This is a genomic window from Laceyella tengchongensis (genome assembly GCF_900182735.1).
In the GTDB taxonomy this organism is placed as follows: domain Bacteria; phylum Bacillota; class Bacilli; order Thermoactinomycetales; family Thermoactinomycetaceae; genus Laceyella; species Laceyella tengchongensis.
In genome coordinates this window covers 173,015-287,503 of the sequence record NZ_FXTU01000002.1, presented here as the reverse complement: position 1 = coordinate 287,503, position 114,489 = coordinate 173,015, and the positions used below count along the sequence as shown (strand labels likewise).

Here is a 114,489-nt window from a genome sequence, read left to right as displayed (position 1 = left end):
TGATGAACTCGGCAATCACCCGGCCGACTGCTTCCTTCAGCAAGATGGATTCTGTCTCACTGTAAAACGCTTCGCGCGGAGATAGCACCAATCTAGGAATCTCAGGAAGGCGAATCTCCACCGGAGAATGACATTTGTCTTGGTAAAAGCGATCAGCCATGTCCTTGAGCGCATTAAGGAGTTGATCAATGGTGTCTTGGGTGTCTCCAGGTGTGATCAAGCAGAGCAAGTTGTGCAAATCGCTGAGTTCTACTTCGATCTGGTAGTTTTCGCGCAGCCAGTTTTCTGCTTCATTCCCATTGATGGTCATGTTTTCCAAATGAATGAGAAGCTTGGTTTCATCCAAATCATAAAGCGCATCGCTTCCCAGCCATTCTCGGCCGACGCAGCGCAATCCGGCAATTTCATTGATTTGCCGTCGGGCATAATCGGCCAGGCGCAGGGTTTCTTCGATGATCGCTTCGCCGTTTACGGCCAAATAGCGGCGGGCGGCGTCCAGCGATGCCAACAGGATGTAGGACGTAGAAGTCGTAGTCAACATGCTGATAATGGATTGCACGCGCGCCGGGTTAACCAAACCCTCGCGCACATTTAACACAGAGCTTTGAGTGAGCGAGCCACCCAATTTGTGGACGCTGGTTGCGGCCATATCGGCCCCGGCATCCATTGCTGAGAGGGGCAAACGGTCATGGAAGTGGGTGAGTACCCCATGTGCTTCATCGACGAGCACGGGAATGCCGTGTCGGTGAACCAGATCGACAATCTCCTTGAGATTGCCAGCAACGCCGTAATACGTGGGATTAATGACCAACACTGCTTTGGCTTCCGGGTGGAGCGCCAACGCCTTTTCCACTTGGCTGGCAGTGATGCCGTGGGCGATACCCAAGGTTTTGTCCATTTCCGGATGCACAAAAATGGGCAATGCTCCCGCCAAGATGATCGCCGACAGGACGGATTTGTGCACATTGCGCGGCACGATGATTTTATCGCCGGGGCCGACGACGGACATGACCATAGTCATAATCGCTCCGCTGGTGCCTTGGATGGAGAAAAAGGTATGATCCGCGCCAAAGGCTTCTGCCGCCAGCTGTTGGGCTTCTTGAATAATGCCCTGGGGATGGTGCAGGTCATCGAGAGGGGCGATATTGATCAAGTCGATCGACAAGGCGTTCAACCCGATGAAATCGCGGTATTCGGGATCCATGCCCTGCCCTTTCTTATGGCCAGGGATGTGAAATTGGATCGGGTTGAGGTTTGCGTGTTCTCTCAATTTCGTAAATAAAGGAGTTTGGTATTGTTTATTGTTCATATGCGTTGCCTGCCTTTACCTTTATCGCTTTATCACATAAACCGCATGAACATACGGAAATTGTTGAGCATATGCACGACCGTTAGTATAACAAAAACGAAACGGCAACAAAAGAAAAATTTCATAAGTAAAATTAGACAGTTGGTTGAACGGGGAAAGGGAGGTGAAATACTGCAAAAAGCGCCTGTAAGATGGCGTTTTTAGACTGCGGAGAGTGCTTGGGGGCAAGGGAGTTGAAAGATGTAAGCGGATTTCGAAGGAGTTTCAATGTTAAATGCATGTGGGAAAGCGAAATGGGAAATGACGGGGCAATGGATGGGCTGGTTGACCGCCACTGGACCTTCTTGCGTAAACATATCGTTCTAACACGTGTCTGATAAAGGCAAGCGGCTTCAAAACCGTTTTTCTCATGCGCTTTACACGTGACGAGGCGCTCATCGAGAAAAGGGTTTTTCCACCGCTTCTTTTCGCCAACTTGATTTGCCAAACACGCCCTAGGCAGCGTTGTAACCAGGCTCGATCTGGTTGCACAAGTGTTTCTAAAAAGAGGTGGCTGGTTTATTCCATCGCCAAACGGTACAGCGGGTTTAGCGTTTCGCAAGTGGATTCGATCTGCTTGATCAAATCGTCACCTGACAATCGACAAGCTTCTTGCCGTGGAATGACGCGGCCGCACAAAAACTCCGCCTTTTTCACTTTTTCCAAGCGCTCGAGCATCTTGTGAGCCTGCTCGTCGGTCAAGTCCGCTTTGCGGATGACATCGGGCCGGGTGTGGTCTTGGGAGAAATAGTATGTATCGGGAATCAGGGCCCAGTAGCGGTCGAACTCTTCGCGCAACCGGCGGGCAAAGGGTTGCTTCCGGTCGCATTCGTAGATCAGGGCGAACCAGATGAAGAGATGATTGTCGCGAATGCCTAATTGAAAGTGGGGCAATCCCTTGTATCCACGCTTGCTCGTGGACCAGGCTACCCAGGTTTCGTCCGGCGGATTGACGGTGCGGCGGGCGTGTTTGGCGATATGCGTGCTGACGGGTTCGCCCAATTGCACAGTCAGAAAGGAGGAAAGATGTTGCCCGATGATATCAAACTTGGGTTGAATGTGTTGTTTGATCGCGTTCATGCGAGGTTCGAGTCCATCAATGTCAAAAATCTGAAAGTCTTGTTCAATAAAACCGGGTATCGTCATGATCATCACCATCCGTATCATCAAACTGAGTCCGGCGGCTCAAGGACGTTGCCGGGACCAAAGAAAAGCGGTTGCGGACTTATCTTACCACATTCACGAGATAGATAAAAATTTTAGAGAGTTAATTTCTAAAAATTTAAAAATATATTTGAGTGGTTCACCGTGCCCCTTGCTAGGATGATAGCGTAACATAATTGAGAAAGTTGATTCGTGTTCCCAGGTTTAATTCACCTTGGTTGGGGCAATGCTGTATCCAAGCTAACCTTTAAGGTCGGCGGTTGGGACCCAAGCCCAAGCATATAAAAGGGGTGTAGTGGACCATGGAAGAGGTAATCAGAGTCTATCGTTGCCAAGATGCGGAGGAGCGCATTCCGATTCTGCGAATGGAATTGGATGAGGAGTTGGAGAAGCTGTACGAAGCCCTTAAAAACAACAACTTTCACAGGATTGATCAAATTAAAGCTAGACTGGAAGAAATAAGAAAAGAGATGCTCATGTTGGAAGTTTTATAAAACAATTCCGTCTATTTTTGGAGAAAAGGAAATAAATTAGAATTTGTCGAAAGTGTAACATGTGAAATTCTAGATCGTGTGTTACACTTTTTATTTTTTTCTACTTATTCCAATTATTCAGGAGGCGTAATCATGGAGTGGAAATTGACGAGAGAGCCGTTGGCCTCTGTGGCGACGGACGCAATTATTGTATTTCATTCCAAAGAAAGAGAATCGACACAAGGCATGGCCCGTGAGATTGATGAGGCCCTCGGTTTTCGGATTTCCAGCCTGATCACGGCAGGGGAGATAACTGGCAAACTGGGGGAAGTCACCCAGTTGCACAATTGGGGTAAGATTCCGTCTGGGCGTGTGATTGTGGTCGGTTTGGGTGAAGGGGACCAAACTGATCTTCACCAGTTCAGACATGCGATTGCGGCGGCGAGCCGCGCGGCCAAGCAAAAGGGGTTAAAAAGCTTGGGTATTGGGTGTCCTTCTTCCATCATTGACCGCTATAACGCGGTTGATGCGGTACAAGCGATTGTAGAAGGCATCGAACTTGGGACGTATGAGCACCAGAAATACCAATCCGAAACGAAGAAGCGGGAACTGAAATCGGTGCTAATCAGTATTCCGCAACTGAATGAGCAAGCGGCTCAAGCAGGAATCGAACGGGGGCAGATTTTCGCCCGCGCCACCAATTTCGCTAGGTATTTGTCCCATGAACCGGCTAACTTATTAACACCCCAACAGTTTGTTGATCATGCCAAACAAGTCGCCGAAAAACGCGGATTGGACATGGAAGTGCTGGATGAATCGCGCTTGGCAGATTTGGGCATGCAAGCGCTATTGTCTGTGGCGCGTGGCAGTGAAGCTGGGGCGCGCATGATCGTGCTGTCTTATCGAGGGGCGCCTGAGAGCACCGAAGTGCTCGGACTGGTTGGCAAGGGTGTGACTTTTGATAGTGGCGGCCTCCAGTTGAAACCCTCACCGTTCATGTTGGACATGAAAGAAGATATGGCTGGCGCGGCGGCGGTGTTGGCGGCGATGGATGCGATTGGGGAATTGCGTCCTCACAGCAATGTGTTGGCGGTGATCCCCGTCTGCGAGAACATGGTCAACGGCCAAGCGTATCGCCCGGGCGATGTGATCCGGTCCTTCAGTGGCAAGACGATTGAAGTGGCTCACACTGATGCCGAAGGGCGGATTATTTTGGCCGATGCAATCTCTTATGCTAAACGGAAGGGAGCCACCCGCTTGGTCGATGTGGCTACACTGACCGGCGCCGTTGTGGTTGCCTTGGGGCATGAAGCGACAGGGATGATGAGTAACGATGAAGAATGGGCCGATGAAGTGAAGTCGGCAGCTCGCATTGCTGGCGAACGGATGTGGGAATTGCCGATGTACAAAGAGTATGGCATCTATGTTGAAAGTGAGATTGCCGATGTGAAAAATGAGGGGGGAAGCCCGGCGGGATGCATTCAAGGCGGCTTGTTTTTGCAGGCGTTTGCTGAAGAAACCCCTTGGGTGCACTTGGATATCGCCGGATCAGCCACAGCGCCGCGCGAATCAGGCATTTTTGCCAAAGGGGCAACGGGAGTGGCTGTGCGGACACTCATCCAGTTGGCGGTTCGTTTCGGTTAGGGCGAGGTTAATCGGAGTGATGGAGCGGATGCTCCTCCGCTCCGGTTTTTTTGTGTAAAATAGATGGGAATAAAAGAAAAGCGGGGCGGTTGAAATGCATATCGAGATATCCGCTGGGGCTCTCTCCCGGCTGTTGGAAGCCAAGCCGACAGAGGAAGCCGCATTGCGCGTTGCCGCGATCACCGAAGGGTGCGGTTGCGGTGCCGATGTCGTGTTTGAGATGAATTGGGATTATGTGAAGCCAGATGACTTGGTGGTGGCAGTGTCACCTGCCCTCCGCATGGTGTTGGACCGCGAGAGTGCCCAATTTTTCGGTGCTGATTTGGCGGTGGATTGGCATGACCGGAACCAAGCATATGTTTTGAAAAACAAAGAGCAGATCTTCAGCAACCGATTGCTGCTCTACTGAGGGGCCTGTTCAAAGCCAAAGTGGAAGAGTTGTTGCCCCCTACGGAAGATGTTACAATGGAGAAAGTGGAACGGCGCCCGAAACAGCGGCGCTTTTTGTCTTTCAGGAGGAATCGAGATGAAAATAGGTTGCCATATCAGTGTTGCCAAAGGATTCGCCAAAGCGGCATTAAAAGCTAAGTCGCTGGGCGCCGAATCGTTTCAAGTCTTTACGAAAAATCCGCGCGGTTTAAGGCCGAAAAAGCTGGACACCGTCGATGCGGAACGAGGAAAGAAATTTTGTGAAGAGCATGGGATCGTGCTGGTTGCGCACACCCCTTACATCACCAATTTGTCCACCCCCAAGGCGGATTTGCATGAAGTGACGATTCGTTCAATCAAAGAGGATTTGTCCATTGCAGAGGCATACGGTGCAGTCGGGGCGGTCGTTCATTGTGGCAAGCATGTGGGCGAAGGGGAAGAGTACGGACGCAAACGGATGGTTGAGACGCTCAACCTCATTCTGGCTGAATACGATGGAAGCACCAAATTGCTTTTGGAAAACACGGCGGGCCAAGGTAGCGAGCTGGGATTGACGATCCGTGAACTGGTGGAAATCCGTGAAGCGACGGATTACCCGGAAAAAATCGGTTTCTGCTTTGACACGTGCCATGCTTTCGCCGCCGGGATCTGGACGGAGGAATCATTTGCGTCGATGGTACAGGAAATGAAGGAGACCGGCTATCTTGAACAGCTAGTAGCCATTCACTTCAATGATAGCAAAGCGCCTTTTAACAGCCGCAAAGATCGCCACGAAAAAATTGGCAAAGGTGAAATCGGCGCGGCGGCTTTAGCTTTGTTTTTGCGTGATGAGGCGTTCGCTCACCTGCCGGTCATTCTGGAGACACCGGTCGACGATGAGTCGGAATACGCGGACGAAATTCAGTATTTGCATCGATTAAGACAAGAGGGCTGAGGAGGGAGAAGCGAGATGGATGCTGTGCAAACTTGGCTAAACAGCCTGTCGCCGTGGACGATCTATTTCATCATTGTGGTGTTGGCGGCCGTGGTGTATAAGGTGGCTTTCGCTATTCGTCTGCCGCTGTTGAAACAAGTCATCGTTTATGTGGTGCTGGCGGTGGGGTGTCTTTTGTTGACCTTGTTCCATTACATGGGCTTCCCCGTGATTCCCATTCTCTTTTTCACCGTTATCCTCATTGCTGTCACAAGGATCAGGCTCTATTTTGTGCGAAAACAAAATTAGTCAGGGGGTCGGCTAGAGCGATAGGTCAGTAAGAAAAGCGTTCTGGCCGCTCCCGATCCGCGGAAAAAGGGGCAACCGGACAAAGCCCCTTTGCGCCGCCAGGAATGGGAGAGGAGAATCAACATGCAATTGAAAGACGCATTGTTTAATTGGTTGCAGATCCAAGTGGTGTGGGACAAACGGCCCAGCGACCGTTCTGCCAAGGAAACGGTGCATTTTTTTGAAGAAATGTTGCGTGAGGATCATCAGGTGACGATTGTGGAAAAAAAGGCGGAGGGAGACAATTACCTCATCACCTATGAGCAAGCGGGCGAGCCGTCGCAAATTGCATTTCCGCGTGATCAGGCGGACAAATTGTTAAACGACATCATCAATGAACCGAAGTACAATCAATCTTTCGGGGATTGACTGGATAGAGGGTCAGCGGGGTGGCAAAGTGTGCTTCCCGTCTGGCCAGCAAGCCTTCGCTGCTCCACTTGCTGAGTAATGCGTTGGCGGCAGTCCGGGCAGATTTGAATGCGGTGCGGATGTTTCCTAATTTTTTTGGCGATCAGCTTCTCCGGTTGAAAAGGCTGATCACACAGGATGCAGATCACTTTCACGACGATTCAGTCCTTTCCGTGCAGATGGTTACAGCTAGGATGTGTCTGGCAAATCAAGTTGGTGGGGAAGAAGCGGCGGAAAAACCTTTTCTCGAGGAGCGCCTCGTCACGCGTGAAGCGAATGAGAAAATGGTTTTGGAGCCGCTGGCCTATACATCAGACACGCCCTAGTATACTACATGTCCGGGAGCTGAAGCCAACTTGGGTTGAAGCTTAAAAACGCAACAAACACAACTCCGCAAGGGAAGCCTGCGGAGTTGTGCCGTTTTGGGGTGTTTACAGGAACGGCAAGATTAAGGTCACTGACGGGCAGGGGCTCGCCGGGACTGATTGAGCCGTTCCTGATTGATTTTGTCCGGTTTCTGTTCGGACTTCTCCGTCTCCCGGGAAGGCAACGGAGCGATGCGGGCGGCGATTTCGGCCAGTTCTTCCATCAGTCCGGCGATGGGCCGGCCTCGCCGGATGTCATCGTTTAGCTCACGGATGCGTTGCACCAGGTCGGCGTCAGCGGTAACCAGCGCTTTCGCCCCTTGCGGATCTTCCCGCAACGCTTCCGCCACCGTATATTTGATGGTGCCTACACGTCCCCGGTCCAAAGTGGGTTCCAGATCGATTCCCACCAGCGTGTATCTACCAATGACGATGGCATTGGCTCCTTTCACATGGGGCACGCTCGTCGCGATGCGCACCAACCGGTCGGCCACCGCCTGAGGAGAACGGTCACGGCGGGGTTCAGGTGCTGTTTGTTTGACACGGCGCACCTCAGGAATCTGTTTGTGTGTACCAGGAGCGGATTGATTGGCCGGAGGCTTATTCTCTTGCTGGCAACCCGCCAAGATGGCGAGTGAAACGATGAGTGGGATGGTCAGTCTACATAAAAACCGCATGCGCCACCTCTTCCTTTCTACGCGTTTGTCCCATAGTCTAACCCGTTTGTGCCGCCGCCATGTACCAGCTTTGAACCGAAGCAAAGTTCGTGTAGAATGGGGGATGGAAGAGTGAGGTTAGGAGGCTTAAGCATGAAAATAGAGACCTTTGTCTTTGGTCCGGTGATGACCAATTGTTATTTGGTGCATGATGAAGAGAGCAGACGGGGATGGGTCGTCGATCCTGGTATGAACCCAGATGCGTTGCTCGCGCGTATCAGAGAGCTTGATATAAAGGTGGAAGCGATTTTGTTGACCCACGCCCATTTTGACCATATCGGTGGGGTTGAAGCGGTGCGCGAACGCTCAGGGGCACCCGTTTACGTGCACCGCGAGGAAGCGGACTGGCTGACGAACCCGGAGAAAAACGGTTCCCTTTTTTTTATGGGAGTGCCGATGAAGTGCCAGCCAGCGGAGCGAGTGCTGACGGGCGGAGAGTCGATCGAACTGGTCGGCCAAACGTTGAAAGTGTTGCACACGCCTGGTCATTCCCCTGGCAGTGTAACTTATGTCTGGGATGACGTGATATTTAGCGGGGATGTGCTGTTCCAACAATCGATCGGGCGAACCGATTTGCCCGGTGGGGATTATGAAACGCTGATGAAGTCTATCCACCAGCAATTGATGAATTTGCCCGAAGCAACCCGGGTGCTGTCTGGTCATGGGCCAGAAACGACGATTGGTCAGGAACAAATGACCAATCCTTTTGTCACGGGCGGCTTGACTAACAGGTAAAGGAGTCTAGGGGGATGAAAGGAAAAAACCTGATCATCTTTTGTGTCTTGCTCGTGTTAGTGGGCATAGCGGTGTGGACGGGGATCGAGGATCGGCAAGCACCGGCGAGCGGCGGCACGAAAACAGATGCAGCCATCCAGTGCAAAGGAGAAAGCAGGCCGGAAGAGGGGTACTGCGCGCCAAACTTCACTTTGCGTACGATCGATGGCAAAGAAATCGAGCTTTATCGCAACCAAGGAAAGCCCACCATCATCAACTTCTGGGCGACATGGTGCCCGCCGTGCAAAAAAGAAATGCCTTATTTCCAAAAGGCGTATGACCAATACAAAGACAAAGTGAACTTCATCATGGTCAATGAAACATCGCAAGAAAAAGATGAAACCAAGATCAAACCCTTCCTGGACAAACACGGGTACACGTTCCCGGTGGTGCTTGACCCGCTTGAAAACAAGCGGACGGTCGGATTCGACCAATACGGATTGTATGGCATTCCCGCGACTTATGTAGTGGGGGCCGACGGGAAAATCCAGTATCGCTTCATCGGGGGCATGGAGGAAGAGCAGATGGCCATGCTGATGCAAGAATTGTCTAGGTGGTAATGGGAGGAGAAATCATGGCAGGGTTAAGTGTTTGGCTGGCGTTTGGCGCGGGGATTTTGTCATTCATCTCGCCATGCTGCTTGCCGCTGTACCCTTCGTATTTGTCGTATATCACCGGGATTTCGGTGGCACAACTCAAAGAGCGGGAACGGTCCGCAGAGATAAAGAGAAACACGATGTTGCACACGCTTTTCTTCATTTTGGGTTTTTCCTTGCTTTTTTACGCGATCGGCTTCGCGGCCAGTTGGGTGGGTACGGCATTCAAAGCATATGACGATCTGATCCGGATGATTGCCGCGGTTTTGCTAATTGCGTTCGGGCTGTTTATGCTCGGCGTCTTCCAGCCGTCGTTTTTGATGCGCGAGTACAAATGGCAAGTGACCAAGAAAAACGTCAGTTATTTTAGCTCGTTCATCGTGGGGATCGGTTTTGCCGCCGGTTGGACACCCTGCGTCGGCCCGATCTTGGGGAGCATCATCACCATGACCACCCTCCGTCCGGAAATGGGCTTCACGTATTTGACTTCTTACATCTTGGGCTTCGCCATTCCGTTTTTTATCATGGCTTTTTTCATCGGCAAAACGCGCTGGATTTTGAAATACTCCAACCAAGTGATGAAAGTCGGGGGCGGCCTGATGGTTTTGTTTGGCGTGCTCTTGTACACCGATCAGATGTCGGTCATCGCGGCTTGGTTGACGCAAGTGACCGGATTTACCGGGTTTTAGCTGAAGTGGTGCGCCATTTCAGCTTTTTTGTTACAATTTGATGGGAAAGACAGGTGATGAATGTGAGCAAACAAACACGGTATTGGGTCAGACGCCTTTTGTTTGTCGTGATGCTGGGGTTGGTCGGTTATGCCTTGTACCAATCTGTGGCCCAAGGGGAAGGGAACCGTCCCGAACCGGGTCGTCCTGCTCCTGTTTTCCAATTGACGACGCTGGACGGCAAAGAGGTTTCGCTTGAAGATTACAAAGGAAAAGCGGTTATGCTCAACTTTTGGGGTTCGTGGTGTGAACCGTGTACCAAAGAGATGCCGGCTTTGCAAACCGTTTATGAAAAATACAAAAACAAAGGCTTTGTCGTGCTGGGTGTCAATATCGCGGAAACGGATTTCACGGCCAACGCATTTGCCAAACGGATGGGCATTTCGTTTCCGGTACTTATGGACCGGCAACGTGATGTGGTGAAATTGTACGATGTGGTGCCGATTCCTAGCTCATTCTTCATCGATCCAGAGGGAACGCTGAAGCAGAGGGTGGAAGCTCCACTTACGGTGGAACAATTGGAGCCGATCGTGCAGTCGATTTTACCAAAAAAATGATAAGGAGCGGTCATGATGGGACAATACAAAGATATTGAAGCAAGTCGGTTAAGCGAAGCGGCGGATGAATTGCAACAATATGTGCTAGTGGACGTGCGCACGGATGAGGAATACCAGGAAGGGCACATTCCGGGAGCGATTCACATCCCGCATGATCAAATGGAAGCGCGGCATGAGGAACTGGCACCGCACAAAGGGCAGAAAATCTTGTTGATTTGCCGGAGCGGCCGCCGTAGCGTGTTGGCGGCTCAAGTGCTGGCTACGCGCGGATACACGGAGTTGTACAACCTCAAAGGGGGAATGCTGGAGTGGACGGGTCCGCAAACCAAGGAGTAGAAAGCAAATCACAGCACGCGCGGGTGGCCCAGCAAGTGCTCGATTTAATTGGAATGACGCCGGTGGTCAAGCTGAACCGGCTGGTTCGCCCAGAGTGGGCAGAAGTGTATGTAAAGCTGGAAAAAATGAATCCGGGCGGCAGTGTGAAAGATCGAACCGCCTACAACATGATTCGCGATGCCGAAGAAAAGGGCCTGCTCAAGCCGGGTGCGACCATTATCGAGCCGACGAGCGGCAACACGGGGATCGGCCTGGCGCTGGTCGGTGCCGCCCGTGGGTACCGGACGATTCTGGTCATGCCCGACACGATGAGCAAAGAGCGGGTGATGCTGTTAAAAGGGTATGGCGCAGAAGTAGTGTTGACGCCAGGGAACGAACGGATGCCGGGTGCGATCAAAAAAGCGGAAGAGCTGGTGGCATCGATCCCTGGTTCGTTTATGCCATCACAATTTGAAAATGCCGCCAATCCCGATGTTCATCGGCGCACGACCGGCCCGGAAATTCTCAAGCAAACGCAAGGGCGGTTGGACGCGTTTATCGCTACGGCGGGAACGGGCGGCACCATCACCGGAGTGGGCGAGTATTTGCGTCAACATATGCCGGGCATATTTATCGGTGTGGTGGAGCCTAAGGGATCACCGGTGTTGGCCGGGGGCGTACCGGGGCCACATCAAATTCCGGGTACCAGTCCCGGTTTTGTGCCGCCTGTGCTAAACCGCTCTGTTTTTGATGAAATTTTCCATGTGAGCGATGAGGAAGCCCTCAAAGTGACGCGTGCCCTTGCTTGCCAAGAAGCGTTGCTGTTGGGGCCTTCTTCCGGAGCTTCTGTTTGGGCGGCGCTCAAAGTGGCCGAGCGCCTCGGCAAGGGTAAGCGGGTCTTGTGCATGGCCCCAGACACGGGTGAACGTTATCTGAGCACCGAAGTGTTTAATTTTTCATAAGAGAGGGCTGTGCCATGACCCAACCGCTCTTAAATGAAATCGTCGCAGAGATCGAGCTTTCCCCTCATCAGGCCATTCCGTTTTCGCGCTACATGGAATTGGCTTTGTACCACCCGGAGTGGGGTTATTACCAGACGAATCGAACCAAGTTGGGCAAAGAAGGGGATTTCTTCACCAACGCCCATGTCGGAACAGTCATGGGCCGGGTCTTGGGGCGTTTGTTCTGGCGTATGGTGGCGATGACGGGAAACGAAGAGGAATGGGTGCTGGTGGAGATGGGCGCGGGAGACGGGCGTTTGATGGAGCAAGTGGCCAATGAATGGCTGGCTCAGGGCGGGAAGCCGGACAAGTTGCATGCGTACTTGGTGGAAACAAGCCCCCATCACCGCCGATTGCAACAAGAACGCCTGGGTTCGCATCCTATCTCGTTTCATTGGTCTAGGCGCCTTGAGGAAGTGCCACGGGCCAAATACTCTTTTTTATATACCAATGAGTTGGTTGACGCCTTCCCGGTGCATCGGATAAAAAAAGAAGGGGGAGCCATTTGGGAAGCGTATGTATCCAAGGGGAAGAACGGACGCCTAAGCGAATGTTGGTTTCCCCTGAAAGAATCTGACGATCCCGCCGTATGGGAGAGGGGCCGGCTTCTTGCGGAGGGGCAGATTACCGAAGTGCCCGTCGCTGCCCGTGAGTGGCTCAGTCAAGTGGCGGGCTGGTTGGAAAAGGGAATTCTCTTGACGATCGATTACGGCGGAGAAACGGAAGAACTGCTGGCCCGGAGGGAAGGCACGCTACGGGCTTACCGCGAACACCGGTTGTGGACAGACCTCTATCACACACCGGGGGAGATGGATTTGACAGCCCATGTGGATTTCACATTGCTTCGGCTGTGGGGGGCGGAGTTGGGCTTACACACATTTGCCTGTCTGTCCCAAGCCGAGTTTTTGCTCAGGGCTGGCGTATTGGATCTGCTACCGGCCACTCCGGCGCGTGACCCGTTCAGCGCCGAGGCGAAACAAGCGCGGGCCGTCACCCATTTGATTCATCCGCAAGGGATGGGCGAGCGCTTCCGCGTTTTGTTGCAAGGCAAAGGCGTGTCCGCGTCCGACATGGAACGGTTGGTTCCCAATTTATGAAAACGAAAGAGGATGGAAAATGATCATTAAGCCTAAATTCCGTGGTTTCATTTGTACGACGGCACATCCGGAAGGCTGTGCGCAACAGGTGCGAAACCAAATTGATTATGTTAAAAGTCAACCGGCCATCAATGGCCCGAAAAAAGTGTTGGTGATCGGTGCTTCAACCGGTTATGGATTGGCTTCCCGCATCACGGCAGCTTTTGGCGCTGGGGCGGATACGATCGGTGTCTTTTTTGAACGTCCGAGCTCGGGCAACCGCACAGCTACCGCAGGGTGGTACAACACGGCAGCGTTTGAGGAAGCAGCGCGCGAAGCGGGGTTGTTCGCCAAAAGCATCAATGGGGATGCTTTTTCCAATGAAATCAAACAACAAACCATCGAAATGATCAAACGGGAATGGGGCAAAGTTGATTTGGTGGTATACAGCTTGGCCGCTCCCAAACGGGTTCATCCGGAGACAGGAGAAGTGTTTTCATCCGTTTTGAAACCGATTGGACAAACGTTCTCCAACAAAACGGTTGATTTCCACACCGAGGAAGTGTCGCACATCTCGATTGAACCGGCAACCGAGGAAGAGATTCGCCATACGATTGCAGTGATGGGCGGAGAGGACTGGAAGATGTGGATCGATGCTCTCCAAGAGGCCGACGTGTTGAATGAAGGTGCCAAAACGGTCGCATACTCGTATATCGGTCCTGTTGTGACGCATCCCGTGTATCGCGAGGGAACCGTGGGTCGTGCCAAAAACCACCTGGAGGCGACGGCTCATGAGCTGGACAAGCAGTTGAAGAAGATTGGCGGCGAGGCGTATGTATCAGTAAACAAAGCGCTTGTTACCCAGTCCAGTTCGGCGATCCCAGTAGTGCCGCTGTACATATCGCTTTTGTACAAAGTGATGAAAGAAAAAGGCCTGCATGAAGGATGCATCGAGCAGATGTATCGATTGTTCAACGAACGCCTGTACACCGGCGGCGAGGTGCAGGTGGATGAGGAAGGGCGCATCCGTATCGACGATTGGGAGATGCGGGAGGATGTGCAAGCGGAAGTGTCAGCCCGTTGGTCCAAGGTGGACTCGGATAATCTGAAGGAGCTTTCGGATATTGAAGGGTACCGCAGAGATTTCTTCCAACTCTTCGGATTTGAAACCGATGGGGTTGATTACGAAGCGGACACTGAAGCCAATGTGACGATTCAGAGCTTGGCCTGACGCATGTTGGGAAGGACTCGGACTCTTGATGTGTTCCGAGTCCTTTTTTGACCATAAAAATAAGCTCCCTGTGAATCCGGGAGCTGTGCACTGATTAATGCATCATAAATGTGGAATACCAGACCATGCCGACAAACGACACGAACATATATCCACCGAAAAGATACATATAGGTTCTTTCGGTCAGCTTCAGGTAGCCTAACACGACAAACAGAATCGTTTGTACCGCGAACAGGGCCGCCGGAATGTACATATGACCCGCTAAGAACATGAGTGCAATCACGAAAGTCCAGAAGCCGAGGACGCGAAACATGCGGTCCATGTGCCACACTCCTTCCTACTTGGATGCGTTATGTAAGGGCATCCACTGTCGCCATATTCTAACATGCTTATTATACCCTCAGGCATCGCTTGTATCAAGCAAAAGGGAAAGGATGTTCAAAATGCAGACACTTCTTGTGCGAAAACAAGGGCCGATCCAATGGATCCGTTTTCACCGCCCAGATGTGAGAAACGCGGTCAATCCGCAAATGATGGGGGAGCTAGAACAAGTCTTGACTGAGATCGAACAAGATCCACAGTGCAAAGTGGTCATTTTCTCCGGAGATGAGCGAGCTTTTGTTTCCGGTGGGGATTTGGATGCGTTGCACCAATATGGGCACAAACATGAAATCCAGCCGATCATGGAGCGGATGGGACGAATTTTGGAACGGGTCCATGGATTGGCGCCATTGACGGTTGCATTTGTCGAAGGGGCGGCTGTTGGTGGGGGCTGCGAAATCGTGGCTAGTTGCGATCTATGTTTTGCTTCGGCGACGGCCCGGTTCGGCATGATCCAAGTGAAGCTGGGCATTACCACTGGATGGGGAGGAGCGGGACGCTTGATGCGGAAGATCGGGCCAGCACGAGCTCTGCCCCTGCTACTGACAGGACAGATTCTGTCTGCGTCCGAGGCGAAGGCATCCGGGTTGGTTGATGTGTTGCTCGATGGAGAGCGGGCTGACCAGGCTGTACAGGAGTTCGCCGAACAAGTGGCGAAGGCGCCGCTGGAGATCATCCGATTTTATAAGGGGCTGGCTGAAGAGGTGAATCGGGGTGTGCCCTCGGCGGAGCTGTATGCCCGGGAGGCGGAACAGTGCGCCAGTCTGTGGGAATCAGAAGAGCATGCGCAAGCGGTACGCGAATTTTTGGCGCGGCGGAAATCATAAGCTGCAGCCAAACCGCTTAGGTTAAGGCGTATGACACCGGTAAGCCGCGGGGAATCGTGTATACTTCCTCTTCCACATGGCAATAAAAATTAGTAGAGCCATATACTATGTTTTATATCAATTGCATAAAGATAAAACGGAAACGTTTGTTAGACGCGCATGAGCTGTGGAAGATGGGAGGTACTCGTATGGCTGTAAAGCGCCAGGATGCGTGGACACCGGATGATGATATGATCTTGGCCGAAGTGACGCTCAGGCATATCCGCGAAGGCGGCACGCAACTCTCGGCATTTGAGGAAGTGGCGGAAAAGCTGGGGCGGACACCGGCTGCTTGCGGTTTTCGCTGGAACAGCACCGTGCGAAAAAAATATGAGGCGGCGATTCAAATTGCCAAGTCGCAACGACAGAAGCGATTGCAAGAACGGAATCGCAGCCAGTCTCACCGGGTCAAATCCGGCGAGGATGCGACCGGCGATTCCTTGTATACGATTGACAATATCATCCGTTTCTTGCGGCAATACAAGAATGAAGTGGCTGAGCTAAAACGCCAACAAAAATTGTTGGAAAAAGAAATTGAGGAGAAAGAGGCGCTTCTTAGCAAGCTAGAGGCCGAAAACAACGAAATGAAAGCGCATCTGGAACACGTGCAGAGTGATTACCGACTGGTGAACGATGATTATCGGACCTTGGTGCAAATCATGGAGCGCGCGCGAAAAATGGCTTTGCTGACGGAAGAAGACGAGGCACTCAGCAAAGCGAAATTCCGGATGGAGGAAAACGGCAACCTGGAGCGTCTGGACAAATAACGAAAAAAGACCCGCATACAACGTTTGTGTGGGTCTTTTTAAACGTTAATCTCTCCGTTCATCTCCTGGCGGGAGCCAGACATAAGGGCTTTCGTCGCGGTCGCGGGAAGGGGGGGCATAGACGGGGACAAAGCCCATTTTCAACCAAAACGGGCCAGATCGCCAGCGAGCGTTGGTTTTGATGGGCAACCCCATGCTTTGGGCGTGGGCGACCAATGCCCAGCCAAGTCCTCGCCCCCGATATTGCGGCAAGACTTCTAGTTTCCAGATTTCGTAGTGGTGTTGGGCTGGTTGGAAATAACGGTCGTATTTGGCATCAATCAGATACAGGCTGAGGCGTGCTGCCAGCTCCCCTTCTAGGTAGATGCCGTAGAATGGGGAGTGGCTATCGTTTTCGACCAGATTGGCACGTAGATCGTCCAACATGGATAACTCTTGCAAACCGTATTCGTAGAACTGAGTGAATTGTTCTAATGTTTTGTAATTGATCTTGAGGTGTTCCACCTGAAAAGTTTTCATGCGCTCCCTCCTAGGGATTCTTCGTTTTTCATTGTATCCTAAAAGTGATCATGTTATTCTGAGAAGGATTAAAATAAATAATTGTCGAATTTTTTGCGATAGAAATATTTTTAATAAGAATGCAATCAGGTGAGGTGAGGCTGGATTTGCGAAAAGTGCTGATTGCCAACCGTGGGGAAATCGCTTGTCGGATCATCCGCACGTGTCAAGAGCGTGGCTGGAAAAGCGTGGCTGTTTATTCAGAAGCGGATCGGATGATGCCGTTTGTGGAGATGGCGGATGAAGCCATCTGCATTGGGCCGCCGCCTGTGGCCAAAAGTTACCTCAACCAAGAGGCGATTTTGGATGCGGCTAAGCGCACCCAAGCAGATGCTCTGCATCCCGGATACGGTTTTTTGTCGGAAAACGCCCAGTTCGCCAAACGGGTTCAAGAAGCGGGGGTCCGATGGATTGGACCGGAACCGGAAGTGATCCAGATGATGGGAGACAAGGTGACGGCTCGTGCCACTATGAGTCAAGCAGGTGTGCCGATCGCTCCGGGGACGGGGGCGCTTGCATCGTTGGAGGAGGCATGCCAGGCCGCCGCGGAAATCGGTTATCCCGTCATGATCAAAGCGAGCGCTGGCGGCGGCGGAATCGGGATGCAAGTCTGTCCGAACGAAGAAGCGCTGAGGCAGTCGTATGCCTCGATTCAAACCAAAGCTCGCGCCTATTTCGGCGATGCGGCTGTTTATATTGAAAAGTGGGTCTCACCTGCCCGCCATATTGAAGTACAGATCGCCGCGGATGCGGATGGACAAGTGATCCATCTGTTTGAAAGAGACTGTTCTGTGCAACGGCGCAATCAGAAAGTGATTGAAGAGAGTTTGGCTCCAACGCTGGATGTGACGATAAGGAAGCGGATGTACCAAGCTGCCGTGGCCGCTGCCCAAGCGGTGAGGTATACAGGAGTGGGAACGGTTGAGTTCTTGCTCGGTTCGGATGGGGAGTTTTATTTTTTGGAGATGAATACGCGGTTGCAAGTGGAGCATCCCGTGACAGAAATGATCACTGGGTTGGACCTGGTTGCGATGCAATGTGATCTTGCTTGCGGAGTAGTGCTTGCTCTAAAACAAGAAGATGTTTCGGTGCAGGGACATGCGATCGAATGGAGGATTTACGCGGAAGATCCAGTGACGTTTTATCCTTCTCCGGGCATGATCACGGTGTTTGAACCGCCTACGGGTGAAGGGATTCGCGTCGATGCGGGAGTGAAGGAGGGCACGATGGTGTCACCTTACTATGATCCGCTCTTGGCCAAATTGATTGTAAGCGGTTCCAACCGAGAAGAGGCTCTCGCCAAGAGCCACCAGGCTTTGGAGGCCTTTAAAGTGGAGGGGATCAAAACCAATCTGCCCTTGTTACGCCGATTGGCCCAGGAGCCGATGTTTACGTCAGGCAAATACGACACGCAAATCATATCTCAACTCAAATAGGAGGGAATGCGTATGGCACAAGTAAAATCGACAATGGCAGGCGTGGTGTTAGCGATTCATGCGCAACTGGGGGAGCGGATTGAAGTGGGGCAAGATGTGATCTTGCTGGAATCGATGAAGATGGAAATTCCTATTCAGGCCGAAGTGGCAGGTACTGTGAAAGAAATCAAGGTGCAAGTGGGTGATTTTGTCGAGGATGGAGCGGCGTTGATCGAATTGGAGTAAGCCAGGGGGGGAACGCATGCAGATCAAACTAGTAGAAGTGGGCTTACGGGACGGATTGCAGAATGAACGGATCATATTGGGAACGGAAGACAAAGTGAGAGTGGCGAAAGGGCTTTTGGCCGCGGGTGTTCGCCACCTGGAGGTAACTTCTTTCGTCTCTCCGCGTTGGATTCCGCAGTTGGCTGACGCTACCCAATTGGCGCATCAATTGCCTTCTCTTGCCGATGTTGTCTATCGAGCGCTCGTTCCGAATCGCAAAGGAGCAGAGCGGGCCGCGCAAACGCCCATTCACGAGTGGGCTGTCTTCATGTCGGCTAGTGAGACGCACAACCGCAAGAACATCAACAAGAGCATCAGCGACACGTATCCGGTGTTGCGTGAAGTCATGGAGATGGCCAAAGAGCAAGGTATCCGTGTGCGAGGGTATGTTTCGACGGTATTTGGTTGCCCTTACGAAGGAAAGGTGTCAACAGCGCAGGTGTTGCGCGTGTGTGAGCAATTGCTCCAGATGGGGGTGTATGAGATTTCGCTTGGCGACACGATTGGCGTAGCTACGCCCAAAGCGGTGAAAAGCCTGTTACAAGAGTGTCAGCAACATATTCCCCTGACGCAGATCGCGGGCCATTTCCATGACACCAGGGGCACGGGGCTGACTAATGCCTATACGGCGCTGGAGATGGGTGTGCGCACGTTGGACACATCCTTAGGTGGATTGGGCGGATGTCCCTACGCGCCAGGCGCATCAGGAAACTTGGCCACGGAAGATGTCTTATACCTGTTGCAACAAGAGGGAATCGATACCGGCATCGATCTGGCGCGCGTCTGCGAAACGAGTGAATTTGTGCAGACCAAATGTCGCCGGCCGTTGCCTTCCAAAGTGTTGCAAAGCCATCTGGCGCAAAAAAGACAAGAGAAAAGGGGAGATGAGTCATGAACGCGATCCGCTTGGAACGGCGCGACGGAATTGCCTTGGTAACGCTTAATCGACCGGCATCCCACAATGCATTAAATCGCCCGTTGTTGCAAGAATTATCCCAATTGACGGAAGTGCTGCGGGAGGAGCGCGATACGCGCGTGGTCATTTTCACTGGTGCTGGGGAAAAGGCGTTTTGCGCCGGCGCGGATTTGAAAGAGCGCCAGACGTTCACAGAAGAGGATGTGCGCCAGTTTATTGTGCTGATACGTGACACTTTCACCCGCATCGCGGAGTTGCCTCAGCCTACCATCGCGGCGATCAACGGGGTTGCATTCGGCGGGGGAATGGAACTGGCTTTGGCGTGCGACTTGCGGTTGATGGATGAGGCGGCACGGATGGGATTGACAGAGACATCGCTTGGCATCATTCCGGGGGCGGGTGGAACACAGCGCTTGCCGCGGTTGGTCGGCGTGGCCAAAGCGAAGGAACTGATCCTCATGGCCAAACGGTTCGGTGCTGCCGAAGCATTGCAGATGGGTCTGGTAAATGCGATTTCAGCACCGGGGGAGGTGCTGAGCCTTGCTTGGGAGTGGGCTGAAACCTTGAAGCAAAATGCCCCATTGGCATTGATACAAGCCAAATGGGCCATCGACCACGGATTGGAGACGGACATAGGTGAAGGGCTTTTGTTGGAAACCAAAGCCTACGATGTCTTGATCCCAACCAAAGATCGCCTGGAAGGCTTGGCCGCTTTTCAAGAAAAGAGAAAACCGCAATATCGCGGAGAATAAGGGGTGGAACCGATGAATGACCAATTGATAGCGAAACTGGCTGAGAGCGAAACCCGAGTGAAAGCGGGGGGAGCGCCCAAATATCACGAAAAATTGCAGCAACAGCAGAAACTGTTTGTGCGCAAACGCTTGGAGCTATTATTTGATGATGATTTTCAGGTGGAAGACGGGCTGTTCGCCAATTTTTCAGCGGGTGACCTGCCGGCAGACGGCGTTGTGACGGCCATGGGCAAAGTGAACGGACAAATGGTTTGCGTCATGGCTAATGATAGCACGGTGAAGGCTGGCTCATGGGGCGCCCGAACAGTCGAGAAAATCATCCGCATTCAGGAGACGGCGGAGAAGTTAAAAGTGCCGCTGATTTACCTAGTAGACTCCGCGGGGGCGCGGATCACCGACCAGATCGAGATGTTCCCAGGACGCCGGGGAGCAGGTCGCATCTTTTATAACCAAGTGAAACTGTCGGGCATGATTCCGCAAGTGTGCGTCCTGTTTGGCCCGTCTGCGGCGGGAGGAGCGTATATCCCAGCCTTTTGCGATATTGTCATCATGGTCGACAAAAACGCGAGCATGTACTTGGGATCGCCGCGGATGGCAGAGATGGTGATCGGGGAAAAAGTGACGCTGGAAGAAATGGGCGGTGCCCGTATGCACTGTACAGTAAGCGGTTGCGGCGATGTGTTGGCAGTCAGTGAAGAAGAGGCCATCGCATCCTGCCGCCGCTACTTAAGCTATATGCCCGCCAACTATCAAGCGCCGCACCGACCTGTTGTAGGCAAGTCGCCCGAACAGGGAGTCCGGCCGCCGTCCAAAGTAATCCCCGATCACCAGAATGCGCCATTTGACATGCAGGAGCTGATTCGGGGATTGATTGATGAAGATTCCTTTTATGAAGTGAAGGCATTATTTGCTAAAGAGATGATCACTGGCTTTGCCCGGATTGACGGCCGGCCGGTGGGGATTATCGCCAACCAGTCCAAAGTGAAAGGCGGAGTGATATTTATCGACTCCGCGGATAAGGCGACGCGATTTATCAATTTATGCGATGCGTATAATATTCCTTTATTGTTCTTGGCTGATGTGCCGGGTTTCATGATCGGCACACAGGTGGAGCGGGCCGGAATCATTCGCCATGGAGCTAAGATGATATCGGCAATGTCGGAGGCCACAGTACCCAAAATCTCCGTCATCGTCCGCAAAGCGTATGGCGCCGGCTTGTACGCCATGGCTGGCCCGGCGTTTGAACCGGACTGCTGTTTGGCCTTGCCCACGGCGCAGATCGCGGTCATGGGCCCCGAGGCGGCTGTCAACGCCGTGTACAGCAATAAAATCGCCGAACTGGAAGAGCCTGAACGAACCGAATTTGTCATGGCCAAACGGGAAGAGTACCGTAAGGACATCGACATCTACCGGTTAGCGAGTGAATTGATTGTGGATGGAATTGTAGCCCCAGATGATTTGCGTGGGGAATTGATACGGAGATTTTCCGCCTACGAAAGCAAGCAAATGAAATTTAGTGAGCGAAAACATCCGGTTTATCCGGTGTGATAACATGTGTATGATAAAAGAGGAGCCTTCAGCTGTTGGCTCCTTTTTCATATGAGAGGAGGGGGCGAGATGAAAACGGCCATCATCGGTGGCGGCGCGTTGGGGCTTTTGTGGGGTGCCCGATTGGCACGGGCGGGTTTTCCGGTGACAATGATTGTGAGGACGCAAAGCCAGGCCGCCACAATAAAGAAGATGGGAATCACCGTGCAAAGCTTGTCGGGCGGCGAATGGACCGTGCCGGCAGAAGCGTGTGCCAGCTCATCCCTTCCAGCCGGTAAAGCTGACAGTGTGTTCGTCATGGTGAAGCAAATGGATCTGCCGGCGGTCACCCCGGTGATTGCGGCCTTGACCCATGAGGAAACGCAGGTCTTGTTTTGGCAGAATGGATGGGGGCATGGGGAAATAGTCAAGAAACTGTCTGCACAGGCTTGCACCTACTTGGCCGTGACCACGGAAGGCGCTTTGCGGTTGGGGGTGAATCAGGTGGCGCATACCGGCAACGGCGAAACGTGGGTCGGCCCGTATCCAGATTCGCGCAGGGAACCGCATCCCGCATTGGAGCGCTTATGGCAACTGGAACAAAAGATTGCATGGGATCCAGACATTTTGGTCCGGATCTGGGAAAAACTAGCCGTAAATTGCGTCATCAATCCCTTGACGGCATTGGAGGACGTGCCAAACGGCGAAGTGGGACATCCGCGGTACGAACAAATGAAGCGGGCGATCATTGAAGAGACGGTTCGCGTTGCCCGCGCGGAAGGCGTCCGGCTTGACCCAGCCGCTGTGAAGGAAAGGGTGGAACGGGTCATTCGTTTGACCGCTCGCAACCACTCGTCTATGTTGCAGGATATGAAGCGAGGACGGAAGACGGAAATTGCCCATATCAATGGGGCGGTGGCGGAACTAGGCGCCAAATGGGGCATCCCCACCCCCGTCAATGCAGAGTTGATGCGACGGGTTCAGGACAAAGAAGCGTAGATTGGATGTTGAACACGCTGGAGGGAGTATGTTGACACGTTTTAAACGGTTCACGTTAGAAACGTATATAGTGGCGATGGTTGCGATCACCATCGATGCGATCATCCTGGCTCCGGCCTTGCCTTTTGTGATGAGTGAGTATCATGTGCCCATTCATTGGGGAGTGTGGACCATCTCGTTGCACCTTGCTGTTTTTTCCATGGCTTTGCCGGTGATGGAAAATGCGGCGATGAGCATAGGACGCATGAAAATATTGCATGTCGCGCTGGGGCTTTTGTTTGTGGGAACGTGGATGGTGTTCACGGTCAAGTCTTGGATGTGCTTGATGTGTGGAAGAATCATTCAAGCAGTGGGCATAGGTGGTGCCATTCCCTATATTTCCGCGCAGGTTCGTCGCATCATGGCTCAACAAAATCGACAATGGCAATGGATGGCCATGTTGGTGTTGGGGAGCGCGGTGGCTGCCACCCCGTGGTTGGTTTCAGGACTTATTGAGTTGCTCGGATGGCGGTTCGCCTTTTTGTTCCACGGGTTGGGAGGCGTGGCTTTGTTTGCCGTATCCCGCAGATGGGTTTGTTCCGACCGCCCTCAACGAATGCGCGCTACCGGAGGGGCGTCCATTTTCTTTTTCGGGCTGATCTTGTTTTTCGTCATGGCTGGATTGACGAAGACGGATTTGTTGGGTGGATGGCGTGCTATCGCGCAACCGGATGTGTTACCTTTGTGGATCATGGGCGTGGGAATGATTGTTCCGTTGTTGATGGTGGAACGGCAAAAAAACCAACCGTTTTTTGAACCGCATCTTTTCGCCAATTGGCGGTTTTGGCTTCTGTACGGCCAAGCCGGACTATCTGGATTCATTTGGACGGGGTTCGTGCTAGTACCTTTTTGGGCTGCGTACAGTTACGGATTTGATCATATCACTGCTGGCGCATTGTTCAGTTACTTGTTGCTTTGCTCTTTGTTTGCACTGTCATTGGTGCAGTCGGTGGCGAGAGCATGGGGCTTTCGGTGGACGGCAGTGTTCGGGTATGGATTGAGTGCACTGTCTTTTCTCGCTTTGGCGTTAAACCCGCCGTTTGTCTGGTCATTCACCGCGTTTGGTTTGCTTAGTTTCGGCCTGAGTTTTGTGCTAGCTGCGCCCGTTCATCAGCCGCTGTTTGCTTGGATGCCCAATCGACGCATGCGCAGCGGCATGATGGCGTTGGGGATGTTTCGCGTGGCGGGGGGAGCGATCGGCCTTCTCACCGTGAGCCGAATTTTCACCGCGGCTGATGCCCGGCTGTTGTTTTGGACAGCGGATGTGGCCTTGCCTCCGCAAGTGGTTGCCGCGGGAGTGTCAAGTGTCTATTGGTTTTCGGCCTTTGCATCGCTCGCAGGCGTTTTTCTCAGCATGTTGGTGCGATTTCAGCGTCCCGTTCTATGAACTTTTCGTGATATACTATAGAAAGGTAAGCAAAGTATACGATAAAGAAGGAGTCACATATGGAAATCAAAGCGAGCAGGCTACCCGTTGGCAACCCGTTTATGGAGCGTTATCTAGCTGATGACGAATGGGTGCGGGCTTTTTATGAGTATAATCCATGGGATGAATGTAGCGTTTCGAGTCGATTGGAATACATTGAGCGGGAGTGGCGCGGTGCAGATCGGGCCGAGCTGGCCGAGGTCATACGGGCGTATCACACTCCAGAGCTGTTGCATCCGGTTGTCGAGCGCAACCTGACCCGCTTGGCAGATCCCAAAAGCTTGGTTGTTATCGGTGGGCAACAGGCGGGGTTGATGACTGGCCCATTGTATACCTTGTATAAAGCGATCACACTGATCCAGTTGGCGAAACAGGAAGAAGCCCGATTAGGGCGCCCTGTCATTCCGGTGTTTTGGATTGCGGGTGAAGACCACGACAGCGAAGAAGTGAATCACATCCATGTGCATGACCGCCATGACGGCTTGACCAAAGTGGAATGGACGGGGCCGCTGTCAGGCAAGCAACCCGTGTCCATGCAAATGATGCAACCAGAGGAGATGTCAGCCTACCTGCAAACATTGACCCAGATCATGGGGGACGGTGCGGCGAAACGGGAATGGCTGGAGGAGATGCAAGAGTTATTGGAGGGCCCCGTCGGCTGGACACGGCATTTCGCACGGATCATGCACCGCCTGTTCGGTCGGGAAGGGCTTCTGTTGATCGACTCGGCTGATCCTGGCTTGCGCCGCTTGGAAGCGTCGTTTTTCACTGTTTTGATTGATCAAAGCGCATCAATTCAAGAGCGGGTGCAACAAGCGAGCGCCGGATTGGTGGCGTCCGGCCTTACCGAACCAGTACATTTGCAAGATGGGCAAGGGAATCTGTTTTTACTGGAAGCGGGTGAACGGCAAGCCTTGTACCGCGGTGTGGGAGGCTGGGTAACAAAAAACGGCGAAACGCGGTTGACGCAAGCCGAACTGGTCAACATCGCGCACGAGGCGCCGGAGCGATTGAGCAATAACGTTATCACCCGGCCATTGATGCAGGAATATCTATTTCCAACTCTTTATTTTGTGGGTGGGCCCGGTGAAGTGGCTTATTGGGGTTTGCTCAAGCAAGCCTTTGCACAAGTGGGTTTGCGCATGCCGATCGTGCTACCCCGCCTACAGGTGACGATTCTGGACCGCAGGGTGCAAAAGCGCATGAATGAGTTCGGGCTTTCTGTGACAGATGTGCTGGCCGGCCTCGATGACAAACGGGAAGCGTGGTTAGCAGAGCGGGTACCCTTTGCACTTGCGGAACGCTTTGCCACGGCCAAACAGATCATCGAGCAGGAATACGAGGCGCTGATAAATGATCTGGAGCAGGGGATTGGCAGAAATACGCGGGAAATCGGGCAAAAGAACCTGGGCAAAATTTTGGCGCAAGTAGAGTATTACCAGCATTTCGCTGAGAGAGCCGTGCGGGAGAAACACCAGGTTGAATTGCGCCATTGGGAGGAGCTGTCGCTGGCCGTCACGCCTGACGGCAAATTGCAAGAACGGGTGTATAACTTCCTTTCCCTTTGGAACGCTTGGGGATTGGATTGGCTACACCGCCTGTTGGAAACCCCGCTGGTCGGCGAAGGGCGGCGGCATGTGCATTATTGTATGTTCTTATAATCCGAATTTGTTAATGGGATTACTTGATGTATAATATATCTGTTGGTGAATAAAGTAACGCATGCATTTGAGGAGGAGCGACATGAATAGTTTGGATAAAAGCACCATCCGCGATGTTAACCTAGCTCCGGCGGGACGCCTGAAAATGGATTGGGCCAAGGAACACATGCCCGTGTTAAACCGCTTGCGCGAACGGTTATCGGTGGAGAAGCCTCTGGCTGGCAAAAAAGTAGCGATCTCTTTGCATTTGGAAGCGAAAACCGCTTGCCTGGCCGAATTGATTCGCGACGCTGGTGCAGAAGTGATCATCACCGGGAGCAATCCGCTTTCTACCCAAGATGATATTGCGGCGGCACTGGCGGTAGCGGGGGTCACCGTTCATGCTAAATACGATCCCACGCCGGAAGAATACAAAGAACACCTGATCAAAACCTTGGAAGAAAAGCCGGATTACATAATTGATGATGGCGGAGACCTTGTGGGAATCCTGCATAGTGAGCGCCCTGACCTCCTGGAGAATGTTAAAGGCGGTTGCGAAGAAACCACGACGGGCATATTGCGCCTACGCGCGTTGGAAAAAGCAAAAGAGTTGCGGTTCCCGATGATTGCCGTTAATGACGCTTGCTCTAAATTCTTGTTTGACAACCGGTATGGAACGGGCCAATCGGTGTGGGACGGAATCAATCGCACCACCAACTTGGTGGTCGCCGGCAAAACCGTCGTCGTGGTCGGCTACGGCTGGTGTGGACGCGGCGTGGCTATGCGGGCCAAAGGGCTTGGGGCTCGCGTCATTGTGACCGAAGTTGATCCAATTAAAGCGACTGAGGCGTACATGGACGGATACCTGGTCATGCCGATGAGCGAAGCGGCGAAGCAAGGGGATTATTTCGTGACCACCACCGGCAACAAAAACGTGGTGAACGCCGACCATCTCCGCGAGATGAAACATGGTGCGATTTTGGCCAATGCCGGCCATTTTAATGTGGAAATCGATGTAGAAGCGCTGGAGCAAATGAGCGTCAGCAAACAAACGGTACGCAAGGACATTGAAGAGTACACCCTTGCCGACGGGCGGAAGCTATACCTGCTCGCTGAAGGGCGTTTGGTCAACTTGGCCGCGGGTGATGGACATCCAGCGGAAATCATGGACATGACCTTTGCTCTCCAAGCGCTCTCGCTGTTGTACGTGGCGGAGAACCATGAACAGATCGGTCCGCGCGTGCTGGATGTACCGTACCAAATCGATGAGCAAGTCTCCCGGTACTTCTTGGAGGCTAACGGTGTCCAAATCGACAGTTTGACCCCGGCGCAGGAAAAATACCTGGCTAGCTGGGAACTAGAATAAATGGAAAATGATGTAAATCGGGCTGTTAAATCCTGCACATGAGTGCAGGATTTTTTAATGGGCGTGTGGTATAATTACCAATGTGGTGGAAAGTGGAGGGAAGTGGTAGGGAAGGGGGAGAGAGGGGAGTGACAGTGGGATGTTCATGGGTGAATTTCGGCACAATATCGATGAAAAAGGACGGATCATTGTGCCAGCCAAGTTTAGAGAGGGACTTGGCGATTCATTTGTTATAACCCGCGGATTGGACCACTGTTTGTTTGCATACCCTCAATCCGAATGGAAACAATTAGAACAGAAGTTAAAAACCCTTCCATTTACCAAAGCAGATGCACGTAAATTTACGCGCTTTTTTTTCTCAGGAGCTTGTGAAGCGGAATTGGACAAACAAGGCCGCGTTAACATACCCAACCATCTCCGCGAATTTGCTCAACTGACAAAGGAATGCGTCATCATCGGCGTCTCCTCACGCGTAGAGATTTGGTGCAAGGAGCGGTGGGATGAGTATTATGAGAGCTCCGAGGAATCATTTAATGAGATCGCAGAAAGCATAGTAGATCTGGATCTGTAGTCAAAGGATGAACAATGTGTTTGAACATGTAACTGTATTACGAGAAGAAGCAGTGGCTGGTTTAAATCTGAAGCCGGACGGGGTGTATGTCGACTGCACGCTAGGCGGGGCGGGGCACAGTCGCCTCATTGCTGAGCAACTGGGTCCGTCAGGCACGCTGATCGGTTTGGATCAAGACCAGATGGCGCTTGATCATGCCGAGGAGCGCTTGGTCGGCGTTTCTTGTCGGCTCCATTTGGTCAAAACCAATTTTCGGCACATCTCCAGTGCCGTTAAAGGGTTGGGATTTGAATCGGTTGATGGCATACTGTTTGACCTGGGGGTATCTTCTCCGCAATTGGATCAGGGAGAAAGAGGTTTTAGCTACCACCAAGAAGCCCCCTTGGACATGCGAATGGACAAAGAGCAGGAGTTGAGCGCCTATCAGGTAGTGAATGAGTGGCCTGAAGAGGAGCTTGTCCGCATCCTGTTTGAATACGGGGAAGAGAAGTTTTCACGCCGCATCGCTAAAATGATCGTGAAAGAGCGTAGCAAGGCGCCAATATCGACCACACTGCAATTGGTCGACATCATCAAGCAAGCCGTGCCCGCGCCAGCGCGCCGAACGGGGCCACACCCTGCACGACGCTCATTTCAAGCGATCCGTATCGCCGTCAATGATGAATTGAACGCGTTTCGCGATGCGCTTGCCGACTCGGTCGGGCTTCTCCGCCCACAAGGCCGAATCAGCGTCATCACATTCCATTCGTTAGAAGATCGCATATGCAAGCAGTTTTTTCTAGAAGAAGCCAAAGGATGCGTTTGTCCGCCTACCTTTCCGGTCTGTACCTGCGGACAGACACCGCGGCTAAAGATCATCACGAGGAAACCGCTTTTACCAACAGATAAAGAAATAGAGAGAAATCCAAGAGCACGTTCTGCCAAATTGAGGGTCGCAGAGAAAATATAAAAAAGAGGGATGAAGGAGAAGTCGGTAGCGTGAGGAGGATTCATATATGAGACGGGATCAATATAACGTTGCGGTTGCCCGCCCCTTTGAGAAGCCTTATACGAAAGTGCGGGACAAAAAACAAAAAGCGCCCCGCACTACCGTCACGGTGGGCGAAAAGTTGCTATACCTGTCTAGCGTCATCGTCTGTGTGGCGTTAGCGTTGGTGGTTTTGTCCAAATATGCCAAAGTCAACGAATTGAATGTGGCGTTGCAAGAAACGAACGCGGCCATTGAAGAAGCGCACAAGGTCAATTTCAAACTGGAGACGGAGAAAAAAAAGCTGGCGGATGTTGAGCGGATTCGAAAGTTTGCGGAGAGCAACGGCTTGGAATTGACCGCCCCCAAATACCTCCCGTCGATTCGGCCATGATGAGAGATATTTCATCGACTAACAGCATCACCAAAGAAATGGATTCGTAGATGGGAGAGGCTGAATCATGGGCTCGCTGATTAAGAAGAGCAAAGAGCGTTCTCTTCTGATCGGACTCCTATGGTTGCTCTGTTTGGTTGTGCTGATTTTCCGCCTGTTTTGGTTGCAAACCTTTAACCATGATGAGCTGTTGGCTCAGGCGAAAGAAGAGTGGATCAAATCAGAAAAGATCAAGCCGAAGCGTGGCAGTATCTATGACCGAACCAAGGGACAACCATTAGCATGGGAAGTGGACGCTTACTATTTTGTTGCCGATACAAGCAAAGTCAAAGATGTGAAGGGGACGGCAAATGCGCTGTCGCCCATTCTGGGGATCGACCGGGATGTGTTGATTCGCAAATTGAGCGTGAAAGATAGTTCAGTTGAGCTTAGGGACAAAGGCAAATACAAATATCCCGAAAACGTATACCGTCAAGTCGTAGCGTTGCGGGAAAAAGGGAAGATCCATGGTATTTATGCCTTTTCAACAACAATGCGTCAGTATACCCGTTCAACAGCTGCGCATCTTTTGGGGTTTGTGAATGTGGATGGCAAAGCCGTCGGCGGCGTCGAGCAGGTATATGACAAGCTGTTGCGTGGCGAAGCGGGCTATGTCAAATATCTCAAGGCGAAAAATGGCATGATGATTTCGGACACGCCAGATCAAAACCAACCGCCGCAACAAGGGAAAGATCTCGTACTTACTATTGATTCTCAAATTCAATCGCAGGTCGAATTGGAGCTGGAAGAAGCGATCACAAATTATCAAGCCAAAGGCGGAACGGCAATTGTAGCAGATCCTCACACTGGCGAGATTTTGGCCATGGCCAGCCGACCGACATTTGATTCAAACTCGTACGCATCCACATTGAATGACGAAAATCGGACCAACCGAGCGATTGAAAGCCAATTCGAACCGGGGTCAACCTTTAAAATCGTGACATTGGCCGCGGCGATTGAAGAGGGGATCTTCAACGCAAACAAGACTTTCCAATCGGGTGCGATCAATATCGCTGGCCAAATCATTCGCGATTGGAATGGCACCGGATGGGGGGAGATCAGCTTCCGGGAAGGTGTCAAGCAATCGAGCAATGTGGCATTTGTTCTGCTGGGCAAGGCGTTGGGGCCCAAGAAACTGGCTGATTACATTGACCGGTTCGGCTTCGGCAAGATTACCGAGCGATTTGGTAAAAAGACCGGAATCGATCTTCCGGCAGAGGCACGGGGCGTGTTTTTTGGTCGTGACCTCTATCCGGCAGAATTGGCCGCCACATCTTTCGGGCAAGGTGTATCTGTCACCCCGATTCAACAGGTTGCTGCTATTTCCGCTGTGGCCAACGGCGGAAAATGGATTAAACCCCATGTCTTGAAAGAGGTGTGGGAACCTCAGCTTAAACGCAAAGTGAAAGTGGTCAAGCCCGAGAGTAAACGTATTATTCAGGAGTCGACGGCCAAAAAGGCCCGTGAGCTGTTGCGTGAAGTGGTGCGCAGTGGAACGGGAACTAAGGCTGATTTGGCAGGCTATCGCGTAGCCGGCAAAACAGGCACAGCCCAAAAGCCGGACCCTGCCGGCAATGGATATTTGAAAGGCAAGCATATGGTCTCATTCATTGGTTTTGCTCCTTATGACCATCCCGACCTGGTTGTCTATGTGGCCATTGATGAGCCGTTTGTGGAAGGTGGAGAGGCGTCAGGCGGTACGGTAGCCGCTCCCGTCGCCAAAAGCATCTTGGAGAAAGCCCTGCCGATTCGCAAAGTCGAACGAAACCAGTATGCGGACGGCGTAAAATGAGAAGCGCTGCACTCCGTTGAAAGGCGGTCGGCCGGTCAATGATATAGATGGAAAGCCTGGCAGCGAGTCGGGCTTTGCCAATCAAACCACCAGTTGCATCAAGGGCAACTGGTTTTTTGTTGCCACGGGAAGCTTGTCATTTTTCTTTTCTCGTCCACATAGCTTGAAGGTAAGAAGAGACTCCGGAAGAGAGGAAGGAAAACATGCGTGGTCGACGGGTAGTAGTCAGGAAACGGTTGTTCTCCTTGTTACTCATTGCCGTCTTCATATTGACGGCGTTGATGGGTAGATTGGCTTATGTCCAATTATTTCAAGGTACGTGGTTAGCGGAAAAGGCGAAAGACCTGTGGAGCCGCGACATTCCTTTTGAAGCGAAGCGGGGGAAATTGCTTGATCGCAATCGAAAAGAGCTCGCTTACAATGTGAGCACGCCATCGGTCATGGCCATACCGGCACAGCTCAAGGACCCGGCCAAGACGGCGAAAATACTGGCCAGCATTTTGCAGGGGCCTGAAGAAAAAATCTATGAACAAATCACCAAAAGGGAAGTCATCAATCGCATCACGCCGTGGGGTCGGAAAATATCCGAAGAAAAGGCTCGTGAGATTCAAGGGCTTCGGTTGCCGGGAATTGCCGTCGTGGAGGACAGCAAGCGGTATTATCCGTACGGCTCGATGGCAGCGCATGTCCTGGGGTTCACAGGCATTGACAATCAGGGGCTGGCGGGCATTGAACTCATTTATGATGAAAAGCTACGCGGAACCAAGGGCTACGTGTCATTCAGCACCAACGCCAGGGGGGAGAAGCTTCCCGGTGGAGTGGATCGCTACACACCGCCCCGTGACGGAATGAACTTGGTCACCACCTTGGATTATCAGATCCAAACCATCATTGAACGCGAACTGGATCAGGCGATGGCTGAATACCAGCCGGAGAATATCTTGGCGATCGCGATGGACCCGCGGACGGGAGAGTTGCTGGGGATGGCCAGCCGCCCTACCTTTCGCCCCGATCAATACCGGACAACCAATCCGTTGATCTACAACCGCAATTTGCCAATCTGGAAAACGTACGAACCCGGTTCCACCTTCAAGATCATTACTTTGGCGGCCGCATTAGAAGAGAAGAAAGTAAGTCTCAACGAGTCATTTAATGATCCTGGGTATATCATGGTCGGCGGTGCCCGCTTGCGTTGCTGGAAAGCGGGTGGGCATGGACATCAAAACTTTCGAGAGGTTGTGGAGAATTCCTGCAACCCCGGTTTTGTGACCCTGGGGCAACGCTTGGGCAAAACCACCCTTTTCTCATACATCCGCACATTTGGGTTTGGCCAAAAAACGGGCATCGATTTAAACGGTGAAGCCAAAGGCATTTTATTCAAAGAGAGCCGGGTTGGGCCAGTGGAGCTGGCTACCACCGCTTTCGGGCAAGGAGTGTCGGTAACACCGATTCAGCAAGTGGCCGCTGTATCCGCGGCGATCAATGGCGGAGTGCTGTATGAACCGCACCTGGCCAAAGGATGGGCTGATCCGGAAACAGGAGAGCTGGTGGAAGAAATTAAACCCAAGGTTAAGCGACGCGTGATTTCCAAAGAAACGTCCTATCAAGTTCGCAACGTTCTAGAAAGCGTAGTGGCACGGGGTACTGGCCGCAAGGCGTTCGTCGATGGATACCGGGTGGGTGGTAAAACGGGAACAGCACAGAAAGTAGGGCCAGATGGACGGTACATGAGAAACAACCATATTGTTTCGTTTATCGGGTTTGCCCCCGCCGATGATCCCCGTTTGGTGGTTTACGTCGCGGTCGACAACCCGAAAGGCATCCAGTTTGGCGGTGTTGTCGCTGCGCCGATTGTGGGCGACATCATTGAAGACAGCTTGCGTTATATGAAAGTGCCCAAGCGCAAAAATCAGATTCCACCAGAAGACACACCGCTGACTCCGGCGTTGGTGGGCACACCCAATTTGACCGGACAAGATATTGAACGCATTCGCAACAGCTTGTTCTCATTTCCGCTTCAAGTGTACGGAGAGGGGCGCATAGTGGTCGATCAGATGCCAAAACCCGGCCAGCGGGTGAAAAAGGGCACCACAATTAAGATCTATCTGGGTGATGGGGAGAAGAAAAATGGACGGACTTCTGCACCAAAGCAGGGAAATCGGCCCGATGCTTTGTGATTTCTTTGCAAACAATTTGCAAACAAAATGCAAACGGAGAGAAAAGGGAAACGGGTGCAGTTACTGGGTTTCCCCTGTTTGTCTGGCGTGAGCGGCCTGTCAACGCGCCGCCGCGGATGATGGCGTGACAAGTGACAAATAAAACAAAGGAGATTAAAATAGTGGATGTGCATCATCTTGTGCCAGGAATGATGAACCTGGCTTTTTGCTTGTCTGTCCGCTTTTTTGAAAAGGAGGAGCAACATGCAGTTGAAAGAGTTGATCCGGCCGTTGCTGGTACATACAGTGACGGGAGATCCCAATGTGGAAATCACCGGCATCCAAATGGACTCCCGTCTTGTGAAACCGGGAGATTTATTTGTTGCTGTGCGTGGTTTCACAGTTGACGGGCATCAGTATGTACCCGCCGCCATTCAAAACGGGGCTGCGGCCGTGATGGTGGAAAGTCCGGTCGACAGCGACGTGCCGGTCATCATGGTGCCGGATAGTCGGCGGGCGTTGGCCGTTGTCGCGGCGGAATATTACCGCCATCCAACGCGTGAATTAAAATTGATAGGCATCACGGGCACCAACGGAAAAACGACCACTTCCTATCTCATCGAGAAATTGCTCGGTGACGCCGGACATCCCACGGGGGTGATCGGCACAGTCCAGATGAAGATCGGAGACAAGATTTTTCCGGCCAAACATACGACCCCGGAAGCGCATGATCTGCAAAAAGGATTTCGGATGATGCGGGACGAGGGTTGTGAGTATTCAGTCATAGAAGTCTCTTCGCATGGTCTGGCATTGGGGCGGACACGCGGTAGTCAATTTCACATTGGCGTGTTCACCAATCTGACGCAAGATCATCTGGATTACCATAAGACGATGGAAGAATATCGCCAAGCTAAGGGGCTCCTCTTCAGCCAATTGGGCAACCGTTATGCGAGCGAGCCGGGGGAAAATGCGTTTGCTGTGCTGAATGTGGATGATGAGGCATCGGCCCACTACGCGGCGATCACACCGGCGCAAGTGGTTACCTACGGGATCGATCGCCCTGCGGATGTGCGCGCCTCGAACATTCGCATCACCGGGCGCGGGACCGCGTTCACATTGGAAACATTCCGCGGTTCTTGCGAGATGACGCTCCAATTGATCGGCAAGTTTAACGTGTACAATGCTCTTGCCGCTATTAGTGTCGGCTTGATCGAGGGATTGCCATTGGCTGAGATCAAACGGAGCTTGGAGCAGATTCCGGGGGTGAACGGCCGATTCGAGCCAGTGCATGCGGGCCAACCTTATACCGTATTGGTTGACTATGCCCACACACCGGATAGTTTGGAAAATGTGCTTACCACCATTCGCGAGTTTGCGCAGAAGAAGGTTACTTGCGTGGTGGGATGCGGTGGGGACCGCGACCGCACCAAACGGCCGTTGATGGCCAGAATTGCGGCCAAGTACAGTGATTGGACGATTTTCACTTCTGACAATCCTCGTTCGGAGGAGCCGGAAGCCATCATCGAAGACATGTTGGCAGGCATCGACCCGGCTGAGCGGGACAAAGTTGTCACGATTGCTGACCGCCGCCAAGCGATCACAGAAGCGATCCGGTTGGCCGAGCCGGGAGACATTATTTTGATCGCTGGGAAAGGGCACGAGACGTACCAAGAGATTCAAGGGGTGCGGTACGATTTTGACGACCGCCAAGTGGCTCGGGAAGCCATCGAAGCGCGAACGGAGGGAGGAAACGGCCAATGAGCATGGAACGGACATGTGAGTGGATAAGCCATGTCACAGGGGGAAAACTTATCGGCACCCCCACGGCGCGGCATCTGCTTGTGCGGGGAGTGTCGACGGACACCCGGACGCTTCAGGCCAACCAATTGTATGTCCCTCTGGTCGGAGAGCGGTTTGATGGGCATCAATTCCTGAATCAAGCGGTGGACAAAGGGGCGGCCGCGGCATTGTGGAGTTGTCAACAACCGTTGCCGGAAACACCACCCATCCCGCTGATCGTTGTGGATGACACATTGTCGGCCTTGCAACGCATCGCCTCTAGCTACCGGGATGAGATGCAAGTACGGGTAGTTGCAGTGACCGGCAGCAACGGGAAGACGACAACCAAAGACTTGATCGCAGCCGTGTTGTCGGAAGCGTATCGGGTACATAAAACCAAAGGAAACTTGAACAACCACATCGGGGTTCCCTTGACGTTGACGTCCATGCCGGAAGATACCCAAGTGGCTGTGGTTGAGATGGGCATGAACCATGCTGGCGAAATCGAGGTTTTGTCGCACCTCGCTAAACCGGATGTGGCCGTGATTACCAACATCGGGGAGTCCCATCTGGAGTTTCTCGGTAGCCGGGAAGGAATAGCCAAAGCCAAATTGGAAATTAAAAAGGGACTGAATGAGCGGGGGCCGCTCATCTATGACGGAGACGAGCCGCTGTTGGCGGGATTGTTGGCCGATGATCCGCATCCTAGGGTGCGTGTGGGCTGGTCCGACGAGCTGGATGAGTCACCGGTGGATGTGGAGATGGTCGGCGTTGAAGGGTTCCGTTTCCGTTCGCGTCGGTGTGGCACGCCGTTTGTTTTGCCACTTTTGGGCAGGCATAATGTCAAAAACGCCTTGATGGCCGTTGCGGTCGGCCGGGCTTTGGGCATGGAAGAGGAGGCAATCGCCCGCGGATTGGCCAAAGTGCAACTGACGGGGATGCGCCTAGAATTGAAACAGGCAGCCAACGGCATGGACATCATTGATGATGCGTACAACGCCAGCCCCACATCCATGCGCGCAGCCATCGACTTATTGATGGAGCTGGCGCCGGAGAAGGAAAAGTGGGCGTTGCTCGGCGACATCAGAGAAATTGGGAGCATGGAAGAGCAATACCACAGGGAACTGGGAGCTTATGCCGTAGAAAAAGGGGTTTCGCGACTGTATACAGTCGGTGAACGGGGCCGCTGGATCGCCGAAGGTGCGTGGTCGGCCGCTTCAGGGAGTGCGTGCGTCATCCACCATTTCTCTTCCCACGAAGAAGCGGCGCATCTGCTGTCCGCTGAGGGGAACGCGCATATCCTGTTGCTCGTAAAAGCTTCCAGAGCAGTGCAATTAGACATCGTGATACGAAAATTAACAGAAGGAGCGTAGAGGGAGACAATGGGGAATATAGATTATCGCATCTTCTTGGTTCCGCTTGCAGTGGCGTTTGGAATAGCGGTGATATTAGGCCCGGTGATTATTCCGATTTTACGCAGGTTGAAGTTTGGGCAGAGCATTCGTGAAGAAGGCCCACAAGCGCATTTGAAAAAGGCGGGCACGCCGACCATGGGCGGGGTCATCATCATGACGGCGATCGCGCTTACGGCGGTTCCGTTTAGCAGCATTCAACTGTTGAACAAAAATGAGTCCGTCATTAACGCCGACTTATTCTTCTTGCTGTTTGCTACCCTGGGTTACGGGATTCTTGGGTTTTTGGACGATTACATCAAGGTCGTGATGAAGCGCAACCTGGGTCTGACGGCGAACCAAAAATTATTCGGGCAATTATTTATCGGTTTGGTCTTATTCTGGGTGTTGTTGCAAGTACGTACACCAAAGGGCGGGTTCATCTTTGACGTGACGGTTCCGGGAACGGAATGGACGATTCAGCTCAACTGGCTGTATCTGCCGCTCTTGTTGGTGATGATGATCGGGGCGTCTAACGCCGTGAACTTGACTGACGGCTTGGACGGCTTGGTTTCAGGTACTGCTGTTTGTGCCTATGGCGCATATGCCATCATTGGTTATATGCAAAGCAATCCGACGGTTACCATCTTCTCTGTCGCTGTCGTCGGGGCGTTGCTCGGTTTCTTGGTTTTCAACGCCCATCCGGCCAAAGTGTTTATGGGGGACACCGGTTCCTTGGCCTTGGGTGGGGGGATCGCCGCTTTGGCGGTTATCACCAAAACAGAACTCTTGTTGCCGATCATCGGTGGGGTGTTTGTACTGGAAGCCATGTCCGTTATGATCCAAGTGGCTTCGTTCAAGTTGCGCGGCAAACGCGTTTTCCGCATGAGTCCGCTTCACCATCACTTTGAATTGGTCGGTTGGTCCGAATGGCGAGTGGTAACGACTTTCTGGTTGTGGGGATTAATTCTCGCTGTGATTGGAGTCGTGTTAGAGGTGTTCATTAAATGAGTCGTTTGACGAAGGAAAACTGGACAGGTCGTTCAGTTGTCGTACTGGGATTGGCAAGGAGCGGGGTGGCTGTCGCCAAGCTCCTTCACCGTTTGGGGGCGAGGGTCGTGGTCAACGACTTGAAACCACGTTCGGCTTGCCCAGAAGCGAATGAGCTGGAAGCGCTCGGCATTCCAGTCATTTGCGGTGAACATCCTGATGATTTGATTCACGAGCAAGTAGAAATGCTGGTTAAAAATCCGGGCATCCCTTACCGGGCCAAGCCCGTTCAGCAGGCGTTGGCGGCCGGCGTGCCTGTGGTGACAGAAGTGGAAATCGCGGGCGCGCTGTCCAAGGCGCCGATGATTGGTATCACCGGCTCTAACGGTAAGACCACCACGACGTCGTTGGTAGGGCAGATCTTGACGCGCTCCCAAGTGAAGTGCACAGTAGCCGGCAACATTGGACAAGCGTTGGCCGATGTGGTGGAACGGGTGACGAGCGACGAATGGTTGGTCGCCGAATTGAGCAGTTTCCAATTGAAGGGGACCGAACAATTTCGCCCACGTATTGCGGCTTTGTTAAACGTATTTCCTGCCCACCTCGATTATCACGAAACCATGGAAGATTATGTGGCGTCGAAGCGTAAGATTTTTGCCAACCAAGAGGCCGGAGACATTGCTGTTTTAAACGCCGATTCACCGGTTTGCCGGGAAGTGGCGAAGACGATTTCCAGCGATATCTGGTGGTTTAGCCGCACCGTCCCGGTGGAGCAGGGGGTTTATGCACAAGATGGTGTAATCTACGTGATTAATGGCGGTCAGACGCAGGCGATCTTGCCTGTGGATGAAGTTGCGCTACATGGCGATTTCAATTTGGAAAACGCGTTGGCAGCTACTGCGATCACACTGGCCGCTGGGGCCAGGCTTGATGCGGTGGCGCAAACGTTGCGCGAGTTTCACGGCGTGGAGCATCGGCTGGAATATGTGGCGACCATCAACGGTGTACGTTATTACAACGACTCTAAAGCGACCAACGCCCAGGCGGCCATCAAAGCGCTAGAGGCTTTCACAGAGCCGGTCGTGTGGATCGGCGGGGGTTTGGATCGCGGTGTTGATTTCAAAGAGCTGGTTCCGGTGTTACGTGGCCGCGCTAAAGCTGTCATCACTTATGGGCAATCCAAGTCGATTTTGGCTGAACGTGGACGCGATGCCGGGGTACCAGCCGTGCAGGTGGTCGATGATTTGGAAGAAGCGGTGAACAGGGCCGCTGGTCTGGCTCAAGACGGGGATGTGGTGCTTTTGTCGCCGGCTTGCGCCAGCTGGGATCAATACACCTCTTTTGAAGAGCGGGGTAGCATATTTAAACAAGCCGTGCATAGGCTTCAAGTATAAGAAGCTTGCCCAAATCTGTAAGAGGTGAAAACGCCCATGAAAAATGTACGGACTTCTCCCGATTATGTGATTGTAGTCGCGATCTTGCTCTTATTATCCATCGGTGTCCTGATGGTTTACAGCGCGAGCGCTGCATTTGCTTATCACAAATACGGAGATGCCTTTTATTTTGCCAAACGGCAATTTCTGTTTGCCGCGTTGGGCGTTTTCGCGATGTTATGGATTTCTCGGCTGGATCCGCAGAAGTTTTATGAGTGGTCAAAACCCGGCCTTATTATATGTTTTGTTTTATTGATTGTCGTATTGATTCCGGGTGTCGGCATCTTGCGCAACGGAGCGCGCAGCTGGCTGGGGATCGGGGCGTTTAGCATCCAACCTTCGGAGTTTATGAAATTGGCGATGATCGCCTATTTGTCAAGGATGTACGCAAAACCCGGATTCCCCATAGCATCGTTTGCCAAAGGATTTGTGCCTGGGCTGACTTTGCTGGGGCTGGCCTTCGGAGCCATTATGCTACAACCGGATTTGGGGACGGGAACTGTCCTGATGGGGACGGGTCTCGTCCTGATCTTTACGGCTGGGGCGCGAATGAAACACCTGGTGGGCTTTATGCTGTTGGGGATTGTGGGTTTCGTAGGCCTCGTGCTGGCCGCTCCTTATCGAATCCAACGGATTGTGGCATTTCTCAATCCCTGGGAAGATCCGCTGGGTGCGGGCTATCAATTAATTCAATCGCTGTATGCGATCGGGCCGGGGGGATTGCTCGGATTGGGATTGGGAATGAGCAAACAGAAGCACCTTTATCTCCCGGAGCCGCATACTGATTTCATTTTTTCAATTTTGGCGGAAGAGCTGGGGTTTATTGGCGCCGCAACAGTGATCTTGTTGTTTGCTATCATCGTGTGGCGCGGCGTGCGCGTGGCCATTACATCACCTGATCTGTTTTCCAGTTTGGTTGCGATGGGGATTACGGCGATGATTATGATTCAAGCGGTAATAAACATCGGAGTGGTATCAGGAGCCTTTCCCGTGACCGGCATCACTTTGCCGTTTTTGAGTTACGGGGGGTCATCGCTGACATTGACGTTGGCGGCCGTCGGGATTTTGCTGAATTTGTCCCGGTTTTCAAACAGATGATTCGGGTGAGGAGGAGAGAGGATGAAGCGCATTTTGCTATCTGGTGGTGGAACGGGTGGACATATTTATCCAGCATTAGCCATTGCGCGCACAGTGAAGAAACGATATCCTGATGTAGAAATTGCTTATATTGGAACAGAAGATGGACTGGAATCACGAATTGTTCCCAAAGAAGGGAACATTCATTACTATACAATAGAGATTCAAGGATTCAAACGGAGCATTTCTTGGAAAAATGTAAACACGATTCGTACATTCATCAGCGCAGTCAAGCGATCCAAAGCATACATAAAGGAATTCCAGCCGGATGTGTTTGTGGGTACGGGCGGCTTTGTTAGCGGCCCGCCGGTGTACGCCGCCCACCGCATGGGGATTCCTACCCTCATCCATGAGCAAAACGTCGTGTTGGGAATGACGACGAAGTTTTTGTCCCGATATGTGGATGTGGTGGCCATCAGCCTGGAGGAGTCGCAAAAATATTTGGGGCGCGCTAACCGCATTGTGTTTACGGGAAACCCCCGCGCGACCGAGGTGGTGCAGGCCAGTGCCACCCAAGGGCGAAAATCGTTGGGGATCGCCGATGTGCATCAGCCGATTGTCTTGCTGTTCGGCGGTAGCCGCGGCGCCAAAGCGATCAATGAAGCGGTCCTGCAGATGGTGGACCGGATGAAAGAACTTCCCCATGTGCATTTTGTCTATGTCACGGGGGAAGTTCATTTTGACACCATCCGCTCACGGATTCCGATGGAAGAACTCCCAAACCTGTCTGTCAAGCCGTTTTTGTACAATATGCCAGACGTTCTTGCGGCGACGACCCTTGTTGTGGGACGAGCTGGGGCTTCCACCTTGGCGGAACTGACGGCGCTGGGCTTGCCTTCGGTGTTGATTCCCTCGCCTTATGTGACAAATAATCATCAGGAAGCCAATGCGCGATGGTTGGAAGAGCAGGGCGCTTCTAAAATGCTGTTAGAGAGCGAATTGTCCGGAGAGACGTTGTGGCGAGAAATTAAACGCCTGCTTGAAGATCCGGAAGAACATCATGATATGAGTGAAGCGGCACGTCGGTTGGGACGACCGCAAGCAGCTGAGGTGTTAGTAGATGAATTGGAGAAAATCGCAACAGCCCGCTTTTAACAAGCGGATGCAAGCCAGTGGGCTTTTGTCACATTGCCTGCTCACTGGCATAAACTGTGGTAAACCACTGTCGGTTGGGCTGCAGTCGGAGATGTTTGGTGAGGGGGGACATAGTAAATGAAGCAAGTGATCGAGGAATTGAAGTTAGCGGGTGTGACCGATGTAAGAGAAAATGAACCGTTGTCCCGCCATACCACATGGAAAGTGGGCGGGCCCGCCGACATGTTGATTTATCCGCGCAATGAAGAAGAGTTGGAGAATGCGATGCGGATTGTAAGAGAGCATCGGTTGCCTTGGCGCGCGATTGGTCGGGGTTCTAACCTGCTCGTCCGCGACGGGGGCATTCGCGGCGTTGTGTTCAAGCTGGACGAAGGATTTAACAGTCTTGCAATCGACGGCACCAAAGTGGTTGCGGGAGGAGGGTATTCCACTATCCTGCTGGCCACGATGACCGCCAAACAAGGCTTGACCGGATTGGAATTTGCTGGGGGCATTCCGGGCAATGTCGGGGGCGCCGTCTACATGAATGCCGGAGCACACGGTTCAGAGATAGCCCGCGTGCTGGAATCGGCGAAGGTGCTTTTGGAATCAGGCGAATGGGTGACACTTTCCAATGCGGAAATGGCGTTTAGTTACCGGACTTCCATTTTGCAAACGAAGATGAAGGGGATTGTCACTGAAGCCACTTTCCGTCTGGAACGGGGCAACAAGGAAGAAATCACAGCCCAATTGGCCAAGTTCAAAGATCGCCGCAGACAGACCCAACCCCTGCAATATCCATGCGCGGGCAGCGTTTTCCGTAATCCTCCTGGCGACTATGCGGGACGGCTGATTCAGGAAGCCGGGCTCAAAGGGTACCGGATCGGAGATGCGGAAGTGTCCGAGATGCACGGGAACTTCATCATCAACCGCGGCAACGCGACGGCGGAAGATGTGTTGAACTTAATTGCTCATGTGAAGAAGACAATCGAAGAAAAATACCAGGTGGTGTTGGAGCCTGAAGTGCAGGTGGTGGGTGAAGCGTAAACGGAGGTGACATATTGGAAGGATTTGTCATCGAAGGTGGGACGCCATTAACAGGGCGGGTGCGCGTACAAGGAGCGAAAAATGCGGCCCTTCCTATCTTGGCGGCTACCGTGCTCGCTGCCGGAACGTATGAAATTCACGATGTGCCCCAACTGACGGACATCGATGCGATGTGCCGCATCTTGCAAAGCCTTGGCGCCAAAGTGGAACGCACCGGGCACCGGGTCACAGTGGATACGATTGGGCTCAATCAAACCCACATTCCGGATGAGCTGATGAGCCGTATCCGCTCATCCATTTTTCTGATGGGGCCCTTGCTCGCAAGATTGGGCAAAGTGACCATATCGCGCCCCGGAGGTTGCGCCATTGGCAAACGGCCGATCAATTTACACTTGAAAGGATTGGCTTGCTTGGGAGTGGAAGTGGCGGAAGAGGGGGACATCATCGCGTGTAGTGCCCCTGAACTGAAGGGTGCAGAAATTACCTTGGACTTTCCTAGTGTTGGAGCGACTGAGAACATCATGATGGCCGCGGTGTGTGCCACGGGGGAAACCGTGATCACCAATGCCGCGCGCGAACCGGAGATTGTCGACTTGGCCGCTTTTCTCAATAAGATGGGAGCCAGAGTGCAGGGGGCGGGTGAGTCCACTATCGTCATTCAGGGCGTCCCGAAGGTGCAGGCTACGAATCACTCGGTCATGCCAGATCGGATCGTCGCTGGAACGTTGATCATCGCGGCCGGAGCAACTGGTGGCGAGGTGGAGCTTGACAACGTGGTGCCGGAGCATCTGGAAAGTGTCATTGAATCGCTACGGCAGACCGGGCTCGCAATTGAAACGGCAGAGAGGGGATTGCGGGTGCAGGCGGAGCGAAAGTTAACTGGCATTCCGCACATCGTCACCACCCCTTATCCGGGTTTCCCGACGGATATGCAGCCGCAAATGCTAGCGCTACTCACCTTGTGTGAGGGAACAAGTCGCGTGACGGAAAAAATTTTCGATTCCCGCTTGAAGCACGTGGAGGAGTTAAAAAAAATGGGGGCCGAGATTCGGCTGGAAGGGGATACCGTGACTGTCCACGGTATCAGACGGCTGACGGGTGCCCATGTATGCGCGACAGACTTGCGCGCCGGTGCTGCCTTGGTGATCGCGGCGCTGAACGCGCAAGGAAGATCGGTGGTTGCCGGGGTCGAACATATCGATCGGGGATATGAGCGGCTCGATGAAGTGATCGCGCAACTGGGAGGACAAATCCATAGAGTGGCCTTGAAAAAACAGTAGCACATCCCGTGCTTCTGTTTTTTGTGTTAAAATTCATGTGAGCCCCGGTTGTTTGTGGTAATATATAGGGAAGACTATAAGATTTAGTGTGAATGAACAGACAGGCGATTGGTGTTGTGGAAAGGAGTCACTACCATGGATGAGCGTATTCCTCACTTTCGCTCACGGGTAGGAAGAAGACGTTCCCCTGCACCCTGGTTGTTCGTGTTCATCTTTGTGTTTTTTTCGGGAATGTTATTTATCCTATTCTTGCGTTCACCGCTTAGCAAAATAGAAACGATCCACATCAGTGGTCATCATCTGGTGAAAGCGGATGAAATATTGGCGAAAACACGGATGAAAAAAGGAATTTCTTATTTCAGCATGGATGGCGCACGCGCAGAGCAAGCGCTTATGCAGTTGCCTGAAGTGAAAAGGGCCAGCGTGATCACACGCTTTCCCAATCAGGTGTACATACGAGTAGAAGAGTGGCCTCCCGTCGCAATATTCGAAACAAATGATCAAAAACTCCTGCCCATACTCTCAAATGGAACGATTCTTGCCGCAAGGCCCTATCTGACGAGTCGGCCGCGTCAGCCGATTTTCAGGGGATGGGCCCGCATTAACCCGACTTTCACCTCAGCAGTAAAGCAAATTGCTCGATTGCCCGAACCAATACGTAAAAAATTTGTCACCATTTCCCCTGCCGCTACCGATGCGGAACAGGTGGAAATTCAGAGTGACCAGCAACACCGGATTTATGTCCGAGCTAAAGAATTAGCTACCAAATGTCAATATTATCCCTCATTTTACCAGCATCCGCCAGGAGCGATCTACTTGTTGGAGAGCATCTGGTTTGCGCCGGAGAGGTCAGGGAAGCCCCAACTTCAAGCGGAGATGGAATGAGGATATTTCCATGATTGGGAAAATATGTAAGTTTGAGGAAGAAAAATGAACAGTTTTAAGAGGGGAAATTCCCCCGGCTGTTGAATATGGTTTGTAAGTATTTCCTCCCTTTCCCTACTTACAGATCTCTTTATTCAAACAGAGTTTTACTTCTCGGGCAAGGAGGTGCCCAGGATTGAGCAATGAAGATTTTGTGATTGCTTTGGATTTAGGCTCATCACAGGTTCGCGTTATCGTAGCAGAAATCAATCCGGACGGAACAACGCACATTGTTGGTGTTGGAACAGCTGATTCACTGGGGATGAAAAAGGGAGCCATCATCAATATCGATCAGGCGGTTCAATCCATTCGTGAAGCGGTAGACCATGCCGAACGCATGGTTGGAATAGAGATTTCGGAAGTCTATATCGGAGTGTCTGGGCATCATGTCTCATTGCAACCCAGTCATGGTGTGGTAGCAGTGGCCAGTGAAGACAGAGAGATCGGCTATCATGATATTGACCGTGTTTTACAGGCAGCCCGTGTCATTGCCATACCGCCGGAACGGGCAATTGTCGAAGTGGTTCCGAAACAATTCATCGTTGATGGATTAGATGATATCCGAGATCCGAATGGGATGATCGGCGTTCGTTTGGAGGTAGACGCGCTCATTGTCACCGGAGCGAAAACGATTATCGAAAATTTACTTAGATGCATCGAACGTGCGAATTTGAGCATCGCGGGCATGGTTTTCTTGCCATTGGCGGTAAGCGAACTCTGTCTGTCCACGGATGAGAAGAACCTTGGCGTGGTCGTGGCTGATATCGGCGGTGGGACGACGACGTTGACAGTGTTCCAACAGGGACATTTGGCCGGCACTTCGGTGATACCCATCGGAGGAGAATTCATCACCAATGACATCGCCATCGGCTTGCGAACGCAGACTAGCACCGCGGAAGAAGTGAAATGCAAATACGGTGTGGCCAGCAAGGATTTTGCCGATGTGAATGAAACATTTCAAGTGCAAACGATCGGCACGACGCGAGAGCGAACGGTCACCCAGCTGGAACTCTCGCAAATCATTGAACCCCGGTTGGAGGAGATGTTTCATCTGATCAAGCAGCAAGTCAAAGCGATGGGATTCTCAGATGAGCCCGCTGGAGGGTACGTATTAACAGGGGGGGTCATGGCCACCAAACAGATCATTCATGTCGCCCAGAGCCAATTGGGTGCCGCGGTACGCATCGCTGCCCCTAAAAACATCGGTGTCAAAGAGCCGGCGTATACGGGAGGGGTGGGGATGATCCACTATCTGCAGAAACGGGGCGTGCTCCAGCCGACCAACCCGAGACCTGCCCACCCTCCGCGACAGAAAGGGAAACGGCCGCCTTCTGCGTTAGAGAGAGTGAAGAGTTGGTTAAGTGAATTCATCTAGGTCATTCGATTATTGTTACATCAGTAGAGATTGTATTGGAGGGACAAGATCATGTTAGATTTTGATCTGGAAATGGAACAAATCGCCCAGATTAAAGTGATCGGTGTTGGTGGTGGCGGTAGCAATGCGGTTAACCGCATGATCGAAGCGGGGGTGCAAGGGGTCGAATTCATCGCAGTTAACACTGACGCCCAAGCGCTCAGCCGCGCCAAAGCCCCTATCCGTTTGCAAATCGGGGAGAAGCTGACACGTGGCTTGGGGGCTGGTGCCAAGCCGGAGATTGGCAAAAAAGCGGCCGAAGAGAGCCGGGAGCAGCTTGAAAATGTATTGAAAGGCGCAGACATGGTGTTTGTTACCGCGGGCATGGGAGGCGGAACAGGAACGGGAGCTGCACCGGAAATCGCTTTGATCGCTCGGGAATTGGGTGCACTCACGGTCGGCGTGGTAACCAAGCCGTTTACCTTCGAAGGAAGACGGCGGGCGAGCCAAGCCGAACAAGGGGTAGCCGCGTTGAAAGAAAACGTGGACACGTTGATCGTCATCCCCAACGATCGGTTGTTGGATATTGTCGACAAAAACACGCCCATGCTGGAGGCGTTCCGTGAAGCGGATAACGTCTTGCGGCAAGGTGTGCAAGGGATTTCCGATTTGATTGCCGTTCCTGGCTTGATCAACTTGGACTTCGCCGACGTGCGTACGATTATGACCGAACGCGGTTCCGCACTGATGGGTATCGGGTCGGCAACGGGCGAGAGCCGCGCAGCCGAAGCGGCCAAAAAGGCAATTTGCAGCCCATTGTTGGAAACATCTATCGATGGTGCGCGCGGGGTATTGATGAATATTACCGGTGGAACCAACTTGAGCTTGTACGAAGTGTATGAAGCGGCCGATATCGTGACGCAAGCCTCTCATCCGGAAGTCAACATGATTTTCGGTGCGGTGATCAATGAAGACTTGAAAGATGAGATCTTGGTCACGGTGATCGCGACGGGTTTTGACCATGAGCAACAAGAGAAACACATTTCAATACACCCCCCCAAATCCAGCAAGCCGATGTTTGTCAATCAACAATCGCAAAAAGAAGAGTCGACTTTCTCCCCATTTAGCCGCGTTGAAAAGGAAAAACAAAACTCAAATAATGATTTCATCGATCCTTACGGGCATTTGGAAGTGCCGACTTTCTTGCGTAACCGCAAAAAATAGAGGAGCGAGCCAAGGCGGGGAGCTTTGCATCAACTGGGCGTTTTGTTCCAAGAAGCGACCACGGATCGCAGGATTTCAGTATCGGAATCAGGCTACTTGTCAATCAGCGAGGAGATACCTTAAACAGGTATCTCTTTTTTTGTTGGGCTCTTCCAATCCCGAGTGCAGGACGAAGCGGGCATTTTGGTAGAGGCTCCCGGCATGGCATGAGCAGGGATGCCGGCAGGATTTAGCGGTGAACCTCAGCGTTCGACGAAACAAGTCAAAGAACCAATCCAAGAAGCGACAGACTTTGAACAAGAGCTTGGGATATACTGGTCTCACTTCAATCTGAAGGGGGAAGGGCATGGTTGTTTACGCCGATATGATTTTCCTCCTCAACGGAACCATTGATTACTTGCTGTTGTGGTTGACGGCGGGCATTCGCAAACAACCGACCAAAGTTTGGCGGTTGTTGCTGGCCGCGTGCGTGGGTGGCGCCTATTCGATGTTGCACTTATGGCCGCAATTTGCGTTGGCATATTTCTTTCCAGTCAAAATCTTGGTTTCTTTGGCGATGGTGTGGATCGCGTATGGATTTCACCACCCGTTGGCGTTTATCCGCAATCTCGGGGCTTTTTACTTGGTTTGCTTTATCGCCGGCGGAGCGATGATCGCATTTCATTATGTCACTACGGGAGACAGCCAAGTAGCTGGTGGGCTGTTTTTGACCCACTCCGCGCAGGGCTGGGGATCTCCTGTATCATGGGCCCTCATTTTGTGCGGATTTCCGCTTGTGTGGCTGTACACCAGGTTTTCGTTGCGTTCATTGAAGGAAAATCATCGGATTCAACAGTATATGACCGGGGTTCGCATCCATCTTAACCAGCACTGCTTGGAATGCGTCGGGCTTGTTGACACCGGAAATCAACTGCGCGATCCAATCACCCGGACGCCTGTGATGATTGTGGAACTGGATCGGTTGAAAGTCTGTTTTCCGGAAGAATTAGAACAGATGTTGCGCCAGTGGGATTGGGAAGCGGGTTGGTGCAATTTGCCGGCGGCTTGGATAAACCGGATTCGGGTCATCCCGTACCGGGCAGCGGGGAAAGAACAGGCGATGATGATCGCCATCAAACCGGATGTTGTGGAAATTTTGCGGGGGGATGAGTGGCATAAAATTAAAAAAATTCTCATAGGTATAGATGTCGGGCGCCTTTCGTCTGATGGGACTTACCAAGCGATTATTCATCCGTCCTGTTATGATCTTGAGCCGCGGGAGCAGATAGAACAAATCGTTGGGGGGATATGAGGATGTTTGTCAAATGGAGATTGGCGGTGCAATTGTTTTGGTACCGTCTACTTATGCAAATCGGCTTGAAAGGGGAAGAAGTTTATTATATCGGTGGGAGTGAGGCCCTGCCTCCGCCATTGACCCGGGAGGAAGAAGAGCATCTGTTGGAAAAGTTACCGAGCGGGGATTCCGCCGTTCGCGCTTTGCTCATTGAGCGCAATCTGCGGCTGGTGGTCTACATTGCACGTAAATTTGAAAACACCGGGATTCACATTGAAGATCTGGTCTCGATCGGAACGATTGGCCTGATTAAAGCCGTCAACACCTTTGATCCCACCAAGAAAATCAAGCTGGCTACCTATGCATCCCGATGCATTGAGAATGAAATCCTCATGTTTTTGCGGCGCAATAACAAAATCCGTTCCGAAGTCTCTTTTGATGAGCCGCTCAATACAGACTATGACGGGAATGAATTGTTGTTGTCGGACGTGCTAGGCACGGAGAATGACACAATCTACCGCGACATAGAAGATGAAGTGGATCGCAAGATTTTGCGGACGGCCCTGTCGAATCTATCAGATCGGGAGCGCAAAATCATGGAGTTGCGTTTTGGTTTAAATGGCGGCGAAGAGAAGACACAGAAGGATGTCGCTGACATGCTCGGAATATCACAGTCTTACATTTCCCGTTTGGAGAAAAGAATTATTAAGAGATTGCGTAAAGAATTCAATAAAATGGTTTAATTTCCTTCTTATTATAAATCCCCTTCCTCAGGACATACTGAAAATTAGTTCCAGCCTGAGGAGGGGAATTCATGGCGCGAAACAAAGTGGAGATATGCGGCGTTGATACTTCTAAACTCCCCGTTCTTAAAAATCAGGAGATGCGGGTACTGTTTCAACAGCTGCAAGCGGGTGACCGTTCCGCGCGCGAAAAACTGGTCAATGGGAATCTACGCTTGGTATTGAGTGTAATCCAACGATTTAACAATAGAGGGGAATGCGTGGATGATCTGTTTCAGGTTGGTTGCATCGGATTGATGAAAGCGATTGACAACTTTGATCTCGGCCAGAACGTCAAGTTTTCTACCTATGCCGTGCCCATGATCATTGGCGAGATCAGGAGATACTTGCGTGACAATAATCCGATCCGTGTGTCCCGATCGTTGCGAGACATCGCTTACAAAGCGTTGCAAGTTCGGGATTCGTTGACAAATCAGCATTCGCGCGAACCCACGATTTTGGAAATTTCACGTGCGTTAAACGTGCCGAAAGAAGATGTGGTGTACGCATTGGACGCGATCCAAGATCCGGTTTCTTTGTTTGAACCGGTGTATCAGGACGGTGGCGATCCCATTTTCGTCATGGACCAATTGAGCGATGAAAAGTCCAGAGACGCCCAGTGGCTGGAAGGAATCGCTTTAAATGAAGCGATGAGCAAGTTGAATGACAGGGAAAAAATGATTTTGTCCATGCGCTTTTTTGAAGGTAAGACGCAGATGGAAGTGGCTGAAGAAATAGGGATCTCCCAAGCCCAGGTTTCTCGACTAGAGAAAGCGGCCATTGCTCAGATGAACAAATTTATCACCTAAATTGAATAGATTCGCAAGCCAATGCTTGCTCAAAAAGCCCAATCGCCTAGGATTGGGCTTTTGTATAGAAATAGGCCGTACATTTGCGGGAATCAGCACATATACATATAGAAATAACCATTGCGCGGAAAGTGGGGAGACGTGTGAAAATATCAGAGTTGCAGGCGAAAGATGTCGTCAACATTGCTGATGGTCGTAAATTGGGCCAAATCTACGACTTGGATTTGGATTTGCGACGGGGTGTGATCCATGCCATTGTTGTGCCGGGTGAAAGCAAATGGTTTGGTTTTGTTAGCAGTGGCCACGAATGGGTAATCCCATGGCGGCAAATTGTGAAGATCGGTTCGGATGTGATTTTGGTTCGTTTGGAAGAGAGTGTCGAGCGGCGCGGTTATTATCTGCCGGATGAGGCTGCTGTTGATTAAAAGTTACTGGCGGATTGGGAAATGCGCTACAGGAGGCGGATCGCGCCTCCTTTGTTGACGATGGAAGATATGGTAATATGAAACGAAGGGGGGGAGTGTATGGAACCATTTCAATACCGTGACAGCAAAGTGCCCATGTTTGAGCTAACTGCGTGGCAGAATCAATTTCCGCACCTCCGCGTCGGTTTCAGCGCGAGAAGAGCGGGCGAAGATGCTGACTGCCGCAACTATGCACTCCACGTGGGAGACCGGCCGCGGCAAGTGGTTGACAACCGCCGGGAATTGAGCGAAGAACTGGACTTTTCCTTTGATGCTTGGACCTGCGCGGAACAAGTCCATGGCGTACATATTGAACAAGTGTCGGCGGCGGATCGCGGCAAAGGGAAGGATGGACGCCAAAACGCCTACCAAGAGACTGACGGCCTTTTCACCCGTGAGCTGGGGGTTTTGTTGGCAGCATATTTCGCCGACTGCGTGCCTTTGTACTTTTATCATCCGCAATTGGACTTGGTGGGAGTGGCTCATGCCGGCTGGAAAGGGACGGTTGGCCAAATTGGCGCCCACATGGTCAAACGTTTTTGCGAACAAGGCGCGAAGCCAGAAGAGATATGGGTGGCTATCGGTCCGTCGATCGGGCCTTGTTGTTATGAGGTTGATGAGCGGGTGATTGGCCCGATGCGTGAAGCGATACACAGCCAAGAGGCGCTAGAGCGGATTGCGGTGAGCCATGTTCCCGGCAGATGGCAATGCGATTTAAAGCGAGCCAATGCCGAAATTTTTTTGCAGGCGGGGATTTTGCCTGAGCATATGGCTGTAAGCAAATGGTGTACAAGCTGCGATCATTCCTACTTTTACTCCCACCGCCGGGACAAAGGAAAAACGGGACGGATGGTCGCTTGGATCGGAAAGCAGGAAAGGTGATTCTCATGAACGAATTTGGTAAACATTGGGAAAAGGTGCAAGAGCGTATTCAAGCAGCTTGCCGGCGGGCTAACCGGGATCCACGCGAAATTGGGGTGGTGGCCGTCACCAAATACAGCGATGTGGAGGATACCGCCCGCTTGCTTGACCTAGGCCTAACCCATGTCGGGGAGAATAAGGTACAGGATGCTGTTCCCAAATGGAAAGTGCTCGGCGACCGTGGCACTTGGCACTTCATCGGGCACATGCAACGCAACAAAGTAAAAGAGATCATCGGTCGGTTCCAATACCTACATTCACTGGATCGGCTCTCCCTGGCGCAGGAGATTGACCGTCGGGTGCGCCAAAAAGAGGCTGAGCCTTTGTCCTGTTTTTTGCAGGTGAATGTGTCGGGCGAAGAAAGCAAATTTGGAATTTCCCCGAAAGAATTAGAAGAATTTGCGAAAGAAGTGGCGAATTATTCTACGATTGAGGTGGCCGGACTGATGACCATGGCGCCCATCGTCGAAAATCCGGAGGAAGTGCGGCCCATCTTCCGCGAACTGAAGCGGTTGCAAAAACAATTACAACGGTTAGACCAGCCCCGTTTACGTGTGCCTCATTTGTCCATGGGCATGTCTCAAGATTTTGATATCGCGATTGAAGAAGGGGCCACATGGGTCCGGCTTGGATCCGTGTTAGTTGGAGGAGGCAAACGGGGACGGTAGCCTTTAAAGGAGGCGAAATCAATGACTTTCATGGAGAAGATCATGGGCTTTTTCGGTGTGAGCGAAGAAGACGAGCCATACGATGATGATGAGCTTGAACACGAAGATGGAACAAGCCATCATCTGAAGGGGAGGAGCAATATCGTATCCTTGCACACGCAAAAAAACATCCGCCTCGTCTTGTTCGAACCCCGTAGCTATGAAGAATCTCCCGAAATCGCAGATCACTTGAAAAGCCATCGTCCGGTTGTTGTCAATCTCCAACTCGTCCGCCGCGATCAAGGCGTACGCATCATCGACTTTTTGAGCGGAACAGTATATGCTTTAGGGGGCAACATTCAAAAGTTGGGCAACAACATTTTTATTTGCACCCCGGCCAACGTGGATATCACGGGCTCGATCACCGATTTCCTGAAAGATGATGAGCTAAAAGATTTGAGGTGAACAGAAAGCTCATGTTGATTTATCAAGTGGTTGACACGTTATTTACCATCTACCAATTTGTGCTGATTATTTACATCCTTGCGTCATGGTTGCCGCAGGTGTATGAATCCCCCGTCGGACAATTGCTCGCGCGCTTGTCGGAACCGTACCTATCCGTCTTTCGCCGATTCATCCCGCCGATCGGATTTATCGACATCTCGCCGATCGTGGCGTTATTCGCCCTCCATTTCATACGATTGGGCGTCATGACCATCATCAGTTGGGTGATCTGATAAAGTGAGACGAGAGAAGGAAACATTGTTCATGCATTTCCGCCCGGAGGAGCGGATCGTGGTCGAACGCGCGCTTGATTGGGCGTGGAAAGTGGCGCATCAGCACCAAACGGTGTTGACCAATTTCCTCGATCCTCGCGAGCGGGATATTGTCAACATGGTGGTGCGGCGCCAACCCGACCTGAATGTATGGTCGGATGGCGGGCATGCGGATGCGGAGCGCCGCCGCGTGTTTATCGCACCCGGCTATGTTGTGGAAGACCCTGAGATGTTTGGGCTCACATACTTGCGCATAGAAGCAAATAGAGGAAAAAAATTGGAACACCCCGATGTATTGGGGGCGCTTCTCGGGCTAGGCATCAAGCGGGAAAAGCTGGGGGACATTCTTCCTCATGACACCGGATGCGACCTGGTTGCTGCTTCCGAACTAGAGGGATTACTCCTGGTGCAAGTTGGACAAATCGGTCGCGAGCATGTTAACATAAGAACGATTGCTCGCGATGAACTGGCTCATCCCTCGCAAAAGAAGAGGGTGCACGCGGTTACGGTTGCTTCCTTGCGCATCGATGCGGTGCTTGCCGAAGGGTTTCGGATCTCCAGGTCAAAGGTGGCGCAACTCATAAAAAGCGGAAAGTGCAAAGCCAATCATAAGATTGTGGATCAGCCTGACTTTACGGTTGCGCAAGGGGATCTGCTTTCACTTAGAGGATTCGGACGGTTATATGTCGAAAGTATTGGCGGCAATACCAAAAAAGGGCGCATTTGGTTAGACTTGGTGGAATTCGCATGAATGTCAAGTCTTTTTTGAAAGTCGCTTATAGAATTTCGGCGGGATATTTGGTAATATTGTCGAATAGAAAAGATTGTATTTGTCCAGGAGGTGCGGATGATGCCGCTAACGCCTTATGATATACACAATAAAGAGTTTAAAAGATCGTTCCGTGGATATGATGTAGATGAAGTAAACGAATTTCTTGATCAGATTATCAAAGATTTTGAATTGCTGACCCGCGAGAAGCTGGAGTTGGAACAGCAAGTGGAAGAGTTGCAAGCGGAGATCGAACGCTTGATGGAAGGCGAATCCATGTTCCAAACGGGTCCGCAACCACAACCGGTACAGCAAGTGCAACAAATGCAACAGATGCAACCGCAACCGACGCAACCACCGATGCCCCGTTATTCGGAGCCGATGCCGATGCAACCACCTGCGGCGACACTGGCTTCCATGGAGCAAAGTATTCACAAGTCGATTCGCGTGGCGCAAGAAGTGGCGGAAGAAGTGCGCTTGAATGCCAAAAAAGAAGCCGAGTTGATCGTACAAGAAGCGGAGAAAAACGCAGACCGTATCATCAACGAGGCGTTGCAAAAAGCGCGCGCCATTCACAGCGAATTGCTTGATCTCAAACAGAAAGCGACGGTTTACCGCGCCCGTTTCCGCACATTGGTGCAATCCCATTTGGATATCTTGGAAAACTCCGATTGGGAATCCTTGGAGGAATTGGAGCAAGGTTTGGAAGATAAAGGGAAGCAAATCGAGCAGTATGCCGAGAGCCAACCGACGGAGCTTCTGCTGGAGCAACCATCCCATGGGTACCAAGAGTATGCAACGCAAGAATTTGACAACAATGATTTCCGTACGGGACAAGACTTCCATACAGGTCAACAGGATTTCCATACAGGTCAGGACTTCCACGCAACGCAAGAATATCACGCCAATGAATTCCATAACATGGAAGATACCAGTGTGATTGACAACAGCATGTTGGATGAAGTGGCAGCCACCTACATGGATGAAGAGGAAGAGCCGCGCCGGGAATTGCGCAGCAGAAAATCCCGTACATTAAAGAAAAAAGCGATGTTTTAATCTGGCTTAACCTGCCACCGTTCGATGAAATTACTCAAATAAAATAGTGGCCAACGGTAAGGAAAGGGAAGAGTAGATAGATGTGCTCGCGTTCCAGCGAATTAGGGGTGGTGAAAGCCTAATCCGAGTATCTATCGAAAATCACCCTGGAACTGTCACCTGAACCTTGGAGTAAGGTCGACCGCGTCATTCACGTTACGGATGTGCAAGTGGCTTTGTCGTCTGTTGAGCCAGGACATAAAGCTAGTAGGGTGGTACCGCGGGAAACCTTCTCGTCCCTTGAGGATGAAGAAGGTTTTTTTTATTGTCCGAACCGAACTGAACCCAGGATATTCCAATGAGTGGCGCAAGTCGCTGTCCAGAGAGAGAAACGAAAACAGAATAAAAGGAGTCATGTTCTATGGCAGACTACAGCAAAACAGTCAATCTACCGAAAACTGAATTTCCGATGCGGGGGAACCTCCCGAACAAGGAGCCGGAAATGCAAAAATGGTGGGAAGAAGTGAACATCTACCAACAAGTGCTTGATAAGCGGAAGGGAAATCCTAGCTTTATCCTGCATGACGGCCCCCCATATGCCAACGGCGACCTCCATATCGGGCATGCTTTGAACAAAACGCTGAAAGATTTCATCATTCGTTACAAGTCGATGAAAGGGTATTATGCCCCCTATGTGCCCGGATGGGACACCCACGGATTGCCGATTGAACATGCGGTGGTGACCAAGAAAAAAGTGGATCGTCGCAGTGTGGATCCGGTTGAGTTCCGTGAGAAATGCAAAGAGTACGCGCTTTCCTTTGTAGAGAAGCAAAAAAGTCAGTTCAAGCGATTGGGAGTTCGGGGGGATTGGGACAATCCATACATCACCCTGCTACCTGAATATGAAGCGGCGCAAATTCGCGTGTTTGGTGAGATGGTTAAGCAGGGCCACATCTATCGCGGCATGAAGTCGATCTATTGGTCCCCCACTTCCGAAACGGCGTTGGCGGAAGCTGAGATTGAATACCATGACAAGCGCTCCGCCTCCATCTATGTGATGTTTCCGGTGAAACAAGGTAACGGTGTGTTGCCTGTGGACGACACCTATGTGGTGATCTGGACGACGACGCCTTGGACGATTCCGGCCAACGTGGCGATCTGCTTGAATGAAGAATTGGAGTATAGTTTGGTTGAAACCGGTGGCCGCAAACTCCTGATGGCTACCGCCTTGGTTGAAGAAGTGATGAAAGTGGCGGAGCTGACAGAGTATAAGACAGTTGCCCAATACAAGGGAAGCGATTTGGCCGGCGTGGTTTGCCAGCATCCTTTGTATGATCGGGAAAGCCCCATTGTGTTTGGTGACCATGTAACGGTGGATGCGGGAACCGGCTGTGTGCATACAGCTCCTGGACACGGTGAAGAGGACTTCCGCGTTGGCCAAAAATACAATTTGGAAGTGTTGTGCCCTGTGGACGGCAAGGGCCGGCTGACGGCGCAAGCACCCGGATTTGAAGGGCTGTTCTATGATGACGCCAACAAGCCGATCACGGAGAAATTGGCTGAACGCGGCTACCTGTTGAAGCTGAACTTCATTACGCATCAGTATCCGCATGATTGGCGCACCAAAAAGCCGGTCATCTTCCGGGCGACGGAGCAATGGTTCGCTTCAATCGATGGGTTCCGCCAGGCAATGCTCGATGAAATCAAAAAAGTGAAATGGACGCCCGCTTGGGGTGAATTGCGCATTCACAACATGATCGCCGACCGGGGAGACTGGTGTATTTCCCGGCAACGGATCTGGGGTGTGCCATTGCCGATCTTCTACTGTGAGAAATGTGGGGAGCCCCATATCACAGAAGAGACGATCAAATTTATCTCCGACCTGTTTGCACGCGAAGGCTCGTCCGCTTGGTATGCCAAAGATGTGCATGAATTGATGCCGGAAGGACAATCCTGCCGGGCTTGCCACGGTACGGAGTTCCGCAAAGAAACCGACACGATGGATGTGTGGTTTGATTCGGGTTCTAGCCATAAGGCGGTGTTGGAGGGCCGTGATGATCTGAGTTGGCCTGCTGACCTGTACTTGGAAGGTTCTGACCAATATCGTGGATGGTTCAACTCTTCCCTGTCCACCGCGGTGGCGACCAAAGGGCAGGCGCCTTATAAGCAAGTGCTCAGCCATGGGTTTACGATGGATGGAGAAGGGCGCAAGATGTCCAAGTCGTTGGGCAACACCATTGAGCCTGCCAAAGTGATCAACATGTATGGGGCGGACATTCTGCGCTTGTGGGTTGCATCTAGTGATTATCAATCGGATCAGCGTCTGTCGGACGCCATTCTGAAGCAAATCGCTGAAGTGTACCGCAAACTCCGCAACACCTTCCGTTTCTTGCTGGGGAATTTGCACGGCTTTGATCCAACTTCAGACCGTCTGCCATATGAGCAATTGACCGAGCTGGACCGCTTTGCATTGGCGAAGTTGCAACGGTTGATCGACCGGGTGACCAAAGGGTATGACGAGTATGACTTCCATCAGGTGTATGTGGACTTGCACACCTTCTGTAACGTGTTCTTGAGCCAGTTTTATCTGGATGTATTGAAAGACCGCTTGTACGTATTGCCAGCTGATGCCCCAGTGCGCCGTTCCGCGCAAACCGTGCTTTATGACATGTTGCAGGCTTTGGTGACGATGGTGGCGCCGATCATTCCGCACACTGCTGATGAAGTGTGGAAACACGTGCCGGGCGTGACAGAGATCAGTGTGCAATTGGCCGATTTCCCAGTCAGCAATCCTGCGTATGCGGATGAAGCGTTGGAGGCCAAGTGGGATCGTTTGCTTGAGTTGCGCGATGTGGTATTAAAGGCGTTGGAAGAAGCACGGGCCGCGAAATTGATCGGCAACTCGCTGGGGGCCAAAGTGGTGTTAACCCCGAATGAGGAAGTGGCTACTCTGCTGGCTGAATCTGAAGAATTGGATCAACTCTTCATCGTATCGCAAGTGGAGTTGAAGCCAGCTTCGGCGGATGTGAGCAAGGAAGCGAAATTGCACGTTGAAGTAGAAGTGGCTGAAGGGGAGAAATGCGACCGTTGCCGCATGATCCTGCCGTCTGTCGGCACACACGCTGACCATCCGGAGTTGTGCAGTCGTTGTGTGGACATTGTGCGCGAGCATTATCCTGATGTGGCGGCCGAATAAAATATGCTAGCCTCACGCATTCTAGGAGTTTAAGAATGGAGGCTAAGCAGGATTTTGTCAACGAATGAAAGACCCCATAAGAACATGGGGTCTTTTTTTGCGCAGAAATCTTAAGGGTATGGTAAGTTGAGATGGCAATCAAAAGCGTGAAGAAGCAGTTGGCGGGGTATGCCCCGACGAGGTAGAAGCAATCAAAAGACGCATCCCCACGGCGGGGATGCGTCTTTGCTCTTGTTATGAACGGACCGTTTGCGATGCCGTTTTTGGCCTGATAAACAAGGAGGCCAGCGTCAGCACAGCCACCACGCTGAGATAGACGGCATTGTTGATCAGATTTTTCGGATCGGCCAGAATGAAGCCGAAGATGACGAGCAAAATCAGCACAGTCAGCCTAGTCAAATAAGGGAAGAATGCGACACGGTATTTCAATTGTCCGTCATATGTGGGACGTAACTTGAGTTGGGCTAGGCAGATCAAGATCCAAATGAGCAAGACTGTCAGCCCGGGAATGCCCATCAGATATTGAAAGACAGAGTCTTTGGCGATGAAGGCCGCGAAAGCGCCCAACAAAAGGCCGACGCCGCTGATCATCAGCCCGAATACGGGCACCCCTGTCTGACTGGTGCGGGTAAACAGCGCTGGGGCTTCCCCACCCCTCGCCAAAGAATAGATCATGCGCGAGGTCGCGTACATGCCTGAGTTGGCTGCGGAGATAACGGCAGTCAACATGATGAAGTTCATCACATGGGCTACTCCTTTAAGCCCTACCGCGGAGAGCACTTGCACAAACGGGCTGGCTTGTGAGCCCACTTGATCCCATGGAACCAGCATGGTGATCAACAAGATTGGCAAGGCGTAAAAGAGGCAAATGCGATAGATGACGCCTTGCATCACTTTGGGAAGTGTGTGGTCGGCGTCTTTCATTTCGGTGATGGAGAGCCCGACTAGTTCGGTGCCACCATAGGAAAAGATCACGATCAACAACGACGAAATTACGCCCATCCAGCCGAGCGGAATAAACCCGCCGTGAGCCGTCAGATTGCTTGCCGATGGCGGATCGGCAACAGGGATGAGGCCCAGGATCAGCGCGGCGCTCAACAAAATGAAGACAACCAACGTGACCACTTTGATACCCGTAAGCCAAAACTCGATTTCTCCGTATAAGCGCACGCTAAACAAATTGATGAAAATGACAAAGAGTGCGGAAAACAAGCTGAGCGCCCAAACGGGAACATTGGAAAACCAATAATGCAAAAAGGTGCCGGCTGCAACAATTTCCAGCGCCATCACGATGATCCAGAGAAAAAAGTAGAGCCAACCGACGACGAAGGAAGTCCGGTAACCAAAAGCACGGTGGATAAATCCGCGCAAATCGACGCCGGGAATAGCCATCCCCATTTCAGCCAAGGCGCTCATGACGATGAAGAGGAGGCCTCCAGCAGCCAGATAAGAGATGATAACCCCGGGGCCGGCGGCGGAGATGGTTTCCGAACTGCCTTGAAAGATGCCTGTACCGATGGCACCACCTAGCGCCATCATTTGTACGTGTCGGGGCAGTAGTTGTTTTTTCAATTGATTGCCCATGTTTGTCCACCCTTTCGCTTCATTGCCTAAAAGCATAACAGCAATAAAGTGTTTTGGGAAGGGTATAATTAAAATCAAGTTAATTGCAAATAATCTAATATCTAGAAAAAACATAAGCGGTAGCGATGGCGATTGTTGCTCGCCCGCCTCATTTTCTCTTTCCATCCTCCCATTTCCAGAGGAAATCGAACCGACTCGGGACAGCATAAACAGTAAGCAAGTTGACTTGATGGGAGGCATGAATATGAACGGGCAACAGTTGGGCCTATTGCGGCAACAATTGCTACAAGAGAAGCAAGAAATCGAAGAGCGGGTGGCGCACAATGACAACTATGGCATGGCAACGGGGATGAACGCCTCAGTGGGAGAATTGTCTGGCTACGATAACCATCCCGCCGATTTGGGAACGGAAATGTTTGAGCGTGGCAAGGATTTGGCATTGAATGAAGCGGATGAGCGGCATCTGCAAGAGATTGAAGCGGCGCTCAACCGGATGGAACAGGGTACGTACGGAATTTGCAAACAATGTGGTCAAGAAATTCCGTTTGAACGACTGGAAGCGATGCCGACAGCTGAGTATTGTGTTGAACACCGTCCACATCCCCACATCTCTGCTAACCGTCCGGTTGAAGAACAGGTGGTGCAACCAGGACATCACAATCACGACGAAAGCGACTACAATTTTTATGATGGTGAAGATGCTTGGCAGGAAGTGGAACAGTATGGGACGTCTAATCCGCCGGATTTTTTTGCAGAAGCCCGCAGTTACAACGAATTGACGGTCGATCACAATGAACAGCGCGGGTACATCGACTTGGTCGAAGGCTTTGCGATCACCGATATAGATGGGAACTCAGCCGAAATCACCGATATCACTCACAACCAGGCATACCGCCAAAAAGATCGGGAAGAAACCTTGCGTGACCTAGACCAAGACTTTATCGGTTAAAAGGCTGTCTCAACTTGTTCGGACAGATTACCCTGTGCTACAATCAGATGGAAAAAGGAAACTGTTCGACTGTGGGAGACAGGAGGAAGACAGTTGAGATATTTTTTTACCTCACTCGGCATTTTGATTTTGGACCAATGGACAAAGTGGTTAGTGGTTCACAATATGAGCTTGTATGAATCGATTCCGGTGCTCCAAGGCTTTTTTTACATCACCTCGCACCGCAATCGCGGAGCGGCGTTTGGGATTTTGCAAAACAAGCAGTGGCTATTTATTATCATCACCTTTATCGTGATCGGTTTTGTGCTGTATTATTTATGGCAACTGAAACATGAGCGTCCAATCATGTCCTTTTCGTTTTCCTTAATATTGGGAGGAGCGATCGGCAACTTGATCGATCGGTTGCGGAGTGGGGAAGTGGTCGACTTTTTGCATTTCCAATTCGGCTCTTATCAATTTCCTATATTTAATGTTGCCGATTCAGCGATTGTGGTCGGTGTGATCGTGTTGATCATCCTCACTTTGATCAGCCCCACGGTTGAACCGAATGAATCGTTGTCTGAAGCGAGGGACTCTTAAATGGCAGAAACAATGGACATCGTGGAGCGCCACGAATGGGAAGTCACAGAGGAATATGAAGGGGAGCGGCTGGATAAGTTCCTGCCGTCTTTTCATGAGGAGTGGTCCCGGGCGCGGGTGCAAGACTGGATCCGCGACGGGTTTGTCCGAGTAAACGGGCAAGTGAAGAAAAGCAATTACCGTTTGAAGCAGGGCGATCAGGTTGTGTTCGATGAACCGCCCATCGCGGAATTGGAGGTGGCCGCGGAAGCGATCCCGCTGGATATCCGTTATGAGGATCAAGATGTGATTGTGGTCAACAAGCCGCGCGGCATGGTGGTTCATCCTGGAGCTGGGAACGAGACGGGGACACTGGTTAACGCATTGTTGGCCCATTGCAAGGGAGAGCTGTCCGGCATTGGCGGGGTGGCTCGCCCTGGCATTGTCCATCGGATCGACAAAGACACCTCTGGGCTGTTGATGGTGGCTAAAACTGATTTGGCTCATCAGTCCTTGGTGGAGCAGTTGAAGGAACACTCTGTTGAACGGGTGTATGTCGCTGTGGTGCACGGGGTGATCCCGCATGAGCATGGCACAGTAGACGCCCCGTTGGGACGTGATCCTAACCATCGCCAGCGGATGACGGTCATCCATAAAAACAGCAAGCAAGCCGTCACGCATTTCACTGTGCTGGAACGGCTGAAAAATGCTTCATTAGTGGAGTGCCGCCTGGAAACGGGGAGAACGCACCAGATTCGCGTCCACATGAAGTACATCGGTTACCCGCTTATCGGCGACCCTGTTTATGGACCGAAGAAGAACAACCATCCGATTACGGGGCAGGCGCTACACGCCAAGGTGATCGGTTTCACCCATCCCCGGACAGGCGAACGGATTCGCGTCGAAGCAGAACTTCCAGCGGATATGGAAAATTTAATTCTCACATTAAAGATGAAATAGAACCATTTTCTGTTGACAACCGCTTCCAACTGATGCATAATACATCTAAGCGAAGGGAACCTTTAAATCCAGTCCAGAGAGGCTGGCAAGGGCACGGTTTAATATGGGTGCAGTATGTCTTCCAGTGCTTCTTGTCCAGCGATGGCCAAGAAGCTTTTTTTGTGCCCTGTAAGGTCAGATGAAAGAGGGGGAAACCGGATTGGAAAAAGAAAAAGTGATTCTGGATGAAGCGGCGATTCGCAGGGCGCTAACCCGGATTGCCCACGAGATCTTGGAACGCAACAAGGGCATTGACCATTGCATCTTGGTCGGCATCAAGACAAGAGGAGCGAATCTCGCCCAGCGTTTGGCGGAACGGATTCACCACATTGAAGGAAAAACGATGCCGATCGGTGAATTGGACATCACCTTGTACCGGGATGATCTCACTGAAAAGCATGAGCATCCTCAAGTGAAAGAGACGGATGTGCCGGACATCACTGGCAAAAAAGTGATTTTGGTGGATGATGTGCTCTACACGGGGCGCACCGTGCGGGCGGCGATGGATGCCTTGATCGACCGGGGCCGGCCGCAGATGATCCAGCTGGCGGTGCTGGTGGATCGCGGACATCGCGAGCTGCCAATCCGTCCCGATTACGTCGGCAAAAACGTGCCTACTTCTCGCACGGAGTTGGTATCCGTCTACTTAAGTGAAGTGGATCAAGGAGAAGATCGGGTAAGCATTACAAATCGATAAGTAAGTCCCTTTTAACTCGGTCCCGTGAGGCCGGCAAAGGGAACGCGGAATTGCGCTGTCATTACAGGTATGCTGCGTCTCTTTGCCATGCGGGCGAAAGAGGCGCTTTTTTTATGGGACTGGAAAAGGAGTTGAGTGAGATGAAAGACAAGAAGATACGAATGGATGTGCATGAACGTCCCGCGTGGCATGAGTGGATCATGCTCAGTTTTCAACATTTGTTCGCCATGTTTGGAGCGACGGTGCTGGTGCCGCTGTTGACTGGGATGAACCCGGCGGTCGCCCTCTTTACGAGCGGAGTGGGGACGCTTGCCTACATGATTGTGACCAGAGGGAAAATACCGGCTTATCTCGGTTCTTCATTTGCTTTCATCGTTCCCATCCTAACGGTCTCGCAAGGTGGCAAGAACATGGGGGAAGCGTTGTTCGGCTGTTTTGCGATCGGGATTATGTACGGGGTGGTTGCGCTGGTCGTCTACAAGTTTGGCATCAAGTGGCTTGACCATCTGTTGCCACCGGTGGTGATCGGTTCGGTGGTCATCGTGATCGGACTAGCCCTCGCTGGCACCGCGGTTGATATGGCTAGCCAAAAAGATGTGATCCAAGCCATGCCGCAAACGGCGCAAGAATGGCAGAACATCCAAGGCACGATCAAAGCTGTTGACCCGGAGCAGGGCACGGTGACGGTTCACACCTACTCGCTGGAGAACTTTTTGGTGGCTTTGGCCACCTTGGCCATCGCCATTGTTACCAGCATGTATGGCAGGGGATTCCTCAACATCATCCCCATCTTGGCCGGGGTGATCGGGGGGTACCTGATCGCCATCGCGGTGGGCATGGTCGACTTTACGCCTGTGAAAGAAACAGCGTGGTTTGCGGTACCGGAATTCACCAAGCCAGTTGTATCCTGGCATGCGGTGTTGGTGATGCTGCCGGTTACGCTGGTAGTGCTGGCGGAACATATCGGGCACCTGATTGTGACAGGGAACATTATGGAACGGGACTTGACTCGCGATCCCGGTTTGCACCGCTCCCTGTTGGGCGATGGCATTGCGGTGAGTGCGGCGGCTTTGATTGGTGGTCCCCCCTCCACGACTTATGGGGAGAATATCGGTGTCATGGCGATCACTCGCGTGTTTAGTGTCTGGGTGATCGGGGGCGCGGCGGTGCTGGCTATGAGCTTTGCCTTCATTGGGAAATTGTCCGCGCTCATCCAAACCATCCCCACCCCGGTTATGGGTGGTGTATCGATCCTCTTGTTCGGCATCATTGCCTCAGCGGGCTTGCGCATGCTGATTGAGCACCGGATCGACCTGGGAGAACGGCGCAACCTGGTCATCGCAGCGGTAGTACTGGTGATTGGCATTGGCGGTGCGGTTCTGCGCTTCGCCGACATCCATCTGGAGTTGGAAGGGATGGCGCTCGCAACAGTGGTAGGGATTGTGCTCAACGCAATCTTGCCGCGGCAACAAAGGCAAGCGGGTGCGCAAGAAGCGGAAGTAGCTTAAATGCGTGATTACAAGTTGGGGGCGTTCGCTACCCGCCACATTGATAGAAAGAGGGAGATCAGATGGCGTTGATGACGCAGGAGTGGAAACGGGAACATTTGCTGGATACGAGCCAGCTCACCCTGAATGAGTTGAAAGCCATTTTGGCTCGCGCCCGGTATTGGGAAGAAAATTGGCGTCCGGGCATGGGGCCATACCGCGGCCGGTTCGCAGCTAATTTGTTCTTTGAGCCCAGCACCCGCACACGGTTTTCTTTTGAAGTGGCTGAGAAAAAGCTGGGAATGGAAGTGGTGAACTTCACCCCTGACGTTTCTAGCACCGCCAAGGGAGAATCCCTGTACGACACCGTCAAAACCTTAGCGAGCCTTGGGGTGGAAGTGGCCGTCATTCGGCACTCCGATCCGGAGCAAGTAAAAGCTTTGGCAAGGCAAGAAGTGGGTTGCAAAATCCTAAATGCTGGCGCGGGTCATTGGGCCCATCCCACCCAAGCGCTGTTGGATTTGTACACGATGCTCAAACATTTCGGCGACTTGTCCGGCAAGACGGTGGCGATTGTGGGGGACATCGCCCACAGCCGTGTAGTGCACTCCAATATGTGGAGTTTGAAGCGGTTCGGCGCCCATGTGATCTTGAGCGGCCCGCAAGCGATGCGCGACCGCGACTGTGAACAAGAGGCTCCTTATGTACCGTTTGAAGAAGCGTTGCAGACGGCGGATGTGGTCATGATGCTAAGGGTACAACTGGAACGGCATCAAGAAAAGTTGTTCACATCCAAGCAGGATTACCATAAACAATATGGGTTGACACTTCAGCGTCTTCGCTTGATGAAGCCCGAAGCGATCATCATGCATCCGGGCCCGTTTAACCGAGGCGTAGAAGTGGCCGATGAAGTGGTTGAACATCCGCGGTCGAAAATTTTTGAACAGAAAGCGAACGGCGTGTGGATTCGCATGGCGGTACTGGAACACGCACTGGAGGGGGAGAAAGCATGAAACGGATCATCAAAAACGGTCATTTGCTCGACCTGCAGACGGGAACGATAAATAAACGCGACATCCTGATCGAAAACGGCATGATTCAAACGATAGCAGAGAATGTGACCGATCCAGAAGCGGAAGTGATTGATGTCGCCGGCAAATTGGTCGTGCCGGGATTGATCGACATGCACGTTCACTTTCGTGAACCCGGATTTGAGAGGAAGGAAACGATTGCGACGGGTAGCGCGGCCGCGGCCAAAGGCGGTTTCACCACGGTTGCCTGCATGCCGAACACCCGCCCGGTGATCGATTCGCCGGAGACGGTGCGGCAAGTGCTAAGCCGTGCCCAAGAGGCTGGATTGGCGCGGGTGCTCGTCTACGGTGCGATCACAGTGCGAGAATTAGGCCAAGAGTTGACAGACATGGAAGGGTTGAAAGAAGCTGGCGTGTTTGCGGTCACGGATGACGGAGTCGGGGTGCAAAGTAGCCGCATGATGAAAGAAGCGATGCGCCGCGCTCACAGTCTGGGGTTGCCGGTGGTCGCTCATTGCGAAGACGACACGCTGGCCAAAGGCGGCTCAGTCCATCAGGGGGTATTTGCTGCCAAGCACGGTTTGAAAGGCATCCCTTCCGAAGCGGAGGCGATCCATGTCGGCCGTGACATCTTGTTGGCGGAAGACATTGGGGTTCATTACCATGTGTGCCACATCAGCGCCGAGCAATCCGTGCGCTTGGTACGGGAAGCGAAACAGCGTGGGCAAAAAGTGACGGCAGAAGTGACGCCCCATCACTTGCTGTTGTGTGACGAAGATATACCGGAACCCAATGCGATGTGGAAGATGAATCCGCCGCTCAGATCCAAGCAAGACCGGCAGGCCCTGATTGAAGGCTTGAAAGACGGTACGATCGACATCATTGCTACCGACCATGCGCCCCACACCAGTGAAGAGAAAGCGTGGGACATGGAGAAAGCGCCGTTCGGTATCGTCGGCTTGGAGACGGCTTTCCCTCTCCTGTACACGCATTTGGTGGAAAAAGGGGTGTTGACCCTGGCGGAGCTGGTGGACAAAATGACGCGGAAACCGGCTGAGATCTTCGGTTTGCAGTATGGAGAATTGGCTGTCGGCAAACCGGCAGATGTAACGGTGATCGATCTGGAGGCGGAACGGGAGATCGACCCAACCACGTTTAAGTCACTGGGGCGAAACACACCCTTCGCTGGCTGGAAGGTAAAAGGATGGCCGGTTTTGACCCTGCTCGAGGGTGAAATTACTTGGCGGGAGATCTGAGCTTGCGCTGGCATGACAAGGAGGAGATGAAATGATGAAAGCAAGATTGCTTTTGGAAGATGGAACATTATTTACCGGCACTTCGTTCGGCGCTGAAGGGAACTCCCTGGGAGAAGTTGTTTTCAACACCAGCATGACCGGATATCAGGAGATATTGACCGACCCCTCTTATTGTGGGCAGATCATCACGATGACTTATCCTTTGATCGGCAATTATGGGATTTCCCGGGACGATAATGAATCGCTCCGCCCGTATGCCCAAGGTTTGGTGGTGCGGGAAATCGCCGAGTACGCAAGCAATTGGCGCAATGAAATGCCGCTTTCCACCTTTTTAAAGGAATATGGCATCATCGGGATCGCTGGCATTGACACGCGCATGCTGACGCGCAAGTTGCGCCAAAATGGAGTGATGAAGGGCATTATCACCACCGGGGATGAGACGATTGAAGCGCTGATGGAGCAGATGGGCACACCGCTGATGCGCGATCAGGTCGCCCGCGTGAGCACCAAGAGCATCCACATTGCGCCAAGCTATGGCAAACGCGTGGTGTTGGTTGACTTCGGAGCGAAGCACAATATCCAACGCGAGTTGGTAGAACGGGGTTGTGAAGTGATCTCCGTGCCGTACAACACGCCAGCAGAAGAGATTCTCCGCTTCCGTCCCGACGGGATTATGCTTTCCAATGGCCCTGGGGACCCCAAAGATGTGCCAGAAGCCATCACCATGATCGGCAAACTGTTGGGGAAAGTGCCAATGTTTGGCATCTGTTTGGGGCATCAGCTGTTCGCCTTGGCCTGTGGAGCGGATACGGTAAAAATGAAATTTGGCCATCGCGGCGGCAATCATCCAGTCAAAGAATTGGCGACGGGCCGCACAGTCATCACCTCGCAAAACCATGGGTATGCCGTCAATCCTGAGTCAGTGAAGGGCACCGGGTTGGAAATCAGCCATATCGCCTTGAACGACGGCACCGTGGAAGGGTTGGTGCACCAGTCGCATCCGGCTTTCTCAGTGCAGTACCACCCCGAATCGGCGCCTGGTCCGCTTGATTCCGGATACTTGTTTGACCGATTTGTCGAAATGATGGATACGTTCGCCGCGCGGAAGGGAGAGGGAGTCCATGCCTAAAGATCCAACACTGAAGAAAATTCTCGTCATCGGTTCTGGGCCGATTGTTATCGGGCAGGCGGCCGAGTTCGACTATGCCGGTACGCAAGCATGCCAAGCGTTGAAAGAAGAAGGGCTGGAAGTCGTTCTGGTGAATAGCAATCCAGCCACGATTATGACTGACACCAACATGGCTGATCGGGTGTATATTGAACCGCTCACCGCTGAGTTCATTACGCAAGTGATCCGCAAGGAACGGCCAGACGGCTTGTTGCCGACGTTGGGGGGTCAAACGGGGCTGAACCTGGCGGTCGAATTGGCGAAGCAAGGGGTGCTGGAGCGAGAAGGCGTACGCCTTTTGGGGACTGACCTCCGAGCCATCACCAATGCCGAAGATCGCGACTTGTTCCGCAGCCTGATGAATGAATTAAATGAGCCAGTGCCAGAAAGCGTGATTGTCCAATCTGTTGAAGAAGCGGTGAACTTCGCCGAGGAAACGGGTTACCCCGTGATCGTGCGCCCTGCTTACACCCTAGGCGGAACCGGTGGCGGGATCGCCCACACCGAAGCGGAATTGCGGGAGACCGTCGATAACGGCTTACGCTACAGCCCAATCAGCCAATGCCTGATCGAGAAGAGCATCGCTGGGTATAAAGAGATCGAATATGAAGTGATGCGAGATGCCAATGATAACTGCATCGTCGTCTGTAACATGGAAAACTTCGATCCGGTCGGCGTGCATACGGGAGATAGCATTGTGTTCGCGCCAAGCCAAACCTTGTCCGACCGCGAATATCACATGTTGCGCACGTCTGCGCTCAAGATTATCCGCTCCCTGAATATCCAGGGCGGATGCAACGTGCAGTTTGCACTCGATCCGCACTCCTTCCAGTACTATGTGATCGAAGTGAACCCGCGCGTGAGTCGCTCCTCTGCGCTGGCATCGAAAGCGACGGGTTACCCAATTGCGCGGATCGCGGCCAAAATCGCCATCGGTTACACCTTGGATGAACTGAAAAATCCGGTGACCGGCGAGACCTACGCTTGCTTTGAGCCGACCTTGGATTATGTGGTGAGCAAAATCCCGCGCTGGCCGTTTGATAAATTTGTGTCGGCCAACCGCAAGTTGGGCACGCAGATGAAGGCGACGGGCGAAGTGATGGCGATTGGCCGCACCTTGGAGGAATCGTTGTTAAAAGCGGTTCGGTCGCTAGAAATCGGTTTGGATCACATCGCATTGCCAGACGCAAGACAACTTGACGATGCCACCTTGCGCGAGCGGATTCGCGTGGCCGATGATGAACGCCTCTTCCTCTTGGGAGAATGGTTCCGCAGAGGGCACTCGTTGGAGGAGGCGCATCAACTCAGCAAAATCGACCGCTTCTTCTTACACAAACTGGAACGGATCGTCAAACTGGAGCAGCAAGTGGCCGAAGCGGAGGTCTTGGATGTGGATCTGCTCCATACGGCCAAACGCATGGGTTTCACCGACAAAACCATCGGTCGCCTGCGTAACCAATCTGAGAAAGAGATCCGCACCTTGCGTCTGGCGCATGGCCTACAGCCGGTATACAAAATCGTGGACACGTGTGCAGCCGAGTTTGAAGCGGAAACACCTTACTACTACTCCACTTATGAACAAGAGGATGAAGTGCGTAAATCTGAGAAAAAGAGCATCATCGTGCTGGGCTCCGGGCCGATCCGCATCGGGCAAGGGGTGGAGTTCGATTATGCCACTGTGCATGCGATCTGGGCCATCCGGGCTGCGGGATATGAAGCGGTGATTATCAACAACAACCCGGAAACGGTATCGACCGACTTCAACACTTCGGACCGGCTGTACTTTGAACCGCTTTACAAAGAAGATGTGCTCAACATCATCGAAAAAGAAAATCCTCTCGGCGTCATCGTGCAATTTGGGGGGCAAACAGCTCTCAATCTGGCGCGGGATCTGCGGGAAGAAGGCATTAAGATTTTGGGTACTTCCTTGGAAGAGATCGACCGAGCCGAAGACCGCAAGAAGTTTGAAAAGCTGCTGAACGATACCAAAATCGCTCAACCGCCGGGCGCGGCAGTTACTTCTGTCGAAGAAGCGGCCCAAGTGGCAGCCCGCCTTGGCTATCCTGTGCTAGTGCGCCCATCGTATGTCTTGGGTGGACGCGCGATGGAGATTGTCTACAGCGAAAGTGAACTGCGCTCTTACATGGAAGTAGCGGTGCAGGTCAATCCGGAACATCCGGTACTGATCGACCGGTACTTGCTAGGCAAAGAGTTGGAAGTGGACGCCATCTGCGATGGAGAAGACGTGTTGATCCCGGGCATCATGGAACATATCGAACGGGCCGGGGTACACTCTGGCGACTCGATTGCTGTCTACCCACCGCAATCCATCACACCGGAGCAAAAGGCGCGGGTGATTGAGATCACGACGCAAATCGCTAAGTCATTGCATACCAAAGGATTGATCAATATCCAGTTTGTTCTCTTCAAAGGCGACATCTATGTGCTGGAAGTGAATCCGCGCGCTTCTCGGACTGTGCCGTTCTTGAGCAAAGTGACCGGCATCCCGATGGCGCAAGTGGCTACCCGGATCATGTTGGGCGAGTCACTCCAAGAGCAGGGGTATGACAACGGCTTGTGGCCGGAAAGCAAGGAAGTGGCGGTGAAAGTGCCGGTCTTCTCCTTCGCGAAGTTGCGCCGCGTCGATATCACGCTGGGACCGGAAATGAAATCAACCGGCGAAGTGATGGGACGGGATCGCGATTATGCCCGCGCGGTGTACAAAGGGCTATTGGCGGCAGGCATCTCCTTGCCCCGTTTTGGCACGGTGGTGGCGACCATCGGAGACAAAGAGAAAGAGGAAGCCGTTTCACTCATGAGACGGTTCCATCAGCTAGGATACAAGATCGTCTGCACCAGTGGAACGGCGGACATCTTGGAAGCGGCGGGCCTGCCGGTTGAGCGTGTGCACAAATTGCGAGAGGGCTCCCCACATATTCTGGACTTGATTCGCCAAGGCAAAGCGGACTTAGTAGTCAACACTTGGACGCGTGGGCGCACACCGGAGCGGGATGGGTTCCGCATCCGCCGTGAAGCGGTAGAGAACGGCATCGCCTGCCTCACTTCGCTTGATACGGTCGAAGCGCTGTTGATCACATTGGAGTCGATTCACATGAGCGCAGACCCGATTGGCCAACCTGCTGTCGGCGCCCGCTCAGCAGTCTTGGCTTAAGGCGAAAGGGGAGAGAGGACATGGTAGTGGACGAACGCATTTTCATCGCCTTGGATTTTCCGGGAGCGAATGAAGCGGAACGGCTGTTGGCACATTGGGCGGGCACAGCCAAGCCGGCCATCAAGGTGGGGTACCAACTGTTTTACGCGGTTGGCCCCCAGTGGGTGGCGGCCCGCAAAGAGGAAGGGTACACCGTTTTTTTGGATTTGAAATTGCATGATATCCCCAACACCGTCGCCAAAGGCGTGGAATCGGTCAGCAACTTGGGAGTTGACTTTCTCACTCTTCATGCCAGTGGCGGCCGAGCCATGATCACGGCGGCGCGGGAGATGGCTGAGAAGAAAAGCGGCGCGGGCGGACGCATGCGTTTGCTCAGCGTGACGCAACTAACTAGCACGGATCAAGCGATAATGAATCAGGAAATCGGCATTCCCGGTACGGTGAAGGAGTCTGTGACGCACTATGCGAAGTTGGCTTACGAAGCAGGAGCAGACGGGGTGATTTGTTCGGCGCATGAGGCTGGCGACGTGAAGGCTGTAACCGGCTCTCATTTCTTGGCGGTCACGCCGGGGATTCGCCCCGCCGGAGTGACCGCAGATGACCAAAAACGGATTATGACGCCAAACGGGGCTATCCAGCGGGGAGCGGACTACTTGGTGGTCGGGCGGGCGATCACCACGGCAGCTGACCCAAAGCGGGCTTATGAAGCAATTGTGGCAGAAATCAACCAAGGATAGGGAGAGGGTTTAGATGAGTTGGTCTTTGCAAGAAGCGATTGAACGGACAGGCGTATTGAAGCAGGGGCATTTCCTGCTTTCTTCTGGACGCCATAGCGCCCAATACATGCAATGTGCGCAACTGTTGCAATACCCTCATGACGCGGGCAAGGCAGGCGAAGCGATCGCGGAGCTGTTTCGCGACGAAGCAGTCGATGTTGTGGTCGGTCCGGCTCTGGGCGGGGTGATCATCGCCCATGAAGTGGCGAGGGCACTCGGTGTGCGATGCCTGTTCACGGAACGCAAAGAGGGTGTCATGGAAATGCGGCGCGGGTTTGCGGTGAAGCCAGGTGAACGCGTTTTGGTCATTGAAGATGTGGTGACAACGGGAGGGTCAGTCAAAGAAGTGATCGCCCTGCTGGAAGAAATGCAGGCGGAGGTTGTGGCGGTCGGCTCCATCGTGGACCGGACGGGCGGACACAATCCATTTGCCTGCCCGTACCGCGCCCTGACAGAAATTAAGATTGAGAGCTATACACCGGAAGAATGTCCGCTCTGCCGGGAAGGCATCCCCGTGGTCAAACCGGGTAGCCGCACCCCGGCCAAAGGATGAGAGGGTGGCAAAGGAGCGGCGAGCTGTTTTTAGGCCGGCGATGACAAATCGCTGGCTTTTTTGTGTTGAAACAGCCATGTGCCCGTGTCTTTGCGCGTATCCGTGCCACGGTCGGTAAGAAGGTCGCGGGCGCAGAGGAGATGGATGATTTCCACTTGCTCCAACCCCTTTAGCAAATGGTTGATCAACTTTTGACCGATGCGGGCTTGAGGATAGCGCTTGTCTACCACCACCTCTTTAATGTATGCACACAGGCGTCCAACCGTTACCGCCCGTGAGAAGCCGATCAGTTGCTGGTCTGCCCAGACCCCGACCGTAAGGCCTTCCTGGAGCATAAGTTCGGTCTGGGCGATGGTACGGGCATCGGCCGCGGCTTGCTGGTTGCAGAGGGACAAGATAGCGGCAGGGGAGATGGGGCGTTCATGATGAAAGGCGATTTGGATACTCATATAAATCCTCTCCTTATAAATTGATGAAATAGGGGGAAGGTAGCTCTTTCCTAGTTAAGCTCTGTTTTGTTTGTACAAACGATAGGAGTACCAGTAAATGATAGCCAAGCCGATGATAATGGCGGCAAACGGCAGGATGGATCTAAGCGGTACTGGCAAGAAGAGACTGATGATCATGAGCAAGCCGATGAAGAATAACACCTTGCCGCCAAACCGGTGGGTGAGTCGCCAATTGTCTTCGGACGTGATGGACCACGGTGTGCGGATGCCGAAAAAAACGTTTGTCGCACTTGCGGCAGGTAATTGCCTATCGCCATTAATAGAATGCCGATTAGCAATTGGAGTAGGAGAGGAATATTCACCGGATAACCCAAGGTCATCGCTAAGATGGATAAGAACACGGCGCACAAGATGACGGTGGAATACAAGAGTAGTATGGAATACGCTTTGCTATGCATGACATAACGGTCGCGGCGTGGGTCCCAGTTGGGCAGGAAGGTGAGTAACAGATTCATGCCCAAGGGTATGAGTCCGAATAGTAGCAGCATGTTTTTTGAACCGTATTTGTCGATTTGTCCTTTGACATTCCAGTGCATGGGCACCCGGTCTGGCAACAGGTCGTAGCAGTACAGGAAGACTCCCAACGTTACAAGGGCGATGGCCCAGGATAAGATAAGATATGGCTTGTGCAAATGCTTCATGGTGTTTCATTCCCCTTTCCGCTCACATTGATGAGCCATGTGATCACATCCTGAAACACGGTGGTGTTGAGGGAATACACGATGTATTGGCCTTTCTTCTCGGACATGACCAAGTCAGCGCTTTTCAGGATGTTCAGGTGGTTGCTGATTGATGGTTTAGAGATATCGAAGTGATCTGCGATTTCTCCTGCAGTCAGATCCCCTTTTTTCAGCAAATCCAAGATTTGACGGCGGGTGGGATCTGCCAATGCTTTAAAGACGGTGTTCACTTTTCACACTCCGTTAGATAATTAGATAATTAACTAAATAACTTATGATCTAACTATATCATGAGTGGAAAAATAAAACAAGAGAGGAAGGTGCCCAGTTTCTGCGCATAAATAAAGCCCCAGCCAACGTTTACGTTGGTTAGGGCTTGGCTTGCTTCATCTTGCTTTTTTCCGTTTGCAACAACTGTTTGATCATATCTTCGTCTGGTGTGACGTAAATGGTCTGCTGTTGTTCATAGATCACGAAGCCGGGCCGGGCGCCTGACGGTTTTTTCACATGCTTGATCAGGGTGAAGTCCACTGGCACCTGGCTGGATTCTCGCGCTTTGCTGTAGTAGGCAGCCAACATCGCCGCTTCCATCAGGGTTTCTTCGCTGACTGTTTTGGCACGGATCACCACATGGGAGCCGGGAATGTCTTTCGTATGCAACCAAGTGTCGGTCGCGCGAGCCAACTGGTGCGTCAGATAATCATTTTGCTTGTTGTTTTTTCCAATCAGAATGGTGGTGCCATCTGAGGCTTGAACGGCAAGCGGAGCCGGAACCTCTTTTTTCTTCCTCTGATTTTTTTTCGGTTGTGCTCTGAGCCAGCCTTCTTCCACCAACTCCTCACGGATCTGTTCGACGTCCCGCAGGGTTGAGTTTTCTAACTGCACCAACACTGACTCCAAGTAAGCTTTATCCTGCTTGGCTTTTTCGATTTGCTCTGCGTTCCATTTTTTAGCCGCTTTCAGCTTGTTGTATTTTTTGAAATAGCGTTGCGCGTTTTCGGCAGGGGTTAACAACGGGTCCAACGCGATGGTTGTTTCCGGCGCGCCCTCTTCATAATAGTTGGCTACGCGGACTTCCGTGTCACCCCGCTTGATTTGATGCATGTAAGAAGTGATCAGTTCCCCGCGGATGCGCCAAATGTCCGCTTGGTCGGCTGAGGCTAGTTCGTCCGTTAAAATGGTGATTTTCTTTTCGTGTTTGTCAATTTCGTTTTTTAATTTGCGGATCAAGTCGACGGTTTGTTGCCGCACTCGGTCTCGCTCCGCTTTGCCGTAAAAAAAGTGTTCCAAACATGCGCTCATCGTCGGGTAGCTTTTGGCCTCCCCTGCCACATGGGTCAACGGCCACAAAGAGAAGAAGCTCTTGTCGGCCGTTTTAGTGATGGTGGGTGCATACTGGTGTCTTCTAGCTTTGTCCATCACTTCGTCAAATGCGCGCCATAACTGGTCACGGGTAGCCATTCCAGCCATGTGGATGATTTCTTTGGCGATCAAAGGACCTAAGCCGGTGAACCGGGCCACCATCTGTTTGTCCAGGCGGCCGCTATTGTAATCGAAACCGGCAATAAATGCGTCCCGGCCGATGGATAACGGATCGGCCTTGTCTTGGGCCGGTGGGGCCACATAAACCGCGCCGGGGTAGATTTGGCGATGCTGGCTGACGGAGTGGCCAACCCGTTTGATTCCGTCGATAATCGTTTGGGTGGCGGGGTCGACCAAGATGATGTTGCTGTGTCTCCCCATGATCTCGATGATGAGACGCCGCGTCACTTCATCCCCTAATTCGTCGCGGGAACGGAAATCGAAATGGATAATCCGTTCCATGCCCACTTGTTTAATCGCTTCCACAATCCCACCTTCGCTATGTTTGCGCAGAAGCATGCAGAACATCGGCGGTTCCGGGGGATTTTCCTGTGGAATGTCCGTCAACTGCACCCGCGCGTATGCAGGATGTGCGGATAAGAGCAATTTATGGTTTTGTCCTTGCGAGCGGATGTGCAGTACCAATTCCGCTTCGCCCGGTTGATAAACTTTTGTGATCCGTCCACCAATCAATCCTTGTAATTCGTGCGTAATTGCATGCGTAACCAATCCATCAAATGACATGATTCGTTCATCCTTTTCTTTTTCATACCATTCATTGTAACACAAATTGCGGGAGAGCTTGCCAGGGTAACAAGGGGATGCCGCTTTTTTGTTTCATGTTTGCGTGCTTGTCTGAATACATTGTTCAAAGAAGAGTGGACAAAGGGGGAAGAACGTTGTCAGAACGAGCTCGTTGGGTGGATTGGGAAGTCGAGCGAGTGGCCGCTCATTTCAAAGTGGATCTTACAAGCGGACTCAGCGACAAAGAGGCCAAAGAGCGGTTGAAGCAAGTCGGTCCCAACCAGCTGGCTGAAGGGGAAAAAGCCTCCTGGTTGTCGTTGTTTATCGAGCAATTTAAAGATTTCATGGTGTTGGTGCTACTGATCGCCACGCTGATCTCGGGATTGCTGGGGGAATATACGGATGCGATTGCTATCATCGCCATTGTGCTCTTGAATGCTGTATTGGGTTTTATTCAGGAGATGCGCGCGGAAAAGTCGCTCAGCGCACTGAAAAAGCTGTCCGCGCCGACAGCGAAGGTGTTGCGTGAGGGAGAATGGAAGCGGGTGGATGCTTCTCAACTGGTGCCCGGCGATGTGATCATGTTAGAGAGCGGGGACCGTATCCCAGCGGATGTCCGGTTCGCGCAAGCGGAAGGCTTGTATGTGGAAGAGTCGGCGTTGACCGGTGAATCGGTGCCGGTGACCAAGCAGTCGGCCAGCTTGCCGCGCGCCGAAGTGGCATTGGGCGACCGTAAGAACATGGGGTACATGGGCACCATGGTAGTGCGTGGGAACGGCTTAGGGATTGTTGTTCACACTGGCATGGGGACAGAAATGGGGCGGATCGCGCACCTTTTGGAAAACACCGAGGCGATGGACACTCCGCTGAAACGACGGTTGGAGCAGTTGGGTAAAGTGCTGATCGTGGTCGCTTTGCTGTTGACGGCTTTAGTTGTGTTCACGGGCATTTTGCACGGCCATGATGCGTACAAGATGTTTTTGGCAGGGGTGTCGCTGGCAGTGGCCGCTATCCCTGAAGGATTGCCAGCGATTGTCACCATTGCGCTCGCACTTGGTGTGCAACGGATGATTAAACGGCGAGCGATTGTCAGAAAGCTGCCTTCTGTCGAAACCTTGGGTTGCGCCACGGTGATTTGTTCGGACAAGACGGGGACGCTGACGCAAAACAAGATGACCGTCACCCAGCTATGGGCGGATGGCAAACGGATACAGGTAAGCGGAAGCGGGTATGTACCAGAAGGGGAATTTCAAGCCGATGGCGCCATTGTGAAAGTGGAGAAGGAGCCCGCTTTGCGGCGGTTGCTAGAAGTAGCAGCTTTATGTAATAACGCTCAGCTGATGCAAAAAACAGAGAAAAATGGCTTGCTCAAGAAGTCGGAAGCGTGGGTGGTTAACGGTGATCCCACCGAAGGGGCGCTGTTGGTTGCGGCGGCCAAGGCGGGACTCGACAAAGAGCGCCTAGCTGGGGAATGGGAAAGGATCAAAGAGCTTCCCTTTGATTCGGAACGGAAGATGATGTCAGTCATTCTGGAGAACAAAAGCAAAGGGTGCGTGGTATTTAGCAAAGGTGCCCCCGATGTATTGCTGACAAAATGTACCCATCTGTTGGAGCAGGGACGCAAAGTGCCGCTGACTGACGCCAAGCGGGAGCAGATCCTGCGCCACAATGAGGAATTGGCAAGCATGGCTTTGCGCAATTTGGGCTTTGCTTACCGGGAATTGGATAGTCGGCACACCGTCCTGAAGGAAGGGCAATACGAGCAGCAGTTGGTTTTTGTCGGCTTGGCGGGGATGATCGACCCTCCACGCGCGGAAGTGAAAGAGGCGATCAACGTTTGCCGGAAAGCGGGGATCAAAACGGTGATGATCACAGGCGACCACCAGACTACGGCGGTGGCCATCGCGCGGGAATTGGGAATCAAGCGCCCGCAGGGTTTGACACTCACCGGACAAGATCTCTACAATATGAGTGATGATGAATTTCAAAAGAAAGTAAATGACGTCGATGTATATGCCCGCGTTTCGCCGGAACACAAATTGCGGATTGTGAAAGCATTGCAACAGGCGGGCCAAGTAGTGGCGATGACAGGGGATGGGGTGAACGACGCTCCGGCCATCAAATCGGCTGACATCGGTATCGCCATGGGCATAACCGGAACGGATGTCTCCAAAGAAGCTTCCTCCCTAATCCTGGCAGATGACAACTTTTCAACAATCGTGGCAGCGGTGGAGGAAGGGAGAAACATCTATGAAAACATCCGCAAATTTATCAGTTATTTGCTGGCGAGCAACGTCGGCGAGATTTTGATCATGTTTTTGGCCATGTTGGCCGGTTTACCCTTGCCGCTGGTGCCGATTCAGATCTTGTGGGTAAACTTGGTGACCGACGGCTTGCCCGCAATGGCGCTCGGTATCGACCCGGCAGAGGAAGACACAATGGTGCGTTCGCCGCGCAACAGCCGTGAAAGTGTATTTGCGCGCGGCGTGGGCTGGAAGATCGTGACGCGGGGGCTCTTGATCGGAGCGTGTTCATTGATGGCTTTTTGGGTTACTTACATGGAGACGCCGGACGATTTGGTGCGGGCGCAGACGGTCGCCTTCGCCACATTGGTGTTCGCCCAGCTGATCTATGTGTTTGATTGCCGTAGCCAAGGGACGATATTCCAACGCAATCCGCTGGACAATCTGCCGCTGGTGCTGGCGGTGTTGTCATCCGCCGTCCTGTTGTTGGTAGTGATTTATCATCCGCCGTTACAGCCCGTATTCCATACGGTTTCGCTCGGCGTGCGCGAGTGGATTTTGATTTTAGTTACATCGACGCTTCCTGTCATATTGGCGGGCATCCTTGATTTGCTCCGCCCCATGGCCAGACGAACTCAAAGAATGATGCACAGCTCTTGACCTGAGAGGAGAGACAGAATGAAGTTCACCAAGATGCATGGCTTGGGCAATGATTTCGTGGTGATTCACACGCCCTTCACCCCCGACTTCACCGAACTTGCCGCGTTGGCGCCGCGCATATGTGACCGCCACACCGGGGTGGGGGCGGATGGAATCGCCGTGTTGTACCCATCCTCTGTCGCCGACATCGCCATGAGGATTATTAACAGCGACGGTAGCATCGCCGAACAATGCGGAAATGCGATGCGATGCGTGGCCAGATATGTTTATGAGCGAATGAATGGTTTGCGGAAGCAGTTTACGATTGAGAGCAAGATCGGTGTGCAACCGGTTTGGATCGAAGCCGAAGCAGGCGTAGTTAGCCGGGTACGCATCGACATGGGACAACCGGTGTTGACGCCTCGGGAGATTCCGCTCCAGCTTCCAGGGGAATCTGCGGTTGAACAAACGCTTTCGGTTGAAGGGCGGTCGTTTGTTTATACAGCGGTCAGCATGGGCAATCCCCATATGGTGATCGCCGTGGAGGATGCTACCGCATTTCCAGTGGCAAAGTGGGGACCGTTGCTGGAGAAGCATCCGCTCTTTCCCAACAAAACCAATGTTGAATTTGTGACTTACCATTCTTCGGATGAAGCGACCATGCGGGTATGGGAACGGGGGGTAGGAATCACCCTAGCCTGCGGTTCCGGCGCTTGCGCCACCGTCGTGGCTGGTGCGCTGGCAGGGAAATGCGGGCGAAAGGTATTGGTGCACTTGCCCGCGGGGGACTTGTTCATTGAATGGTGCGAGGAAGATGATCGCGTATACATGACCGGACCAGCGTCGTTTGTATATGACGGAGTTTGGCTGGGCTGATGTTAACATGTGTAGGCACCCTTTTCTGGTGAAGAGGGTGCCTTTCGTTTTACGTTTAACTTTGGTGGAACGAATCGGACGGAGGGCCTTGCCGCCCGCTTTTCTTTTTGACGGCCCACCACACCGCGCCAACTAGGATAACCAAAATCAAAAGGGTGAGACCCCAGGCGATGAAGTTGGGGTATCTGACGTTCAAATGGATTGGTGTTACTTCACCGGGTACGATTTGCCAAGTGAGTGTTTTGCCATCTGCGCTGACTGTTGTGGCGTTATGTGTTTGGGGTTCAATAGGCAACGTCAGGATGAAACGCAGATCAGCACCATCATTCAGCAAGGGGAGGTTCAGGCCGTTCATGTCCACCTTGGTGTGCAGTTGCATCTGATGAAACCACAAGCCTTGCTGTTGCGTGAATTGCGGTACGTCCAATTTCAGGAGGGCAATAGGTGAAATCGTTTTAAACTCGGGGCCGGGTGGATGGGCTTTTAAGTTATTCACTTCCTTGCGAGCGATCCAACCCACCTTGTCGCCCTGTTTGATCTCCGTTAGACGGTAGCCGTATTGTTCCAAGCGTTCGCGCAATTGGGCAAATTGGGAGAGCAACAAGGGGTTTGTTTCCACTTTCAGTTCATAAACTCCCGAACCGTCGGAGTGAACTGTTAGGTGAAAATGCCCATTGACGCAACCGCTCAGCGTTAGCAAAAGCAAGCAAAGGCAACTGAGCGTAAGCAGTTTTCGATGCATGAATCCACCTTCTTTCAATTGGCAATATATTAAGCGTAGCCTCACTATATCTATTCGCCAGACACACCCTGCCTGTCAGTTTGCCTGCATACACTAGATGATACTAGAAATCAGCGGGTGGTGCATCCCTCCCACCAACTTGATTTGTCAGACACACCCTAGTTTATAGCATGGAATAATGCTACATTTAGATGAGCGAGGTTCTGAAAAGCTGAGACAGGGTAGGATAATAGATGGGATATTATTAGATTTTTTTTATTTTTCGGTTATCTCGTGGTTGGGCGGAACACCTGCATGCCCCAAGAGCTAAGCCGTTTTGTGGGGCAACCGTGCCCAAACGGTCTTCCACTCAAGGAGCGTGCGGGTGGTGTTCCAAAACAGCCGTCGGAGTTAACAGAAAGGAGCTATCATGCGATTTGATACAAAACGGGTCATGGTGATCCCGTTCACGGCAGAACGGATGAAACAGGCAATCCATGATAAGGAAAAGTTGGCTGAATCCCTTCATATTCACATTCCAGATGATTGGCCGCATCCCGATTTGGTGGAAGCATTGCCCATCGTGTATGAAAAAACGCGTTTGCAATCAAACGAAATGGTTTGGAATGCGTTGGCAATTGACAGAGAGACCAACAGCTTGATCGGGGATGTGGGATTCAAAGGGGGACCGGATGCTTCGGGTGCGGTCGACATCGGCTACAGCATTGTCCCTGCCTATCAGGGACGGGGCTATGCCACGGAAATCGCCCAAGCGGCTGTAGATTGGGTGAAACGGCAACCGGGGGTCAAACAGATCACCGCCAAGTGCGACATGGAGAACAAAGCGTCTGTGCGCGTGCTGGAGAAGTCGGGATTTGTCCAAGTTGGACAAGATGGAATCTGGTTGAAATGGATGTGGAAAAAGGCGAAACGGAACGAGTAAGAACCTCGTTTTGGTTCATCCTAAGACAAGGCGCACCGCTAATGGGCGCCCTGCTTTCATTGGTAACGGTTTCACCAAGCTTCGCGCCGGTTTTCGCTTTTGAAATTGGAAGATGATTAGGGTAAAATGTGTGATGATTTGGCAACTGTTGTTTTAGTAAATGAAAAATGGATGGTGAAAAAATGAATCTATTATCTTTCGACTATTCCAAAGCACGTTCTTTCATACAAGAACATGAAGTTAGCCAATTGGGTCCAGCGATTCACTTGGCGCATGACATGTTACATAACAAAACGGGTGCCGGAGCTGATTTCTTGGGATGGGTTGATTTGCCACGCGATTACGACCAAGAAGAGTTTGCCCGCATCAAACGGGCGGCCGCCAAAATCCAGTCCGACTCTGACGCCCTCGTCGTCATCGGCATCGGCGGTTCTTATCTGGGAGCGCGGGCAGCGATCGAGATGTTGACCCATACATTCTACAACCAGTTGCCGAGGGGCAAACGGAATACGCCGGAAATTTACTTTGTCGGCCATCACATCAGTTCGGTCTATGTGGCTGAGTTGCTGGAATTGTTGGAGGGCAAAGAGGTGAGTGTCAACGTCATTTCCAAATCAGGCACCACGACGGAACCCGCCATCGCTTTCCGCATCTTCCGCGAGTACTTGGAATCCCGCTACGGCAAGGAAGAAACGCGCCGCCGCATTTACGCCACAACGGACCGCGCCAAAGGGGCATTAAAGAAATTGGCTGAGGAAGAAGGGTATGAGAGCTTCGTCATTCCCGACGATGTAGGTGGGCGCTATTCCGTCCTGACCGCGGTGGGCCTGTTGCCGATCGCAGTGGCGGGCATTGACATTGACGCCATGATGGCCGGAGCACAAGCCGGTATGCAACTGTATGGAAACGCCGATTTGGAGCAGAATGAGGCTTATCAGTATGCAGCCGTGCGGAATGCGTTGTACCGCAAGGGCAAAACCACGGAGTTGCTGGTCAATTACGAGCCATCCCTGCAATATTTCAGCGAGTGGTGGAAACAGTTGTACGGTGAGAGCGAGGGCAAAGATTACAAAGGCATCTTTCCGGCTTCGGTCAACTTCACCACGGACTTGCATTCCATGGGTCAGTACATCCAAGAAGGCCTGCGCAACATCTTTGAAACGGTCGTTTTTGTGGAAAAATCGGCCAAAACGATGGTGATCAAAGAGGAAGCAGACAATCTTGACGGCCTGAACTACTTGGCAGGTAAAGATCTTGATTTTGTTAACACCAAAGCGTTTGAGGGAACCATGTTGGCCCACACCGACGGCGGGGTGCCCAATTTGGTAGTGAAAGTGAAAGAACTTTCCCCCTTTGCGTTTGGACAGTTGGTTTACTTCTTTGAAAAGGCCTGTGGCGTGAGCGGCTATTTGCTCGGTGTGAATCCGTTTGACCAACCAGGAGTGGAAGCGTACAAGAAAAACATGTTCGCTTTGCTGGGCAAACCTGGGTTTGAAGCAGAGCGCGAAGCGTTGTTACGCCGATTGGAGAAGTGATTTGTGAAACATGGCGGCTACCCTGCTGCCATGTTTTATTTTTGTGCGCGAGCTGGGTCTAATTGGCAAGATGGATTGGAAAGGGATTTTTTATTTTTTTGTCAAATAAAATATATGTTTTACTTGAATAAAAATATAGACAAATTTTCATTTTGCGCATAGTATGAACGTTGGTTAATAACCAATCCACATCGCGTGGAAGTCGCTCTGTTGATCCAGACTGAAAGGGGGAAGTGAATGCAGACGGGAAGTTTCCAGTGGATGAAATCATTGAATAAGTCGACAATTTTGAACATGGTCCGTGTGCATGGCCCCATCTCGCGGGCGGAAATCGCGAAGTTGACCAAGTTGACGCCACCAACCGTGACCAATATTGTCAATGAACTGTTGCAAGATGGCTTGATTGTGGAAAGCAATTTAGGTGAGTCGACAGGTGGACGTAAGCCGATCATGCTCCGCATCAATGCGTCCCGATTCTATGTGATCGGCGTGTACGCCCGTTTGGGAAGGTTGGATGCCGCAGTTGCTCACCTTGATGGCAAGATGGTTCACCAGTGTGCGCAGGAATTGCCCTTACAAATGGATCAAACAGCCTTCATTAAAGCGTTGCAAGCGATTGCGAAAGAGGCGTTGGCCATGGCTGAAGCAGATGGACAACCTGTGCTCGGCATTGGAGTGGGCGTACGCGGACTCGTCAATCCTCGTTTGGGAGAGTTGGTGTTCGCACCCCATTTTAATCTGAAACACGTACCGATCAAAACGATGTTGGAAGAGACTTGCCAGTTGCCGGTGGAAGTGGAGAATGATGTGCGGGCGATGGCTTTGGCGGAAAGCTGGTTCGGCCAAGGGAAAGAACTGGACAATTTTATCACCGTCTATGCCGGAGCTGGGATTGGCTCGGGCATCATCTTGAAAAATGAATTGTACCAGGGCGTCTCATATGGGGCCGGAGAGATCGGTCACACTACGATTGACATAGGCGGCCCATTATGCTGGTGCGGCAACAAAGGGTGCCTTGAGGCGCACGCGTCTACCCCGGCTCTCGTCAAGCGGGCCCGAAACATGATGGAAGGCGGCAGAAAGAGCGTTTTGCACGAGATGGTGCAGGGGAAGTTGTCCCAATTGACTGAAGAGCACCTTTTTGCGGCGCTCAAGCAGGGAGATGAGTTGGCTAGAGAAATATTCATTTATGCTGGGGAATGTTTGGGAATTGGCTTGGCGAACTTGATCAACATCTTCAATCCATTACGCATCATTGTCAATGGGAGCCTGACCCGTGCAGGCGCAAACTTGATGGAACCGCTCTCGCACACCGTAAAAAAACACGCGTTGTCCTCATCGGCGAACAATTTGTCGATCACGGTATCCGATTTGGGGAACCGGGCGGCATTAATCGGCGCATACACACAGGTGTTGCGCAAGATTTTCGCACCTGGTGCGTAGAATGTGATAAGTGGGACTAAAGGCTTGTGATGGTTACGCCCGCAAGCAGGTTCAAATAAGCGGGGAAGGTTGTGAATATTCTTATCATCGGTGGAACCTGTATGTTGGGGAAGCCGAGACGGGTGAGCGCGAACGAGCATGGGTAATGAATTGGAAAAAAGTAATTAAAAACAAAAGATAAACAAGAGATAAAAGAAAAAATAGATTGAATCATAGATAAAAATTATGAAATAATAAAAAGTATACTGTTTAGTATGCCGAAAGAGAGTGCTTCTGAGGTACATTACATAGGTGAATCTGAATCATTTTTTCAAAAACATACTTCGGCCCGGTGGGTCAACTTAGATGGGACAATGGCTGGACGTCTTGAAATTTGCCATCTGTCACTTGCGCACGACAAGGAGGAATCAATATGGACCGGTTGGAGCAATTGATGAAAGAGCTGAGTGAAGCGAATGGTGTGCCAGGGTTTGAACGGGATGTGCGCATCAAGATGGAACACCATCTAGCTCCTTTGTCCGAAGAGATTTTGCGTGACCGGATGGGCGGGATTGTAGCCAAAAAAACGGGAGATGCCAATGGCCCCCGCATTTTGCTGGCTGGCCATTTGGATGAAATCGGTTTTATGGTGACGCAAATCACAGACAAAGGTTTCTTGCGGTTTCAACAATTGGGCGGATGGTGGTCGCACAATGTGTTAGGCCATCGCGTGACTGTTCAGTCACGCAAAGGGGATTACGTCGGCATCATCGGTTCCAAAGCGCCACATGTGTTGGGTGCGGAGGAGAAGAACCGCTTGGTTGAATTAAAAGAGATGTTTATCGACGTGGGCGCAACGAGCAAGGAAGAAGTGGAAGAGATGGGAATCCGCTTAGGCGATCCCGTTGTGCCGGTGTCTGACTTTTTTTTGATGCGCGGCGGAAAATGGTGGTGCGGCAAGGCCTTGGACAACCGAGCTGGTTGCGCTTTGGCGATTGAAGTGTTGCGGGAACTACAGGGGCAAGATCATCCCAACACGGTTTATGCCGGCGCGACCGTACAAGAAGAAGTAGGTATGCGGGGGGCCTCTGCCTTGGCTCAGTTGGTGCGTCCAGATGTGGCGTTTGCGCTGGATGTTGGCCTGGCTTATGATACACCAGGGTTTGAGAACTATCCGGCCAAAGCCGATTTGGGGGAAGGCCCGACGATGTTTTTGTTGGATCATTTTATGATCGGCCATGGCAAGTTGCGGGATTTGGTGCTTGATACTGCCGAAGAACTGGGGATTCATGTGCAGATGGACGCGCTAATGGGTGGCGGAACCGACGGCGGCAAGTTTCATCTGCACGGCATCGGTTGCCCCACGGTGGCCATCGGCTTCCCAACCCGTTATGTACACAGCCACAACTCCGTGATGGCCAGGAGAGATTTTGAACAAGCGTTGCAATTGGTCACGGCTGTGGTGAAAAAGTTGGATAACAAACGATTGGAAGAGATTTGTTATTAAACCAAAATTTAAAATAATATAAAGCGGCTTTTTTTACTAAAAGGGGTTGAAAAACCCCTTTAATTTTTTTATGATAGTAATCACATTAAGAGTTTTTTTATCCCATTTCAAAATGCCTTTTGTAAGAATTTGCATACAAAGACTTGAATTGTTTAAAAATTCAGGAGGGGAGAAAAACCCAAAGCCCGTCACGGCTTAGAGAAAAGGGGATATCCAGCTAAAAAATAGAAAAAACCACAATACCCCGCGGAATATTTTTGTAATCTTAAATTTTCACAATACATCAACAAAAGGGTTTGTTTCTGACATTTTTGGCTGGATAGAAAAATCGTAAGATTAACACTTTTTAGTAGGGAGGGAGTTTGACATGAGTTTATTGCGAACAAAGGATATTGGCGCGCTATTAAACGAGGCGCAGAGCAAAGGCAAACTGAAACGGGATTTAGGAGCTTGGGATTTGACGCTCTTGGGGATTGGCGCGATTATCGGGACGGGGATTTTTGTATTGACCGGCACCGGCGCGCTGACAGCCGGACCCGCCTTAATCCTTTCGTTTATCATCGCTGGTGTGGCCTGTGCGTTTGCGGCCTTGGCTTATGCGGAATTTGCTTCTTTGGTGCCGATTTCCGGATCGGTTTACACTTACAGTTATGCGACGTTGGGTGAATTGATCGCTTGGATCATCGGTTGGGACTTAGTGTTGGAGTATCTTTTTGCCGTGAGTTCGGTGGCTGTTGGTTGGTCAGGGTATTTTCAGTCATTGCTGGGCGGCTTCGGCATCCATCTGCCAGAGGCGTTGACTGCCGCGCCTGGTGCTAAAGAGGGTGTCACCAGCTTCTTTAACTTGCCAGCATTTTTGATCGTGATGGTAATCACATTCTTGCTTTCCCGCGGTATCTCCGAATCCAAAAAGGTAAACAACATCATGGTTGTTATCAAAGTAGCCGTGGTGCTCCTCTTCATCTTTGTCGGAGTGGGCTATGTGAAGCCAGCAAACTGGGAACCGTTTACACCGTTTGGTTTTGAAGGCGTTTTCCAAGCTGCGGCGCTGGTGTTCTTCGCTTATGTCGGTTTTGACGCTGTTGCGGCCGCTGCGGAAGAAACCCGCGACCCGAAACGGGATCTCCCGAGAGGGTTGTTGTGGTCGCTGGGGATTTGTACACTCCTTTATGTAGTTGTTACAGCCATTATGACCGGGGTCGTGCCATTTGCCCAATTCAAAGGTCATGAAGATCATCCGGTTTCGTTGGTGTTGCAAATGGCTGGACAAGATTGGGTCGCCGGTTTGATTGACTTGGGCGCGATTTTGGGGATGACCACCGTCATTTTGGTCATGCTGTATGGACAAACCCGGATTTTCTTCTCCATGTCCCGGGACGGGCTGTTGCCGAAAATGTTTTCAAAGGTTCACCCCAAGTATAAAACGCCGTTTACTAGCACATGGATTTTGGGAACCATCGCTGCATTCATCGCTGCGTTGCTGCCATTGCAAAAACTGGCGGAATTGGTTAACATCGGTACATTGACCGCCTTCACGCTGGTGTCTGTCGGGGTGATCGTCCTGCGCAAGACCCAACCTGATTTGCCACGTGCCTTCCGGTGCCCGGGTGTGCCGATCATTCCGTTGATTGCGATTGGGGCTTGTCTCTTCTTGATCTCCAAGTTGGCGGTTGTCACTTGGATCGCGTTTGGTGTATGGCTGTTGATCGGATTGTTGGTGTACTTCACCTATTCCCGCAAACATTCGCTGTTGAATAACTTCTCTGCTTCAGACAAATAAGTGATATGACAGACAAAAGCATCCCCTAGGTTGGGGGATGCTTTTTTACTTGTCGGTCTTACGTTGTTTGATCTCAATGCGGCGGGGGGATGGTGCGTCATGTTTCGGCACGGTGACTGTCAGCAATCCGTGCTCGTACTCAGCCGTGATCTGATCCAGGTTGGCGGTTTCCGGCAAGGTGATCGAGCGGTGGAACGAGCTGTATCTGCGCTCAGCTTGGTGCATGTTCTCCCCTTGTGTTTGCCTAGTTTGCTTGTGTTCCCCTTTGATGATCAATGAGCGGCCGTGCGCTTCGATTTCAACTACGTTGGGGTCAATTCCAGGAAGTTCGGCTTCGATCACGAACCGATCCGTTTCTTCCTTGAAGTGGATGGCGGGCATGTACGGCATAGGGTGAGTGAGCAACGGGTTTTCAAAAAAACGCTCAAATGTGCGGTTGATTTCTTGATGCAATCGAGTGATCGGATGGTGGTTGGATGGAAGGTTTTGTCCGCTGATGCGCATAGAGTCATCTCCTTTTTCGCGTCGATTGTTTTGTGCTTAGTATGGAGCGGTACACGTCAAATATGCAAGCAAAAAGCTGCACCCTTGCCAAAAGAGTGCAGCTTTCATCTTTTTCAAGATTTGTTGCCCCATTCCGGGACGGCTTTTTTGATCTCACGCTGGGATATCCGTTTTAGAAGGGCGCATCAGCTTCAATTTAGTAAACAGCCGGATCAACCGGGTTCCCATGGGGAACATTCGCAATTCTTGTTCGGTGATCGTTTTGCTGACAATCAGCGCGATCATGTAGATCACGCCCGCGACAACGCACAGGCTGAGCGCAGCCAAGGTGTTCGTCAGTCGTGAAGCATGCTCCAAATCCATGGTGTCGTTGATGAAAAGGTAAGCACCGGTCAACGCGATTCCCATGATCAGGGTGCTGAAGCCAGGTTTGATAAATTGGCGAGTCAGCGAGAGCCTCACTCCCGTCACGCGAATGACCATCCACATGTTTAGCGCGCAGACCACCAAGTAAGCCAGCACCATGGCTAAGGCTGAACCAGCGATGCCCATGATCGGGATAAAGACGAAGTTGCCGATGACTTTGCAGACGGCGCCGATCAACAAATGGCGTACTGGCACCTTGTTGTGTCCAAGGCCTTGCAAAATGCCCGAGCTGGTCACAGCCAACGTGCTGAAGATGGCTGAGAAAGCCAAGACGGACAGCGTGACGGTTCCGGCGTCATCCTGATACATCATCACGTTGAGCGGACGCGCTAGAATTGCCAACATCACGCAGGAGGGCAAGCTGATGATCGTGGTCATTAACCACGCTTGTTGCGTCTTGTGCTCAACCGCCGCCATCTCTTGTTTGGCGACATGGGCCGAGATGGCTGGGATCAAAGCCAACGTCAGGGAGGAGGAAAAGGTAGAGATTACATTGACAAATGGCTCTCCTCGACTGTATATGCCAAACAGCGTATTGGTCATGCTGGCTGTGTTGCCTTCCGCCATCAGCAGGCGGGGGACGGTGAACGAATCGATCAGCCCGATCAAAGGCAACACCAAGGACGCAAGCGAAATCGGGATAGCGTACCGCAATATTTTTTTGGCCAGCGGAAACAGTGGTTCATGAGCACCGGTCGCATTCAGACCGGATCGTCTGGCTGCTTTCAGATCGCGGCTATTGTACCACATGACAACCACCAATCCGGCGATGGCGCCGGTCAAAGCACCGGAGGTCGCTCCCGCAGCCACCGTCTCTTGCGGCAAGTTTGCTTGGACCATCCAGTAAGTGAGACCGATGACCGTTCCCACTCGTACCACTTGCTCGACGACTTGCGAGACCCCGGTCGGCATCATTTGTTGGTGACCTTGAAAATACCCGCGGTAAACAGCCATGATCGGTACAAACACGATTGCGCACGCCAGTACCTTCAGCGAGGATTCTGTATCCGGGTTGTTCAGCATCACGTTGGCGATGAACTCAGACCCGAAGAACAAGAGAGAGAAGGCGATTAAGCCACTGATGCTCAAAATCAGCGATGCCGCCTTCAACACCCGGCGCGCCCCCGCATGATCGTCGTTGGACAAACGTTCAGCCACAAACTTGGATACGGTGATCGGAATGCCGGCTGAAGCGATCATGAGCAGAATCGTATAAAACGGAAAAGAAATACGATAGAGCCCAACTGTTTCATCACCAGCGATGTTCTGAAACGGCGCCCAGAACAAACTGCCGATGATTTTCGTGAACAATGTTGCTACACTTAAGATAACAGTTCCTTTTACCAATTTGTTTGACATGTCGTCAACATCCTTCTATTGCTTTGTCTACAATGCACTATTCTATCAGGAACGGGCGATAAATTCGACCTGCAGGAATTGAATGCATTGTTAAGAAAAGGGATGATCCCCTTGATTTTGGAGATAATTGGGATGGAAATGAGAGAAGAGAGTGTGGGGTTTAGAGATGACAACACAAGAGAAGCTGACTGCAATGAGCATGACAGGATATGGACGGGGAGAAGTGGAGACGGCTGAATGCCGCGTCACAACTGAGATTCGCTCGGTGAACCATCGCTTTTTAGATGTGGTGGTGCGACTACCGCAAGGATGGATGTCCTTAGAGGAAGATATCCGTAGACTTGTGCAATCCGTGGTGCGTCGGGGGCGGGTGGATGTCTTTGTTTCGCTGGAGGGAATTGCGCCGCCGGAGCGAAAAGTGGAGATCGATTGGCAATTCGTTGAAAGTTTTTTGGCGGCGGGAAGCGCGTTGCAACACAAATGGGGAATCGAACCTCAATTGACATTGGCCGACCTGATACATAAACCGGAATTCTGGATAATTGAAGAGGTTAAGCGGGAAGTGGAGGAATACAAGGAAATTTGCCTCAAGGCCGTGGAACAGGCGTGCATCCGCTTGAAAGAAATGCGCATGCAGGAGGGATTGCGGCTGGCGGAAGATGTGTCCGCAAGACTGGCAGAGCTATTGGAAATAGTCCGGCGGATTGAAGCCGAAGTGCCGCAGATCAAAACGCATGTTGAGTCCCGGTTGATGGCGCGGTTGTCAGAAATGCTGGCCGATGTGGATACCCCTCCGGAACGGGTGGTGGCAGAGGTGGCGATCTGGGTGGACAAAGCTGACATCACTGAGGAACTGACCCGCCTCAAAAGCCACGCTGAACAATTTCAAGCGGCCTTAAAACAACCGGAGCCCGTGGGCAGGCGTCTTGATTTTCTGGTGCAGGAGATGAACCGCGAAGTTAATACGATTGGGTCCAAAGCCAATCTCCACACCATTAGCGCTTTCGTGGTTGATTGCAAGAGCGTTCTTGAAAAAATGAAAGAACAGGTGCAAAATATGGAGTAAAACATTGATTCTCGCCAAAAAAGTGTCTAAAATAGCGTAGTAGGATCAAGAGATGCATGCGAGAAGATAGCAACCCCATTTGACAAATATGAGACAATGGGCGAGGAGGTACTCACGCTTGGGGATCAAATTAATCAATATCGGTTTCGGAAACATCGTTTCAGCGAATCGCATCGTTTCGATTGTGAGCCCCGATTCTGCGCCAATTAAGCGCATCATACAAGAAGCGCGCGAACGCGGGGTGCTCATCGACGCAACCTATGGCCGGCGCACACGGGCGGTCATCATTACCGACAGTGACCATGTGATCCTGTCAGCCGTTCAGCCGGAGACGGTGGCGCACCGGTTGGCAAGCAAAGAACAACACGAAGAGATCGTAGAGTAGGAAGGACTAGCTATGAGAGCCAATTATCAAAAAGAAGGACTATTGCTTGTAGTTTCAGGTCCATCCGGTGTGGGGAAAGGAACGGTTTGCGCGGCGTTGCGCAAACGGATGCCCGAGCTTACGTATTCCGTATCGGCTACAACCCGGGCGCCGCGTGAAGGGGAAGTGGACGGAGTCAATTATTTTTTCAAGACCGTGCCCGAATTCCAAAACATGATTGAACAAGATGAATTGATCGAGTGGGCCCAGTATGTTGGCAATTATTACGGAACCCCGCGCCGGGTGGTGGAAGAGACGCTGGCTTCTGGCCGCGATATCCTGTTGGAAATTGAAGTGCAGGGTGCCCTGCAAGTGAAGGAGAAATTTCCACAAGGCATCTTCATCTTTCTCGTTCCTCCCACCTTCGAAGATCTGCGCAAGCGGATTGAGGGGCGAGGGTCCGAGACGGAAACTTCTTTAAACAGCCGCTTGCATGCCGCGAGCGATGAATTGAAACAAATTGAACACTATGATTATGTGGTCATTAACGACAAAGTGGAAAAAGCGTGTGAACGGATTCAGAGCATCATCCTCGCCGAACACTGTCGGAAAGACCGACTGGTCATTAGTGAATAGATGGGAGGGAAATCGATTGCTGTATCCATCTATTGACCTGTTGATGACAAAAGCGGACAGCAAGTATTCGTTGGTTGTTGTCGCTTCCAAGCGGGCGCGTCAATTGTTGGACGGTCATGAACCGCAATTGCAACCGCGTTCCAAAAAGTACGTGGGCGCCGCTTTGGAAGAGATCGCTGCCGATTTGCTTGTTCCAACCAACCGCACACCAAACAAATAACTGTTGAAAGACGGGGACGTTTCCAGACGATGCTAGTTGGAGGCGTCCCCCTGCTTCCGTTTCGAGAGCGGACGGCTCATTCCCGTCCGCAAACGCAATGTTTCAGCGGCGTTTGCCGCTAGGTATCGCATCGACAGAAGAAAGAGGGATGCTCATGCGCGGGAAACGCGTGGTTTTGGGAGTGACAGGGGGGATCGCAGCTTTCAAGGCGGCATCGATCGCGAGCCAATTGACCCAGCGCGGGGCAGATGTTCGCGTGATTATGACGGCTTCCGCAACCCAATTCATCACCCCCCTGACAATGCAAATCCTGTCCCGCCATTCCGTCGCCGTCGACACGTTCGATGAGCGCAATCCGGCGGTGGTGAACCATATTGATTTGGCCGATCACGCCGATTTGTTTGTGATCGCTCCGGCCACGGCTAACTTCATGGGTAAGCTGGCAATGGGGTTGGCAGATGATATGCTGACGACGACGCTGTTGGCGACACTCGCCCCGATTGTGGTAGCGCCGGCGATGAATGTACATATGTACCAAAATGCCGTTGTGCAGGAGAATATGAACCGACTTCGAGCACGCGGCGTCCGATTCATCGATCCAGCGGAAGGGCAATTGGCTTGCGGTTATGTGGGGCAGGGGCGAATGGCTGAACCGGAAGAGATCGTGGCGTGGGTTGAACGCTTCTTTGATACAAACCGTCCACTGGCGGGAAAAAAGGTATTGATCACGGCGGGGCCAACGCAAGAGCCGATTGATCCCGTCCGCTATATCTCCAATTATTCTTCTGGCAAGATGGGCTATGCGCTGGCGGAAGCGGCGGTGGCCGCGGGGGCGGAAGTGATCCTCGTCAGCGGTCCGGTTTCGCTCCCTACCCCTGAAGGCGTAACCCGGATTGATGTTGTCCGTACGCGAGAGATGAAAGAGGCCGTCATGCGGATGCTACCGGAAGCGGATGTGATCATTAAGGCCGCGGCGGTGTCCGATTATCGGCCGAAAGTGGAGCTGGCCTCAAAGCGGAAAAAGGCTTCCTCCGAATGGTTGCTGGAGTTGGAGAAAACGGAGGACATCGCGAGTGAAGTGGGCAAACGCAAACGGCCCGATCAATTGTTTGTCGGCTTTGCCGCGGAAACGGATCGGGTGGCGGAGTATGCGAAATCCAAGCTGGTGCGCAAAGGGCAGGATTTGGTTGTGGCTAATGATGTCACCCTGCCGGGAGCCGGCTTTGGCACTGACACCAATATCGTCACCATCTATGACCGGGATGGGGAAGTGTGCGCTCTGCCTTTGCTCAGCAAACGCGAAGTGGCCGAGCGGATCATCCAGTTGATCGGAGAGCGATTGCATGAACGGCGGTAAGTGCATTGCCCAGGTGATCGTAGATGTGCCGACCAAAGCGACGGACCGGCCCTTCGATTATCTGGTTCCCGAAAGCTTGCGAGGTGAAGTGCGGATCGGTTGTCGGGTCAAGGTGCCGTTCGGCCCGCGCAAAGTGCTGGGATATGTGGTCAATTTGAAGGATGAAGCGGAAACGCCCCGCCTCAAAGCCATATTGGACGTGCTGGATTTTGTGCCCCCCCTGACGCCGGAATTGGTGCAGCTGGGCTTTTTTATGGCTGATGAGTACTTATGCCGCACGATGACAGCGCTCGCTTCCATGGTGCCGGCAGTGTTGAAGGGGACTTACGCAAAAGTGGTGAGTCTCGGGCCAGAGGCTTCTGCCGAAACAGATTTGCTCGTCGACCTGCCGGCGGCGCCGCTATTTGCCCGATTGCGCGACAACAAAGAGTGTTCATGGGATGAAGCCTTGGATTCGGTTGGCGGTGACGCGCGCTTGTTGCGCCGATTGGCAGAAGCGGGCCGGATACGAGTGGAAGAGCGAGTCGGCGACCGGGTGACGAGGCAAAAAGTGATGTGGGTTTGGCCTAAGCAATCGGCGGATGAGCTTAACCGGACATTGGAGCGGCTATCAGGGCGGGCCAAACGGCAAAAAGAGGTGCTCTGCTATTTTGTGGAACAACCGGAAGCCATTCCTCTGCCCACTTTGCTGGCGGAATTGCGCGTGGCGCGCTCCACCGTCCAAAAGCTGGTGGAGATGGAGGCGTTGGCATGGGAAGAACGGGAAGAATACCGTGACCCATTTAAACACCGGTCGTTTCAGCCTACCGAGCCATTGCCGCTGACACGGGAGCAGGCGGCGGCACTGACGGCCATCGTAAAGCCGATTCATGAACGCTGTTACCATTCCGTGCTGTTGCAAGGTGTCACAGGAAGCGGCAAGACGGAAGTGTATTTGCAAGCGATCGCTGAAGCGCTCAAACTGGGGCGTGAGGCGATTGTACTCGTGCCGGAGATTTCGCTCACACCGCAGATGGTCGAACGGTTTAAAGGCCGATTTGGCGATCAAGTAGCCGTTTTGCACAGCGGGTTGTCCAGCGGCGAGCGCTTTGATGAATGGCGCAAGATCCGACGCGGAGAAGTAAAAGTGGCCATCGGCGCCCGGTCGGCTATTTTCGCTCCGTTTAAACAAGTTGGCTTGATCATCATTGATGAAGAACATGAATCTTCCTACAAACAAGAGGAAAACCCTAAATACCACGCTAGGGAAGTAGCCGCGTGGCGGGCGCGGCACCATGGAGCTACCCTGGTGCTAGGATCGGCTACCCCCTCGTTGGAGACGCATTACCTTGCCGACTCCGGGGCACTTGAACGAGTTGTGCTTCGGGAACGAGTCCATGGCCGACCCTTTCCGGCAGTTACGATTGTGGATATGCGGGAGGAGTTGCGCAAGGGAAACCGTACCATGTTTAGCGGCACGTTGAAAGAAGAGTTGTTGGCGTGCGTTGAGCGCGGGGAGCAAGCGGTGTTGTTTTTGAACCGTCGGGGTTTCTCCACGTTCGTGATGTGCCGGGAGTGCGGGGAAACATTGATGTGCCCCCATTGTGATATTTCGCTCACTTATCACCAAACGAACCGCACAGTGCGATGTCATTATTGTGGCTATGCAGAGCGGGTCCCCAAAGAATGCCCGTCCTGCCAGAGTCCGCACATTCGCCACTTCGGCACAGGAACGCAACGCGTGGAAGAAGAATTGGTACGCCGCTTCCCTGGCATCCGTGTCATTCGGATGGATGTGGACACGACCAGCCGAAAAGGGGCGCATGAACGTTTGTTGACTTCGTTCGGCGAAGGGAAGGCTGATGTGCTACTTGGCACGCAGATGATCGCCAAGGGCCTTGATTTCCCCAGGGTCACCCTGGTTGGCGTCATCGCAGCGGACACAATGTTGCACTTGCCTGATTTCCGCGCCGCTGAGCGGACTTTCCAATTGCTTACGCAAGTGAGTGGCCGGGCGGGGCGGCATGAGAAGCCGGGAAAAGTGATCATCCAGACCTACTCCGCCGAGCATTATAGCATTGAGCTAGCCGCGTCCCATCAGACAGAAGCATTTTACCGTCAAGAGAGTTTCATGCGCAAACAGCACGCTTATCCGCCGTATTGCAGTTTGTTTACAATTTTGCTCAGCCATCCCAATCAAGTGACCGTGATGCGCGCGAGCCAGGAGTTGGCCCGTGTGATTCAAAGGGGGATGCCGGCGGAGTGCCAGTTGCTCGGTCCGGTTCCTGCACCAATCCCCCGCTTGAAGGATCGTTACCGGTTGCAAATGCTAGTGAAATATCAAGCGGAACGGGGTGACGGGGACAGGCTGAAACCGTTGCTTAGGGAAGCGGTGGCGATGTTTGACGATCCAGAGCTCAGGATCAGTGTGGATCGGGATGCAGGAGAGCTAATGCAACCTGTCCGTGGCGATCGGTTCACTTTGTGGGCAGAAAGAAAATAGAGTGATGTTGAACATTGCATTTTCCATAGGCCGGCTCCCATCAAACAGCCGGAGAAATAACTATTAGACAAAGGAGAGAGTCAGATGGCGATTCGCAGGATAGTGCAATACCCAGACCCGGTGTTAAAGAGCAAAGCCAAGCCGGTTACCAAGTTTCACGACCGCTTGCACAAATTGTTGGATGATATGGCCGAAACGATGGAAGATGCCCGCGGCGTCGGTTTGGCTGCCCCGCAAGTCGGGATTTTGAAGCGGGCAATCGTTGTCGACATTGGTGAAGGGTTGATTGAAATGGTCAATCCCGAAATCGTGGAGCGGCGCGGAGAGCAATTGTCACCGCCGGAAGGGTGCTTAAGTATCCCCAATCTGATTGGCGATGTCCGTCGGGCCAACTATATCAAAGTGAAGGGCCAAGACCGTTATGGCCAGCCGATGGAGATTGAGGCGGAAGGATATTTGGCGCGGGCCTTCCAACATGAAATCGACCATCTGAACGGCGTCCTCTTCATCGATGTGGCCGAAAGGGTGTACCGTCCGGATGCGGAGGGGGATGCGGATTGAGTGAACAGGTGAGGATTGTGTTCATGGGAACCCCGGATTTCGCGGTTCCCTCTTTGCAAGCATTGGTAGAAGAAGGGCATCACGTTGTCGGGGTGGTGACGCAGCCTGACCGTCCCAAAGGACGCAAGCGGGAGCTGACCCCCCCGCCGGTCAAGGTTGCTGCACAGGCATTGGGCTTGCCTGTGCTCCAGCCTGAGAAATTGCGGGAACCCGCGGCGTTGGATGAAGTGCTGGCTTTGCGTCCCGACTTGATCGTGACGGCGGCTTATGGGCAGATCTTGCCGGAGAGACTCTTAAATGCCCCACAGCATGGATGCATCAATGTCCATGCTTCCCTCCTGCCCCGTTACCGCGGTGGGGCCCCGATTCATTGGGCGCTGATCAATGGGGAACGGGAGATGGGCGTGACGATCATGTACATGGTCAAAGCATTGGACGCGGGCGACATGATCGCCAAACGAGCCATTCCTGTGACTCCGGACGACCATGTGGGCACGATGCATGAGAAACTGAGTCGGCTTGGTGCGGATTTGTTAAAAGAAACGTTGCCGGCGCTGTTAAAGGGCGAGATCGAAGCAGAACCGCAAGTGGAAAGCGAGGCGACATTCGCCCCCAACATCAAGCGGGAAGACGAACGGATTGACTGGAGCCGCTCCGCGGAAGCGTTGGCCTGCCAAGTGCGCGGGTTGTGCCCATGGCCGGTGGCCTTTACAACATGGAAAGGAAAACCACTCAAAATCTGGTGGGCCATTCATACAGATGAACCTTCCGATGCGCCGCCGGGAACGGTGACGCAAGTGGACGAGCAAGGCATTGTGGTTGCGACTGGTAGCGGCTCGCTCATTCTGAAAGAGGTACAGCCGGCAGGAAAGAAACGCATGCCCGTGTCGGAGTTTGTGCGCGGCCGACCGATGGAGATTGGTGAACGGTTGGGTGAAGCATGATGAAAAAAACGGTATCAGCCCGAGATGTCGCGCTTGATGTGCTGCTCCAGGTGGAACAGAATCAGGCATACAGCAATTTGGCGCTCAACCAGGCTCTTTACCACAGCGGACTGGATGATCGCGACAAAAGGTTGGCGACAGAATTGATTTATGGCACCGTGGCACGTTTAAACACCTTGGATTGGATAGGGAACCGCTTGGTGAAAAATGGGCTTCGTTCCCTGCAACCCTGGGTGCGCCAGTTGGTAAGAATGAGTTTGTACCAATTGCGTTATTTGGACAAGATCCCAGAGAGGGCCGCGGTGCATGAGGCAGTGCAAATCGCCAAACGGCGGGGGCACCGGGGCATATCCAGCTTGGTGAATGGCGTGTTGCGCTCGTATCTGCGTCGGCAGGATGAGTTTCGCTTGCCCGACCGCCCTGCCATCCTCAAAGAAAAAGCGCTCCGCCTTTCTCATCCAGAGTGGATGGTCAAGCGGATGGAAGAAGTGTACGGTGCCGCCGAAACGGAACAGGCTTTCCTGTCCAATCTGACGCCACCAAAAGTAAGTGTCCGGGTGAATCAGCTCAAGCTGGAGCGGGAAGCATTCATCGAACAGTGGAACCAATCGGGTCTGGGAGAAGCTGTGGCATCGCCTTTGGCACCGGAGGGCGTGGTGATTCAGCGGGGCGGAAATCCAGCCTTTAGTCCTTTGTTCCGGGAAGGGCTGTGTACCATCCAAGATGAGAGTTCCATGTTGGTCAGCCGTATATTGCACCCTCAACCTGGGATGCGGGTGTTGGACGCTTGCGCCGCACCGGGTGGGAAAACAACACACTTGGCTGAATTAATGCAGAATCAGGGGACGATTGTCGCTTGCGATATTCACGCACACAAATTGGAGCTGATCCGAAGCAATGCCGACAGGTTGGGGATTGGGATCATCGCTGAACAGCAAACCGATGCGCGTGAGGCGAGTGCTTCGTTTGCGGCCGCTTCTTTTGACGCCATTCTGCTGGACGCCCCTTGTTCCGGCCTAGGGGTGATCCGTCGCAAACCAGATATCAAATGGAGTAAAGAGGCGCAAGCGATTGAACCATTGGTGCAGTTGCAACGGGAGCTACTGGAGGAAGTGGCTTCTCTGTTAAAGCCCGGGGGTGTGTTGGTTTACAGCACTTGCACCTGGGAGCCGCGTGAAAACAGGGAGCAAGTGGAGGCGTTTGTGAAACGCCATCCGGAGTTTAAGCTGGATTCGGCGTTCATCCAGGACTTGGCACCCGCAGTGAGGGAACGGGCTGTCATCGGTGACGGATGGATTCAATTGTTGCCGCACCATTTCGGGAGTGATGGCTTCTTTATTGCACGTATGTGCAAAATCAAGTGAATCCATCACAGAATGTATCGTTGTAGTTTGGGCTCTTACCGCCATATCTGGCGCGGTAAGAGCTTTTTGTCATGAATAAGCCACACATGATCAAGAGGGATTGGCGGCGAATGCAAGAGGTGTAATAAACGATTGTCATCGTCATACTAAAATTAGGTTAAAGGGGGCACGGCCATGTTTAATATCATTCGTTCAGAAGAACGGTACCAAGCCGATTATGGTTGGTTGCAGACAAAATACAGTTTTTCGTTCGGCCCATATGATGATCCGAATAATATGGAATTTGGGGCGCTTCGCGTGTTGAATGACGATATTGTGGCGCCAGGGACGGGCTTTGATTTTCATCCGCACAACAACATGGAGATCGTCACGTATGTGATTTCGGGAGAGTTACTACATCAGGACAGCATGGGCCACAAAGAGGTGATTCGGGCGGGCGAAGTGCAGTGCATGACGGCGGGCACAGGCATTTACCATTCTGAAACGAACCCCTCGACCACCGAACCGGTGCATTTGTTGCAGATCTGGTTTTACCCCGAGCAACAGGGACTCACCCCCACTTATGATCAAAAAGCATTTCCGGTCAGGGAGCAGAAGAATATGTGGATTCCAGTGGTGACTGGGCACAAGACGGGGGAAGCGCTACATATCCACCAAGATGTGATCGTGCGCCTGGCCACTTTGGAAGCGGGCAAAACGCTGACCTGTGAGCAAGCACCGGGGCGGAGGTTCTTTTTGTTTGTCATCGAGGGCGCCTGTTTGGTGAATGGGGAGCGGTTGGAGGCTGGCGACAGCATCCGGGCGGTCGGAATCGAGCAGCTTGAAGTGGCAGGGCTGAGTGATGCACATCTGATGTGGATGGATTTGGCGTAATGTTACCATTCCAAATGGAAGGAAAACGGCGGGCTGGTTCGGTTGCGCCGACTAGCATACGCCCCCTGTTTTCTCCACTATGCAGCAGGAAGGCAAGAGCATAGTTGTCTTATTTTCCTGTCTACCTCCAGGCCATTGCTCAAGTTTGACGAAATTTCTGTACGGATTGTCACATTTTTGTCGAAATTTGTTTTATGATAAAGGAGCAACGATCGTTGGAGGAAGGGGAATGGCATATGCTGTACGGGATTTTTGGTATCCTGTTGTTTCTCGGTGGGGCGCTCGTCGGCTATGAGGCCTTTAAACTGTGGACGAGCCCGGTGCATTTAGGTGTAGAAGAGGTCAGCCTAGCGGGTTGGGTGTTAGCCGTCAATGTGCCGGAAGCCGAAATCGTGAAGTATATCATTTCTTTCCTCATTTTGAGCGGAGTGTTGTTTCTCGCTTCTTTGTATCTGTTTAAACGGGCCTGGCTAAAGCAAAGCTGAAGCAGCACCATTGGCATCTTCTTTAGGGGGAACCTTATTGGTTCCCCCTTTTTCGCGTGCCTTTATGCATACCGCGCGGCTTTTGGTGAGAAGTTAACAATGGTGATGTATATGAGTAATCCATCATTTCGCATTTGGCGAAGGAAAGAACAGCGAAAACAAAAAAAGCTTGATGAGCATTATGAAAAGCAATTGAATGCGGCGTTGGGGGATGAGCCGATCAAACCGACCGCCAAAGAAAACGCCGACTTCATCAATAAGGTGTTAGGGGATTGTTCCGATTTGGTCACCCGTTCGTTCACCATGGAGGGAGAGGTGGGGTGCGCCGTTCTGTTCATTGATGAGCTGGTCAACAAGGAAGTGGTCCACAACTTTTTGTTGCGCCCACTCATCAACAGTGAAAAGGCTCGCCAGTCGGCAGACGAATTGTGGACGATGATCACGCAAAACATCGTGGAAGTGGGGGAGACCAAGGAAGCGGATGATCTGAAGACGGCGGTGGACGCCATCTTGAGCGCGGACACCGTTTTGTTCATTGACGGGCTACAAAAAGCGCTGATTGTCGGGACCAAGGGATGGGCGACGCGAGGCGTGAGTGAGCCGAGGGCGGAAGCCGTAGTACGCGGACCGCGTGAAGGCCTCAGTGAGACGATGTGTTTCAGTTTGGCGATGATTCGCCACCGCTTGCGCGATCCCAACTTTAGGGTGAAGTACCACACCATCGGCAAACGCACCAAAACCACTGTGGGATTGCTTTATATCGAGGGCTTGAGCGATCCCAAAATCGTCAAAAAAGTGACAGACCGCCTGAAAGAAATCGAGATTGACGGGGTGCTGGAAAGCGGGTACATCGAAGAGATGATTCAGGATCAAATATGGACGATGTTTCCGCTGGTGCAAAACACGGAGCGGCCCGATACCGTCGTCGCCCATCTGCTTGAGGGGAAAGTGGCCATTTTGGTTGAAGGGACGCCGCACGCGTTGATCGCGCCGGCGGTGTTCACCCAATTTTATTACAGTCCGGAAGATTATTATGAGAAATGGTACCACTCTACCTTTTTGCGGTTCATCCGCTTGATAAGCATGATCATCGCATTGTTGTTGCCTGCGCTGTACATTGCGTTTGTCTCTTTCCATCCGGAGATGCTTCCGGCCAATTTGGCGATTGCTATGGCCGCTGGTCGGGCGACGGTGCCCTTCACAGCCACTTTGGAAGCGTTGCTAATGGAGATTAGTGTGGAAATACTGCGCGAAGCAAGTATTCGCTTGCCTGGTCCGATCGGTCCCACGATTGGGATTGTAGGTGCGTTGGTGATCGGTAATGCAGCGGTCACAGCGGGTCTTGTCTCCCCGGCCATTGTGATTGTCGTCGGTCTGACCACGATCAGTTCGTATGCCAACCCCAGCTACAACGCCGCTATTGCTGTGCGGTTGCTTCGGTTTGGCTTTATCATTTTAGCAGCGATGTTCGGTTTGTTCGGAGTGATGATGGGACTGATGATCATGGTATTGCATCTGGTGCAGTTGCGTTCGTTGGGCATTCCGTACATGGCGCCGTTCTCGCCGCTTAACTTGCGGGATTTGCGCGATTCGTTGGTGCGGGTTCCATGGAGATGGATGAACCGGCGGCCCGCTGTTTACCGCTCGCAAGATCCGACCCGCCAAGGAAAGGGGGATGCCGAATGAGCAAACTTCGCTCTGAACCTGATGTCGGTCACACGATTTCACCGTACCAAGCGTTCGTTCTGATGTACCAGTCGATGTACGGGGTAGGGATCTTGAGTTTGCCGCGAGATGTGGGGAAATTCACGGGAAATGATCTGTTGTGGGTTATCGTGCTATCCGGTTTGACTGTGTGGGGGATCGTCATGCTTAATACATGGCTATCCCAAAGATACCCCGGGATGACCATCATGACGTACGCTCCTCGGATCTTGGGAAATGACAAGCGTGAATGGGTGGGAAAGGTGCTCACTTTTCCGATTTTGGCAGGCTTGGCGACTTTCTGGATCATGGGGATGTCCATCAGTACGCGTGTTTTTGGCGAAGTGGTGGTGACCGGGGTCTTGGTTCAAACCCCTATCGAAGCGGTGATCTTGGTGTTTCTGATCGCGAGCGCCATTGCTGGGGGTAGCCATCCCACCAACATGGCCAAGTTTAACGAGTTTATGTTTCCCTTTACCTTGATCCCCATCCTGTTGTTGGTGATTGCGTTGGTTCAGCGTGGGGAGTTGGCGAATCTGTTTCCGATGGGCGAAGCCAATTGGCCGTTGATTTTGCGAGGTGTGGTCAGTGCCACTTATTCGTTTGCCGGTTACAAGATCCTGTTGATATTCAGCGGCTATTACGCCAAACCCTATAAATCGTACCAATCCCACTCCACCGCAATGTTGAGCGTGACATTTATTTATTGGTTTGCCTGTTTGACTTCGCTGAGTGTGTTTGGCAAAGACGAGATTAACAACATTTTGTATCCGGTTTGGGAATCGATTAAGGTTGTCTACTTGAAAGAGCTGTTTTTTGAGCGGATGGAGTCGGCCATCTTGGCGATCTGGCTAATCGCGGTGTTCTGTTCCATCTCGAACTTGTTGATGAGCCTGGTGCAGGCGCTGATGGATGCCTTCCATCTTCATGAAAAGTGGAGACGTTGGCTTTCGTTCAGCATTGTACCCATCGTTTACTTTATTGCAATGATTCCCCAGAACATCAAAGTGGTGGGTGTTTACGCTTCCCGGCTGGGCATATTTGCCCTTATGTTGGCACTTTCCATTCCTGCCATTCTTTTGCCAGTTTCATTGATCCGCAAGAAGAAAGGAGAAAGCCCTAGTGAAACGACGGCTAGTTAAAGGAATACTCGCTTTGCTGGCGTTCATCCCGCTGGTCGGGTGCTGGAATGCGCAAGAGATTGAGAAGCGCACGATTGTCGTTTCCATGGCGATCGACCGAAATGAAAGCGGGGGGTTGACGGTTAGCATCCAAGTTCCCAATCCGCGTCAAATCGCCGGTGGTAGCGGTGAGGGAGGCGGCGGAGGTGGTGGAGGCGGGGCGGTTGAAGTCTATTCGGGAAGTGGACCGACACTAGAATCGGCCTTCGAGGAATTAAATCGCAAATCCATTTATCCGATGTTCCTAGGGCATATGCAAACGCTGATCTTTAGCGAGGAATTGGCCAAACAAGGCATCGCCCCGATTCTGGACTTTCTGCGTCGCGATCCGGAGATCCGACGACACATGTACCCCATCGTCGTGTCTGGCAATGCCAAAGATGCATTAACTGTTCAGCCCAAATTGGAACAGATCCCTACTTATTATGTGCGCAACTCCATTGAAAGTCAGATTGACTTGGAGAGAGTGTACGACATGACTCTGGGGAAAGCTTTTGTCGATCTGAGCCATCCAGGCAAGCAAGTGCCGTTGTTCTATTATTTCAAGGCGTCGAAGGATGGCTTCGTATACGATGGAATGGCTGTCTTCCACGGCGACAAAATGGTTGGGGCGCTGGATCCCACTGAGATGAACATTGTGCTCAATGTGCGTGAAAAAAAGGCGGGCAGGGGAGTCGTAGCCTTCTGCCCTGGTGGAAAGATCATTTTCGGCCCAAACAAAGTGAAGCGCAAGTTCACCATCACGAATCAACCCAAAGCGATGATTGCCATCGAGTTGGAGGGAGAAGTGTTGGAGAACAGTTGTAATTTCACGATCAAGGATGAACGCGCGCTTGAGAAGGTGAACAAGATCATCGCTAGACAGTATGAACAGATCGCTCGGGAAGTGACCGCCCGAGCTCAGCGGGAATTGAAGACCGATGTGTTACAGATTCGGAATTACGTCTATGCTTACTACCCCCAAATATGGAAAAGAGTTAATTGGGAGACTATGTTTCCCCACATGCCGATCCAGGTGAAATATGATGTGAATGTGAAACGAATTGGTTTGAAAGCCCAATGATGATGGGGAGAGGAGTGAAAAAATCTTCACGTCCTGTCCCTTTTCATTCCGATGGACTATGATATAATAAGTAAAGTTTTGAATGGGACAGTCTGTTCAAAGCGTCTGGTAGTTTAAAGAAACTGGTGAGAATGAATGATGAAACCTTTTGCATATGATCTGACTTTCCCTGGATGGAAAGAGTGGATGAAAGAAAATCAGCAGCCAGCTTTCCGCGCGAAACAAGTGATGGACTGGCTTTATGTCAAACGGGTGGATGCGTTTGATGAAATGACCAACTTGCCTAAGGATTTGCGGGAGCGGTTGAATGAGACGTTCCGCTTGCAACCGTTGGACGTGTTGACCACCCAAGTCTCTTCCGATGGGACAGTGAAGTTTTTGTTTGGTTTGCATGACAAACATGCCATTGAAACGGTGATCATGCGCCACCAATACGGCATCAGTGTCTGCGTGACCACGCAAGTTGGTTGCCGTGTCGGTTGCACGTTTTGCGCATCCACGCTGGGCGGTTTAAAACGGAACTTGAGCGCAGGCGAAATCGTGGCCCAGGTGGTGCAGGCCCAGAAGTATTTGGATAAAACGGATGAACGTGTGAAATCCGTCGTGGTGATGGGTTCAGGCGAGCCTTTTGAAAATTACGAACCAACCATGGATTTCATCCGCATCATCAATGATCCCGCCGGTTTACATATTGGACAGCGGCACATCACCGTTTCTACCAGTGGCGTCGTGCCCAACATCTATCGCTTTGCGGATGAGGATTGGCAAGTGGGCTTGGCCATCTCGCTCCATTCACCCAACACCGACCTGCGTTCCAAATTGATGCCGATCAACCGGCGGTATCCGCTGGCTGAATTATTGGACGCCTGTTGGTACTATTTAGAGAAAACTGGGCGTAGACTCACTTTTGAATACGCTTTGATCGGGGGCAAGAATGACCAGCCTGAGCATGCGCACGAGCTGGGCAAACTCTTGAAGGGGATGAATTGCCTGGTCAATCTGATTCCGGTCAACTATGTGCCGGAGCGGGATTACACCCGCACGCCGAGAAAACAAGTGTTTGAGTTTAAACGCATCCTCGACTCCTATCGCGTTAACACCACCATCCGCAGAGAGCATGGCCATGATATCGATGCGGCGTGTGGACAATTGAGAGCAAAGCATAGTAATGTAAATGCGTGAGATAGATGTTCTCCTGAAACCGGCATTTGCGTTGCATGCCGCGTTTACCGGCGGTTCCGGTAACCATGCAGTGACGCGTTCTCTTTGCATTGATATGGCAAGCGGACAACGAAATAAAGGGAAAGGGGTAACCGGAGATGTTGATGGCACGGCGTACTGACATTGGCCGCGTGCGCGATCTCAACGAAGACAGCACAGGTCTTTTTGTCACCGATTCCGGAACGGTGATCGCCATTGTCGCGGATGGCATGGGCGGTCATCAAGCCGGTGATGTCGCTAGCAGCGAAGCGGTGGACACCATTCAAAACGTGTTAAAGATAGAGAATTTGAACGTCTCCACCGATGAGAAAAGCGAAGTCTTGTTACATGCGGTGGGCAAAGCGAACGAACGAGTCTATACACTCGCCACCGAGAATAGTCATATGCAAGGGATGGGTACGACCACGATCGCGGCGATTGTGGATGAGCATGAAGTGGTTTTGGCCCATGTCGGCGACAGCCGCGCGTATGTGTTGCACAATGATGGGCTGTACCAGTTGACCGAAGATCATTCCTATGTAAATCTCTTGATCAAGCACGGGCAGATCACGGCGGAAGAAGCACGCAATCATCCGCAACGCAATATGATCGTCCGTGCGGTGGGTACCAGTGAGGATGTGGAAGTGGATTTGGTCAACACGCCGTGGTCGGAGGGGGATTTCCTGCTTTTGTGTTCTGATGGGCTCACCTCCATGGTTAGCGAGCGGGAAATCGGTATCGTTTTGTCATCCACAAGCATGAGTATAGATGAGAAAGCAGATAAGTTGATCCAACTGGCATTGGAAGCTGGTGGAAATGATAACATTTCCTTAATTCTTCTACAACATACAGGAAGGTCGGCTACATCTTAATCGGGTTCAAGGAGGAACGAGGTGACCATGCAGATGGAAGGGAAGAAGCTGGGGGGACGGTACGAGATAGTGAGCCGTGTTGGCGGCGGAGGGATGGCGGTTGTATATAAAGCGAAAGACTTGCTCCTCCATCGTTATGTGGCCATTAAAGTGCTGAGCGAATCCCTTAGCAACGACTCAGAATTCATACGTCGCTTTAGTCGGGAAGCGCAAGCTGCTGCGAGTTTGTCTCACCCCAATGTAGTCAATGTTTATGATGTGGGGAAAGATGGATATACGCACTACATCGTCATGGAATTGGTTGAAGGGCCGACATTGAAGCAATACATTTTGGAGCGCGGGCCGCTACCGGTGCAAGAGGCTGCTAACATCGCGATGCAGATCTGCGACGGTTTGGCGCACGCACATGAAAACCAGATTGTGCATCGCGATATCAAACCGCACAACATCTTGCTGGGTTCCAATGGCCGAGCCAAAGTGACCGACTTTGGGATCGCCCGTGCGGCTAGTTCGTCTACGATCACTCAGACGGGTTCGGTAATGGGATCGGTTCATTATTTTTCGCCGGAGCAAGCGCGTGGCGGCGTGATCGGCGAAAAGTCAGACCTCTATTCATTGGGGATCGTGCTGTATGAGATGTTGACAGGGCGCCTGCCGTTTGACGGGGACTCCGCGATTTCCATCGCTTTGAAGCATTTGCAGGAACAGCCGGATGATCCGCGTCGTTTCAACGAGCAGATTCCCGATAACATGGCGGGCATCATCATGAAAGCGCTGGACAAAGATCCTAACAACCGCTTCGCTTCTGCCCGCGATATGATGCACACCCTGCAACAAGCGGTGCAGATGGGGCCGCGGATGGAGTCCAATTGGAGCGCTTCACCCAAACCCGCGCAGAAGCAGATGTATCAGACGATCCCGTTGACCGATGACGACAACGACCCGCCTGTGGCCACGATGAAAGAGGAGCGGGAGCCGTCATATCGCTCACCGATCCAACGGCCGGAGATTCGCTCCAGCACACAGAAACAGCCTGGCCTGGGCGACAAGACACTGGCCAACTTAGAACGGTTGAAAAACGTGCCCAATGGTGGCGATCAAACGATTTTCCAACGCACCGTCGTCTGGTTGGAAAACGTGCAGGCCAAACTGCCGTGGTGGCAGAAGCTCTTATTCGGACTCTTTACCGTCTTTGTGATCCTTGTCATTAGCGTCTGGGGTTTTAATCAAATTTGGGGATTGTTTAGCGGTGGCAGTGACGAAACTGCAGGTCAGCATACAACAAATATGATTGAGGTGCAAGAGTTTAAAACGTTGAATGAACTGAAAGCTTTTGCTAAGGAAAATGATCTTAAGCTGGAACAGCATTTTGACGCCGATGCTGAGCCCCAGGAAATCGCAAAAACGGAGCCTGCGGCAGGTGAAAAGATTCAAAAGGGCGACACCCTTAAATATTGGGTGGGGCCGGATGGATATACAGTTGAAAATTACGTTGGAATGAAGGAATCGGCTATAAAAGTTAAACGAGATCAAGAAAATCGATATAAAATTAAAATCTTTTGGTGTCCAAGCGGTGGGAGTCCTTATACAGCTTATGATCAGAAGCCTAAAGCTGGAGAACAAGTGAAAGCTGGTGGCGTAGTCGAGGTGTATACTTTCACACCTGAGGTAGCTAGTACTTACACTGAGTGTAAACCAGCTAAGAGATAATTACAAAAGGAGGTCCTATATGCCGGCAGGGCAAATCGTCAAAGCGATCAGTGGATTTTACTATGTGCGCTCGGAGACGGGGGAAGTGTTCCAATGCCGGGCGCGCGGCGTGTTCAAATTTGAAAAGAAAAAACTAACTCCGCTGGTGGGCGATTTCGTTGAGTATGACGTGACGGGGTTGGACGAAGGCGTTGTGACCTCCGTCCAACCCCGTTATTCTGAATTGACACGCCCACCCATCGCCAATGTGGATCAGGCAATTGTCGTTTGTTCCCTTCGCGAGCCGCATTTTCAACAGATGCCAGTGGACCGGTTTCTGGTCCATGCGGAGCGGGAAGGATTGGACATCGTGATTGTGATGACCAAGCGGGATTTGATTGAAGATGAGAGCGAGATTGAACGAGTGAGAGAGATTTATCACGCGGCTGGATATCCGGTGGTTGCCACCAGCATTCATACCGGCGAAGGGCTGGATGAGGTTCGGGAACGGTTGGCGGGGAAAGTGTCCGTGTTTGCGGGGCAGTCGGGTGTGGGCAAATCCTCTCTGCTCAATCAGCTGTTGCCGGGTCGGCGGCTGGAGACAGGTTCGGTGAGCAAGAAGCTGGGACGGGGCCGCCATACGACGCGACAAGTGGAGCTGTTGCCGCTTGACAGCGGCGGACAGGTGGCCGACACTCCCGGATTCAGCCAATTGGCTTTTCAGGGGATGGAACCCACTGATCTCGGCGTCTGCTTCCCGGAAATACGCGAACGGGCAGCGGCATGTCGATTCCGGGGTTGTCTCCATCTGAACGAACCGGGGTGCGAAGTGAAAGAGGCGCTTTTAAACGGGGAGATCCATCCGGATCGTTACCAGCATTACGAAACGTTTATGAATGAGATCAAAGAAGCGCTTTTAAGGAGGTATTAAGCATGATCAAAATAGCCCCATCGATTTTGTCGGCCGATTTCGCGCGGCTGGGTGATGAGGTCCGGGAAGCGGAACAGACTGGCGCCGATTGGATTCATGTCGATGTGATGGATGGCCGGTTTGTGCCCAACATCACCTTGGGTCCGGTGGTGGTGGAGGCGATCCGGCCCCACACCCGCCTGCCGCTGGACGTCCACCTGATGATTAACGAGCCGGATCGCTATATTGAAGCTTTTGTTAAAAGCGGTGCGGATGTGGTGTCAGTGCACCAGGAAGCTTGTCCCCATTTGCATCGCACCGTACACCGCATCAAGGAGCTGGGTGCCAAGGCGGGTGTGGTTATCAATCCGGCGACGCCCGTTTCGCTCATCGAACCGATTCTACCAGATGTGGATTTGGTTTTGCTCATGACCGTCAATCCGGGGTTTGGTGGGCAGAAGTTCATCTCCAGCGTGTTGGACAAGATCGGACAAGTCCGCAGATTGCTGGTTGAACGCGGCTTGTCTCACGTCGATGTGGAAGTAGATGGTGGAATCAATGCGCAAACGGCGGCACTCGCCGCTCAAGCGGGTGCCAATGTCTTGGTCGCCGGGTCGGCGGTATTTGGACAGGTGGATCGCCAAGCAGCGATGGCTACCATCCGGGAGGCGGGCGAGCGGGCGTACAGTCGTGGCTGACGCTTTTTTGTTCGATTTGAGTAGGATAACCCGTCCTATGGCATAAAGAAGGAGACGGTAACAGCATGAGACAAGGACAACGTTTAGTCAGTATGGTGGAAGTGGCCATCATGGCTGCCATCGCGATTGTCTTCAACCACATGACGCCGTTTCAATTGTGGCCCAACGGGGGATCAATTACCCTCTCGATGGTGCCCATTGTGGCGGTGGCGTTTCGTCGTGGAGTGAAACCGGGACTGGTGTGCGGCCTGTTGACGGGGGCATTGCTGATCGCTTTAGGTGGAACGGTTGTCCACCCAGCGCAGGCCGCGCTCGACTATCCGATTGCGTTTGCCGCCGTTGGCCTGGCCGGGTGGGTGCGGCTTAGCGAGGGGCGTTCCCGCCAACAGCAATTATGGCTGATCGGTTTAGGCGTGTTGGTGGCTGGAGGCATTCGTTACTTGGCCCATGTCGCGTCAGGGGTCGTTTTTTTCAGCGAGTATGCGGGTAACCAGCCGGTGCTGTTGTATTCGCTTGGTTACAACGCCACGTTTATGGTGCCGGAAGTGCTGATCACGCTCGCTGTTTGCGGTGGCGTGTATTGGACTGCCCCTCAGCTATTGTGGCGTCGTGAACGGAGGGGATGAGGTTTGTCTCGACAACCGAGGGTTTATGTGGTCGCGGGCGGCGAGGTGACGGAGGAAGAATTGATGGTCATCCAAGTGGAACCGGGATTTGTGATCACGGCAGATGCGGGGGCACAAGCTTTATTGCGGATGGGAATGAAACCAGACTTGGCGGTGGGCGATTTTGACACGACGGGTCGCGGATTCGTAGGCGAATTGGCCCGGCTAGAGGTTTCGACTGAAGCATTGCCAGCGGAAAAAGCGGTGACCGACCTGCATTTCGCGCTGATCAAAGCCATAGAGCGAAGGCCGGATGAAGTGCGGATCTTGGGGGCGCTCGGCGGCCAGCGGTATGATCACATGTTGGCCAACATCGCTTTGTTGGAGTGGTTGGCGGAGCAGGGTGTTCGTGGCGTGTTGCTCCACCGCACCAACCGCATCCGCTTGTTGGTCGGACCGGGCCGGCTCTCCCTCCCTCGGCAAGGTTTTCAGTATGTGTCATTGATTCCGCTGTCGAAGGAGGTGCGGGGCGTGCGGACGGTCGGGTTGAAATATCCGTTGCACGGCGAAACCCTGCATCGCATCGAGAGCAGGGGGATCAGCAATGAATGGAGCGACGCCGAAGCGATGGTGGCGATCCAGACTGGGAAGCTTTTGGTGGTGGAGAGCAGGGAAGGGCTCGTCCCTTAATTCCCTGTTCTAGGTACCATTTTCACCCTATAGAATATAAATAAGTTGATGACATGTATCGCGGTCGATTCGACCGGGACGGTTAAGGGGTGAGAACGTTGCGTTTCTATACCATCAAGCTGCCCAAGTTTCTAGGCGGCGTCGTCAAAGCGATATTAGGCATGTTGAAGAAAGACTGAGCATCAACCCCCAGTTGTTGCAAAAACAAAAAAAGCACCCAGTGAGGTGCTTTTTCTTTTGGCTTTACACGCGGGTGACCAAGCCGGATTTGAGAGCACGGGTGCTCACATATACGCGTTTTGGTTTGCCATCAACGAGGATACGCACTTTTTGTACGTTTGCTCCCCATTTCTTCTTGGTTTTGCGGTTGGAGTGGCTAACTTTATTTCCGGTACGTCCTTTTTTGCCAGTAATATAACATACGCGAGCCATTCTTCTGCACCTCCTCTGTCTTTCGTGCGAAAGGCTTCCGGGGATGGATATGATCCGGTGGGAAGCCCCAACGAAAATGGCAGGATCGTCCATGTTCCTGCGTCATGCTGATGGCCATTCCCCATGATGGAAGACTGGGGATTCTTGAGTGACCGCTTCGATGGAAGGGCGACCCAAGCGCACTCCGCCGGCCCAGCGGTGCCACGGATTTCATTGTCATCGGAAAGGCGCCGGACTGGCAGTTAAGTTCACCGCTTTGTCCAGCCTACTTCCTTCATCCGTTCGATAAGGACTAAACACCAGCACATTGTAGCATACCTCTTCTTTACTTGCAAGGTGCAGAAGAGTTCAGTATCATGAATGTGTTGTTATCCTTTAAATCATCTTGGCAGTATTGTACAATTGTTCTAGTTAGCAAAGAAACCTCACTTCGGGAGGAATATGTATGAGCTTAGAAGTTTCCACGCAATATGGACAAATCGAAGTGGCCAATGAAGTGATTGCGACGGTAGCGGGCATTGCTGCGATGGATTGCTACGGTCTTGTTGGCATGGCTTCACGTAGTCAACTGAAGGACGGAATCACTGAACTCCTGAGACGGGAAAACTTGAGCAAAGGGATTGAAGTGCGTTCGGAACACGGTGAAATCGTGATCGACATGCATATTATTGTCGGCTATGGCACCAAGATTTCGGAAGTGGCTCACAACGTTCAATCAAAAGTGAGATACACCCTTGACCAAATGATTGGGCTCAAGGTGAATCAAGTCAACATCTTTGTACAGGGTGTGCGGCTGGTGAATGAGGAATAAGGAGGAACACTGTTGGGACAGCAATTTATTGACGCAACAATGTTTTTACAGATGATGCGCGCCGGTGCGCGTAGCTTGAATAATAATGTGGAAACGGTGAATGCCCTGAACGTTTTCCCTGTGCCGGACGGGGATACGGGGACCAACATGAACCTGACCATTACTTCCGGTGTGCAGGAAATGGAGAAATCCGCCACGGCTGAGACCGTGGGTAAGCTGGCGGAAGCGCTTTCTCGGGGACTCTTGATGGGTGCGCGTGGCAACTCGGGCGTGATTTTGTCCCAGTTGTTCCGCGGCTTCTCCAAAGCGGTTGTCGATAAGGAACGGATCAACGCCCGCCAACTGGCCGACGCGTTTCAGCGTGGGGTGGAGACGGCTTATAAAGCCGTGATCAAACCAGTTGAAGGGACCATCTTGACTGTGGCGCGCGAGGCTGCCGATGCGGGGATGAAGCGGTCCTGGGGCACCGAAGATCCGTTGGTGATCATGGAAACGGTGTTAAATGAAGCCAAGCGGACACTGGCGCGGACGCCGGACATGTTGCCCGTGTTGAAGACGACAGGGGTTGTCGACGCCGGCGGTCAGGGGCTGGTCTTTATTTATGAAGGGATGTTTGCCGCCCTTTCCGGACAAGCAACGGCTGAAACTACCGAAGTTTCCGCGTTGCCCGATCTGGATTCTTTGGCTTCGATGGCGCATGAAAATTTCCAAGCTAAGATCGACCCATCGGAAATCGAGCACGGCTACTGCACGGAATTTATCATTAACCTGAAAACCGACCGCCGCGAAACCAAGCTGTTCGACGAAGAGGCGTTTCGCAACGAAATCGGCCAGTTTGGCGACTCGCTCTTGGTTGTATCCGACGAAGAATTGGTAAAAGTACATATCCATGCGGAGTTTCCGGGTGATGCCCTCAACTGCGCCATGGCATATGGGGATTTGACGCGGATCAAAATCGACAACATGCGTGAGCAACACGCAGCAGCGGTCGGCGAAGTACCAGCGGCCAAACCTGCGCCAAAAGCTGCGCCGGACAAAAAGTACGGCATTGTGGCTGTGGCGGCAGGCCCGGGGATTGCTGACATCTTCCGTTCGCTACAAGTAGATGTGGTGATTGAAGGCGGTCAGACGATGAACCCTTCGACAGAGGAGATCGTCAAGGCGATCCGCCGCATCAATGCTGAGCATGTCATCATCCTGCCCAACAACAAGAACATCATTTTGACGGCAGAGCAAGCAGGCGAAGTGGTTGACACGCCAGTGACCGTGCTGCCGACGCGCACCATACCGCAAGGCTTGTCCGCTCTATTGGCCTTTGATGCCGATGCTGAGCCGTCTGCCAATGAAGAGCGTATGCGGGAAGCGTACCAAGCAGTGCAATCGGGTGAGCTTACATACGCCATCCGCGATTCCAAGCTCGATGGGCATGAGATCAAAAAAGGTGACTACCTTGGAATCCGCGAAGGCAAGATCGAGCTGGTCGGTCAAGAAGTGACCGAGACGGCGGTGGAATTGGTGTCGCGGATGGTCGGTGAAGGGGCGGATGTGGTGACGATCATCTACGGTCAAGATGTGACCACGGACCAAGCCGAAGCCCTTCAAAAAGCGATCGCGGAGAGACATCCTGATGTGGAAGTGGAAGTCCATGAAGGCGGGCAACCGGTCTACTACTATCTCTTCGCCGTAGAATAAGCTTGTGGGAGGTCTCAGCATGGGAAATGTGAAAGTCTTTTGTGACAGCACTGCCGACATTCCGCAACATCTGATCGAGGAGCTGGATGTCACGGTCATTCCGGTCAAGGTTCAAGTGGCCGGAGAATCGTATTTGGATCGGGTGACGATCACGCCCGCTCAGTTTTATCAAAAGATGAAAAGCACTCCTGATCTGCCGATGACTTCGCAACCGTCTCCGGTTGAGATCACCGAGGCGTATCGGGAAGCGATTGAAGCTGGGGCGAAGGAGATTTTGTCGATCCATATTTCTTCCAAGATGAGCGGCACTTACCAAACGGCGTTGTTGGCTAAGTCGATGATTGAAGAGGAATACCCCGATGTCCGCATCGAGGTGATTGACAGCCGGGCAGTGACGTACGCGCTGGGCGTGCTCGTGGTGATGGCGGCCCGGGCGGCGAAACAGGGTCGCTCTTTGGCCGAATTGCAAGAATTGGTTCAGCGCTTGCGCGAGGAGCAAATACTGGTCGCATTGGTCGACACCTTGGAATATCTGCAAAAAGGTGGCCGGATTGGGAAGGCGTCTGCGCTGGTCGGTTCGCTCTTAAACATCAAGCCGATCATCTCAATCAATGACGAAGGCGAGATTTACGCGATCGACAAGGCGCGAGGGAAGAACAAGGCGCAAGCCAAAGCGTTTGAGCTATTGAAAGAGAAGGGGCCATCCGGACCGGTTTCTGCGGCGATCCTGCATGCCAATGAAGAGGAACAAGCTGACATCTGGCTGGAAAAAGTCAAAGCGTCGTTCGATGTCAAAGAAGTGGTCGTGGTCGATCTCGGACCGGCTGTTGGAACCCATGCGGGACCAGGCACCATCGGTTGTTTGCTGGTTCCCGTGGAGGAAAGTTAACTTGCTGTCGTGATTGAGGTGGAAAAATGAAGTACCGAACTGTTTTTGATATTATAGGTCCTATCATGATTGGTCCTTCAAGTTCTCACACAGCCGGGGCGGCAAGAATCGGACGTGCGGCCAGGACGATCTTCGGACGCCAGCCCAAGCGCGCCATCATCACGCTGTACGGATCGTTTGCGAAAACCTACCGCGGACATGGTACCGATGTTGCACTGGCAGGTGGACTGTTAGATTTTGATACTTTTGACAAACGAATGGTGCATTCGCTTGACATCGCCCGGGAAGAAGGAATGGAGATCATTTTTCGGGAATCTGAAGAGTTGACGGATCATCCCAACACGGCGCGGATCCGTTTGGAGGATGAAGAGGGCGACGTGGAAGTAGTGGGTGTCTCGATCGGCGGTGGCAAGATGGAGATCATCGAATTGAACGGTTTTGACTTGAAGTTGTCAGGCAATGATCCCGTGTTGCTCGTTTTGCACCAAGACCAGTACGGCGCGGTAGCCAGTGTGGCCACCGTGTTGGCCAAACATCAAATCAACATCGGATTTATGCAAGTGTCGCGGAAAGAAAAAGGCTCCCAAGCGCTGATGTCTATCGAGACAGATCAGAAAGTGGAGGAAGAAGTGCAAGCGGCAATCAGGAGCTTACCCGGTATCCATGCCGTGACGATTTTATAATCCGCCAGAGTAACCGCCGTTCCTTGTCGACCGGCGGTTTTCTTTGACGGATGATATTGGCAACCCTGCGCCGCTCTCGCATGGTTTATCATGGAGATAAAAAGGGATTTTTCCGGTTTGAATGGAAAAGGGGTTAAGCCCCGCTTGCGTTGGGAACGGGTGTGGCAATAGATCCGGAAAATTATGTGACAGAGAAGGGGATTGGAACGATGAAGTTTCGAACCGTGGCAGAATTGGTAGAGCTGGCGGAATCAGAACACCTGAAAATATCAGATGTGATGCTTGCCCACG

The 114,489-nt window shown here is 52.3% G+C and carries 115 protein-coding genes and 1 other annotated feature (2 of these 116 only partly in view); of the genes, 99 read left to right on the top strand and 16 right to left on the bottom strand.

What is annotated here, in order from left to right; translation table 11 throughout:
• A protein-coding gene (locus QQZ12_RS04915; RefSeq protein WP_102992894.1) for an aminotransferase class I/II-fold pyridoxal phosphate-dependent enzyme crosses the window boundary here: on the bottom strand, positions 1-1,309 show its 5' portion. The gene continues 149 nt to the left of window position 1, outside the view; 1,309 of the gene's 1,458 nt are visible here — the first part of the coding sequence; its start codon is at positions 1,307-1,309; the stop codon falls past the left edge of the window.
• A gap of 558 nt (positions 1,310-1,867) precedes the next feature.
• Positions 1,868-2,494: a YktB family protein gene (locus QQZ12_RS04910; RefSeq protein WP_181352747.1), complete on the bottom strand. Its 627-nt coding sequence runs from the start codon at positions 2,492-2,494 to the stop codon at positions 1,868-1,870.
• A gap of 320 nt (positions 2,495-2,814) precedes the next feature.
• Between QQZ12_RS04910 and QQZ12_RS04905 the strand changes: the two genes are divergently transcribed.
• The 6 genes from QQZ12_RS04905 (at position 2,815) to QQZ12_RS04880 (ending at position 6,688) form a co-directional block, all read left to right on the top strand.
• Complete coding sequence (locus QQZ12_RS04905; protein ID WP_102992891.1) at positions 2,815-3,006, top strand: hypothetical protein; 192 nt, start codon at positions 2,815-2,817, stop codon at positions 3,004-3,006.
• Positions 3,007-3,138: 132 nt separating this feature from the next.
• Positions 3,139-4,629, top strand: a complete 1,491-nt coding sequence (locus QQZ12_RS04900; protein ID WP_102992890.1) for a leucyl aminopeptidase — start codon at positions 3,139-3,141, stop codon at positions 4,627-4,629.
• A gap of 94 nt (positions 4,630-4,723) precedes the next feature.
• Positions 4,724-5,038, top strand: a complete 315-nt coding sequence (locus QQZ12_RS04895) for an iron-sulfur cluster biosynthesis family protein (protein ID WP_102992889.1) — start codon at positions 4,724-4,726, stop codon at positions 5,036-5,038.
• 117 nt (positions 5,039-5,155) lie between these two features.
• Positions 5,156-5,992, top strand: a complete 837-nt coding sequence (locus tag QQZ12_RS04890; RefSeq protein ID WP_102992888.1) for a deoxyribonuclease IV — start codon at positions 5,156-5,158, stop codon at positions 5,990-5,992.
• A gap of 15 nt (positions 5,993-6,007) precedes the next feature.
• Entirely contained in the window at positions 6,008-6,280 is a 273-nt protein-coding gene (locus QQZ12_RS04885; RefSeq protein WP_022736490.1) for a YlaH-like family protein, read from the top strand.
• Between the two features lie 123 nt (positions 6,281-6,403).
• Entirely contained in the window at positions 6,404-6,688 is a 285-nt protein-coding gene (locus QQZ12_RS04880; protein ID WP_102992887.1) for a hypothetical protein, read from the top strand.
• On the opposite strand, the gene QQZ12_RS17065 is transcribed toward QQZ12_RS04880, so the two are convergent.
• A complete protein-coding gene (locus QQZ12_RS17065; RefSeq protein ID WP_223248117.1) occupies positions 6,670-6,876 on the bottom strand; it encodes a DUF2197 domain-containing protein in 207 nt (68 codons plus the stop codon). The genes QQZ12_RS04880 and QQZ12_RS17065 overlap by 19 nt on opposite strands.
• Before the next feature lie 45 nt (positions 6,877-6,921).
• Here QQZ12_RS17065 and QQZ12_RS17060 point away from each other — a divergent pair, with 45 nt between their 5' ends.
• Positions 6,922-7,053 carry a hypothetical protein gene (locus QQZ12_RS17060; protein ID WP_281257219.1) on the top strand — a complete coding sequence of 44 codons (132 nt, stop codon included), beginning with the start codon at positions 6,922-6,924 and terminating at the stop codon, positions 7,051-7,053.
• Between the two features lie 128 nt (positions 7,054-7,181).
• On the opposite strand, the gene QQZ12_RS04870 is transcribed toward QQZ12_RS17060, so the two are convergent.
• A complete protein-coding gene (locus QQZ12_RS04870; RefSeq protein WP_102992886.1) occupies positions 7,182-7,769 on the bottom strand; it encodes a YhcN/YlaJ family sporulation lipoprotein in 588 nt (195 codons plus the stop codon).
• A gap of 132 nt (positions 7,770-7,901) precedes the next feature.
• Here QQZ12_RS04870 and QQZ12_RS04865 point away from each other — a divergent pair, with 132 nt between their 5' ends.
• From QQZ12_RS04865 to fabV, 8 genes are all read left to right on the top strand, one after another.
• Positions 7,902-8,543: an MBL fold metallo-hydrolase gene (locus QQZ12_RS04865; RefSeq protein WP_102992885.1), complete on the top strand. Its 642-nt coding sequence runs from the start codon at positions 7,902-7,904 to the stop codon at positions 8,541-8,543.
• Positions 8,544-8,557: 14 nt separating this feature from the next.
• Positions 8,558-9,142 (top strand): TlpA family protein disulfide reductase, encoded by a 585-nt coding sequence (locus tag QQZ12_RS04860; RefSeq protein WP_102992884.1) that lies wholly within the window; start codon positions 8,558-8,560, stop codon positions 9,140-9,142.
• 14 nt (positions 9,143-9,156) lie between these two features.
• Positions 9,157-9,867: a cytochrome c biogenesis CcdA family protein gene (locus QQZ12_RS04855; RefSeq protein ID WP_022736484.1), complete on the top strand. Its 711-nt coding sequence runs from the start codon at positions 9,157-9,159 to the stop codon at positions 9,865-9,867.
• A 62-nt stretch (positions 9,868-9,929) separates the two neighbouring features.
• Positions 9,930-10,463 carry a thiol-disulfide oxidoreductase ResA gene (gene resA, locus QQZ12_RS04850; RefSeq protein ID WP_102993879.1) on the top strand — a complete coding sequence of 178 codons (534 nt, stop codon included), beginning with the start codon at positions 9,930-9,932 and terminating at the stop codon, positions 10,461-10,463.
• 15 nt (positions 10,464-10,478) lie between these two features.
• On the top strand, positions 10,479-10,799 hold the full coding sequence (locus QQZ12_RS04845; RefSeq protein WP_223247955.1) for a rhodanese-like domain-containing protein: 321 nt from the start codon (positions 10,479-10,481) through the stop codon (positions 10,797-10,799).
• 23 nt (positions 10,800-10,822) lie between these two features.
• Positions 10,823-11,740: a cysteine synthase A gene (gene cysK, locus QQZ12_RS04840; protein ID WP_262983059.1), complete on the top strand. Its 918-nt coding sequence runs from the start codon at positions 10,823-10,825 to the stop codon at positions 11,738-11,740.
• A 14-nt stretch (positions 11,741-11,754) separates the two neighbouring features.
• Positions 11,755-12,876 (top strand): class I SAM-dependent methyltransferase, encoded by a 1,122-nt coding sequence (locus QQZ12_RS04835; protein ID WP_102992882.1) that lies wholly within the window; start codon positions 11,755-11,757, stop codon positions 12,874-12,876.
• Between the two features lie 19 nt (positions 12,877-12,895).
• Complete coding sequence (gene fabV / locus QQZ12_RS04830; RefSeq protein WP_102992881.1) at positions 12,896-14,086, top strand: enoyl-ACP reductase FabV; 1,191 nt, start codon at positions 12,896-12,898, stop codon at positions 14,084-14,086.
• Positions 14,087-14,180: 94 nt separating this feature from the next.
• Here fabV and QQZ12_RS04825 read toward each other — a convergent pair whose 3' ends face one another.
• Positions 14,181-14,408 (bottom strand): DUF2626 family protein, encoded by a 228-nt coding sequence (locus QQZ12_RS04825; RefSeq protein WP_022736478.1) that lies wholly within the window; start codon positions 14,406-14,408, stop codon positions 14,181-14,183.
• A gap of 121 nt (positions 14,409-14,529) precedes the next feature.
• Between QQZ12_RS04825 and QQZ12_RS04820 the strand changes: the two genes are divergently transcribed.
• Entirely contained in the window at positions 14,530-15,294 is a 765-nt protein-coding gene (locus QQZ12_RS04820; protein ID WP_181352745.1) for an enoyl-CoA hydratase/isomerase family protein, read from the top strand.
• A gap of 188 nt (positions 15,295-15,482) precedes the next feature.
• Positions 15,483-16,100 carry an RsfA family transcriptional regulator gene (locus QQZ12_RS04815; protein WP_102992879.1) on the top strand — a complete coding sequence of 206 codons (618 nt, stop codon included), beginning with the start codon at positions 15,483-15,485 and terminating at the stop codon, positions 16,098-16,100.
• Positions 16,101-16,145: 45 nt separating this feature from the next.
• Here QQZ12_RS04815 and QQZ12_RS04810 read toward each other — a convergent pair whose 3' ends face one another.
• Positions 16,146-16,619: an N-acetyltransferase gene (locus QQZ12_RS04810; RefSeq protein ID WP_102992878.1), complete on the bottom strand. Its 474-nt coding sequence runs from the start codon at positions 16,617-16,619 to the stop codon at positions 16,146-16,148.
• Between the two features lie 146 nt (positions 16,620-16,765).
• Here QQZ12_RS04810 and QQZ12_RS04805 point away from each other — a divergent pair, with 146 nt between their 5' ends.
• From QQZ12_RS04805 to ileS, 36 genes are all read left to right on the top strand, one after another.
• Positions 16,766-18,094, top strand: a complete 1,329-nt coding sequence (locus QQZ12_RS04805) for an acetyl-CoA carboxylase biotin carboxylase subunit (RefSeq protein WP_102992877.1) — start codon at positions 16,766-16,768, stop codon at positions 18,092-18,094.
• A 12-nt stretch (positions 18,095-18,106) separates the two neighbouring features.
• Entirely contained in the window at positions 18,107-18,319 is a 213-nt protein-coding gene (locus QQZ12_RS04800) for a biotin/lipoyl-containing protein (protein WP_102992876.1), read from the top strand.
• Between the two features lie 16 nt (positions 18,320-18,335).
• A complete protein-coding gene (locus QQZ12_RS04795) occupies positions 18,336-19,253 on the top strand; it encodes a hydroxymethylglutaryl-CoA lyase (RefSeq protein ID WP_102992875.1) in 918 nt (305 codons plus the stop codon).
• Positions 19,250-20,026 (top strand): enoyl-CoA hydratase-related protein, encoded by a 777-nt coding sequence (locus tag QQZ12_RS04790; protein WP_102992874.1) that lies wholly within the window; start codon positions 19,250-19,252, stop codon positions 20,024-20,026. The genes QQZ12_RS04795 and QQZ12_RS04790 overlap by 4 nt, the downstream gene beginning before the upstream one ends.
• 12 nt (positions 20,027-20,038) lie before the next feature.
• Positions 20,039-21,574 (top strand): acyl-CoA carboxylase subunit beta, encoded by a 1,536-nt coding sequence (locus tag QQZ12_RS04785; RefSeq protein WP_102992873.1) that lies wholly within the window; start codon positions 20,039-20,041, stop codon positions 21,572-21,574.
• Positions 21,575-21,643: 69 nt separating this feature from the next.
• Positions 21,644-22,552 carry a ketopantoate reductase family protein gene (locus QQZ12_RS04780; protein ID WP_189318855.1) on the top strand — a complete coding sequence of 303 codons (909 nt, stop codon included), beginning with the start codon at positions 21,644-21,646 and terminating at the stop codon, positions 22,550-22,552.
• Positions 22,553-22,583: 31 nt separating this feature from the next.
• Positions 22,584-23,978: an MFS transporter gene (locus QQZ12_RS04775; protein ID WP_284724043.1), complete on the top strand. Its 1,395-nt coding sequence runs from the start codon at positions 22,584-22,586 to the stop codon at positions 23,976-23,978.
• 59 nt (positions 23,979-24,037) lie between these two features.
• Positions 24,038-25,678, top strand: coding sequence for a bacillithiol biosynthesis cysteine-adding enzyme BshC (gene bshC / locus QQZ12_RS04770; protein WP_102992870.1), 1,641 nt, complete (start codon positions 24,038-24,040; stop codon positions 25,676-25,678).
• An 82-nt stretch (positions 25,679-25,760) separates the two neighbouring features.
• Positions 25,761-27,023, top strand: coding sequence for an adenosylhomocysteinase (locus QQZ12_RS04765; RefSeq protein WP_102992869.1), 1,263 nt, complete (start codon positions 25,761-25,763; stop codon positions 27,021-27,023).
• A gap of 139 nt (positions 27,024-27,162) precedes the next feature.
• On the top strand, positions 27,163-27,594 hold the full coding sequence (mraZ, locus tag QQZ12_RS04760) for a division/cell wall cluster transcriptional repressor MraZ (RefSeq protein WP_022736466.1): 432 nt from the start codon (positions 27,163-27,165) through the stop codon (positions 27,592-27,594).
• A gap of 16 nt (positions 27,595-27,610) precedes the next feature.
• Positions 27,611-28,543, top strand: a complete 933-nt coding sequence (rsmH, locus tag QQZ12_RS04755) for a 16S rRNA (cytosine(1402)-N(4))-methyltransferase RsmH (protein WP_416332396.1) — start codon at positions 27,611-27,613, stop codon at positions 28,541-28,543.
• A gap of 46 nt (positions 28,544-28,589) precedes the next feature.
• A complete protein-coding gene (ftsL, locus tag QQZ12_RS04750; RefSeq protein ID WP_284724042.1) occupies positions 28,590-28,955 on the top strand; it encodes a cell division protein FtsL in 366 nt (121 codons plus the stop codon).
• 67 nt (positions 28,956-29,022) lie between these two features.
• Positions 29,023-30,786 carry a peptidoglycan D,D-transpeptidase FtsI family protein gene (locus tag QQZ12_RS04745; RefSeq protein WP_102992866.1) on the top strand — a complete coding sequence of 588 codons (1,764 nt, stop codon included), beginning with the start codon at positions 29,023-29,025 and terminating at the stop codon, positions 30,784-30,786.
• A gap of 203 nt (positions 30,787-30,989) precedes the next feature.
• Positions 30,990-32,963: a stage V sporulation protein D gene (locus QQZ12_RS04740; protein ID WP_102992865.1), complete on the top strand. Its 1,974-nt coding sequence runs from the start codon at positions 30,990-30,992 to the stop codon at positions 32,961-32,963.
• 243 nt (positions 32,964-33,206) lie between these two features.
• Positions 33,207-34,703 carry a UDP-N-acetylmuramoyl-L-alanyl-D-glutamate--2,6-diaminopimelate ligase gene (locus QQZ12_RS04735; RefSeq protein ID WP_102992864.1) on the top strand — a complete coding sequence of 499 codons (1,497 nt, stop codon included), beginning with the start codon at positions 33,207-33,209 and terminating at the stop codon, positions 34,701-34,703.
• Complete coding sequence (locus QQZ12_RS04730) at positions 34,700-36,094, top strand: UDP-N-acetylmuramoyl-tripeptide--D-alanyl-D-alanine ligase (protein WP_223247954.1); 1,395 nt, start codon at positions 34,700-34,702, stop codon at positions 36,092-36,094. Before QQZ12_RS04735 ends, QQZ12_RS04730 begins: the two co-directional genes overlap by 4 nt.
• A 9-nt stretch (positions 36,095-36,103) precedes the next feature.
• Positions 36,104-37,123 (top strand): phospho-N-acetylmuramoyl-pentapeptide-transferase, encoded by a 1,020-nt coding sequence (gene mraY / locus QQZ12_RS04725; RefSeq protein WP_123827459.1) that lies wholly within the window; start codon positions 36,104-36,106, stop codon positions 37,121-37,123.
• Positions 37,120-38,496 carry a UDP-N-acetylmuramoyl-L-alanine--D-glutamate ligase gene (gene murD / locus QQZ12_RS04720; protein WP_102992863.1) on the top strand — a complete coding sequence of 459 codons (1,377 nt, stop codon included), beginning with the start codon at positions 37,120-37,122 and terminating at the stop codon, positions 38,494-38,496. The genes mraY and murD overlap by 4 nt, the downstream gene beginning before the upstream one ends.
• A 36-nt stretch (positions 38,497-38,532) precedes the next feature.
• A complete protein-coding gene (spoVE, locus tag QQZ12_RS04715; protein WP_102992862.1) occupies positions 38,533-39,633 on the top strand; it encodes a stage V sporulation protein E in 1,101 nt (366 codons plus the stop codon).
• Between the two features lie 21 nt (positions 39,634-39,654).
• Positions 39,655-40,767, top strand: a complete 1,113-nt coding sequence (murG, locus tag QQZ12_RS04710; RefSeq protein ID WP_102992861.1) for an undecaprenyldiphospho-muramoylpentapeptide beta-N-acetylglucosaminyltransferase — start codon at positions 39,655-39,657, stop codon at positions 40,765-40,767.
• 117 nt (positions 40,768-40,884) lie between these two features.
• Positions 40,885-41,793, top strand: coding sequence for a UDP-N-acetylmuramate dehydrogenase (gene murB / locus QQZ12_RS04705; protein ID WP_102992860.1), 909 nt, complete (start codon positions 40,885-40,887; stop codon positions 41,791-41,793).
• 14 nt (positions 41,794-41,807) lie between these two features.
• Positions 41,808-43,073: a UDP-N-acetylglucosamine 1-carboxyvinyltransferase gene (gene murA, locus QQZ12_RS04700; protein ID WP_102992859.1), complete on the top strand. Its 1,266-nt coding sequence runs from the start codon at positions 41,808-41,810 to the stop codon at positions 43,071-43,073.
• Positions 43,074-43,208: 135 nt separating this feature from the next.
• On the top strand, positions 43,209-43,958 hold the full coding sequence (locus tag QQZ12_RS04695) for a cell division protein FtsQ/DivIB (RefSeq protein ID WP_102992858.1): 750 nt from the start codon (positions 43,209-43,211) through the stop codon (positions 43,956-43,958).
• Between the two features lie 175 nt (positions 43,959-44,133).
• On the top strand, positions 44,134-45,372 hold the full coding sequence (ftsA, locus tag QQZ12_RS04690) for a cell division protein FtsA (protein WP_102992857.1): 1,239 nt from the start codon (positions 44,134-44,136) through the stop codon (positions 45,370-45,372).
• A 51-nt stretch (positions 45,373-45,423) separates the two neighbouring features.
• On the top strand, positions 45,424-46,575 hold the full coding sequence (gene ftsZ / locus QQZ12_RS04685) for a cell division protein FtsZ (RefSeq protein WP_102992856.1): 1,152 nt from the start codon (positions 45,424-45,426) through the stop codon (positions 46,573-46,575).
• Positions 46,576-46,921: 346 nt separating this feature from the next.
• A complete protein-coding gene (gene spoIIGA / locus QQZ12_RS04680; RefSeq protein ID WP_102992855.1) occupies positions 46,922-47,866 on the top strand; it encodes a sigma-E processing peptidase SpoIIGA in 945 nt (314 codons plus the stop codon).
• Positions 47,867-47,868: 2 nt separating this feature from the next.
• On the top strand, positions 47,869-48,591 hold the full coding sequence (gene sigE, locus QQZ12_RS04675; protein ID WP_022736449.1) for an RNA polymerase sporulation sigma factor SigE: 723 nt from the start codon (positions 47,869-47,871) through the stop codon (positions 48,589-48,591).
• Positions 48,592-48,662: 71 nt separating this feature from the next.
• Complete coding sequence (gene sigG / locus QQZ12_RS04670) at positions 48,663-49,439, top strand: RNA polymerase sporulation sigma factor SigG (protein ID WP_102992854.1); 777 nt, start codon at positions 48,663-48,665, stop codon at positions 49,437-49,439.
• A 143-nt stretch (positions 49,440-49,582) separates the two neighbouring features.
• Positions 49,583-49,864, top strand: a complete 282-nt coding sequence (locus QQZ12_RS04665; RefSeq protein WP_223247953.1) for a YlmC/YmxH family sporulation protein — start codon at positions 49,583-49,585, stop codon at positions 49,862-49,864.
• Between the two features lie 99 nt (positions 49,865-49,963).
• The gene (gene pgeF, locus QQZ12_RS04660; protein ID WP_102992853.1) at positions 49,964-50,785 is read left to right on the top strand and encodes a peptidoglycan editing factor PgeF; all 822 of its coding nucleotides are present in this window, start codon (positions 49,964-49,966) and stop codon (positions 50,783-50,785) included.
• Positions 50,786-50,790: 5 nt separating this feature from the next.
• Positions 50,791-51,492: a YggS family pyridoxal phosphate-dependent enzyme gene (locus tag QQZ12_RS04655; RefSeq protein ID WP_102992852.1), complete on the top strand. Its 702-nt coding sequence runs from the start codon at positions 50,791-50,793 to the stop codon at positions 51,490-51,492.
• A gap of 21 nt (positions 51,493-51,513) precedes the next feature.
• Positions 51,514-51,936 (top strand): cell division protein SepF, encoded by a 423-nt coding sequence (locus tag QQZ12_RS04650; RefSeq protein WP_102992851.1) that lies wholly within the window; start codon positions 51,514-51,516, stop codon positions 51,934-51,936.
• A gap of 11 nt (positions 51,937-51,947) precedes the next feature.
• Positions 51,948-52,208 (top strand): YggT family protein, encoded by a 261-nt coding sequence (locus QQZ12_RS04645; RefSeq protein WP_022736443.1) that lies wholly within the window; start codon positions 51,948-51,950, stop codon positions 52,206-52,208.
• 4 nt (positions 52,209-52,212) lie between these two features.
• Positions 52,213-52,998: a YlmH family RNA-binding protein gene (locus QQZ12_RS04640; RefSeq protein WP_123827458.1), complete on the top strand. Its 786-nt coding sequence runs from the start codon at positions 52,213-52,215 to the stop codon at positions 52,996-52,998.
• Positions 52,999-53,097: 99 nt separating this feature from the next.
• Entirely contained in the window at positions 53,098-54,072 is a 975-nt protein-coding gene (locus QQZ12_RS04630; protein WP_416332398.1) for a DivIVA domain-containing protein, read from the top strand.
• A gap of 50 nt (positions 54,073-54,122) precedes the next feature.
• Positions 54,123-54,355, top strand: a binding site (T-box leader).
• Between the two features lie 117 nt (positions 54,356-54,472).
• Positions 54,473-57,247, top strand: coding sequence for an isoleucine--tRNA ligase (gene ileS / locus QQZ12_RS04625; protein ID WP_102992849.1), 2,775 nt, complete (start codon positions 54,473-54,475; stop codon positions 57,245-57,247).
• Positions 57,248-57,481: 234 nt separating this feature from the next.
• On the opposite strand, the gene QQZ12_RS04620 is transcribed toward ileS, so the two are convergent.
• Complete coding sequence (locus tag QQZ12_RS04620; RefSeq protein ID WP_284724041.1) at positions 57,482-58,831, bottom strand: amino acid permease; 1,350 nt, start codon at positions 58,829-58,831, stop codon at positions 57,482-57,484.
• 244 nt (positions 58,832-59,075) lie between these two features.
• On the opposite strand from QQZ12_RS04620, the gene QQZ12_RS04615 reads away from it, so the two are divergent.
• The 11 genes from QQZ12_RS04615 (at position 59,076) to pyrE (ending at position 71,477) form a co-directional block, all read left to right on the top strand.
• Entirely contained in the window at positions 59,076-59,780 is a 705-nt protein-coding gene (locus QQZ12_RS04615) for a TraR/DksA C4-type zinc finger protein (protein ID WP_284724040.1), read from the top strand.
• Between the two features lie 93 nt (positions 59,781-59,873).
• Positions 59,874-60,359, top strand: a complete 486-nt coding sequence (gene lspA, locus QQZ12_RS04610; protein ID WP_284724039.1) for a signal peptidase II — start codon at positions 59,874-59,876, stop codon at positions 60,357-60,359.
• A 12-nt stretch (positions 60,360-60,371) separates the two neighbouring features.
• A complete protein-coding gene (locus QQZ12_RS04605; RefSeq protein WP_102993873.1) occupies positions 60,372-61,298 on the top strand; it encodes an RluA family pseudouridine synthase in 927 nt (308 codons plus the stop codon).
• Positions 61,299-61,476: 178 nt separating this feature from the next.
• Positions 61,477-62,034 (top strand): bifunctional pyr operon transcriptional regulator/uracil phosphoribosyltransferase PyrR, encoded by a 558-nt coding sequence (gene pyrR, locus QQZ12_RS04600; protein WP_431606296.1) that lies wholly within the window; start codon positions 61,477-61,479, stop codon positions 62,032-62,034.
• A gap of 113 nt (positions 62,035-62,147) precedes the next feature.
• A complete protein-coding gene (uraA, locus tag QQZ12_RS04595; RefSeq protein ID WP_284724037.1) occupies positions 62,148-63,542 on the top strand; it encodes a uracil permease in 1,395 nt (464 codons plus the stop codon).
• A 62-nt stretch (positions 63,543-63,604) separates the two neighbouring features.
• Entirely contained in the window at positions 63,605-64,534 is a 930-nt protein-coding gene (locus QQZ12_RS04590; RefSeq protein WP_284724036.1) for an aspartate carbamoyltransferase catalytic subunit, read from the top strand.
• Positions 64,531-65,808, top strand: coding sequence for a dihydroorotase (gene pyrC, locus QQZ12_RS04585; RefSeq protein ID WP_284724035.1), 1,278 nt, complete (start codon positions 64,531-64,533; stop codon positions 65,806-65,808). Before QQZ12_RS04590 ends, pyrC begins: the two co-directional genes overlap by 4 nt.
• Before the next feature lie 34 nt (positions 65,809-65,842).
• Positions 65,843-66,937, top strand: coding sequence for a glutamine-hydrolyzing carbamoyl-phosphate synthase small subunit (carA, locus tag QQZ12_RS04580; protein WP_102993871.1), 1,095 nt, complete (start codon positions 65,843-65,845; stop codon positions 66,935-66,937).
• Positions 66,930-70,148 (top strand): carbamoyl-phosphate synthase large subunit, encoded by a 3,219-nt coding sequence (gene carB, locus QQZ12_RS04575; protein WP_102992843.1) that lies wholly within the window; start codon positions 66,930-66,932, stop codon positions 70,146-70,148. The genes carA and carB overlap by 8 nt, the downstream gene beginning before the upstream one ends.
• 20 nt (positions 70,149-70,168) lie before the next feature.
• Positions 70,169-70,885: an orotidine-5'-phosphate decarboxylase gene (gene pyrF / locus QQZ12_RS04570; protein ID WP_284724034.1), complete on the top strand. Its 717-nt coding sequence runs from the start codon at positions 70,169-70,171 to the stop codon at positions 70,883-70,885.
• 13 nt (positions 70,886-70,898) lie between these two features.
• Positions 70,899-71,477 (top strand): orotate phosphoribosyltransferase, encoded by a 579-nt coding sequence (gene pyrE / locus QQZ12_RS04565; RefSeq protein WP_102992841.1) that lies wholly within the window; start codon positions 70,899-70,901, stop codon positions 71,475-71,477.
• Positions 71,478-71,506: 29 nt separating this feature from the next.
• On the opposite strand, the gene QQZ12_RS04560 is transcribed toward pyrE, so the two are convergent.
• From QQZ12_RS04560 to QQZ12_RS04540, 5 genes are all read right to left on the bottom strand, one after another.
• On the bottom strand, positions 71,507-71,926 hold the full coding sequence (locus QQZ12_RS04560) for a GNAT family N-acetyltransferase (RefSeq protein WP_102992840.1): 420 nt from the start codon (positions 71,924-71,926) through the stop codon (positions 71,507-71,509).
• A gap of 54 nt (positions 71,927-71,980) precedes the next feature.
• On the bottom strand, positions 71,981-72,175 hold the full coding sequence (locus tag QQZ12_RS04555; protein ID WP_284724158.1) for an SdpI family protein: 195 nt from the start codon (positions 72,173-72,175) through the stop codon (positions 71,981-71,983).
• On the bottom strand, positions 72,100-72,627 hold the full coding sequence (locus tag QQZ12_RS04550; RefSeq protein WP_284724033.1) for a DUF1648 domain-containing protein: 528 nt from the start codon (positions 72,625-72,627) through the stop codon (positions 72,100-72,102). Before QQZ12_RS04550 ends, QQZ12_RS04555 begins: the two co-directional genes overlap by 76 nt.
• Positions 72,624-72,896, bottom strand: coding sequence for an autorepressor SdpR family transcription factor (locus tag QQZ12_RS04545; RefSeq protein ID WP_022736425.1), 273 nt, complete (start codon positions 72,894-72,896; stop codon positions 72,624-72,626). Before QQZ12_RS04545 ends, QQZ12_RS04550 begins: the two co-directional genes overlap by 4 nt.
• A 139-nt stretch (positions 72,897-73,035) precedes the next feature.
• The gene (locus QQZ12_RS04540; RefSeq protein ID WP_102992838.1) at positions 73,036-74,772 is read right to left on the bottom strand and encodes an Rqc2 family fibronectin-binding protein; all 1,737 of its coding nucleotides are present in this window, start codon (positions 74,770-74,772) and stop codon (positions 73,036-73,038) included.
• A gap of 95 nt (positions 74,773-74,867) precedes the next feature.
• Here QQZ12_RS04540 and QQZ12_RS04535 point away from each other — a divergent pair, with 95 nt between their 5' ends.
• Both QQZ12_RS04535 and dapF read left to right on the top strand, forming a co-directional pair.
• The gene (locus QQZ12_RS04535; protein ID WP_102993870.1) at positions 74,868-77,675 is read left to right on the top strand and encodes a calcium-translocating P-type ATPase, SERCA-type; all 2,808 of its coding nucleotides are present in this window, start codon (positions 74,868-74,870) and stop codon (positions 77,673-77,675) included.
• 18 nt (positions 77,676-77,693) lie between these two features.
• Complete coding sequence (gene dapF, locus QQZ12_RS04530; RefSeq protein WP_102992837.1) at positions 77,694-78,530, top strand: diaminopimelate epimerase; 837 nt, start codon at positions 77,694-77,696, stop codon at positions 78,528-78,530.
• A 55-nt stretch (positions 78,531-78,585) separates the two neighbouring features.
• Here the strand turns inward: dapF and QQZ12_RS04525 are convergent, their stop codons facing one another.
• Positions 78,586-79,272 carry a DUF3153 domain-containing protein gene (locus tag QQZ12_RS04525; protein ID WP_102992836.1) on the bottom strand — a complete coding sequence of 229 codons (687 nt, stop codon included), beginning with the start codon at positions 79,270-79,272 and terminating at the stop codon, positions 78,586-78,588.
• Between the two features lie 409 nt (positions 79,273-79,681).
• On the opposite strand from QQZ12_RS04525, the gene QQZ12_RS04520 reads away from it, so the two are divergent.
• The 5 genes from QQZ12_RS04520 to bcaP all read left to right on the top strand — a co-directional run bounded on the left by QQZ12_RS04520 (position 79,682) and on the right by bcaP (position 86,438).
• Positions 79,682-80,194: a GNAT family N-acetyltransferase gene (locus tag QQZ12_RS04520; RefSeq protein WP_102992835.1), complete on the top strand. Its 513-nt coding sequence runs from the start codon at positions 79,682-79,684 to the stop codon at positions 80,192-80,194.
• Positions 80,195-80,376: 182 nt separating this feature from the next.
• On the top strand, positions 80,377-81,729 hold the full coding sequence (locus tag QQZ12_RS04515) for a glucose-6-phosphate isomerase (protein ID WP_102992834.1): 1,353 nt from the start codon (positions 80,377-80,379) through the stop codon (positions 81,727-81,729).
• Between the two features lie 237 nt (positions 81,730-81,966).
• Positions 81,967-83,172, top strand: a complete 1,206-nt coding sequence (locus tag QQZ12_RS04510) for an ROK family transcriptional regulator (protein ID WP_102992833.1) — start codon at positions 81,967-81,969, stop codon at positions 83,170-83,172.
• A gap of 412 nt (positions 83,173-83,584) precedes the next feature.
• The gene (locus QQZ12_RS04505; protein ID WP_102992832.1) at positions 83,585-84,658 is read left to right on the top strand and encodes a M42 family metallopeptidase; all 1,074 of its coding nucleotides are present in this window, start codon (positions 83,585-83,587) and stop codon (positions 84,656-84,658) included.
• A gap of 367 nt (positions 84,659-85,025) precedes the next feature.
• Entirely contained in the window at positions 85,026-86,438 is a 1,413-nt protein-coding gene (bcaP, locus tag QQZ12_RS04500; RefSeq protein ID WP_102992831.1) for a branched-chain amino acid transporter BcaP, read from the top strand.
• Between the two features lie 45 nt (positions 86,439-86,483).
• Here bcaP and QQZ12_RS04495 read toward each other — a convergent pair whose 3' ends face one another.
• Positions 86,484-86,942 carry an Hsp20/alpha crystallin family protein gene (locus tag QQZ12_RS04495; protein WP_106341346.1) on the bottom strand — a complete coding sequence of 153 codons (459 nt, stop codon included), beginning with the start codon at positions 86,940-86,942 and terminating at the stop codon, positions 86,484-86,486.
• Between the two features lie 153 nt (positions 86,943-87,095).
• Positions 87,096-88,727 carry a putative polysaccharide biosynthesis protein gene (locus QQZ12_RS04490; RefSeq protein ID WP_102992829.1) on the bottom strand — a complete coding sequence of 544 codons (1,632 nt, stop codon included), beginning with the start codon at positions 88,725-88,727 and terminating at the stop codon, positions 87,096-87,098.
• Positions 88,728-88,893: 166 nt separating this feature from the next.
• On the opposite strand from QQZ12_RS04490, the gene QQZ12_RS04485 reads away from it, so the two are divergent.
• The 23 genes from QQZ12_RS04485 (at position 88,894) to spoVM (ending at position 109,870) form a co-directional block, all read left to right on the top strand.
• Positions 88,894-89,793, top strand: coding sequence for a YicC/YloC family endoribonuclease (locus QQZ12_RS04485; protein WP_102992828.1), 900 nt, complete (start codon positions 88,894-88,896; stop codon positions 89,791-89,793).
• A gap of 118 nt (positions 89,794-89,911) precedes the next feature.
• Positions 89,912-90,178, top strand: a complete 267-nt coding sequence (gene remA, locus QQZ12_RS04480) for an extracellular matrix/biofilm regulator RemA (protein WP_029071822.1) — start codon at positions 89,912-89,914, stop codon at positions 90,176-90,178.
• A 12-nt stretch (positions 90,179-90,190) separates the two neighbouring features.
• The gene (gene gmk / locus QQZ12_RS04475) at positions 90,191-90,793 is read left to right on the top strand and encodes a guanylate kinase (RefSeq protein WP_102992827.1); all 603 of its coding nucleotides are present in this window, start codon (positions 90,191-90,193) and stop codon (positions 90,791-90,793) included.
• A gap of 16 nt (positions 90,794-90,809) precedes the next feature.
• The gene (rpoZ, locus tag QQZ12_RS04470; protein WP_022736410.1) at positions 90,810-91,013 is read left to right on the top strand and encodes a DNA-directed RNA polymerase subunit omega; all 204 of its coding nucleotides are present in this window, start codon (positions 90,810-90,812) and stop codon (positions 91,011-91,013) included.
• A gap of 148 nt (positions 91,014-91,161) precedes the next feature.
• Positions 91,162-92,370 carry a bifunctional phosphopantothenoylcysteine decarboxylase/phosphopantothenate--cysteine ligase CoaBC gene (gene coaBC / locus QQZ12_RS04465; RefSeq protein WP_223247951.1) on the top strand — a complete coding sequence of 403 codons (1,209 nt, stop codon included), beginning with the start codon at positions 91,162-91,164 and terminating at the stop codon, positions 92,368-92,370.
• Positions 92,357-94,852, top strand: a complete 2,496-nt coding sequence (gene priA, locus QQZ12_RS04460; RefSeq protein ID WP_102992825.1) for a primosomal protein N' — start codon at positions 92,357-92,359, stop codon at positions 94,850-94,852. The genes coaBC and priA overlap by 14 nt, the downstream gene beginning before the upstream one ends.
• 84 nt (positions 94,853-94,936) lie before the next feature.
• Entirely contained in the window at positions 94,937-95,413 is a 477-nt protein-coding gene (gene def, locus QQZ12_RS04455; RefSeq protein ID WP_102992824.1) for a peptide deformylase, read from the top strand.
• Positions 95,414-95,436: 23 nt separating this feature from the next.
• Positions 95,437-96,357 carry a methionyl-tRNA formyltransferase gene (gene fmt, locus QQZ12_RS04450; protein WP_102993869.1) on the top strand — a complete coding sequence of 307 codons (921 nt, stop codon included), beginning with the start codon at positions 95,437-95,439 and terminating at the stop codon, positions 96,355-96,357.
• Positions 96,357-97,721, top strand: a complete 1,365-nt coding sequence (gene rsmB / locus QQZ12_RS04445; protein WP_102992823.1) for a 16S rRNA (cytosine(967)-C(5))-methyltransferase RsmB — start codon at positions 96,357-96,359, stop codon at positions 97,719-97,721. The genes fmt and rsmB overlap by 1 nt, the downstream gene beginning before the upstream one ends.
• A gap of 174 nt (positions 97,722-97,895) precedes the next feature.
• Positions 97,896-98,594 carry a pirin family protein gene (locus QQZ12_RS04440; protein WP_102992822.1) on the top strand — a complete coding sequence of 233 codons (699 nt, stop codon included), beginning with the start codon at positions 97,896-97,898 and terminating at the stop codon, positions 98,592-98,594.
• A 215-nt stretch (positions 98,595-98,809) separates the two neighbouring features.
• The gene (locus QQZ12_RS04435; RefSeq protein WP_102992821.1) at positions 98,810-99,079 is read left to right on the top strand and encodes a hypothetical protein; all 270 of its coding nucleotides are present in this window, start codon (positions 98,810-98,812) and stop codon (positions 99,077-99,079) included.
• Positions 99,080-99,190: 111 nt separating this feature from the next.
• On the top strand, positions 99,191-100,765 hold the full coding sequence (locus QQZ12_RS04430) for a spore germination protein (protein ID WP_102993868.1): 1,575 nt from the start codon (positions 99,191-99,193) through the stop codon (positions 100,763-100,765).
• Positions 100,762-101,925 (top strand): GerAB/ArcD/ProY family transporter, encoded by a 1,164-nt coding sequence (locus QQZ12_RS04425; protein ID WP_189318854.1) that lies wholly within the window; start codon positions 100,762-100,764, stop codon positions 101,923-101,925. Before QQZ12_RS04430 ends, QQZ12_RS04425 begins: the two co-directional genes overlap by 4 nt.
• Entirely contained in the window at positions 101,906-103,027 is a 1,122-nt protein-coding gene (locus tag QQZ12_RS04420) for a Ger(x)C family spore germination protein (RefSeq protein WP_102992819.1), read from the top strand. The genes QQZ12_RS04425 and QQZ12_RS04420 overlap by 20 nt, the downstream gene beginning before the upstream one ends.
• 138 nt (positions 103,028-103,165) lie before the next feature.
• Positions 103,166-104,209 (top strand): dual-specificity RNA methyltransferase RlmN, encoded by a 1,044-nt coding sequence (gene rlmN, locus QQZ12_RS04415; protein WP_102993867.1) that lies wholly within the window; start codon positions 103,166-103,168, stop codon positions 104,207-104,209.
• Positions 104,202-104,369: a hypothetical protein gene (locus QQZ12_RS04410; RefSeq protein WP_154987466.1), complete on the top strand. Its 168-nt coding sequence runs from the start codon at positions 104,202-104,204 to the stop codon at positions 104,367-104,369. The genes rlmN and QQZ12_RS04410 overlap by 8 nt, the downstream gene beginning before the upstream one ends.
• On the top strand, positions 104,347-105,099 hold the full coding sequence (locus QQZ12_RS04405) for a Stp1/IreP family PP2C-type Ser/Thr phosphatase (RefSeq protein WP_022736398.1): 753 nt from the start codon (positions 104,347-104,349) through the stop codon (positions 105,097-105,099). Before QQZ12_RS04410 ends, QQZ12_RS04405 begins: the two co-directional genes overlap by 23 nt.
• Before the next feature lie 33 nt (positions 105,100-105,132).
• The gene (gene pknB, locus QQZ12_RS04400; RefSeq protein ID WP_106341661.1) at positions 105,133-106,809 is read left to right on the top strand and encodes a Stk1 family PASTA domain-containing Ser/Thr kinase; all 1,677 of its coding nucleotides are present in this window, start codon (positions 105,133-105,135) and stop codon (positions 106,807-106,809) included.
• A 19-nt stretch (positions 106,810-106,828) separates the two neighbouring features.
• Entirely contained in the window at positions 106,829-107,719 is an 891-nt protein-coding gene (gene rsgA, locus QQZ12_RS04395; RefSeq protein ID WP_102992818.1) for a ribosome small subunit-dependent GTPase A, read from the top strand.
• A 2-nt stretch (positions 107,720-107,721) separates the two neighbouring features.
• Positions 107,722-108,396 carry a ribulose-phosphate 3-epimerase gene (gene rpe / locus QQZ12_RS04390; RefSeq protein ID WP_102992817.1) on the top strand — a complete coding sequence of 225 codons (675 nt, stop codon included), beginning with the start codon at positions 107,722-107,724 and terminating at the stop codon, positions 108,394-108,396.
• A gap of 65 nt (positions 108,397-108,461) precedes the next feature.
• Positions 108,462-109,022: an energy-coupled thiamine transporter ThiT gene (thiT, locus tag QQZ12_RS04385; RefSeq protein ID WP_102992816.1), complete on the top strand. Its 561-nt coding sequence runs from the start codon at positions 108,462-108,464 to the stop codon at positions 109,020-109,022.
• Positions 109,023-109,025: 3 nt separating this feature from the next.
• A complete protein-coding gene (locus QQZ12_RS04380; RefSeq protein WP_154987465.1) occupies positions 109,026-109,691 on the top strand; it encodes a thiamine diphosphokinase in 666 nt (221 codons plus the stop codon).
• Between the two features lie 89 nt (positions 109,692-109,780).
• On the top strand, positions 109,781-109,870 hold the full coding sequence (gene spoVM / locus QQZ12_RS04375) for a stage V sporulation protein SpoVM (protein ID WP_083465010.1): 90 nt from the start codon (positions 109,781-109,783) through the stop codon (positions 109,868-109,870).
• 64 nt (positions 109,871-109,934) lie between these two features.
• Here the strand turns inward: spoVM and rpmB are convergent, their stop codons facing one another.
• A complete protein-coding gene (rpmB, locus tag QQZ12_RS04370; protein WP_022736392.1) occupies positions 109,935-110,123 on the bottom strand; it encodes a 50S ribosomal protein L28 in 189 nt (62 codons plus the stop codon).
• A 445-nt stretch (positions 110,124-110,568) separates the two neighbouring features.
• Here rpmB and QQZ12_RS04365 point away from each other — a divergent pair, with 445 nt between their 5' ends.
• The 5 genes from QQZ12_RS04365 to sdaAA form a co-directional block, all read left to right on the top strand.
• Positions 110,569-110,934 carry an Asp23/Gls24 family envelope stress response protein gene (locus QQZ12_RS04365; RefSeq protein WP_102992814.1) on the top strand — a complete coding sequence of 122 codons (366 nt, stop codon included), beginning with the start codon at positions 110,569-110,571 and terminating at the stop codon, positions 110,932-110,934.
• Positions 110,935-110,946: 12 nt separating this feature from the next.
• On the top strand, positions 110,947-112,626 hold the full coding sequence (locus tag QQZ12_RS04360) for a DAK2 domain-containing protein (protein ID WP_102992813.1): 1,680 nt from the start codon (positions 110,947-110,949) through the stop codon (positions 112,624-112,626).
• 19 nt (positions 112,627-112,645) lie between these two features.
• Complete coding sequence (locus QQZ12_RS04355) at positions 112,646-113,515, top strand: DegV family protein (protein WP_102992812.1); 870 nt, start codon at positions 112,646-112,648, stop codon at positions 113,513-113,515.
• Between the two features lie 26 nt (positions 113,516-113,541).
• Positions 113,542-114,198: an L-serine ammonia-lyase, iron-sulfur-dependent subunit beta gene (sdaAB, locus tag QQZ12_RS04350; RefSeq protein WP_102992811.1), complete on the top strand. Its 657-nt coding sequence runs from the start codon at positions 113,542-113,544 to the stop codon at positions 114,196-114,198.
• Positions 114,199-114,407: 209 nt separating this feature from the next.
• A protein-coding gene (sdaAA, locus tag QQZ12_RS04345; protein ID WP_102992810.1) for an L-serine ammonia-lyase, iron-sulfur-dependent, subunit alpha crosses the window boundary here: on the top strand, positions 114,408-114,489 show its 5' end (the start). It continues 812 nt past the right edge of the window; only the first 82 of its 894 coding nucleotides appear in the window; it begins with the start codon at positions 114,408-114,410; the stop codon falls past the right edge of the window.

What these genes read in the sequence shown, in the direction of transcription:
- pyrC (WP_284724035.1), top strand. Translation starts at nt 64,531, where the DNA reads ATGAAACGGATCATCAAAAACGGTCATTTGCTCGACCTGCAGACGGGA.
- QQZ12_RS04615 (WP_284724040.1), top strand. Translation starts at nt 59,076, where the DNA reads ATGAACGGGCAACAGTTGGGCCTATTGCGGCAACAATTGCTACAAGAG.
- pknB (WP_106341661.1), top strand. Translation starts at nt 105,133, where the DNA reads ATGGAAGGGAAGAAGCTGGGGGGACGGTACGAGATAGTGAGCCGTGTT.
- pyrF (WP_284724034.1), top strand. Translation starts at nt 70,169, where the DNA reads ATGGTAGTGGACGAACGCATTTTCATCGCCTTGGATTTTCCGGGAGCG.
- QQZ12_RS04495 (WP_106341346.1), bottom strand. Translation starts at nt 86,942, where the DNA reads ATGCGCATCAGCGGACAAAACCTTCCATCCAACCACCATCCGATCACT.
- murD (WP_102992863.1), top strand. Translation starts at nt 37,120, where the DNA reads ATGAGTCGTTTGACGAAGGAAAACTGGACAGGTCGTTCAGTTGTCGTA.
- murG (WP_102992861.1), top strand. Translation starts at nt 39,655, where the DNA reads ATGAAGCGCATTTTGCTATCTGGTGGTGGAACGGGTGGACATATTTAT.
- QQZ12_RS04740 (WP_102992865.1), top strand. Translation starts at nt 30,990, where the DNA reads ATGCGTGGTCGACGGGTAGTAGTCAGGAAACGGTTGTTCTCCTTGTTA.
- bcaP (WP_102992831.1), top strand. Translation starts at nt 85,026, where the DNA reads ATGAGTTTATTGCGAACAAAGGATATTGGCGCGCTATTAAACGAGGCG.
- QQZ12_RS04745 (WP_102992866.1), top strand. Translation starts at nt 29,023, where the DNA reads ATGGGCTCGCTGATTAAGAAGAGCAAAGAGCGTTCTCTTCTGATCGGA.
- QQZ12_RS04590 (WP_284724036.1), top strand. Translation starts at nt 63,605, where the DNA reads ATGGCGTTGATGACGCAGGAGTGGAAACGGGAACATTTGCTGGATACG.
- bshC (WP_102992870.1), top strand. Translation starts at nt 24,038, where the DNA reads ATGGAAATCAAAGCGAGCAGGCTACCCGTTGGCAACCCGTTTATGGAG.
- QQZ12_RS04510 (WP_102992833.1), top strand. Translation starts at nt 81,967, where the DNA reads ATGCAGACGGGAAGTTTCCAGTGGATGAAATCATTGAATAAGTCGACA.
- coaBC (WP_223247951.1), top strand. Translation starts at nt 91,162, where the DNA reads ATGCTCATGCGCGGGAAACGCGTGGTTTTGGGAGTGACAGGGGGGATC.
- QQZ12_RS04895 (WP_102992889.1), top strand. Translation starts at nt 4,724, where the DNA reads ATGCATATCGAGATATCCGCTGGGGCTCTCTCCCGGCTGTTGGAAGCC.
- QQZ12_RS04430 (WP_102993868.1), top strand. Translation starts at nt 99,191, where the DNA reads ATGAGTAATCCATCATTTCGCATTTGGCGAAGGAAAGAACAGCGAAAA.
- QQZ12_RS17060 (WP_281257219.1), top strand. Translation starts at nt 6,922, where the DNA reads ATGTGTCTGGCAAATCAAGTTGGTGGGGAAGAAGCGGCGGAAAAACCT.
- QQZ12_RS04795 (WP_102992875.1), top strand. Translation starts at nt 18,336, where the DNA reads ATGCAGATCAAACTAGTAGAAGTGGGCTTACGGGACGGATTGCAGAAT.
- rsmB (WP_102992823.1), top strand. Translation starts at nt 96,357, where the DNA reads ATGAAAAAAACGGTATCAGCCCGAGATGTCGCGCTTGATGTGCTGCTC.
- rpmB (WP_022736392.1), bottom strand. Translation starts at nt 110,123, where the DNA reads ATGGCTCGCGTATGTTATATTACTGGCAAAAAAGGACGTACCGGAAAT.
- QQZ12_RS04535 (WP_102993870.1), top strand. Translation starts at nt 74,868, where the DNA reads ATGTTTGCGTGCTTGTCTGAATACATTGTTCAAAGAAGAGTGGACAAA.
- uraA (WP_284724037.1), top strand. Translation starts at nt 62,148, where the DNA reads ATGGGACTGGAAAAGGAGTTGAGTGAGATGAAAGACAAGAAGATACGA.
- spoIIGA (WP_102992855.1), top strand. Translation starts at nt 46,922, where the DNA reads ATGGTTGTTTACGCCGATATGATTTTCCTCCTCAACGGAACCATTGAT.
- QQZ12_RS04730 (WP_223247954.1), top strand. Translation starts at nt 34,700, where the DNA reads ATGAGCATGGAACGGACATGTGAGTGGATAAGCCATGTCACAGGGGGA.
- QQZ12_RS04885 (WP_022736490.1), top strand. Translation starts at nt 6,008, where the DNA reads ATGGATGCTGTGCAAACTTGGCTAAACAGCCTGTCGCCGTGGACGATC.
- sigG (WP_102992854.1), top strand. Translation starts at nt 48,663, where the DNA reads ATGGCGCGAAACAAAGTGGAGATATGCGGCGTTGATACTTCTAAACTC.
- QQZ12_RS04560 (WP_102992840.1), bottom strand. Translation starts at nt 71,926, where the DNA reads ATGAGTATCCAAATCGCCTTTCATCATGAACGCCCCATCTCCCCTGCC.
- mraZ (WP_022736466.1), top strand. Translation starts at nt 27,163, where the DNA reads ATGTTCATGGGTGAATTTCGGCACAATATCGATGAAAAAGGACGGATC.
- QQZ12_RS04845 (WP_223247955.1), top strand. Translation starts at nt 10,479, where the DNA reads ATGGGACAATACAAAGATATTGAAGCAAGTCGGTTAAGCGAAGCGGCG.
- QQZ12_RS04440 (WP_102992822.1), top strand. Translation starts at nt 97,896, where the DNA reads ATGTTTAATATCATTCGTTCAGAAGAACGGTACCAAGCCGATTATGGT.
- QQZ12_RS04870 (WP_102992886.1), bottom strand. Translation starts at nt 7,769, where the DNA reads ATGCGGTTTTTATGTAGACTGACCATCCCACTCATCGTTTCACTCGCC.
- fmt (WP_102993869.1), top strand. Translation starts at nt 95,437, where the DNA reads ATGGGAACCCCGGATTTCGCGGTTCCCTCTTTGCAAGCATTGGTAGAA.
- QQZ12_RS04645 (WP_022736443.1), top strand. Translation starts at nt 51,948, where the DNA reads ATGTTGATTTATCAAGTGGTTGACACGTTATTTACCATCTACCAATTT.
- QQZ12_RS04540 (WP_102992838.1), bottom strand. Translation starts at nt 74,772, where the DNA reads ATGTCATTTGATGGATTGGTTACGCATGCAATTACGCACGAATTACAA.
- QQZ12_RS04490 (WP_102992829.1), bottom strand. Translation starts at nt 88,727, where the DNA reads ATGTCAAACAAATTGGTAAAAGGAACTGTTATCTTAAGTGTAGCAACA.
- QQZ12_RS04835 (WP_102992882.1), top strand. Translation starts at nt 11,755, where the DNA reads ATGACCCAACCGCTCTTAAATGAAATCGTCGCAGAGATCGAGCTTTCC.
- QQZ12_RS04810 (WP_102992878.1), bottom strand. Translation starts at nt 16,619, where the DNA reads ATGAAAACTTTTCAGGTGGAACACCTCAAGATCAATTACAAAACATTA.
- QQZ12_RS04515 (WP_102992834.1), top strand. Translation starts at nt 80,377, where the DNA reads ATGAATCTATTATCTTTCGACTATTCCAAAGCACGTTCTTTCATACAA.
- QQZ12_RS04695 (WP_102992858.1), top strand. Translation starts at nt 43,209, where the DNA reads ATGGATGAGCGTATTCCTCACTTTCGCTCACGGGTAGGAAGAAGACGT.
- QQZ12_RS04800 (WP_102992876.1), top strand. Translation starts at nt 18,107, where the DNA reads ATGGCACAAGTAAAATCGACAATGGCAGGCGTGGTGTTAGCGATTCAT.
- fabV (WP_102992881.1), top strand. Translation starts at nt 12,896, where the DNA reads ATGATCATTAAGCCTAAATTCCGTGGTTTCATTTGTACGACGGCACAT.
- QQZ12_RS04620 (WP_284724041.1), bottom strand. Translation starts at nt 58,831, where the DNA reads ATGGGCAATCAATTGAAAAAACAACTACTGCCCCGACACGTACAAATG.
- QQZ12_RS04820 (WP_181352745.1), top strand. Translation starts at nt 14,530, where the DNA reads ATGCAGACACTTCTTGTGCGAAAACAAGGGCCGATCCAATGGATCCGT.
- rlmN (WP_102993867.1), top strand. Translation starts at nt 103,166, where the DNA reads ATGAAACCTTTTGCATATGATCTGACTTTCCCTGGATGGAAAGAGTGG.
- rpe (WP_102992817.1), top strand. Translation starts at nt 107,722, where the DNA reads ATGATCAAAATAGCCCCATCGATTTTGTCGGCCGATTTCGCGCGGCTG.
- QQZ12_RS04505 (WP_102992832.1), top strand. Translation starts at nt 83,585, where the DNA reads ATGGACCGGTTGGAGCAATTGATGAAAGAGCTGAGTGAAGCGAATGGT.
- ftsZ (WP_102992856.1), top strand. Translation starts at nt 45,424, where the DNA reads ATGTTAGATTTTGATCTGGAAATGGAACAAATCGCCCAGATTAAAGTG.
- QQZ12_RS04630 (WP_416332398.1), top strand. Translation starts at nt 53,098, where the DNA reads ATGCCGCTAACGCCTTATGATATACACAATAAAGAGTTTAAAAGATCG.
- ftsL (WP_284724042.1), top strand. Translation starts at nt 28,590, where the DNA reads ATGAGACGGGATCAATATAACGTTGCGGTTGCCCGCCCCTTTGAGAAG.
- def (WP_102992824.1), top strand. Translation starts at nt 94,937, where the DNA reads ATGGCGATTCGCAGGATAGTGCAATACCCAGACCCGGTGTTAAAGAGC.
- QQZ12_RS04765 (WP_102992869.1), top strand. Translation starts at nt 25,761, where the DNA reads ATGAATAGTTTGGATAAAAGCACCATCCGCGATGTTAACCTAGCTCCG.
- spoVE (WP_102992862.1), top strand. Translation starts at nt 38,533, where the DNA reads ATGAAAAATGTACGGACTTCTCCCGATTATGTGATTGTAGTCGCGATC.
- sigE (WP_022736449.1), top strand. Translation starts at nt 47,869, where the DNA reads ATGTTTGTCAAATGGAGATTGGCGGTGCAATTGTTTTGGTACCGTCTA.
- gmk (WP_102992827.1), top strand. Translation starts at nt 90,191, where the DNA reads ATGAGAGCCAATTATCAAAAAGAAGGACTATTGCTTGTAGTTTCAGGT.
- QQZ12_RS04905 (WP_102992891.1), top strand. Translation starts at nt 2,815, where the DNA reads ATGGAAGAGGTAATCAGAGTCTATCGTTGCCAAGATGCGGAGGAGCGC.
- QQZ12_RS04520 (WP_102992835.1), top strand. Translation starts at nt 79,682, where the DNA reads ATGCGATTTGATACAAAACGGGTCATGGTGATCCCGTTCACGGCAGAA.
- QQZ12_RS04735 (WP_102992864.1), top strand. Translation starts at nt 33,207, where the DNA reads ATGCAGTTGAAAGAGTTGATCCGGCCGTTGCTGGTACATACAGTGACG.
- QQZ12_RS04825 (WP_022736478.1), bottom strand. Translation starts at nt 14,408, where the DNA reads ATGGACCGCATGTTTCGCGTCCTCGGCTTCTGGACTTTCGTGATTGCA.
- QQZ12_RS04880 (WP_102992887.1), top strand. Translation starts at nt 6,404, where the DNA reads ATGCAATTGAAAGACGCATTGTTTAATTGGTTGCAGATCCAAGTGGTG.
- pyrR (WP_431606296.1), top strand. Translation starts at nt 61,477, where the DNA reads ATGAAAGAGGGGGAAACCGGATTGGAAAAAGAAAAAGTGATTCTGGAT.
- dapF (WP_102992837.1), top strand. Translation starts at nt 77,694, where the DNA reads ATGAAGTTCACCAAGATGCATGGCTTGGGCAATGATTTCGTGGTGATT.
- QQZ12_RS04865 (WP_102992885.1), top strand. Translation starts at nt 7,902, where the DNA reads ATGAAAATAGAGACCTTTGTCTTTGGTCCGGTGATGACCAATTGTTAT.
- QQZ12_RS04550 (WP_284724033.1), bottom strand. Translation starts at nt 72,627, where the DNA reads ATGAAGCATTTGCACAAGCCATATCTTATCTTATCCTGGGCCATCGCC.
- QQZ12_RS04860 (WP_102992884.1), top strand. Translation starts at nt 8,558, where the DNA reads ATGAAAGGAAAAAACCTGATCATCTTTTGTGTCTTGCTCGTGTTAGTG.
- QQZ12_RS04900 (WP_102992890.1), top strand. Translation starts at nt 3,139, where the DNA reads ATGGAGTGGAAATTGACGAGAGAGCCGTTGGCCTCTGTGGCGACGGAC.
- QQZ12_RS04785 (WP_102992873.1), top strand. Translation starts at nt 20,039, where the DNA reads ATGAATGACCAATTGATAGCGAAACTGGCTGAGAGCGAAACCCGAGTG.
- QQZ12_RS04910 (WP_181352747.1), bottom strand. Translation starts at nt 2,494, where the DNA reads ATGACGATACCCGGTTTTATTGAACAAGACTTTCAGATTTTTGACATT.
- pgeF (WP_102992853.1), top strand. Translation starts at nt 49,964, where the DNA reads ATGGAACCATTTCAATACCGTGACAGCAAAGTGCCCATGTTTGAGCTA.
- sdaAB (WP_102992811.1), top strand. Translation starts at nt 113,542, where the DNA reads ATGAAGTACCGAACTGTTTTTGATATTATAGGTCCTATCATGATTGGT.
- QQZ12_RS04605 (WP_102993873.1), top strand. Translation starts at nt 60,372, where the DNA reads ATGGACATCGTGGAGCGCCACGAATGGGAAGTCACAGAGGAATATGAA.
- QQZ12_RS04890 (WP_102992888.1), top strand. Translation starts at nt 5,156, where the DNA reads ATGAAAATAGGTTGCCATATCAGTGTTGCCAAAGGATTCGCCAAAGCG.
- QQZ12_RS04655 (WP_102992852.1), top strand. Translation starts at nt 50,791, where the DNA reads ATGAACGAATTTGGTAAACATTGGGAAAAGGTGCAAGAGCGTATTCAA.
- carB (WP_102992843.1), top strand. Translation starts at nt 66,930, where the DNA reads ATGCCTAAAGATCCAACACTGAAGAAAATTCTCGTCATCGGTTCTGGG.
- murB (WP_102992860.1), top strand. Translation starts at nt 40,885, where the DNA reads ATGAAGCAAGTGATCGAGGAATTGAAGTTAGCGGGTGTGACCGATGTA.
- QQZ12_RS04485 (WP_102992828.1), top strand. Translation starts at nt 88,894, where the DNA reads ATGACAACACAAGAGAAGCTGACTGCAATGAGCATGACAGGATATGGA.
- mraY (WP_123827459.1), top strand. Translation starts at nt 36,104, where the DNA reads ATGGGGAATATAGATTATCGCATCTTCTTGGTTCCGCTTGCAGTGGCG.
- QQZ12_RS04790 (WP_102992874.1), top strand. Translation starts at nt 19,250, where the DNA reads ATGAACGCGATCCGCTTGGAACGGCGCGACGGAATTGCCTTGGTAACG.
- thiT (WP_102992816.1), top strand. Translation starts at nt 108,462, where the DNA reads ATGAGACAAGGACAACGTTTAGTCAGTATGGTGGAAGTGGCCATCATG.
- QQZ12_RS04525 (WP_102992836.1), bottom strand. Translation starts at nt 79,272, where the DNA reads ATGCATCGAAAACTGCTTACGCTCAGTTGCCTTTGCTTGCTTTTGCTA.
- carA (WP_102993871.1), top strand. Translation starts at nt 65,843, where the DNA reads ATGAAAGCAAGATTGCTTTTGGAAGATGGAACATTATTTACCGGCACT.
- priA (WP_102992825.1), top strand. Translation starts at nt 92,357, where the DNA reads ATGAACGGCGGTAAGTGCATTGCCCAGGTGATCGTAGATGTGCCGACC.
- QQZ12_RS04650 (WP_102992851.1), top strand. Translation starts at nt 51,514, where the DNA reads ATGACTTTCATGGAGAAGATCATGGGCTTTTTCGGTGTGAGCGAAGAA.
- ileS (WP_102992849.1), top strand. Translation starts at nt 54,473, where the DNA reads ATGGCAGACTACAGCAAAACAGTCAATCTACCGAAAACTGAATTTCCG.
- QQZ12_RS04815 (WP_102992879.1), top strand. Translation starts at nt 15,483, where the DNA reads ATGGCTGTAAAGCGCCAGGATGCGTGGACACCGGATGATGATATGATC.
- QQZ12_RS04405 (WP_022736398.1), top strand. Translation starts at nt 104,347, where the DNA reads ATGTTGATGGCACGGCGTACTGACATTGGCCGCGTGCGCGATCTCAAC.
- QQZ12_RS04365 (WP_102992814.1), top strand. Translation starts at nt 110,569, where the DNA reads ATGAGCTTAGAAGTTTCCACGCAATATGGACAAATCGAAGTGGCCAAT.
- pyrE (WP_102992841.1), top strand. Translation starts at nt 70,899, where the DNA reads ATGAGTTGGTCTTTGCAAGAAGCGATTGAACGGACAGGCGTATTGAAG.
- QQZ12_RS04855 (WP_022736484.1), top strand. Translation starts at nt 9,157, where the DNA reads ATGGCAGGGTTAAGTGTTTGGCTGGCGTTTGGCGCGGGGATTTTGTCA.
- QQZ12_RS04355 (WP_102992812.1), top strand. Translation starts at nt 112,646, where the DNA reads ATGGGAAATGTGAAAGTCTTTTGTGACAGCACTGCCGACATTCCGCAA.
- rsgA (WP_102992818.1), top strand. Translation starts at nt 106,829, where the DNA reads ATGCCGGCAGGGCAAATCGTCAAAGCGATCAGTGGATTTTACTATGTG.
- QQZ12_RS04425 (WP_189318854.1), top strand. Translation starts at nt 100,762, where the DNA reads ATGAGCAAACTTCGCTCTGAACCTGATGTCGGTCACACGATTTCACCG.
- QQZ12_RS04780 (WP_189318855.1), top strand. Translation starts at nt 21,644, where the DNA reads ATGAAAACGGCCATCATCGGTGGCGGCGCGTTGGGGCTTTTGTGGGGT.
- QQZ12_RS04410 (WP_154987466.1), top strand. Translation starts at nt 104,202, where the DNA reads ATGCGTGAGATAGATGTTCTCCTGAAACCGGCATTTGCGTTGCATGCC.